98 protein-coding genes, 1 tRNA gene and 1 pseudogene are annotated in these 115343 nt (G+C 68.3%); 73 read left to right on the plus strand and 27 right to left on the minus strand.

The annotated features are described in order from the left end of the window. Positions 1–22: 22 nt before the first annotated feature. Both RS83_RS03030 and RS83_RS03035 read right to left on the minus strand, forming a co-directional pair. A complete protein-coding gene (locus tag RS83_RS03030; protein WP_082071491.1) occupies positions 23–1435 on the minus strand; it encodes a dicarboxylate/amino acid:cation symporter in 1413 nt (470 codons plus the stop codon). Between the two features lie 147 nt (positions 1436–1582). Beyond that, on the minus strand, positions 1583–1924 hold the full coding sequence (locus RS83_RS03035) for a hypothetical protein (RefSeq protein ID WP_045278048.1): 342 nt from the start codon (positions 1922–1924) through the stop codon (positions 1583–1585). 107 nt (positions 1925–2031) lie between these two features. Here RS83_RS03035 and RS83_RS03040 point away from each other — a divergent pair, with 107 nt between their 5' ends. Next, on the plus strand, positions 2032–2376 hold the full coding sequence (locus RS83_RS03040; RefSeq protein WP_045278049.1) for a YbjQ family protein: 345 nt from the start codon (positions 2032–2034) through the stop codon (positions 2374–2376). A gap of 177 nt (positions 2377–2553) precedes the next feature. Here RS83_RS03040 and RS83_RS03045 read toward each other — a convergent pair whose 3' ends face one another. The 3 genes from RS83_RS03045 to RS83_RS03055 are packed head-to-tail and all read right to left on the minus strand — an operon-like array spanning position 2554 to position 4039. Further along, positions 2554–2787, minus strand: a complete 234-nt coding sequence (locus RS83_RS03045; RefSeq protein ID WP_045278050.1) for a helix-turn-helix domain-containing protein — start codon at positions 2785–2787, stop codon at positions 2554–2556. Beyond that, on the minus strand, positions 2784–3425 hold the full coding sequence (locus RS83_RS03050) for a DUF2975 domain-containing protein (RefSeq protein WP_045278051.1): 642 nt from the start codon (positions 3423–3425) through the stop codon (positions 2784–2786). The genes RS83_RS03045 and RS83_RS03050 overlap by 4 nt, the downstream gene beginning before the upstream one ends. Continuing rightward, complete coding sequence (locus RS83_RS03055; RefSeq protein WP_045278052.1) at positions 3425–4039, minus strand: DUF2975 domain-containing protein; 615 nt, start codon at positions 4037–4039, stop codon at positions 3425–3427. Before RS83_RS03055 ends, RS83_RS03050 begins: the two co-directional genes overlap by 1 nt. 212 nt (positions 4040–4251) lie before the next feature. Between RS83_RS03055 and RS83_RS03060 the strand changes: the two genes are divergently transcribed. The 4 genes from RS83_RS03060 to RS83_RS03075 all read left to right on the plus strand — a co-directional run bounded on the left by RS83_RS03060 (position 4252) and on the right by RS83_RS03075 (position 8872). Further along, on the plus strand, positions 4252–6777 hold the full coding sequence (locus RS83_RS03060) for an ATP-dependent Clp protease ATP-binding subunit (protein ID WP_045278053.1): 2526 nt from the start codon (positions 4252–4254) through the stop codon (positions 6775–6777). Positions 6778–6942: 165 nt separating this feature from the next. Beyond that, entirely contained in the window at positions 6943–7446 is a 504-nt protein-coding gene (locus tag RS83_RS03065; RefSeq protein WP_045278054.1) for an amino-acid N-acetyltransferase, read from the plus strand. A gap of 9 nt (positions 7447–7455) precedes the next feature. Beyond that, positions 7456–8121 carry a hypothetical protein gene (locus tag RS83_RS03070; protein WP_045278055.1) on the plus strand — a complete coding sequence of 222 codons (666 nt, stop codon included), beginning with the start codon at positions 7456–7458 and terminating at the stop codon, positions 8119–8121. 340 nt (positions 8122–8461) lie between these two features. Further along, on the plus strand, positions 8462–8872 hold the full coding sequence (locus RS83_RS03075) for a hypothetical protein (RefSeq protein ID WP_045278056.1): 411 nt from the start codon (positions 8462–8464) through the stop codon (positions 8870–8872). A 148-nt stretch (positions 8873–9020) separates the two neighbouring features. Here the strand turns inward: RS83_RS03075 and radA are convergent, their stop codons facing one another. Next, entirely contained in the window at positions 9021–10388 is a 1368-nt protein-coding gene (gene radA / locus RS83_RS03080) for a DNA repair protein RadA (protein WP_045278057.1), read from the minus strand. Between the two features lie 100 nt (positions 10389–10488). On the opposite strand from radA, the gene RS83_RS03085 reads away from it, so the two are divergent. From RS83_RS03085 to cydC, 5 genes are all read left to right on the plus strand, one after another. Beyond that, complete coding sequence (locus tag RS83_RS03085; RefSeq protein ID WP_045278058.1) at positions 10489–11133, plus strand: helix-turn-helix transcriptional regulator; 645 nt, start codon at positions 10489–10491, stop codon at positions 11131–11133. Positions 11134–11256: 123 nt separating this feature from the next. Next, positions 11257–12672, plus strand: a complete 1416-nt coding sequence (locus RS83_RS03090) for a cytochrome ubiquinol oxidase subunit I (protein WP_045278059.1) — start codon at positions 11257–11259, stop codon at positions 12670–12672. A gap of 14 nt (positions 12673–12686) precedes the next feature. Beyond that, positions 12687–13715: a cytochrome d ubiquinol oxidase subunit II gene (cydB, locus tag RS83_RS03095; RefSeq protein ID WP_045278060.1), complete on the plus strand. Its 1029-nt coding sequence runs from the start codon at positions 12687–12689 to the stop codon at positions 13713–13715. Then, positions 13712–15409, plus strand: a complete 1698-nt coding sequence (cydD, locus tag RS83_RS03100) for a thiol reductant ABC exporter subunit CydD (RefSeq protein ID WP_045278061.1) — start codon at positions 13712–13714, stop codon at positions 15407–15409. Before cydB ends, cydD begins: the two co-directional genes overlap by 4 nt. Further along, complete coding sequence (gene cydC / locus RS83_RS03105) at positions 15406–17100, plus strand: thiol reductant ABC exporter subunit CydC (RefSeq protein ID WP_045278062.1); 1695 nt, start codon at positions 15406–15408, stop codon at positions 17098–17100. Before cydD ends, cydC begins: the two co-directional genes overlap by 4 nt. Before the next feature lie 169 nt (positions 17101–17269). Here cydC and RS83_RS03110 read toward each other — a convergent pair whose 3' ends face one another. Continuing rightward, positions 17270–18046 carry a hypothetical protein gene (locus tag RS83_RS03110; RefSeq protein WP_045278063.1) on the minus strand — a complete coding sequence of 259 codons (777 nt, stop codon included), beginning with the start codon at positions 18044–18046 and terminating at the stop codon, positions 17270–17272. 278 nt (positions 18047–18324) lie between these two features. Here RS83_RS03110 and RS83_RS03115 point away from each other — a divergent pair. After that, a tRNA-Ser gene (locus tag RS83_RS03115) sits at positions 18325–18415 on the plus strand. A gap of 61 nt (positions 18416–18476) precedes the next feature. Then, positions 18477–18776: a DUF3237 family protein gene (locus RS83_RS18465; protein WP_197072052.1), complete on the plus strand. Its 300-nt coding sequence runs from the start codon at positions 18477–18479 to the stop codon at positions 18774–18776. Positions 18777–19026: 250 nt separating this feature from the next. Here RS83_RS18465 and RS83_RS03125 read toward each other — a convergent pair whose 3' ends face one another. After that, positions 19027–19827 (minus strand): MFS transporter, encoded by an 801-nt coding sequence (locus RS83_RS03125; RefSeq protein WP_082071493.1) that lies wholly within the window; start codon positions 19825–19827, stop codon positions 19027–19029. A 37-nt stretch (positions 19828–19864) separates the two neighbouring features. On the opposite strand from RS83_RS03125, the gene RS83_RS18170 reads away from it, so the two are divergent. Continuing rightward, on the plus strand, positions 19865–20377 hold the full coding sequence (locus tag RS83_RS18170) for a MarR family winged helix-turn-helix transcriptional regulator (protein WP_052678789.1): 513 nt from the start codon (positions 19865–19867) through the stop codon (positions 20375–20377). Between the two features lie 20 nt (positions 20378–20397). Then, positions 20398–20607 carry a zinc-binding dehydrogenase gene (locus RS83_RS19055; protein ID WP_052678791.1) on the plus strand — a complete coding sequence of 70 codons (210 nt, stop codon included), beginning with the start codon at positions 20398–20400 and terminating at the stop codon, positions 20605–20607. Positions 20608–20836: 229 nt separating this feature from the next. Here the strand turns inward: RS83_RS19055 and RS83_RS03135 are convergent, their stop codons facing one another. Both RS83_RS03135 and RS83_RS03140 read right to left on the minus strand, forming a co-directional pair. After that, positions 20837–21361 (minus strand): hypothetical protein, encoded by a 525-nt coding sequence (locus tag RS83_RS03135; protein WP_045278064.1) that lies wholly within the window; start codon positions 21359–21361, stop codon positions 20837–20839. Between the two features lie 208 nt (positions 21362–21569). Then, positions 21570–22193: a hypothetical protein gene (locus tag RS83_RS03140; RefSeq protein WP_156153094.1), complete on the minus strand. Its 624-nt coding sequence runs from the start codon at positions 22191–22193 to the stop codon at positions 21570–21572. A gap of 280 nt (positions 22194–22473) precedes the next feature. On the opposite strand from RS83_RS03140, the gene RS83_RS18655 reads away from it, so the two are divergent. From RS83_RS18655 to RS83_RS03170, 7 genes are all read left to right on the plus strand, one after another. After that, positions 22474–22650, plus strand: a complete 177-nt coding sequence (locus RS83_RS18655; RefSeq protein WP_156153095.1) for a hypothetical protein — start codon at positions 22474–22476, stop codon at positions 22648–22650. A gap of 63 nt (positions 22651–22713) precedes the next feature. Further along, positions 22714–23058, plus strand: a complete 345-nt coding sequence (locus RS83_RS18175; protein ID WP_052678793.1) for a hypothetical protein — start codon at positions 22714–22716, stop codon at positions 23056–23058. Between the two features lie 21 nt (positions 23059–23079). Then, on the plus strand, positions 23080–24123 hold the full coding sequence (locus tag RS83_RS03150) for an amidohydrolase family protein (RefSeq protein ID WP_082071494.1): 1044 nt from the start codon (positions 23080–23082) through the stop codon (positions 24121–24123). 170 nt (positions 24124–24293) lie between these two features. Beyond that, positions 24294–24938 carry a TetR/AcrR family transcriptional regulator gene (locus tag RS83_RS18180; protein ID WP_052678796.1) on the plus strand — a complete coding sequence of 215 codons (645 nt, stop codon included), beginning with the start codon at positions 24294–24296 and terminating at the stop codon, positions 24936–24938. Beyond that, positions 24935–26584 carry an MDR family MFS transporter gene (locus RS83_RS03160; protein WP_045278067.1) on the plus strand — a complete coding sequence of 550 codons (1650 nt, stop codon included), beginning with the start codon at positions 24935–24937 and terminating at the stop codon, positions 26582–26584. The genes RS83_RS18180 and RS83_RS03160 overlap by 4 nt, the downstream gene beginning before the upstream one ends. A gap of 74 nt (positions 26585–26658) precedes the next feature. After that, on the plus strand, positions 26659–27324 hold the full coding sequence (locus RS83_RS03165; RefSeq protein ID WP_045278068.1) for an SDR family NAD(P)-dependent oxidoreductase: 666 nt from the start codon (positions 26659–26661) through the stop codon (positions 27322–27324). A gap of 143 nt (positions 27325–27467) precedes the next feature. Beyond that, the gene (locus RS83_RS03170) at positions 27468–27671 is read left to right on the plus strand and encodes a hypothetical protein (RefSeq protein WP_045278069.1); all 204 of its coding nucleotides are present in this window, start codon (positions 27468–27470) and stop codon (positions 27669–27671) included. Positions 27672–27734: 63 nt separating this feature from the next. Here RS83_RS03170 and RS83_RS03175 read toward each other — a convergent pair whose 3' ends face one another. Next, positions 27735–28319, minus strand: a complete 585-nt coding sequence (locus tag RS83_RS03175) for a TetR/AcrR family transcriptional regulator (protein ID WP_045278070.1) — start codon at positions 28317–28319, stop codon at positions 27735–27737. Positions 28320–28422: 103 nt separating this feature from the next. Between RS83_RS03175 and RS83_RS03180 the strand changes: the two genes are divergently transcribed. Beyond that, positions 28423–29097, plus strand: a complete 675-nt coding sequence (locus tag RS83_RS03180) for an SDR family NAD(P)-dependent oxidoreductase (protein ID WP_045278071.1) — start codon at positions 28423–28425, stop codon at positions 29095–29097. Between the two features lie 1307 nt (positions 29098–30404). On the opposite strand, the gene RS83_RS03185 is transcribed toward RS83_RS03180, so the two are convergent. From RS83_RS03185 to RS83_RS18185, 4 genes are all read right to left on the minus strand, one after another. After that, the gene (locus RS83_RS03185; protein WP_045278072.1) at positions 30405–30884 is read right to left on the minus strand and encodes a hypothetical protein; all 480 of its coding nucleotides are present in this window, start codon (positions 30882–30884) and stop codon (positions 30405–30407) included. A gap of 122 nt (positions 30885–31006) precedes the next feature. Continuing rightward, positions 31007–31204, minus strand: a complete 198-nt coding sequence (locus RS83_RS03190; protein ID WP_045278073.1) for a hypothetical protein — start codon at positions 31202–31204, stop codon at positions 31007–31009. A gap of 62 nt (positions 31205–31266) precedes the next feature. Beyond that, on the minus strand, positions 31267–31938 hold the full coding sequence (locus RS83_RS03195) for an HNH endonuclease (RefSeq protein WP_045278074.1): 672 nt from the start codon (positions 31936–31938) through the stop codon (positions 31267–31269). Next, on the minus strand, positions 31935–33023 hold the full coding sequence (locus RS83_RS18185) for a hypothetical protein (RefSeq protein WP_052678798.1): 1089 nt from the start codon (positions 33021–33023) through the stop codon (positions 31935–31937). The genes RS83_RS03195 and RS83_RS18185 overlap by 4 nt, the downstream gene beginning before the upstream one ends. Positions 33024–33181: 158 nt before the next feature. Between RS83_RS18185 and RS83_RS03205 the strand changes: the two genes are divergently transcribed. Further along, positions 33182–33526, plus strand: a complete 345-nt coding sequence (locus RS83_RS03205) for a hypothetical protein (RefSeq protein ID WP_045278075.1) — start codon at positions 33182–33184, stop codon at positions 33524–33526. Positions 33527–33683: 157 nt separating this feature from the next. Here the strand turns inward: RS83_RS03205 and RS83_RS03210 are convergent. Then, positions 33684–33872, minus strand: a pseudogene (locus tag RS83_RS03210) (NIPSNAP family protein); the annotation flags it as partial. A gap of 126 nt (positions 33873–33998) precedes the next feature. On the opposite strand from RS83_RS03210, the gene RS83_RS03215 reads away from it, so the two are divergent. Beyond that, positions 33999–35084: a serine hydrolase domain-containing protein gene (locus RS83_RS03215; RefSeq protein WP_045278076.1), complete on the plus strand. Its 1086-nt coding sequence runs from the start codon at positions 33999–34001 to the stop codon at positions 35082–35084. Continuing rightward, positions 35081–35440 carry a hypothetical protein gene (locus RS83_RS03220; protein ID WP_045278077.1) on the plus strand — a complete coding sequence of 120 codons (360 nt, stop codon included), beginning with the start codon at positions 35081–35083 and terminating at the stop codon, positions 35438–35440. Before RS83_RS03215 ends, RS83_RS03220 begins: the two co-directional genes overlap by 4 nt. Before the next feature lie 81 nt (positions 35441–35521). Here the strand turns inward: RS83_RS03220 and RS83_RS03225 are convergent, their stop codons facing one another. Continuing rightward, a complete protein-coding gene (locus RS83_RS03225; protein WP_052678800.1) occupies positions 35522–36169 on the minus strand; it encodes a phosphatase PAP2 family protein in 648 nt (215 codons plus the stop codon). A 490-nt stretch (positions 36170–36659) separates the two neighbouring features. On the opposite strand from RS83_RS03225, the gene RS83_RS03230 reads away from it, so the two are divergent. Continuing rightward, positions 36660–39761, plus strand: a complete 3102-nt coding sequence (locus RS83_RS03230; protein WP_231587712.1) for a carbohydrate binding domain-containing protein — start codon at positions 36660–36662, stop codon at positions 39759–39761. A gap of 137 nt (positions 39762–39898) precedes the next feature. Here the strand turns inward: RS83_RS03230 and RS83_RS19060 are convergent, their stop codons facing one another. The 3 genes from RS83_RS19060 to RS83_RS03245 all read right to left on the minus strand — a co-directional run bounded on the left by RS83_RS19060 (position 39899) and on the right by RS83_RS03245 (position 46920). After that, a complete protein-coding gene (locus RS83_RS19060; RefSeq protein ID WP_045278078.1) occupies positions 39899–40357 on the minus strand; it encodes a DUF3800 domain-containing protein in 459 nt (152 codons plus the stop codon). 681 nt (positions 40358–41038) lie between these two features. Continuing rightward, positions 41039–43942 (minus strand): immunoglobulin-like domain-containing protein, encoded by a 2904-nt coding sequence (locus RS83_RS03240; protein ID WP_156153098.1) that lies wholly within the window; start codon positions 43940–43942, stop codon positions 41039–41041. Positions 43943–43956: 14 nt separating this feature from the next. Then, positions 43957–46920 (minus strand): immunoglobulin-like domain-containing protein, encoded by a 2964-nt coding sequence (locus RS83_RS03245; protein ID WP_156153099.1) that lies wholly within the window; start codon positions 46918–46920, stop codon positions 43957–43959. A gap of 354 nt (positions 46921–47274) precedes the next feature. Here RS83_RS03245 and RS83_RS03250 point away from each other — a divergent pair, with 354 nt between their 5' ends. The 12 genes from RS83_RS03250 (at position 47275) to RS83_RS03305 (ending at position 63571) form a co-directional block, all read left to right on the plus strand. Then, positions 47275–47901, plus strand: coding sequence for a hypothetical protein (locus RS83_RS03250; protein ID WP_045278079.1), 627 nt, complete (start codon positions 47275–47277; stop codon positions 47899–47901). Positions 47902–47926: 25 nt separating this feature from the next. Further along, positions 47927–49003 carry a hypothetical protein gene (locus RS83_RS03255; protein WP_045278080.1) on the plus strand — a complete coding sequence of 359 codons (1077 nt, stop codon included), beginning with the start codon at positions 47927–47929 and terminating at the stop codon, positions 49001–49003. Then, on the plus strand, positions 49000–49221 hold the full coding sequence (locus RS83_RS03260; RefSeq protein ID WP_045278081.1) for a hypothetical protein: 222 nt from the start codon (positions 49000–49002) through the stop codon (positions 49219–49221). Before RS83_RS03255 ends, RS83_RS03260 begins: the two co-directional genes overlap by 4 nt. 112 nt (positions 49222–49333) lie before the next feature. Next, on the plus strand, positions 49334–50359 hold the full coding sequence (locus tag RS83_RS03265) for a LacI family DNA-binding transcriptional regulator (RefSeq protein ID WP_045278082.1): 1026 nt from the start codon (positions 49334–49336) through the stop codon (positions 50357–50359). Positions 50360–50626: 267 nt separating this feature from the next. Then, on the plus strand, positions 50627–54199 hold the full coding sequence (locus RS83_RS18480; protein ID WP_082071498.1) for a glycoside hydrolase: 3573 nt from the start codon (positions 50627–50629) through the stop codon (positions 54197–54199). A 130-nt stretch (positions 54200–54329) separates the two neighbouring features. Continuing rightward, the gene (locus tag RS83_RS03275; RefSeq protein WP_045278083.1) at positions 54330–55349 is read left to right on the plus strand and encodes a LacI family DNA-binding transcriptional regulator; all 1020 of its coding nucleotides are present in this window, start codon (positions 54330–54332) and stop codon (positions 55347–55349) included. After that, on the plus strand, positions 55349–56890 hold the full coding sequence (locus RS83_RS03280; protein ID WP_045278084.1) for a sugar ABC transporter ATP-binding protein: 1542 nt from the start codon (positions 55349–55351) through the stop codon (positions 56888–56890). Before RS83_RS03275 ends, RS83_RS03280 begins: the two co-directional genes overlap by 1 nt. 182 nt (positions 56891–57072) lie before the next feature. Next, positions 57073–58074, plus strand: coding sequence for a substrate-binding domain-containing protein (locus tag RS83_RS03285; RefSeq protein WP_045278085.1), 1002 nt, complete (start codon positions 57073–57075; stop codon positions 58072–58074). Between the two features lie 70 nt (positions 58075–58144). Further along, complete coding sequence (locus RS83_RS03290) at positions 58145–59779, plus strand: sugar ABC transporter ATP-binding protein (protein ID WP_082071499.1); 1635 nt, start codon at positions 58145–58147, stop codon at positions 59777–59779. Continuing rightward, a complete protein-coding gene (locus RS83_RS03295) occupies positions 59776–60852 on the plus strand; it encodes an ABC transporter permease (protein WP_045278086.1) in 1077 nt (358 codons plus the stop codon). The genes RS83_RS03290 and RS83_RS03295 overlap by 4 nt, the downstream gene beginning before the upstream one ends. Further along, the gene (locus RS83_RS03300) at positions 60849–61886 is read left to right on the plus strand and encodes an ABC transporter permease (RefSeq protein WP_052678806.1); all 1038 of its coding nucleotides are present in this window, start codon (positions 60849–60851) and stop codon (positions 61884–61886) included. Before RS83_RS03295 ends, RS83_RS03300 begins: the two co-directional genes overlap by 4 nt. Positions 61887–61951: 65 nt before the next feature. After that, on the plus strand, positions 61952–63571 hold the full coding sequence (locus tag RS83_RS03305; RefSeq protein ID WP_045278087.1) for a LuxR C-terminal-related transcriptional regulator: 1620 nt from the start codon (positions 61952–61954) through the stop codon (positions 63569–63571). Here the strand turns inward: RS83_RS03305 and RS83_RS03310 are convergent. Beyond that, complete coding sequence (locus tag RS83_RS03310; RefSeq protein WP_045278088.1) at positions 63550–64131, minus strand: ECF transporter S component; 582 nt, start codon at positions 64129–64131, stop codon at positions 63550–63552. The genes RS83_RS03305 and RS83_RS03310 overlap by 22 nt on opposite strands. A 257-nt stretch (positions 64132–64388) precedes the next feature. Here RS83_RS03310 and RS83_RS03315 point away from each other — a divergent pair, with 257 nt between their 5' ends. Further along, positions 64389–64994 carry a hypothetical protein gene (locus RS83_RS03315; RefSeq protein WP_045278089.1) on the plus strand — a complete coding sequence of 202 codons (606 nt, stop codon included), beginning with the start codon at positions 64389–64391 and terminating at the stop codon, positions 64992–64994. 97 nt (positions 64995–65091) lie between these two features. Here RS83_RS03315 and RS83_RS03320 read toward each other — a convergent pair whose 3' ends face one another. Beyond that, a complete protein-coding gene (locus tag RS83_RS03320) occupies positions 65092–66117 on the minus strand; it encodes a LacI family DNA-binding transcriptional regulator (protein ID WP_045278090.1) in 1026 nt (341 codons plus the stop codon). A gap of 197 nt (positions 66118–66314) precedes the next feature. Between RS83_RS03320 and RS83_RS03325 the strand changes: the two genes are divergently transcribed. Genes RS83_RS03325 through RS83_RS03340 form a run of 4 tightly spaced genes read left to right on the plus strand, consistent with a single transcriptional unit; the run spans position 66315 to position 70960 of the window. Beyond that, the gene (locus RS83_RS03325; RefSeq protein WP_156153100.1) at positions 66315–67697 is read left to right on the plus strand and encodes an ABC transporter substrate-binding protein; all 1383 of its coding nucleotides are present in this window, start codon (positions 66315–66317) and stop codon (positions 67695–67697) included. Beyond that, entirely contained in the window at positions 67697–68635 is a 939-nt protein-coding gene (locus RS83_RS03330) for a carbohydrate ABC transporter permease (RefSeq protein ID WP_197072053.1), read from the plus strand. Before RS83_RS03325 ends, RS83_RS03330 begins: the two co-directional genes overlap by 1 nt. Positions 68636–68642: 7 nt before the next feature. Continuing rightward, on the plus strand, positions 68643–69476 hold the full coding sequence (locus tag RS83_RS03335; protein WP_045278092.1) for a carbohydrate ABC transporter permease: 834 nt from the start codon (positions 68643–68645) through the stop codon (positions 69474–69476). Continuing rightward, entirely contained in the window at positions 69476–70960 is a 1485-nt protein-coding gene (locus RS83_RS03340) for a glycoside hydrolase family 32 protein (protein ID WP_045278093.1), read from the plus strand. The genes RS83_RS03335 and RS83_RS03340 overlap by 1 nt, the downstream gene beginning before the upstream one ends. 14 nt (positions 70961–70974) lie before the next feature. Here RS83_RS03340 and RS83_RS03345 read toward each other — a convergent pair whose 3' ends face one another. Both RS83_RS03345 and RS83_RS03350 read right to left on the minus strand, forming a co-directional pair. Next, a complete protein-coding gene (locus RS83_RS03345) occupies positions 70975–73416 on the minus strand; it encodes a glycoside hydrolase family 2 TIM barrel-domain containing protein (RefSeq protein ID WP_045278094.1) in 2442 nt (813 codons plus the stop codon). After that, positions 73416–74069, minus strand: a complete 654-nt coding sequence (locus RS83_RS03350; protein WP_045278095.1) for a TetR/AcrR family transcriptional regulator — start codon at positions 74067–74069, stop codon at positions 73416–73418. The genes RS83_RS03345 and RS83_RS03350 overlap by 1 nt, the downstream gene beginning before the upstream one ends. A 194-nt stretch (positions 74070–74263) precedes the next feature. On the opposite strand from RS83_RS03350, the gene RS83_RS03355 reads away from it, so the two are divergent. The 12 genes from RS83_RS03355 to RS83_RS03410 all read left to right on the plus strand — a co-directional run bounded on the left by RS83_RS03355 (position 74264) and on the right by RS83_RS03410 (position 92945). Then, complete coding sequence (locus RS83_RS03355) at positions 74264–75787, plus strand: ABC transporter substrate-binding protein (protein WP_045278096.1); 1524 nt, start codon at positions 74264–74266, stop codon at positions 75785–75787. A 73-nt stretch (positions 75788–75860) separates the two neighbouring features. Then, a complete protein-coding gene (locus tag RS83_RS03360) occupies positions 75861–76802 on the plus strand; it encodes an ABC transporter permease (RefSeq protein ID WP_045278097.1) in 942 nt (313 codons plus the stop codon). Continuing rightward, on the plus strand, positions 76799–78682 hold the full coding sequence (locus tag RS83_RS03365) for a dipeptide/oligopeptide/nickel ABC transporter permease/ATP-binding protein (protein ID WP_045278098.1): 1884 nt from the start codon (positions 76799–76801) through the stop codon (positions 78680–78682). Before RS83_RS03360 ends, RS83_RS03365 begins: the two co-directional genes overlap by 4 nt. Then, positions 78679–79530, plus strand: a complete 852-nt coding sequence (locus RS83_RS03370; RefSeq protein ID WP_045278099.1) for an ATP-binding cassette domain-containing protein — start codon at positions 78679–78681, stop codon at positions 79528–79530. Before RS83_RS03365 ends, RS83_RS03370 begins: the two co-directional genes overlap by 4 nt. Then, entirely contained in the window at positions 79527–81941 is a 2415-nt protein-coding gene (locus RS83_RS03375; protein ID WP_045278100.1) for a beta-glucosidase, read from the plus strand. The genes RS83_RS03370 and RS83_RS03375 overlap by 4 nt, the downstream gene beginning before the upstream one ends. Further along, entirely contained in the window at positions 81938–83077 is a 1140-nt protein-coding gene (locus RS83_RS03380; protein ID WP_045278101.1) for an EstA family serine hydrolase, read from the plus strand. The genes RS83_RS03375 and RS83_RS03380 overlap by 4 nt, the downstream gene beginning before the upstream one ends. Positions 83078–83099: 22 nt before the next feature. Then, entirely contained in the window at positions 83100–84614 is a 1515-nt protein-coding gene (locus RS83_RS03385; protein ID WP_045278102.1) for a glycoside hydrolase family 43 protein, read from the plus strand. Then, on the plus strand, positions 84611–87394 hold the full coding sequence (locus tag RS83_RS03390) for an alpha-L-rhamnosidase (RefSeq protein ID WP_052678813.1): 2784 nt from the start codon (positions 84611–84613) through the stop codon (positions 87392–87394). Before RS83_RS03385 ends, RS83_RS03390 begins: the two co-directional genes overlap by 4 nt. Before the next feature lie 14 nt (positions 87395–87408). Then, the gene (locus RS83_RS03395) at positions 87409–89199 is read left to right on the plus strand and encodes a DUF5605 domain-containing protein (protein WP_045278103.1); all 1791 of its coding nucleotides are present in this window, start codon (positions 87409–87411) and stop codon (positions 89197–89199) included. After that, on the plus strand, positions 89196–89978 hold the full coding sequence (locus RS83_RS03400; protein ID WP_045278104.1) for an SDR family NAD(P)-dependent oxidoreductase: 783 nt from the start codon (positions 89196–89198) through the stop codon (positions 89976–89978). Before RS83_RS03395 ends, RS83_RS03400 begins: the two co-directional genes overlap by 4 nt. Before the next feature lie 126 nt (positions 89979–90104). Then, complete coding sequence (locus RS83_RS03405) at positions 90105–92414, plus strand: Ig-like domain-containing protein (protein WP_156153101.1); 2310 nt, start codon at positions 90105–90107, stop codon at positions 92412–92414. A 90-nt stretch (positions 92415–92504) separates the two neighbouring features. Further along, entirely contained in the window at positions 92505–92945 is a 441-nt protein-coding gene (locus RS83_RS03410; RefSeq protein ID WP_045278106.1) for a hypothetical protein, read from the plus strand. 10 nt (positions 92946–92955) lie between these two features. On the opposite strand, the gene RS83_RS03415 is transcribed toward RS83_RS03410, so the two are convergent. After that, positions 92956–94347 carry a helix-turn-helix domain-containing protein gene (locus RS83_RS03415; protein WP_045278107.1) on the minus strand — a complete coding sequence of 464 codons (1392 nt, stop codon included), beginning with the start codon at positions 94345–94347 and terminating at the stop codon, positions 92956–92958. A 116-nt stretch (positions 94348–94463) separates the two neighbouring features. Between RS83_RS03415 and RS83_RS03420 the strand changes: the two genes are divergently transcribed. The 4 genes from RS83_RS03420 to RS83_RS03435 all read left to right on the plus strand — a co-directional run bounded on the left by RS83_RS03420 (position 94464) and on the right by RS83_RS03435 (position 98713). Further along, a complete protein-coding gene (locus RS83_RS03420; RefSeq protein WP_045278108.1) occupies positions 94464–95561 on the plus strand; it encodes an alcohol dehydrogenase catalytic domain-containing protein in 1098 nt (365 codons plus the stop codon). 154 nt (positions 95562–95715) lie between these two features. After that, entirely contained in the window at positions 95716–97089 is a 1374-nt protein-coding gene (locus RS83_RS03425) for an APC family permease (RefSeq protein WP_082071507.1), read from the plus strand. Positions 97090–97226: 137 nt separating this feature from the next. Beyond that, positions 97227–97904 (plus strand): phosphatase PAP2 family protein, encoded by a 678-nt coding sequence (locus tag RS83_RS03430; RefSeq protein ID WP_045278110.1) that lies wholly within the window; start codon positions 97227–97229, stop codon positions 97902–97904. Then, complete coding sequence (locus RS83_RS03435) at positions 97901–98713, plus strand: DUF1206 domain-containing protein (protein WP_045278111.1); 813 nt, start codon at positions 97901–97903, stop codon at positions 98711–98713. Before RS83_RS03430 ends, RS83_RS03435 begins: the two co-directional genes overlap by 4 nt. A gap of 33 nt (positions 98714–98746) precedes the next feature. Here RS83_RS03435 and RS83_RS03440 read toward each other — a convergent pair whose 3' ends face one another. Further along, positions 98747–99139, minus strand: a complete 393-nt coding sequence (locus RS83_RS03440; RefSeq protein ID WP_045278112.1) for an ester cyclase — start codon at positions 99137–99139, stop codon at positions 98747–98749. Between the two features lie 94 nt (positions 99140–99233). Here RS83_RS03440 and RS83_RS03445 point away from each other — a divergent pair, with 94 nt between their 5' ends. The 10 genes from RS83_RS03445 (at position 99234) to RS83_RS03490 (ending at position 110782) form a co-directional block, all read left to right on the plus strand. Further along, complete coding sequence (locus RS83_RS03445; protein ID WP_052678815.1) at positions 99234–100952, plus strand: DHA2 family efflux MFS transporter permease subunit; 1719 nt, start codon at positions 99234–99236, stop codon at positions 100950–100952. 1 nt (position 100953) lies between these two features. Next, positions 100954–101409: a MarR family winged helix-turn-helix transcriptional regulator gene (locus RS83_RS03450; protein WP_045278113.1), complete on the plus strand. Its 456-nt coding sequence runs from the start codon at positions 100954–100956 to the stop codon at positions 101407–101409. A 64-nt stretch (positions 101410–101473) separates the two neighbouring features. Next, positions 101474–101974 carry a MarR family winged helix-turn-helix transcriptional regulator gene (locus RS83_RS03455; RefSeq protein ID WP_045278114.1) on the plus strand — a complete coding sequence of 167 codons (501 nt, stop codon included), beginning with the start codon at positions 101474–101476 and terminating at the stop codon, positions 101972–101974. Positions 101975–102039: 65 nt separating this feature from the next. Next, a complete protein-coding gene (locus tag RS83_RS03460) occupies positions 102040–102777 on the plus strand; it encodes an ABC transporter permease (RefSeq protein ID WP_231587713.1) in 738 nt (245 codons plus the stop codon). Continuing rightward, on the plus strand, positions 102777–103547 hold the full coding sequence (locus tag RS83_RS03465; protein WP_045278115.1) for an ABC transporter permease: 771 nt from the start codon (positions 102777–102779) through the stop codon (positions 103545–103547). The genes RS83_RS03460 and RS83_RS03465 overlap by 1 nt, the downstream gene beginning before the upstream one ends. Next, positions 103544–104491 (plus strand): ABC transporter substrate-binding protein, encoded by a 948-nt coding sequence (locus RS83_RS03470; protein ID WP_045278116.1) that lies wholly within the window; start codon positions 103544–103546, stop codon positions 104489–104491. Before RS83_RS03465 ends, RS83_RS03470 begins: the two co-directional genes overlap by 4 nt. Positions 104492–104752: 261 nt before the next feature. Next, positions 104753–106453: a long-chain-fatty-acid--CoA ligase gene (locus tag RS83_RS03475; protein WP_045278117.1), complete on the plus strand. Its 1701-nt coding sequence runs from the start codon at positions 104753–104755 to the stop codon at positions 106451–106453. A gap of 88 nt (positions 106454–106541) precedes the next feature. Next, a complete protein-coding gene (locus RS83_RS03480) occupies positions 106542–108785 on the plus strand; it encodes a hypothetical protein (protein ID WP_156153102.1) in 2244 nt (747 codons plus the stop codon). A 146-nt stretch (positions 108786–108931) separates the two neighbouring features. Further along, positions 108932–109156 (plus strand): hypothetical protein, encoded by a 225-nt coding sequence (locus RS83_RS03485; RefSeq protein ID WP_045278119.1) that lies wholly within the window; start codon positions 108932–108934, stop codon positions 109154–109156. 273 nt (positions 109157–109429) lie between these two features. Further along, positions 109430–110782, plus strand: a complete 1353-nt coding sequence (locus RS83_RS03490) for an MFS transporter (protein WP_045278120.1) — start codon at positions 109430–109432, stop codon at positions 110780–110782. A gap of 88 nt (positions 110783–110870) precedes the next feature. Here RS83_RS03490 and RS83_RS03495 read toward each other — a convergent pair whose 3' ends face one another. Further along, positions 110871–111881 carry a LacI family DNA-binding transcriptional regulator gene (locus RS83_RS03495; protein ID WP_045278121.1) on the minus strand — a complete coding sequence of 337 codons (1011 nt, stop codon included), beginning with the start codon at positions 111879–111881 and terminating at the stop codon, positions 110871–110873. A gap of 198 nt (positions 111882–112079) precedes the next feature. Between RS83_RS03495 and RS83_RS03500 the strand changes: the two genes are divergently transcribed. From RS83_RS03500 to RS83_RS03515, 4 genes are read left to right on the plus strand one after another with little or no spacing between them, the layout of a single operon-like run. Beyond that, the gene (locus RS83_RS03500; RefSeq protein ID WP_045278122.1) at positions 112080–112850 is read left to right on the plus strand and encodes a LamB/YcsF family protein; all 771 of its coding nucleotides are present in this window, start codon (positions 112080–112082) and stop codon (positions 112848–112850) included. Positions 112851–112858: 8 nt separating this feature from the next. Beyond that, the gene (locus RS83_RS03505) at positions 112859–113569 is read left to right on the plus strand and encodes a 5-oxoprolinase subunit B family protein (RefSeq protein WP_045278172.1); all 711 of its coding nucleotides are present in this window, start codon (positions 112859–112861) and stop codon (positions 113567–113569) included. Then, a complete protein-coding gene (locus tag RS83_RS03510) occupies positions 113566–114564 on the plus strand; it encodes a biotin-dependent carboxyltransferase family protein (protein WP_045278123.1) in 999 nt (332 codons plus the stop codon). The genes RS83_RS03505 and RS83_RS03510 overlap by 4 nt, the downstream gene beginning before the upstream one ends. Next, a complete protein-coding gene (locus tag RS83_RS03515; protein WP_045278124.1) occupies positions 114561–115337 on the plus strand; it encodes an SDR family oxidoreductase in 777 nt (258 codons plus the stop codon). The genes RS83_RS03510 and RS83_RS03515 overlap by 4 nt, the downstream gene beginning before the upstream one ends. Positions 115338–115343: the final 6 nt, after the last annotated feature.

Raw genomic sequence — 115343 nt, forward strand, 5'->3', positions numbered from 1 at the left:
GAGGAGGGGAGAGGGGGAGGCGTCAGCGGGAGCTGGCGGGCTCCGGAGCTGAGACGGATGCCTCGTCATCCGCATCGTCGTCGGCGAATGGCAGGCCTTCGCGAGGTGCGTTGTAGAGCTCCTCGTCGAGGATGCCCTCGCGCTTCGCGACGATCGTCGGCACGAGCGCCTGGCCAGCGACGTTGACCGCAGTGCGACCCATGTCGAGGATCGGGTCGATCGCGAGCAGCAGGCCGACGCCCTCGAGCGGCAGGCCGAGGGTCGACAGCGTGAGCGTGAGCATCACGACAGCGCCAGTGGTGCCGGCAGTCGCGGCGGAGCCGACGACCGAGACGACCACGATCAGCAGGTACTGCACGAAGTTCAGCTCGATGCCGAAGAACTGGGCGACGAAGATCGCGGCGATGGCCGGGTAGATCGCAGCGCAGCCGTCCATCTTGGTCGTCGCGCCGAAGGGCACGGCGAACGACGCATAGGAGCGGGGCACGCCGAGGTTGCGCTCGGTGACGCGCTCGGTGAGCGGGAGCGTGCCGATCGAGGAGCGGCTGACGAACGCCAACTGCACGGCCGGCCAGACACCGGAGAAGTACTGCTTGACCGACAGGCCGTGGGTCTTCACCAGGAACGGGTAGACCACGAACAGCACCAGCGCGAGGCCGATGTAGATGGCGATCGCGAACCAGCCGAGCGCCGCGAGCTTCTCCCAGCCGTACTTGATGACGGCGGCACCGATCAGGCCGAAGGTGCCGAGCGGCGCGATGCGGATGATCCACCACAGCACGCGCTGGATGACCTTGAGCAGCGATTCGGTGAAGGCCAGGAACGGCTCGGCCTTCTTGCCGGCCTTGAGCGCGGCGATGCCGACGGCGACCGCGACGACGATCACCTGCAGGATGTTGAAGTTCACGCTCGACGAGAACGTGCCGTCTGCGGCGCCGGGGCTGGTGCTGACGCTCAGGCCGAGGAAGTTCTGCGGGATGAGTCCGAGCAGGAAGTTCCACCAGGTGCCGACCGTGTACGGCTCACCAGGGGTGAGGCCCTCGCCCGCCTTCGCGCCAGGCTGGATCACGAGGCCGAGCACGATACCGATCGTGACCGCGATGAATGCGGTGATCGCGAACCACAGCAGCGTCTGGCCGGCGAGGCGAGCGGCGTTCTGCACGCGACGCAGGTTCGAGATGCTCGCGACGATCGCGGTGAAGATCAGCGGGACGACCGCCGCACGCAGCAGTGTGACGTAGGAGCTGCCGATCGTGTCGAGGGTCGCGGACAGTCCGTTCGGGTTCTCGGCGGTGGCGCCGAGCTGGCGGCCGATCAGACCGGCGGCGATGCCGAGGACGAGGGCTGCGAGGATCTGGAAGCCGAACGAGGTCAGCAGCTTCCGGATCGGTCCGCGGGTGTCTGGCGCCTTCTGGGCGCGGACGGTGGTGCTCATGGTGGGGGACTCCAGGAAAATCGTGGCGCACCGAATGCACGCCAGAACGCTCAACGCTACGAGCGCCGTCCGATTCCCGGGTCGGAGATGACGAAGGATGACGGATGCCGGGCGGCATCCGTCATCCTTCGTGTCCGCTCCCCGGGGTCAGCCGGCGATGCAGCCCTGGATGTTGTCCTTGATGATCTGCGTGGTCAGTGCCTTCTCCTCTTCGTTCTTCTGGCGGTCTTCGCCGCCGGCGATGTAGGAGAGGGTCTCGTTGCTGAGGTCGGACTCGACGAGCTCGTCGGCGAGGCATGAGGCGACGTCGGCGGTGACCACGTCGGACTGGCCCTGGTCTTCGAACACCTTCTGGATGCCTTCGGCGACCTGGTCGGAGGTGGGGCGTGCATCTCCGCCGCAGGCGGCGAGCGAGAACGCGAGTGCCGCGATCGGCAGGGCCATGAGGAGTCGGGCAGAGGGGCGGATCTTCGGGCTGGTGAGCGTCATGGCTCCACGGTATCCGCTCACAGCCGATTGATAGAGACCAGAATATGGGCAGAAATGCCCATCGGCCATCCCTGTCGTGCGCCCGCCTGCTCTGGCACGATGGCGTCATGTTCATCGTGACCACGAACGACGTGCCCGGGTACCGCATCACACAGGTCCTCGGCGAGGTGATGGGGTTGACCGTGCGGTCCACGGACTTCGGCCAGGGGTTCACCGCCGGGTTCCGGTCGCTCGGCGGCGGTGAGATCCCGGAGTACACGCAGGTCATGTACGAGTCGCGGCAGGTCGTCATGGGCCGCATGTGGGATCAGGCCGTCCAGCGCGGCGCCAATGCGATCGTCGCGATGCGCTTCGACGCGGGGTCGATCGCGAACTTCACGGAGATCTGCGCCTACGGCACCGCCGTCGTGGTCGAGCCGCTCGCCCCGGCATCCCCGCCGCCTGCCGCCTGACGCGTTCGTCGACGCCGGGCTCGGGGAAGTGTCGCATCCAGCCCCCTCCGCCGCCGGGACGCGACCAGGTGCGACCCCTCCCCTCGGGCAGGTGTCGTACTTGGCCGCCTCCGCCGAGAGGAGGCGACCATTCGGGACCCCTCGAGTGGGGGTCAGGGCGCCCCCGGCGGTGCACCCTCAGCGCGCGAGCACCAACAGGTCGCCGACCTCGCACTGCAGCGCCTCGCAGATCGCCCGCAGCGTGGAATAGCGGATCGCGCGGGCCCGGTCGTTCTTCAGCACCGACAGGTTCACGATGCTCACCCCGACGAGGGCGCTCAGCTGGGTGAGCGTCATGCCGCGTTCTGAGAGCAACTCGTCGAGGCGACAGTGGATGCCGGTGAGCTCGTCGTCGTTCTCCGCGGGACTCACACCAGGCCCTCCGTCTCCTTCTCGAGCACATCTCGCTCCTGCTGCAGGCGCCTGCCTCGGCGCAGTGCGACGGCGATCAGCCCGATCGTGACACCGGTCGCGTAGAACGGCGAGATCGCCCAGAACTCGATCGGATGCGTCGCCTCCGCGCCGAGTCCGAGGACCGCGGTGACGCCGTTGCGCCCAGCGGTCTCCAACATCACGATGAGCGTCGGAGCGATGACGAGCGTCCAGCCGATCGCGTCGAGTGCTCTGGCGTTGCTCCGACTGAAGACCCGCCCGCGGAGGAAGCTCCAGGCGATGAGTGCGACCGCGCCGATGATGATCACGGCGGCCAGCGCCCGGAGTGCGATTGCGGCGATGATCGCCGCGGTCGCTGCCGGATCCACTCCGGTCGAGAAGACCATCGCCTCCTGCGCGATGCCCTCGACCGTCACGGCGCCGGAGTCGGCGGTCGCAGAGATCGGCTGCTCGTCGATCGGGATCGTCCAGGCGATTCCGTCGTCGCGGAACGTCCCAGCGATCCTCATCACCGTCGAGATACCGGTCACGACCAGAGCGGCCGCCGCGAGGAAGAGCACCGTGACGGCATCCGCGAACTCAGACCTGGTCGTTGCGGCAGTGGATGCCGAGAACATCAGACGAGTCCTTCCGTCTCGCGCTGCAGTCTCTCGCCGATCACGAACACCGTGCCGATCACCGAGAGGATGAACGCGGCGAGGATGAAGGTGAACGGTTCGACGCTGATGACGGCGTTGTCGATGCGGTTGTCGGTGACGACGGCGACCGTCGCGTTCGCGAGCATGTTGTCGAAGAACTGCACTGCTGCGAAGCCGACGAGTCCTGTGAGGCCCGCGGTCATCACGAGCACGGTGTTGCGGCGACTGAACACGCGTCCGCTCAGGATGCTGCGTGCGAGCAGGATCAGGCATCCGATCACCGCGACGATGGTGACGGCCTGCACCACCTGGCCGATGATCCCGGCACCCGTCGCGATGGGTGGCAGCGAGGACGCGGTGAGCATGGCGCGGTCGAGCGCACCGGTGACGCTGTCGCCGTCGGCGAGTGGAATCTGCACCGGTGTGTCCGTGAACACGACGAGCACCGGCACGTCGACGCCGCGAGCGAGTTCGATGATGCGGAGGATGGAGAACACGACGACGAACGTCGCGATCGCGAGGCCGGCGATGCAGAAGCCGATGAGTGAGGCGGCGTCACCCCGGCTCAGCGAGCCGGTCTTGGAAGTGCTCATGATCGCTCCTTATCGATAGTCGTTGTTAGCGATAAGCGTTAACATAACGAGAATCGATACGACGGTCAAGCGGTGCCACGTGATGACGGTCGAGCGCTCGCCGCAGCACTCCGCCGACGGCGAACACGGGCATACCTGCCGTTCCCGGTGGTTACTCTCGATGTACAGGCGCGAGAAGCGTCTTCGCCCCAGTGCGAATAAGGAGTCACAGCATGTTCGAGAGATTCACGGACCGAGCCCGTCGTGTGGTCGTCCTCGCCCAAGAAGAGGCGAAGATGCTCAACCACAACTACATCGGCACCGAGCACATCCTGCTCGGTCTCATCCACGAGGGCGAGGGTGTCGCAGCCAAGGCCCTCGAAAGCCTGGGCATCTCGCTCGACGCCGTGCGCGAGCAGGTGCAGGACATCATCGGTCAGGGTCAGCAGCAGCCGACCGGCCACATCCCCTTCACGCCCCGCGCGAAGAAGGTGCTCGAGCTGAGCCTCCGCGAGGCACTGCAGCTCGGCCACAACTACATCGGCACCGAGCACATCCTGCTCGGACTCATCCGCGAGGGTGAGGGTGTCGCAGCGCAGGTGCTCGTCAAGCTCGGCGCCGACCTGAACAAGGTCCGCCAGCAGGTCATCCAGCTGCTCTCCGGCGCACCGGGACGCGAGCCGGCAGCCGTCGGCGCGCAGAGCAACGACACCCCGAGCGCCCAGGGCGGCTCGGCCGTGCTCGACCAGTTCGGTCGCAACCTGACCCAGGCCGCGCGCGACAACAAGCTCGACCCGGTGATCGGCCGCGAGAAGGAGATCGAGCGGGTCATGCAGATCCTGTCTCGCCGCTCCAAGAACAACCCGGTCCTGATCGGTGAGCCCGGCGTCGGCAAGACCGCCGTCGTCGAGGGCCTCGCCCAGGCGATCGTCAAGGGCGATGTGCCCGAGACGCTGAAGGACAAGCAGCTCTACTCGCTCGACCTCGGCTCGCTCATCGCCGGTTCCCGCTACCGCGGTGACTTCGAGGAGCGCCTGAAGAAGGTCACGAAGGAGATCCGCACGCGCGGCGACATCATCGTCTTCATCGACGAGATCCACACCCTCGTGGGTGCGGGTGCCGCCGAGGGTGCGATCGACGCAGCCAGCATTCTGAAGCCGCTGCTCGCCCGCGGTGAGCTGCAGACCATCGGTGCGACCACGCTCGACGAGTACCGCAAGCACTTCGAGAAGGATGCTGCGCTCGAGCGCCGCTTCCAGCCCATCCAGGTGGCCGAGCCGAGCCTGCCCCACGCGATCAACATCCTCAAGGGGCTGCGCGACCGCTACGAGGCGCACCACAAGGTGCAGATCACGGACGGCGCGATCGTCGCGGCGGCGAACCTCGCCGACCGCTACGTCTCCGACCGCTTCCTCCCTGACAAGGCCATCGACCTGATCGACGAGGCCGGCGCACGCCTGCGTCTGTCGATCCTGTCGAGCCCGCCCGAGCTGCGCGAGTTCGACGAGAAGATCGCCAAGGTCCGCGAGCAGAAGGAGCAGGCTTCCGAGGAGCAGGACTTCGAGAAGGCCGCATCGCTGCGCGATGAGGAGAAGAACCTCCTCGCCGAGCGCCTCCGCCTCGAGAAGCAGTGGCGTTCGGGTGACGTCGCGACCCGTGCGGTCGTCGACGAGGGCCTGATCGCCGAGGTGCTCGCACAGGCCACCGGCATCCCGGTGTTCAAGCTCACCGAAGAGGAGTCCAGCCGACTCGTCTTCATGGAGAAGGCCCTGCACCAGCGTGTGATCGGTCAGGAGGAGGCCATCGCGGCACTCTCCAAGACGATCCGTCGTCAGCGCGCCGGCCTCAAGGATCCGAAGCGTCCCTCCGGATCGTTCATCTTCGCCGGCCCGACCGGTGTCGGAAAGACCGAGCTCGCGAAGGCGCTCGCCGAATTCCTGTTCGACGACGAAGCCGCACTGATCTCACTCGACATGAGCGAGTTCGGTGAGAAGCACACCGTCTCGCGTCTGTTCGGTGCCCCTCCCGGATTCGTCGGATTCGAAGAGGGTGGCCAGCTCACCGAGAAGGTTCGCCGCAAGCCGTTCAGCGTCGTGCTCTTCGATGAGATCGAGAAGGCGCACCCTGACATCTTCAACTCGCTCCTCCAGATCTTGGAAGAGGGACGTCTGACCGATGGCCAGGGTCGTGTGATCGACTTCAAGAACACCGTCATCATCATGACCACCAACCTCGGTGCTCGTGACATCGCCGGTGGTCCGGTCGGCTTCCAGATCGAGGGCAGCAACGCCACGACCTACGAGCGGATGAAGGGCAAGGTCAACGAAGAGCTCAAGCGCAACTTCAAGCCCGAGTTCCTCAACCGTGTCGACGACATCATCGTGTTCCCGCAGCTCTCCAAGAGCGAGCTGGTGCAGATCGTCGATCTGTTCACGAAGCGTCTGGGCGAGCGTCTGCTCGACCGTGACATGACGATCGAGCTGTCGCTGGCCGCCAAGGAGCGCCTCATCGAGATCGGGTTCGACCCGGCCCTCGGTGCCCGACCGCTGCGTCGCGCGATGCAGCACGAGATCGAGGACCGTCTGTCGGAGAAGATCCTGCATGGCGAGCTCAACCCCGGCGATCACGTGAAGGTCGACGAGAAGGACGGCGAGTTCCTCTTCGAGCACGGACCGCGCGGCGAGCAGGTCTCGGTCGGCGTGAACACCGGCGGCGAGATCGCGGCGACTCCCGACCTGGCGATCGCCAGCGGGGAGTGATCCTTCGACGGACCGAGTCCTGAAAGGGGCGGATGCTTCGCATCCGCCCCTTTCCCGTCCCTCCGTCCCCCCCCCCCGGTGCGCCGTGAGGGGCCAAAACACGCCGTGTCGTGTGGGTCGCGGGGGGCGTGTCTTGACCCCTCGTGCGGGTTCTAGGCTTGAGGGGTGAGCGAGTACATCGTGCGACCGGCGCGCAGCGCCGACGTCATCGGCATCCGGAGCCTGCTGCAGCCCATGGTCGAGCAGCGCATCCTGCTCGGCAAGGACCTCGCGGTGCTCTACGGCTCCGTGCAGGAGTTCGTGGTCGCCGAGGCAGACGGTCAGATGATCGGATGCGGCGCGCTGCACGTGATCTGGGAAGACCTGGGCGAGGTGCGCACACTCCTGGTGCGCGACGACTGGCTGCACCACGGCGTCGGCCGCGCGATCGTCGACCGCCTGGAGCAGACCGCCGCCGATCTCGGCCTGTCTCGCCTGTTCTGCCTGACCTTCGAGGTCGAGTTCTTCAGCCGCCGCGGCTACACGCCGATCGGCGAGCAGGTCGTCGACCCCGATGTGTACTCCCAGCTGCTGCGCAGTGGTGACGCCGGTGTCGAGGAGTTCCTCGATCTCGCGCACGTCAAGCCGAACACGCTCGGCAACACCAGGATGCTCAAGCAGCTCAACTAACCTGGACTCATGCCTCGTCACTCCGCCGCCGTCTACCGTCGGCGCCGGGTGGTCCTGCTCGGCTGCCTGATCCTGCTGCTCGCAGCGATCGGCATCGGCGTCTGGTTGCTGGTCGCCCAGCCGTGGGCGCACGCTGCCGGGCCCGCCCCGACCTCGTCGGCATCGCCGAGCCCGACCGCCGCCGAGACGCCGACCTCTGATCCCGTCACCGACCCGGTCTCGCCGGGGCCGACGACCGACGTGTCGGAGTCCGAGACACCGGCGATCGTGGCCTGCGAGGCCAAGGACATCGTGGTCGCCGCGGTCACCGACGCCGACTCCTACCAGGCCGGCGTGCTGCCGAAGATCTCGATCTCGCTCACCAACACCGGACCGACCGACTGCACGATGGACGTCGGTTCGACCACGCAGGCGTTCACCGTCATGAGCGGCTCCGACGTGTGGTGGCGCTCGACCGACTGCCAGGAGAACCCGAGCAGCATGATCGCGACGCTCTCCGCCGGAACCACCGTGACCAGCAAGGATCCGGTGACCTGGGATCGCACGCGCTCGAGCGTCGAGACGTGCGGCCAGGAGAACCGGCAGCGTGCTCCCGGCGGCGGTGCGTCGTACCACGTGGAGGTCTCGATCGGCGGGTTCACGAGCGCGAGCAGCAAGCAGATCCTGCTGTACTGACCGAAGTTCTTTCGCAAATCGAAGCAATTCTGCGGAGAAACCTGCGAAAAACGCAGTCATCGCCGACATCCTCTTCGGATGATTCTGATTTCCTCGGGATTCACCGGCCAAGGCTGACAGGGCGCATTCTTTGGGATACCATTGGATGACTCTCGGGAATATGCGGCCCATGCCATCCCCAGTGGCGTCGAACTACAGCGTCCCCAGCGCTTCGACACTGGCCGTTCGAGAGTCCGAGGGCCCTCTCGAGTACCCCAGTCCCCAATGTGGGACTCGAGAGGGCCCCTATCGTTTCCGCCTCCAGGCGTCAGGGCATGCATCGTCTGCCTAAGCTGGATGCATGGCAGCGAAGAAGGCGAAGTCCTCCAAGAAGAAGCCCGCCCCCGAGGAGTTCCGCTCCGAGGCGCTCGCGCTGGCGCTCGAGAAGCAGGACATCGCCGCCGTCGCCCTCGCGTTGCGCAACGGCATCACGGTCGTGCCGCTCATCGCACCGGGTGCACGGGACAACCCCTTGGACAGCGGTGAGGTCTGGACCTACCGCGACCGAGCGACCGGTGAACTCGCGCTGCTGCTCTTCAGCGATGCGAAGAACAAGCCGGACAACCTGCCGCCCGGCGTCGGCATCTACTCGGCGGCGTGGCTGCGGAAGTTCCTCGCGACGCACCCGATCACCACGGTCTTCCTCGACATCGCGGGTCCGCACCCGATGCAGGCCGACCCGGCGGAGCTGCTCAAAGCGCTCGACGCGTAGCCCTTCGACAAGCTCAGGGACCCAGGGGGACAGGTTCAGGGACCCAGGGGGACAGGTTCAGGGACCCAGGGGGCGGACAGGCTTAGGGACCCAGGGCGTGAACGGGCTCAGGGCATTCCCTCTTGGGTGGCTGAGCTTGTCGAAGCCATCAGAACGGCGGGATGCCGCCTGAGGGGCCGCGTGGCGTGGAGCGCTCCTTCACGTCGTCGAGTGCTGCGCGCAGCGTCTTCGAGCGATCGTCGACGACCCGCACGTATCCCAGCCGAGCGGCCTCCGACCGGCGCTGCGCCGATTGCGTCACCGGCCGGATCTCACCGGCGAGGCTGAGCTCACCGACGACCGCGACCGTGCGCGGTATCGACGTGTTCTTGATCGACCCGGCGATCGCGATCGCGATCGCGAGGTCGGCGGCCGGTTCGGTGAAGCGCACCCCGCCGACGGTCGACACGTACACGTCGAGCTCGCTCGTCGGGATGTTCGCGCGCTTCTCGAGGATCGCGAGCACCATGGCCACGCGGGAGAAGTCGACGCCGTTGACGATCCGTCGCGGATTGGGGGCCTTGCTGGGCACTGTCAGCGCCTGCACCTCGACCGGCAGCGCTCGGCGCCCCTCGAGTGAGATCGCGACGCACGTGCCAGGCTCGGTCGCGCCCTGCGAGAGGAAGAGACCGGACGGATCGGGCACTTCGGCGATGCCGTCGCCGGTCATCTCGAAGCAGCCGACCTCATCGGTGGGGCCGTAGCGGTTCTTCAGCGCGCGGATGAAGCGCAGCGAGGTCTGGCGGTCGCCCTCGAAGTGGCACACCACGTCGACGAGGTGCTCGAGCACGCGGGGGCCGGCGACCTGGCCGTCTTTCGTGACGTGGCCGACGATGATGACGGGCAGCCCGCGCTCCTTCGCCACCCGGATCAGTGCCGACGCGACCTCGCGCACCTGGCTCGGCTGCCCGGCGGCTCCGTCGATCAGCGACGACGACACCGTCTGCACCGAGTCGACGATCACGAGCTGCGGCTGCACCTCGTCGATGTGCCCGAGGATCGTCGCCAGATCGGTCTCGCTCGCGAGATACAGCTCGTCGTGCAGCGCCCCGGTGCGCTCGCCGCGCAGCCGCACCTGTGCCTGCGACTCCTCGGCGCTCGCGTACAGCACGCGTCGCCCCGCGCGGGCGGCCTGCGCCGCGACCTCGAGCAGCAGCGTCGACTTGCCCACGCCCGGCTCTCCGCTGAGCAGGATCGCCGCGCCTGGCACGATGCCGCCGCCCAGCACGCGGTCGAACTCGCCGACGCCACTCGTGCGACGAGGCGCGTCGAGCGTGGTGATCTGGGTGATCGGCCGGGCTGCACGATCAGCAGTGGGCTGCAGCGCGGTCACCCGCTGCAGGATGCCCGTCTTCACGGCCTGCTCCTGCACGGTTCCCCACTGCTGGCACTCGGCACAGCGCCCGACCCACTTCGCGGTCGTCCACCCGCATTCCGTGCAGACGTACGCCGGGGGAGCGGGTTTTCGGGTGGCCATGCAGCAAGGCTATCGCCGGCATCCGACATCCCTATCGGGCGGGGCATTATTCACGGCCCGATCACTCGATGCGCGCCGGCCGCTGAGCCATGATGGAGTCATGGCCAATGCCGGGCCCGTCTGCGGGCCGATCTCGACCTTCTCGCGAGTGCAGCTGCTGCACCTGCTCTTCGAGGCGAGCGCTGCGAACGAGCGCCCCGAGCGCACGATCGGCGAACTCTGCGAAGCCACCGGTCTGCACCCCAACACGGTGCGCGAGCACCTGCAGCGGCTGATCGAGGGCGGCTACGTCATCCAGGCGACCGAGCACCGCACCACTCGCGGACGCCCCCGCACGCTGTACAGCGCTGCGACCGGTGCCGCACACGCCTCCAGCCCCATCGCCCGCGACAAGGTCTCGGCGGCAGCGCGCCGCGGCGACCTGCTCCGCCGGGTGCTTCCTGCGTCGGCATCCGCGCTGGGTCGCGACGCGACCTACCAGCTGGACGCCCTGATCGAACACTTGGAGGAGAGCGGCTTCGAGCCCGTCGTCGATGACGAGCAGCTCACTGTCGACCTCAGCCCCTGCCCGCACGCCGCGGGCCGCGCCGAAGACCGTCCGATGCTGTGCACCGTGCACCTCGGCCTCATGCAGGGGGTGCTCACCGAAGCCGGTGGGCCGCTCGCTGCCGAGGCAGTGCGCACCTCCGCCCTCCCGGCGGATTGCACCGTGCAGCTGCGGCTGACGGAGATGACCGCCGCCTAGGGCGACCATCTGACCTTATTCACGGCCGCCGACCCGACGAGGGCGGCGGACCCGTCGTTAGCGTGGCATCAGACGCCGGTGGGTGCACGGCACTGACACACGGCACAGAAAGAGGAGTGGCTCATGGAATGGCTTGATCCGCTGGTCCTTTCCCGATGGCAGTTCGGGCTGACCACCGTCTACCACTACCTGTTCGTGCCGCTGACGATCGGCATGGCGCTCGTCGCCGCGATCTTCCAGACCGCATGGGTGCGCACCGGCAAGGTGCAGTACCTGCACCTGACGCGGTTCTTCGGCAAGATCTTCCTGATCAACTTCGCCATGGGCGTGGTCACCGGCATCGTGCAGGAGTTCCAGTTCGGCATGAACTGGTCGGACTACTCCCGCTTCGTCGGCGACGTGTTCGGAGCCCCGCTCGCCTTCGAGGGACTGCTGGCCTTCTTCTTCGAGGCCACGTTCATCGGCCTCTGGATCTTCGGCTGGGACAAGCTCCCCCAGAAGCTGCACCTCGCCACGATCTGGTGCGTCTCGATCGGCAGCATCCTGTCGGCGTACTTCATCATCGCGGCCAACGCGTTCATGCAGAACCCGGTCGGCTACGTCTTCAACCCCGAGACGAACCGTGCAGAGCTCACCGACTTCTGGGCCCTGCTGACCAACCCGGTCGCGCTCGCCGCCTTCCCGCACACGATCTTCGGCGCACTGATGTTCGCAGCCGGTGTCGTGATCTCGGTCTCGGCCTGGCACCTCTCGCGCGGCCAGCACTTCGACACGATGCGCATCTCGCTGAAGTTCGGCCTGTGGGCCATGATCGTCTCCACCGCCGGCGTCGTGCTCACCGGTGACCAGCTCGGGCTCGCGATGTACGCGGCGCAGCCGATGAAGATGGCCGCCGCCGAGGCGACGTTCAACACGGTCTGCGGTCCGGATGCATCCTTCAGCCTGTTCACGCTCGGCACCCCGGACGGCAGCTCCGAGCTGTTCTCGATCAGGGTCCCGTACCTGCTGTCGCTGCTGTCGACGCACACGCTCGACGCGTGCGTGCACGGCATCAACGACCTGAACGCCGAATACAGCCAGACGTATGCCGACACGGGCATGACCGACTTCGCCCCGATCCTCTGGGTCACGTACTGGGCGTTCCGCTGGATGATCGGCCTCGGCATGGCCGCCGCCCTCGTCGCCGTGATCGGCCTGTGGCTGACCCGCAAGAGCGCCAAGAAGGAGCCGGCGCAGTGGATGTGGAAGCTCGCCATCTGGTCGTTCCCGCTCGCGCTCGCCGCCAACATCATGGGCTGGGTCTTCACCGAGATGGGCAGGCAACCCTGGATCGTGTTCGGATTGATGACCACGCAGGACGGTGTGTCACCAGGGGTCTCCGGTCTCGAAGTGCTGATCTCCCTCATCGCGTTCACGGCGATCTACGCGGCCCTCGCGGTCGTCGAGATCCGCCTCATCATCAGAGCGGCCCAGAAGGGCCCTGACACCGAAGAGCAACCGCACGACGAGACGGCTCAGCTGCCGTCGGTCGTGTACTGAGAGGGAGGAGCATCATGGATCTCGCAACGCTCTGGTTCTGGATCGTCGGCTTCTTCTTCGTCGGCTACTTCGTGCTCGACGGCTTCGACTTCGGCGTCGGCATGTCGCTGCCGTTCCTCGGCAAGAACGATGTGTCGCGCCGCCAGGTCATCAACACGATCGGCCCGGTCTGGGACCTCAACGAGACCTGGGTCATCGTCGCGGGCGCGTGCCTGTTCGCGTCGTTCCCCGAGTGGTACGCATCGCTGTTCAGCGGCTTCTACCTGCCGCTGCTGCTGATCCTGCTGGCGCTGATCCTGCGCGGCGTCTCGTTCGAGTACCGGCACCAGCGGGAGAGCGCGAAGTGGAAGCGCGGCTTCGATCGGATGATCGTGATCGGCTCCGCGGTCCCCGCCTTCCTCTGGGGTGTGGCGTTCGGCAACATCGTGCAGGGCGTCGCCCTCGACGAGAACCACATCTACGTCGGCGGCTTCTTCGCGCTGCTGAACCCGTACTCGCTGCTGGTCGGCGTGACGACGCTGCTGCTCTTCTTCCTGCACGGCGTGCTGTTCGTCGCCCTGAAGACCGACGGCCCTGTGCATGAGGATGCCCGTCGCCTCGCGCTGAAGGCCGGGCTGCCGACCGTGCTCGCTGCAGCGACGACCGTGGTCTGGACCGTCGTGATGGCGATGCAGCGCGAGGCTCCGCTGCTGTGGCTCGTGATCGCGGCCGGTACCGTCGCGGCCGTCACGCTGCTCGCCGCGCTCGTGCTCTCGGCTCGTCGGTTCGACGGCTGGGCGTTCATCTCCGGCATGCTCACGGTGCTGTTCGCCGTGCTGATGCTGTTCACGGCGCTGTTCCCGAACGTGCTGCCGTCGACGATCGACCCCGCATACAGCCTGACGATCCAGAATGCGTCGAGCACGGACTACACGCTGACGATCATGACGTGGACGGCCGTGATCGCGCTGCCGCTCGTGCTCCTGTACCAGGGTTGGACATACTGGGTGTTCCGCAAGCGGGTCACCCGCGCATCGATCGAGGGAGCACCGGCACACGCGTGAAACCCGTCGATCCGAGACTGCTGCGATACGCGCGTGCCGCGAGGGGGTTCCTCGCGGCATCCGCGCTGATCGGCGTCGTGCAGACCGCGGTCGTCATCGTGTTCGCCTGGCTGCTGACGGATGCCGTCACCGGCGCCATCGCCGGGCGTGACGTCACGGCATCCCTGCTCTGGCTGCTCGCCGTCGCCGTGCTCCGGGGGCTGCTGATCGCCGCATCGGATGCCGCAGGCACCCGTGCTGCCGCGAAGACCGGGATGCAGCTGCGCGCAGCGCTGATCGAGGCGATCGGCAGGCTCGGACCCGGTTGGCTCGCGCAGCGCAACCGCACTGCGCTGGCGGTGACGGCCGGGCACGGTCTCGAGGCGCTCGACTCGTACTTCGCCAGGTACATCCCGCAGCTCGTGCTGACGGTGATCGCGACGCCGGTGCTGCTGGCGGTGATGTGGTGGCAGGACTGGCCGAGCGGGCTGACCGCCGTGATCGCGCTGCCGCTGATCCCGCTGTTCCTCATCCTGATCGGCATCGCCACGCGCACCGTGCAGCAGAAGCAGTGGCAGACGCTGCAGCAGCTCGCCGTGCGATTCGCCGACACCGTGCAGGGACTGTCGACGCTGCGGCTGTTCGGGCGCGAGCGGCGTGCCGCCGATCGGATCGAGGCGACGTCGGACGACTACCGCCGCGAGACCATGAAGGTGCTGCGGTTCTCATTCCTCTCCGGCTTCTCGATGGAGCTGCTCGCATCGCTCGCGGTGGCGCTGATCGCGGTGTCGGTCGGGTTCCGGCTGCTGTCAGGCGACCTGACGCTCGAGGTCGGGCTGTTCGTGCTGCTGCTCGCGCCGGAGGCGTTCCTGCCGATCCGCCAGGTGGGCGTGCAGTTCCACGCCGCGGCCGAGGGCGTCGCGGCGACCGAGGACATCTTCGCGGTGCTGGATGAGGCGGGGGCTGCCGGGGTCGGTGCAGGTGGTGCTGCTCGGACTGCCCGGGCAGGTGTTCACAATTCAGCAAGAACGCTGGCGGACGACGTCCTGCAGGGTCATTCGGACCCCGACCATCACATTCTTGCTGAATTGCGCACGGCGGATGCCGAGCTCGTGGTCGACGGCCTGCGGGTTCGCGAGTTGCCGCCGGTGTCTTTCACGGCCGTCCCGGGCACGATCACGGTGATCGAGGGCCCGAGCGGCTCGGGGAAGACGAGTCTGCTCGCCGCGCTGCGCGGTGCGGTGCCGTTCGAGGGCGTCGCGACCTTCGCACACGCGGACGTGCGCACGCTCGCCGCGGCGGACTGGCTCGCATGGGCAGGCCAGGCCCCTGGGCTGATGCAGGGCACCGTCGGCGAGAACGTCGCCCTCGGCGATGCGACCCCAGACGCCGCGCTCGTGCAGGGCGCCCTCGACGACGCCTGCGCCGAGGGCGTGGATGCTGCGCTCGAACTCGGCGTGCAGGGCAGCGGACTCTCCGGCGGCCAGGCGCAGCGCGTCGCGGTGGCCAGAGCGCTGTATCGGCACGGCGGTGATCCGCGCCGGGTGCTGCTGCTCGACGAGCCGTCCAGTGCGCTCGACCCCGACACCGAGGCCAGGCTGTGGCGGTCGCTGCGGAAGCTGGCGGATGCCGGGGCGCTGATCGTGCTCGTCTCGCATCGTCGCTCGGCACGCGAGGTCGCCGACCAGGTCGTCTCGTTGGGGGTGTCGGTATGACCCTTCGACAGGCTCAGGGACCCAAGGGGGCGGCGACGAGGTCGGCCCGCATCGCCGAGGTGCTGCGGCTCGCGCAACCGTCGGTCCGGCGCTTCCTGCCCGGTCTGCTCTGGGGCGCGCTGTCGGCCGGTGCCGCCGTGAGCCTGCTCGCCGTGAGCGGCTGGCTGATCGTGAGCGCCTCGATCGTCGACTCGCTCGTGCCGTTGTCGATCGCCGTGGTCGGCGTGCGCTTCTTCGCGGTCTCGCGCGCCGTGACCCGCTACCTCGAACGGTTGAGCGGACACGATGCCGCACTGCGCCAACTCGCCTCGACGCGCGCTGACATGGTTCGTCGGCTCATCCCGCTCTCTCCCGCCGGCCTCGGACGCACCGACCGTGGGCAGGTGCTCTCGGCGCTCGTCGACGACGTCGAGAACCTGCAGAACCTGCCGCTGCGGGTGGTGCAGCCGCTCGCCGTCGCCGGTGTCGTCGCGCTCGGCGCCGTCGGCTTCATCGCGTTCGTCTCGGTGCCGGCTGCGCTCACACTGGCCGCCTGCCTGCTGGTCGCCGCCGCGGTCGCGATCGGGACGGGGTGGCTGTTCGGAGCGCGTGCGGAGGCACTCGTCTCGGCCCGTCGTGCCGAGCTCTCGGCCGCCCTGGTCGACTACATCGGCGGCCTCGACGTCCTGCTGGCCTACGGTGCAGAGGAGCAGGCTCGTGCACGGGTGACCGCGGCGGATGCTGCGCTGCGACGGGTGGTCTCGCGGGCGTCGCTCGCCCAGGCGGTCGCGGCGGGTGTGGTGTCGGCCGTCGCCGGTGCCGCCTCGGTGTGGGCGCTCGCGGTGGCGGCGCCCGGGCTCGCCACCGGGGCGATCGACGGTCCGTGGCTGGCCGTTGCCGTGCTGGTGCCGATGGTCGTGTTCGAGGTGTTCGGGGCGGTGCCGATCGCCGCAGCATCCTGGCGCAGCGTCCGGTCGAGCGCAGAGCGCATCGTCGACGTGCTGCCTGAGCGGATGCCGGCGGAGCTGCGTTCCGACGATGGGGCGGATGCCGAGATCGACGGCACGCCTGTGCTGCGGCTGCGTGACGTGCGGGCGACCTGGCCAGGAGGGACGCCGGCGCTGCGTGGTGTCGACCTCGAACTGCTGCCGGGCGAGCGGGTGCTCGTCGCGGGGCCGAGTGGGGCAGGCAAGAGTTCGCTCGCGGCCGTGCTGGTCGGATTCCTGGCCGCCGAGGGCGAATTCACGCTCGGCGGTGCGGACGCGTCCGGGCTGTCGGGGCCGGCGCTGCGGCGCACGGTCGGGCTGTGCGAGCAGAGCCCGCAGCTGTTCGACGAGGACATCCGCCAGAACCTGCTGTTCGCGCGCGATTCCGCAACGGATGCCGAACTGCTCGAAGTGCTCGACCGGGTCGGGCTGGCCGACTGGGCCAGGGACCGAGGCGGTCTCGACGCACGGGTCGGCGACCGTGGTGCGCTGGTGTCGGGCGGACAGGCGCAGCGCATCGCACTGGCGCGGGCACTGCTGCGCGGATTCCCGGTGCTCGTGCTCGACGAGCCGACTGCCGGCGTCGACCCCGATGCGTCCGACGCGCTGCTGCGCGACCTGCTGCGGGCGGCCGGCGATCAGTCGGTGCTGCTCATCTCGCACGTCGCCCCGCCCGAGGGCACGGTCGACCGCGTCATCCGCCTCGAGGCAGGCCGCACCGTCTGAGAGCTGGCGGCGCTCGCGTGAGCCCTGGCAGGTGTCGCAGCTGGCCGCATCCGTAGCGATGAGGCGACGATTCGCGCCCCCTCCTCTCGGGGAGGTGTCGCAGGTGGTCGCCTCGATGCCCGCGAAGCGGCCATTCGCGGCACCTGCGCGCGCGCCGCGCGCCTGCGGACTAGCTGTAGAGCGGGGTCGGGGGTTCCATCACGATGCCCTGCGCCTCGAATGCGCGGCGGCGCTCCTCGATGCGGCGGTGCATCTCGACCTGCGCGGCGTCGATGAACTGCGGGTCGAGGTCGACGGTCGGCGGATGCGGGTCGCCGTGGTTCGCGGAGATGTAGGCGTCGAGCTCCGGACCGGATGTCCACGACGTGATGAGGGCGTACCGGGGCGCGACGCCGCGGTGCCAGACGGCATGCCAGAAACGCTGCGTGTCGACGATGATACGCGAGCCTTCGCGCAGCGGGAGGCGGATCTCGGTCGCCGGGTCGAAGCGGTTGCTGCGCAGGATCAGCATCGAGTCGGCGTCGTCGGTGAGGTTGTAGTAGCCGCGGACGACCCAGCCGGAGTCCTCGTCGTTGAGCCGGTTGTTGTCGTCCTGGTGCAGGTTGTAGATCGCGTCGGCGTACTCGTTGGGCTGCAGCTCGATCACGCGGCAGCGTCCGATCGCGGCGCCGGGCTCGAGGGCGCGCGCCTGCAGGGTTGGGGCGACCGCGACCTGCGACTCGACCCAGACACCGTGCTTGTCGGTGCGCGGCGGGGTGTGGTTCCAGAAGCCGTTGCACTCGAGGTCGCCCGCGTAGCTCGCCAGCGGCGCGAAGCGGGTGATGCCGGAGGAGCGCCAGCCGACGTACTCGAGGTCGAGCCATTCGGCGGGGTCGCGTGACTGGTCGTGGTCGTCGAGGACCACGTATCCGGTCTCGGCCAGTGCTTCGGAGGTGATGTAACCCATCGCGGAGCATCCTTCCTTCGGGTGCTGAGGCTATCCTAAGCCGGATGCCGCTCTTGCGCCCTGGCCGTGGCCGTCGATAACCGCCCCTGCCGACCGGCCCCCTTCCGTGCGACCCGGCCCTCTGTGTGCGTCACTCAAGGGGGTGGTTCGCGCACAGAGGGGCCGGTCGGCGAGACGAGGCGTCGGCGAGACGAGGCGGTCGGGGAGACGAGGCGTCGGGGAGACGCTGCTGCGACGCCGATTCGCGCCGCCGCCCCGTGTCGCGTAAGCTTGTCCGCGGTGACGTGTCCGAGCGGCCGAAGGTGCAACTCTCGAAAAGTTGTGTAGGGTAACCCCCTACCGTGGGTTCAAATCCCACCGTCACCGCCATGGAAACCCCCGAGAAATCGGGGGTTTTTCCGTATCCGCGGGTGGGCGTGGTGCGTTTCTGGTGCACATTCGGTCGAGGCAGTCCGGCGCGACCAGTCGTCTCGATGCCCACTGGGCGATCAGGACTCGCGAGGATCACGTGGTCCAGGTCCACACGACCGGATTCCACCGGACTTCGGATGACGTCGACGCGCGCATCGCCGCGGGAGTGCCGGTTGAGCCGGGTGAGTACTACTTCCGGCTCACCTCGCTCTTCGAGACCGACGAGCCGTCGTTGTCCTGGCTGACCGAGACGCAGTTCGTCGGTGTCGGCGAGGATCTTGGCGATGCGATCCGGATCCATTTCTACGCAGTCGTCTGAATCGACGCCTTCCCTGATTCCTTCAACGCGCGACGAAGTGGAGCAGCGATACGGCGGATCCCGATGCGTGGTCGCCGCGGGCTGAACGAACTGTATCGGGCCGGGGTGGGGTCCCACCCCGCCCGGGGGGGTCGGGCCGCGGGGATCGCTTGCCCCGCGGCCCGTCCGTCGATGTACATGCCGGAGATCAGGTTCTACCTCCGATCGGTGTGAGGAGCGTCAGCCTGCACGGCCGGCTGACGCGCGCCCCTCAGGCCGAGATCTGCTCGCCGTCGGTCGGGGCCAGCGAGCCTTCTCCGCGTCCTCGTGAGCGGAATGCGAACCAGGCGACGAGCGCCCCGACGAGCACCCCGACCGCGAGGATCGTGTACATCACTCGCGGCGCGGAGAGGAGCATAGGCGTCCACAGGGCGAGGGCCGCTGCGACCACGCGTGCGGCGGCGATGATCGCCCCCTGTGCCGAAGATCGAAGCAGTGTCGGGAAGGACTCCTGCGTCCAGACTTTCATGATGCCCTCGAAAGCGAAGGCCGCGCCGAATCCGAAGAGCAGCTGCGCGACGAGAACTGTGGCCAGGCTGAATCCGAGGAGAGCGGGAACCGCGAACGCGGCGGTCAGGCTGATGACTCCGAAACCGAAGAACAGCATGCGCCGACGACCGTCGACGATCCGCATGAACCAGATGGCGAGAACGATCGACACGGGCAGGGTCAACAAGGAGATGAGCGAACTCTGCTGCACCGTGAGGCCGACGACGTTGACATTGACGTAGGTGCCGAACTGGCCCTTCGTGTTCGCCGCCAGATTGGTGAGCGAGTAGAACACCAGAAGGCTCAGGAAGGCCACCAAGAGATCCTTGCGCTTGAAGATATCCCGGATACGAGCAGTGCGAGCGCGGTAGGTGGCCACGCCCGATTCGCGCTCCGTGCGCGCCTGCTTCCATTCGGACGACTCAGGGAGCCTGAGGCGCAGAATGAGCACCACGAAAGACGCCAGTGCCACATGGCCGAAAACGATCTGGCCGCCCGGTGCGAGTGATGGCGGAGAAACCATCCCTACGCTGACTCGATAGGAAGAGAAGCGCGCCCAGATGAGCACGTCGTCCGTCCCGCCTCCCGGTGACCAGGTCTACCCCGGTCTGCAGCGCACGGATCTTCGTCGATCCATGAGTCGTTTTGTCGACTGGGCGACAGACATCAGGCTGCGGCGGCAGATCATGAAGGACTGCAGCTTCCCCTCGGACAACCTCATCGAGTTCCTCGTGGTGAACCAACTCGCCTTCAACGGGCCGATGCGGCCCGTCGACCTGGCGAACGCGCTCAGTCAGAGCAAGACGAACATCAGCAAGGTGCTCAAGCGTGTGGAGGAGATCGGTCTTATCGATCGCCGGTCCACTGACGACGACGGGCGCGGGGTGCTGGTCGTACTCACAGCGCACGGTGCGCAGGTCGGAGCGCGCATCGTCGCGCGAGTGGGACACGATATCGATTCCGTGTTCGAGCTTTGGGACGAAGAAGACGTGGAGACGCTGCAGCGCCTGATGGCACGTCTGGTGAGCGACCTCGATGCGGCGAGCATCGTGCGTGGGCGCATCGCACGCTGAGGCGGCCGCCTCGGGAGTCATTGTGGCTTCCCAACGGCGTACGCCTGGCCGCGTACTCCGGCGAGGGTGCCGACCTGTCTGCCGAGACGCTTCAGGGGTTCCTCGATGCCGTCGCGAACGGCCACGCGTCAATCCCCCTCGGACGCACCTACCGCATGGAGCAGATCGTGCGCGCGCACACCGATATGGAAGCGGGCGTCGTCGGGGGCAAATCCGTCGTCGTCGTGTGATCGCATGGCACGTGCTGTCACTGCTGTTCGGCGAGATCGATGCAACAGGTCAGAGCCCGGTCGACCCGTTCGCCGGTCACTGGGACGCGGCGTTCTGAAAGCACTCCGGCGTCAGCGCACGAGCTCCTCGGATCCTGCGAGGCCGGCGACGGCGGGGCGCCCTTCACGGTAGGCGGCAACGCCTCCTAGACCCACACGCTGGCCGATGCCCCGGCCCGCGTTAGCGCGGTCAGTGAATGGACAGTTCGACGACGAGCACTGCTATGCCGAGCAGGGCGACAGACGCGAGGACGATCAGCTTCAACCACAGTGTGGCGCGGACCCGGAAGATGGCGATGAGCGTGATCACGACGAGCGTCGCGACGAGCACTATCGCGGTGAGGCGCAGGGCGTTACTCAAGGACAGCTGACCGAAGGCGCTGAATCCCAGGATGATCGTGGGGGCGACGATCACCCCGAGAGAGCCGAAGCTGACGATGAGCATGCGTCTGATCTCGGCGCCGGTCGGGAGCGCCGCGCGCGTCACCATCGAAGCGGTGAGGTCGGCGACGAACACTGCGATCAGCGTTCCCAGCACGGTGAGGGCAAGCGTGCTGGCCGCACCCCCGACCGTCTGATGTTCGAGGTCGCGCGCGGATGCGACGGTGACGACGAGGGCGGTGAAGGTGACGTAGATGCGCTCCTTCAGCACCTCGGAACGGTGGCTGCCGGCTTCGGTCCTGCCCGAGCCGGGCGCTCGGCGGTCGGATCCCATCGCTTACCGCCTTTCGATCCTCAGTGCCAGGACATCTGTCGGAGTACTCATGGGACCGATCGTCCCATGAGCAGCGCGTCGATACGCCGACGTTTTTCGGCGACCACGAGGCGGCTCCGTCGCACACGATCGTTCTCGATGGGCGCTCGGCGCGCTGCGGTCTGCGCTGGGGGTCAGTCAGGTGCGCAGCGTCAGTCGTCTCCTCAGTTCAGGCGGCGTCGGCCGCCGCAGCGGCGGCCGCAGCTGCGAACGACCGGAGTGTCGCGACCTGCTCAGCGGTGCTCGGCGGCGCATCGGCCATCTGCCACGTCGACACGAGTGCGATCATGCCGCCGATCGTGAACGTCCGCGCGTCCCCGGTCAGAGCAATCTGCGGTCCTCGGTGATCGCTATCTGAATCCGTCAGCCACGTCGTCATCGCTGCTGCAAGCACCTCGGTGACCCGCGCGCCGCGCGGAACGGCGCGGAGCTTGTCGAAGAAGCCGCGATCCGCTCGCCCGGCGGTGAGCAGCGGTTCGATCCCGCGCGCTCGAACGGCGTCGGTGAGGGCCTGCGCGAGGTTCGCCGCCCCCTCATCAAGGGGGAGCCAGTCTTCGAGGAGTCGACTGATCCAGAGGTCCGTCGCGAGGTCGCCGACGCTGCCGTAGTGGTTGTGGAGTGCCTGCCTACTCAAGCCGGCTCGCTGCGCCACCGCGCTCATCGAGATCGTCTCGCCCTTCGGCGCCTCGGACACCAGGGCGGCCAGCGCCCGGATCAGGGCAGCTCGGGTGCGGGTGATGCGCGGGTCCACCCGGTGGCTCGCGAGTGGTAGCGCGTGCGTTCCCTCCGTCATGATTCCATCTTGCCAGACCCGGAGCACTGATGTACTTTCGTCATCTACTAGACAGTTGTAAAGGAGCTTATGGCGTACGTGACCAAGCCCGAATCCGACCGCGGAGACGGGCCTCAGTATCCCGAGTTCGAGGCGGTGGTCGCGGGCGGCACGTTATCCTCCGAAGGGCCTGGATCAGTGCATCGCTACCGGAACCTGGTCCTCGAAGAAGGACCCGGTCGGGTCGATCGAGTTCTATGCGATCCTCTTCGCGGGCCCGGGTGCTTCCCTCGGCGCGACGGTGTTCGGGCGCATCCTCGGTGCGGTCGACACGGCGGCGAAGTTCGTCGAGCGCAGCGTTGTTCTCGTGCTCTATGCCGGTCTCCTCGCCGGTCTGATCGCCCTGTGGGTGGACTCCGCACTCGGGGCGGTGACCGTTGGTCCCTGGGCAGTGTTCGGGATCCTCTGGCTGACCTGAGTCGCCATCGGGGGAGCGGTCACGGGCGTCGCCGCGCTGGGTGGAACCATTGCGGCTCTGGTGATGACGCTCGCTCTGGTGGTCCTCGGGAACACGTCATCCGGCGGCCCGCTCGGGATCCACGTCCTCAATGACTTCTTCCAGACGCTCTACTACGTCTTCCCGCAGGGTGACGCGCTCGACCTGTTGCGGTCCGTCCAGTACTTCGACGGTGCTGCGGTCGCCGCCCCGATCATCCGGCTGAGCATCTGGGCGGTGGCGGGCATCCTCCTCACCCTGACGGCCATGCTCATGCGGAGTCGACGTGACGCCGCAACTCGACCGAAGGGCGTCGATTCCGCCGCAATCAGCCCCAACGCGGAACCATCACGACAACCACTTGTCCACACAACCACTCCTCAGTACTGAGGACGATCGGAGCATCGCACCATGCCAGGAAAGATCGATGTCCACCAGCACCTGCTCCCGCCCCGCTACTTCGAGGCACTGGCAGCGGCAGAACCGCAAGCGATGGGGGCCGGCTCTCAGGGGAGTACACGCGCTGCGACCGGAGGAACCGCGCAGTGGGATCCATGGGGCACAAGCGGCGGGACAGCGCCGCGACGAGGTCCTCGCGCCATCGGGGGCTGGTTGATGCCGGAGTGGAGCCCCCAAGCGGCGATCGAGATGATGGACGAGGCAGGGATCGAGACCGGGATGCTCTCGGTCAGCGCACCCGGTGTCCACTTCGGCGACGACGCCGCCGCGCGCGAACTCGCCCGCGATCTGAACGACTACCAAGCCGAGCTCGTCAGGGAACAGCCAGGCCGGTTCGGGCACTTCGCTGTGCTGCCGCTGCCGGACTTCGACGGCGCAGTTTCTGAAGCCGTGCGAGCGCTCGACGAACTCCATGCCGATGGCGTGATCCTGTTGTCGAACGCGCACGGACGGTACCTCGGCGACCCCGCGTACGAGCCGCTGTGGGCAGAACTCGACGCCCGCTCAGCCGTGGTTTTCGTGCACCCCACCGCACCACCGATCCCCCAACTGCCGGGTATGCCGACCGCGCTGTTGGACTTCCCGTTCGACACCACCCGCACCGCCGTGGATCTCGTCGCGCACGGCGTGTTCGACCGGTACCCCGCCTTGCGCGTGATCCTCTCCCACGCCGGCGGGTTCCTGCCGTTCGCCGCGAGCAGGTTCAGCGCCGCCGCGATGTTCAACCCCGGGGCCACGCCGGAGAGCATCCAAGAGGGCCTGCGCAAGTTCTACTTCGACACCGCCCTGTCCGCATCTCCCACCTCGTTGCCCTCACTGCTGGCGTTCGCGGAGCCCGGCCACGTGCTCTACGGCAGTGATTTCCCCTATGCGCACCCCGACTGGACCGCCCGCTTCGACCACGCCCTCGATGCCTACGACGGTCCCGGCGCAGAACGACTCGATGAGGTGCACCGAACTGCCGCTGAACAGCTCTTTCCCCGGTTGGCGAAGTAGAGCGTTCCGAGAGCCGCGAGCTTCGCTGACCATCCGCCCAGCGCAAAAGCTCCTACCGGAACCGGAGTGATGACGTGGTCGAACCAGTCGTCAGCGCACGAGACGGGCGAATATTTGTGCAGTTGCTATTTTTATGCATAGACTGCATCAAACGAACGGACGAGGTTGCCATGACGGACGGGTTGCGCGCGCGAAAGCGAGCGGCGACACAGGCAACCATCGAACGCGCCGCGATCACGCTCGCGCTCGAGCACGGCTACGAGCGCGTCACCGTAGACATGATCTGCGAGGCGAGCATGGTTTCCCCGCGCACCTTCTTCAACTATTTCGGTTCGAAGGAGGGAGTGATTCTCGGCGGCGCACCACCGATGCCGAGCGATGAGCAGATCGATGCGTTCACCCGCGGGACGGGGTCGAACCTGCTCGCCGACTTCCTCACAATGATCACCTCTTCGCTCCTGGAGCGCGAACCGGATGCCGGCATCTTCTCCGCCCGACGGACGCTGATCATGCGCACCCCAGAACTCCTGATCAAGGAATCGGCTCGCCTGGGCGAGTTCGAGGACCAGTTCGTCGCCATCATCTTGACCCGCTACCAGGCGCAGGGGCGATGCCCCGCCAACGATCCCGAACTGGAAGATGAGGCCCGGATGGTTGTGGCACTGACTACCGGCGTCCTGCACTACGTGCGACGCCGATGGGCGAGCTCACCACCGGGAGCGTCCACCCGGGATCTCCTGAGCAATTCCATCGAACTCATCGACCGCATCACGATCGGTCACTCTCACAACCCGACGGGCACGGCACACCAATGACGGACACAACACTCGGCGAGCCGGGCACCAGCTCAGCACCGGTCGCGAAGCGCAACATCTTGCTCATCTTCGCCGGCCTCATCCTGACAATGCTGCTCGCGTCACTCGACCAGAGCATGTTCTCCACGGCGTTGCCGACGATCGTGGGGGAACTCGACGGTGTCGACCGCATGCTGTGGGTGACGACCGCATACATCCTGGCCTCGACGATCATGCTGCCGGTCTACGGCAAGCTCGGAGACCTGATCGGCCGGAAGGGCCTCTTCGTCGCAGCGATCAGCCTGTTCGTTCTCGGCTCGATCATCGGCGGCATGGCGCAGGACATGACCACGCTCATCGTTGGCCGGGCCGTCCAGGGACTCGGAGGCGGTGGGCTCATGATCCTGTCGCAGGCGATCATCGCCGACGTCGTCCCGGCCCGAGAGCGCGGTCGGTACATGGGTGTCATGGGAGGCGTCTTCGCGCTCTCATCTGTCGCCGGACCCTTACTCGGTGGCTGGTTTACTGAAGGCCCCGGTTGGCGGTGGGGCCTGTGGATCAACATTCCACTCGGCATCCTCGCCATCGTCTCCGCTGTGTTGTTCCTCCACTTGCCCAAGAACACAGCAGGTCGACCCAAGATCGACTTCGCGGGCATGGGGCTTCTGGCCGCTGCGTCAACCAGCCTCGTCCTGATCACCACATGGGGCGGAACCACCTACGACTGGAACTCAGCCGTGATCATCTCCCTGATCGCTGCGACCATCGTGACGGGCGTCGCTTTCGTACTCGTCGAGCGCCGCGCTGCCGAGCCGATCATGCCGCTTCACCTGTTCAAGGTTCCCAACTTCAACCTGACCACGATCGCCGGTCTGATCACGGGAATTGCGATGTTCGGCGCGATCGCCTACCTCCCGACTTACCTGCAGATGGTCACCGGAGTGAACGCGACCGAGGCAGGCTTGCTGATGATTCCCTTGATGGCTGCCCTGCTGATCAGCTCAATCGTCTCCGGTCAACTCGTCAGCAAATCTGGTCGCTACAAGTGGTTCCCGGTGACCGGAACGGCAGTGATCGCCGTTTCCCTGTTCCTGTTGTCCACGATGACGCCATCGTTGCCAGTCTGGGTACTGTGCTCGTACTTGGCCATCATGGGCCTGGGATTGGGAATGAGCATGCAGATACTCATCCTGATCGTGCAGAACTCGTTCCCCAATTCTCAAGTGGGGACCGCGACCGCGTCGAACAACTACTTCCGACAGATCGGCGCCAGCATCGGTACTGCGGTCGTCGGCAGTCTCTTCGTCGCCAAGCTCAACGATCTGCTCACTGAACGTCTTCCTGCGGGCGCCGGGGCCGCGGCCGGAGGCAGCAACTCGTTCACTCCAGAGGTGGTGCGAAACCTGCCCGATGCGATCCGGGACGTGATTGTCGGCGCCTACAACGACGCACTTGCGCCTGTATTCCTCTACATGGTTCCCCTGGTCGTCGTTGCCGCGATCCTGCTGCTCCTCGTCAAAGAGGAGCCGCTGGCCACCACGATCGAACGGGACATCCCCTCCGAATCGCTCGACAGTGACGGCGCTGACAGCATCACTCTGTCGTCGGCTCCCGCGGAACCACGCACATCCGAACCGCGAAAAGTCACATCGCCCACAACGCCATAGCTAGTCGACGGTACTCAGGTTCGCTCACCAGCAGCCCCCTCCGCGCCGCGGTAGGAAACGAAAGGACTCACCCAATGCCCCTGATCACCATCATCGGAGCAGGCTCCGGCCTCGGCATCGAGATCGCCCGTGCCTTCGGACACGAAGGATTCGACGTCGCTCTCGTGGCTCGCACACAGAGCAAACTCGACACCCTCGTCCAGACGCTGGAAAGCGAAGGCATCCACGCGCGCGGATTCACCGCCGACGTCAGTGCACCGGCCACGATCACGACTGCGCTGGCGGCGATCAAAGCCGAGCTTGGGCCGATCGACGTCTTGGAGTTCTCCCCGGCCGACCGAACTCTGGCACCGGCCGACGTCCTGGAGGTGACCGCAGAGAACCTGCAGCCCCAGATCGACTTCTACATCGGCGGAGCCCTCAGCGCGGTCGGAGCGGTGCTGCCGGACATGATCGCCGCCGGCACCGGAACAGTGCTCATCACGACCGGCGGAGGCTCCATCAACCCGAGACCCGCCTTCGGCAGTATCGGCATCGCCACCGCCGGACTACGGAACTGGACCCTGAACCTGCACAACGCGCTCAGTGACAAAGGCGTCTACGTCGCCTACATCGCGATCAGCGCGCTGATCGGAGCTGGGCACCCCGACGCAGAACCCGCCGTCATCGCGAAGGCGTACGTGGACCTCTATAACGCCCGCCAGGACCCGGAACTGTACTACGTCGTCGACGATCACTGACGGCTGCAGTACCGCGTGGGCGATTTTGCTGATCGGGGGTGCGGAGGTGCCGCTTTCTCTCAATCTTGGATGCCCATCGCTCCTGTCAAACCACACCAACGATCATCGTTCTCTACCTCGACCGACCGGCTGCCATCCCCGAGTTGGCCGAGGCAGCAGCCGCTCTCCTCGTCGAGTTCGGCGCCACGGATGAGGCAGTGATCGACGTCATCACCGACGTCGCTCGCGCCGAGGGTCGCCTTCCCTTCGACCTGCCCCGCTCGACCGCGGCGGCCGCAGCGAGCCGGCCGGACGCCCCCTTCGACACCGACAACCCAGTCTTCCGGTACGGCGACGGCATCCTCTGACACTTGTCCGTCGGTGAGAACGCGGAACCCGGCATACCGCGTCATCACCCCCGTATGTGCGGGTCAGCGACGACGGAGTGCTTCGAGGAACAGTTCCGCGAGGCGCACGGGGTCGCCGACGTCTTCCGGGTCTCCCGCAGCCACGATGCCGTGGCTGGCGCGGGTGAGGATCAGCAGGTCGCGGTGGTGAAAATCCTCACGGAGGACGCCCGCGCTCTGCGCCCGTGCGGTGAGCGCGAGTGATGCGCGCAGTGCCCGGTCATGATGATCCCGGAAGGCGTCCGAGCTCGATGCGGGATCGGCGATCACCTCGCTGAACGCCCGGTCCTTCGCCTGCATGTGCACGAGTGACATCACGTGCCCCCGGAACGCTTCCCACGGCTCGGTCTCGGCCTGCACGGCGAACGCTTCGATGCGTTCCGCATAGTCGCGCATGGTGGCCTCGAGAAGCGCCTCTATCAACAGCCCCTTGGTCGGAAAGCGGCGGTACACCGTGCCGACTCCGACGCCGGCCAACGTGGCGACCTCTTCCAACGACGTATGAGAACCTCGCTCGGCGTACACCGTCGCCGCCGCAGTGAGGATCGCTGCACGGTTGCGCTCCGCGTCGAGGCGCAGGGGCCTCGTCTTCTCGGTCGGGGCGGGCATACCAGCAGTCTACCCGTTAAGTGGAAATTCCGCTCCATTTGTGTGATGATCATCCGGAGCCCAGGTTCCATTTATCCTGTTCTCGCTCGAAAGGAATCCTCTTATGCCCACCATCGCCATCGTCGGTGCCGGCCCCGGACTGGGCCTCTCAATCGCCACAGTGTTCGGCCGCCACGGCTTCTCCGTCGCTCTCGTATCCCGCACCCAGGACACGCTCGACCGCCTCGCCGCAGAACTCGGCGAGGCAGGCATCGACGCCGCCGGCTTCGCCGCCGACATCACGGACAGGCCATCCCTGGCCGCGGCGTTCGCCCGCATCGACGAACGGTACGGCCGCGTCGACGTGCTGGAGTTCTCGCCCTCGCCCGGAATGTCCCCGGAAGCCATGGTCGCTCCGCTGGATGCGACGGTGGAGAACATCCAGTCCGAACTGGACTACTACCTCTACGGCGGTCTCGCCGCAGCGCAGCAGGTCCTGCCCGACATGATCGGACGCGACTCGGGAACCCTCCTGTTCACCACCGGCGGATCCTCGAAGAACCCGCTCGCCGGGCCGCCCGAGTTCGGCAACATCGCCATCGCCACCGCCGCCCTTCGCGCCTACGTGATGAAACTGAACCAGGTCACCGCCGGTACGGGTGTGTACGCGGCGCACGTGCCGATCTCCACCTGGATCGGTGCCGCTGGCCCCGAGAGTCAGGCCGACACCATCGCCGAGCACTACTGGGACATCTACACCCGGCGAGACGGCGCCGAACACCCCTACCCTGCGGCGTGACGCAGCGACCTCGACGGATGCAAAAGCAGAAGTAGCAGCGAGGGGATGCCGGGGGCGAAAGGCCCCAGACATCCCCTCTCTCTGTGATCAGCGGTGGATCAGCCTGGTGCCGGTGCGATCTCGTTCGGCGTCGCGTCGAGTTCGGTGCTGGCGAGCACCTCACCCGTGAGGATTTTCGTCATCGCAATCTGCTGATCCTCACCCGCGCCAGCCACGGCATCGTGGCTACCGGAGCCCCGGGAAATGTTGGCGACCCTGTGCGCCTCGCGGACCTGTTTCTCGACGGACTTCGTCGTCGCTGGCCCGGGTGCAAGCACTGCCTGCGCGACCCCTGGCGGCTCCGAGGGGATCAGCTTCTGACTCTTTCAAGCGACCAGATCGTCCAGACGGGTGTCTCCCTGGCTCTTTCCCCCTTGAACGCGGCCATCCGCGGTTGTCGTTGGGCGGTCACCGAAGGCGTAGCTGGATCGAGAGAGGGGAAGGCCTCCATCTTGTCCGGTTACGTGATCGCATCGAAGAGGATCCGCACCGATAGTCGGGATAACTGGTCTTATCGGGGGTAGTGGGCCAGACGTTGAAGTGAGATGGGGCTGAGTTACTGATCGCCTGGGCGGGTGCTCGAGCGGGATCACGAAGGTCTGCGCGTCCGCAAGAGTGTGTAGCGAGGTCTGCCGCGCAAGTGAAGGATCAGTCACCTCGTTGGCTGCCTGGCGCCGCGGACGTAAATCGCAGCGGTGTTCCCCGTCTGCACACGGTGACCGTAGTTCTGGTCGAGTCCGCTGCGCGGGGGTGGCTCAGACTCGATCGACTTGCCGGCATCCGCACGTTTGCGACCATGCAGAGCGATTCGGCCTGGGCTGTCGCTCAGCATCCGGCGCTATCCGGCTCGGATTCGCTGCGAGCGTCATCGCGCACGACGTGTTGTTCACGGGCGGCGGGGTTGTGTCGAAGGGTCGAGGCGATCGTGGTCGCCGCGATTTTCGATCTCGCCAGCGGGGCCGCCATCTCCGCTGGCGAATCGCGCAGGCAAGACGTCCTCGTCTCAAGAACGCGATTCGGGACGAATGCGGCTATCCCTGCTTCCCGATGCGGGTTCAGCGTGAGGCGTTGGCTATTCGAGCGAGCGTCTCCTCGGTCGTGAAAACTTCTCCTTCGCGTTCGGCGAGAGCCTTTGTGTGGAGTTCTTCGATGCCGGCGCGGACTCCTTGTAGGCGGGTATGCCGGGTTGCGTCGTTCACTTCTTTCAAGGGCGTCTCTTCGGTTGGCCGGCCGAGTGGTGCCGCCGGCGCGCGTGGCTTATGCGCCGCTCAGAGCTCGCTGTTCCAATCCTCCAGAACGAAATCGGAGCATGCACGCCGCGCCTCCTTCTCGTAGCAGTGGGAGAAGACGAAGCCCGCCTTTATGTCCTCGCGGCTCATCGATTCGACGTCAAGCAGTGCCCAATCCGCGTCCTCTCGGTGTGCGAATGCCCCTGCGTAGAGATCTTCCACCCCGGTGCATGCGTCGTAAACCGGATCGATTAGTGCTGCGAACTGTGCTTCCTCGTCGGCGAGCATCGCGCTGAGCGTCGCTTGCTCTTCATCCGAAACAGCACCGTCAGCGTAGATCGCATCGTACTCGGGCCCGAACAGGGGATGCGTCGCGTAGTGCTGATTCATCGCGTCGCTGGCCGACCCGAATGCGGCGTCGCATTCGGGGGTTGCGGCTTCCGGCGTCGCCTGCTGGATCAGGTTCACGATGAGGATAACGCCGGCGGTGATCGCGACCAGGCTGGTGATGGTGACCATCAGCCCCCACCGGCGCTTCTTCACGGGCTGCGGAGCCGGTGCGTGAGGAGCACCCGTCGGAGGGAGAGGCAGTCGAATTGGCCGTGCAGCTGGGCGCTGATCGTATGGACGCTCCTCGACCATCAGACTGTCTCTACGACAGCTGTCAGCGAGTAGTCGTGCATGATCCCGGACCCGGTCAGGGAAATGATCCGGCAGGGAGGGTAGTTCTCGAGCGCGGCTTGTAGCTCTTCCGCCGCGGCCTGAATGGTGTCCTGGCCGCGCTTGAGGTTGTACGGGCCGGTCACGACGACGATGTTCTGTTGCGGGATCAGTGGCACAGCTCAACTCCTTCGGAGGTCACGTTCATCTAACACCACGGCGAGCCGAGCCCGAAGGCGCTCTAGTTGAGGCGTATGTCGTCGGCCCGCCGTCCGAAGCGGCGAAGCCAGCTCGAGTGGTAGTCAGGGGAGGCGTGCCGACGGCCTGCCGTCTCGCCGATGGTGACGATGTCGGCGTATCGGGAGAGCAGGCCATCCCATTCGGAATCGCGCGCGGGCGTCGCGGCGACCAACGGTAGAGAGTCGGCAGCGAGGCTGGACTTCCGCGTGTTGCACATCGCGTGCAGTGTCGTGAGATTCGCCGGGTCGCTCGATCCGCCACCGGCGTGCGCGAGTACGTGGTCAGCTTCGGGCGCGAGTGCCCAGTACGCCGGATGCACTGTGCCGCGGCGGTAGTGCGCGTAGTACGAGAACTCGTCGGGGAACACGTCGCTGATCGCGACGAGGATGCATCGGGGGATCGTGCGGCCGCCGCAGTACGTGCAGAGGAATCCGTCGCGGAGGAACACCTCGGCGCGCGTGCGATCGGAGACGCGACGCGAAGTGCGGGCACCGCTGCCGGCCGTAGTCACGCCGTGAAGGGTGAGACTACCCATCCACACTTCGCCGGCGATCGGCTCGAGGATCTGACGTGCACGATCGATGGACGACGGGAGCGCCGCTGTGACCTCGTCGAGCACGCCGCTGTACCAGGCGGCCGCGTCGTTGCGGAGGGAGCGGATCTCGCGGCTCATGGCGCCTGCGACTCGGAGGCCGGGTCTGCGAACTCGCGCGTCCGCTTGACGGCCGCGACGCCGAGGAAGCCAGCGAGATGGACGACGTCGTTGCCGCCCATGACGCGGTTCAGCGTGAACTTCCTCGGGAACTGCTCGAGGAGCGGGTTCTCGTCGTCGAATGTGCGCTCGGTCTTGAGCGCGAAGATGCGGGTGGTGTCGAGGGCCCGGAAGCTGTCGATCGAGAGAATCGATGAGGTGACGTCACCCCAGATGAGTCGGTCGAACTGCTTCTGGTTGGTCCAGTGCTGGCGGATGCGCTTCGCGATCCCCGTCGACGAGTTGGCGACCCCGACGTAGACCTGGGCGAACTCGTCAAGCACCATGATGTAGAGCCCGGGCACGCCGTCCCACTTCGTCAGGTCCGTGACTTCCACCATGCCGCGCCGGCTGGCGACAGCCGATTGCAGCGCCTGCTCGAACTCGTCGCGATCGAGGGAGGCGAAGTGCGCCATGTTCAGGTCGAAGTTCTGCAGCGCTCTCTCGCGATGCTTTTCGCACCATTCGTCGGAGTGGAAGCGGTGTTCGGCGTCTTCGTGCGACCAGTCGAGGGAATCCCACAGCTCGGGGTTGTCCTCACGGTGCCACCGCGGGAGCGACGAGCGCTTGTTGATCGTCGCGTAGGTCTCGCGAGAGATGCGGAGCCCGAGCCCGAAGTGACTGCGCACCGCCGTGCCGAAGTGTGTGGCCCTCTCGATGCCGGCGGCGCGCGGCCGGCCCTTGCGCGGTATCGCCACAGGCACGCCCCAGACCTTCCGTGCGAGCCGCGTCTGCCACCGGTGCCAGACGAGCGTGTGCCCGGAGTCGACCAGCGCATGGAGCGTTGCGTTCGCGTCCGCGCCTATCCCGACATCGAAGATGCGCGCCGGATCGAACTCGAGGTGCGCGCCTTCGGGGATGAGACCGGCGTTGTCCAGCTCCCACGGGTCGGCATCTCGCACGAGGTAGCCAGACTCTGCGAGCTCGTGGCGCAGCTCCTGCGCTGCCAGGGGCCGCATCGCCCACACGAGTGTCTCGCGGGGCGTGACGGTGATCTCGAGTTCCATGGTCGTCACTTTCGCTGTGAACCGTTGTGCACGCGGTGAACCCTTGTGTGCTTCGCCGAGCTCGGTGCACACGGGCGTGGGCTCCGGAGCTGCCGGCGAACCTGTTGTGCTTGAAATAGAACCACGGCGGTTGGTCTGGACCGGAATAGGATCGCAGCATGGCCCCGTCCCGCCAAGCAGATCTTGTCCGCCATCTCACGAGTGTCCTCGGCCCGACGCTCGTATCGACGTTGGCCGGTTCGAAGGACACGCATGCCGCGATCGCCTGGGGAACTGAGGATGGTCCTCACGCGGATGCTGACGCCATCCGTCGACTCGAGTGCGCCGAAGCGGCATGGCGCAAAGTTAGCGATGCCGAAGGCCCTGACGTGGCCCGGCTGTGGTTCATCGGCGCCAATCCGTGGCTGGCGGACAGTACTGCCGTAACCGCGATTCGCGAAGGGCGCTTCGACGAGGTTGCCGGCGCTGCCCAGGCGCTCGTCGACGGTTCCTTCAGCGGATAGCTCAGCCGCCGCGTTCGCGGTCGACAAGAGCGTGGAGCGCCGCGTCCAACTCGATCCGCGTGCCTTCGGGGCTGAGGTCTCCAGTCAGGATTCGCCGAGCCCGGTCAAGCGATTCCGCGTCCGGCTGATGGCCTCCGAGCTGCTGTCCTTTCTAGACCTCGTACGCGGCGAGCGAAGGGAAGGTGAACAGCGCGAAGGCCTCGTCGCTGTCGCCCTCGCTCGGCATGAAGTAGCCGTGATGGGTGCCGCCATGCTTCTCCACGAGCCGGATCCATGTGCGTCCGTACTCGGTGAAGTCGTCGAGCTTGTCAGGGGCGATCTCGTAGCGCAGGTGAACCGTGATCATGTCGTTCATCCTCGCAGAGCGCGGATGCCGCGGCGGGCGGTCATCTGGTCGAGCATGCCTTTTGTCACGGCATCGGATGACAGGCGGACACTTCTGCGGCGCACGCATCCTTGATGGCATGGAGGCATGACAAGACCATCTCCAGCAGCCATCGGGGCGGCAGCTGTCGCGGCGTGCATCGTGCTCGCACTCGGCATCGTCGTGACGCCGCCATCGCCCAGTCTCAGACCGCACTCGAGTGGCGACGCTGCGCTCGCCAGGACCGTGGAGGAGGACGCGCGTGCCGGGGGAGCGCTCGACCGCCTGAGCGTCGCGTACATCGACCTCGCATCGGAGGACGCGGCGGTCACCACCGGCTTCGGTGCCGATGACGACACGGAGTACGAGATCGGGTCGGTGACGAAGACCTTCACCGGCCACCTGTTCGCGATCGCGATCGAACGAGACGAGGTCGCTCCGACCGAGACCCTGGCGGAGATCTTCCCGGTGCTGGATGGCACGCCAGCCGGTGCTGTCACCCTGGTGAGCCTGTCGAACCACACCTCCGGGCTCCCCAGTCTCGATGAGGCATCCACCCCGCGTGTGCTGCTCGACACGATCACCAACCGCAACCCCTATCGGGGGAGTGTGAACGATCTGCTCGAGCAGGCCGGCCGCCAGCAGGCTTCCGAGCCCGGAACCTTCCGGTACTCGAATCTGGGGATGTCGTTGCTCGGACAGGCGCTCGCCGAGCGGGCGGGCGTCGAGTATCCGGAGCTCGTGCAGGAGCGGATCTTCGACCCGTTGCAGATGACACAGAGCAGGATCTCGTTCGACGGGACCGACCTGCAGCAGCCGACGACCGGATACTCCGCGACCGGGGTGCCGCAGGAGGCCTGGTCGATCGCCGCGTTCGCCCCGGCGGGCGGCATCCGCTCGACGCTCGGCGACATGACGAAGTACCTTCGGGCGCTCCTCGACGGCACTGCTCCCGGCGCGGAGGCGATGGACCGGCACCCGGGCGATGGCGGGATCGACGAGGGGTACGCCTGGACGATCATCGACCAGGAGGACGGGCCGACGTTGACGCTGCACAACGGGCAGACCGGAGGCTTCGCGTCGTTCCTCATCCTCGATCGTGCGGGCGGCAGGGGTGCGATCGTGCTCTCGAACACCGCTGCCCAGCTTCCTGCTGTCGTTGTGAACCTCATCGAGAAGGGCATCACGAAATGAACCTGTTCCTCGCCATCGCACTCGTGGCCTTCTCCGCGCTCTACGCCGTCAGATCATGGGGGATCAGACGGTTCAGGATCGCGGATCGGATCGCCGCGATCGCCGAGTCCGTCGGACTCCTCGCGCTGTTCACCGTGCTGCACTTCGCGACGGGCTGGGCCGGCGTGCCGATCGTGCTGTGGTTCGCGGCCGTCGCGCTCGCCGCCGGTGGTGTGGCCGGGCTCGTGCTGCGCTTCGACGGCCTCCCCTGGATCCGGACACGGCGTCGGTTCGTGGTGCGCGTGATCCGCCTGGCACTCGGCGGGCTCGTGTCTGCGATCGTGTTCGGTCTCGGGGCGATCTCCGCCTTCGGCTGATCACGGGCGGTCGGGCGGTCGGGCGGTCGGGCGCGTGGCAGCGTCCGACCGCCTCTCCCATCTCTGGGTGCTACCGGCCTGTCATCCGCGCCGGGACGGACGCGAGCCGGTCCGGTGCTGCGCGCGCCGAGCGAACGTCAGAGCGATGACCACGAGGGCGGTCGGGATCACGAGACCGAACACCGCCCCGAGCGCGACATCGTGCAGATAGTGGACGCCCTGGGCGACGCGGCCGACCGCGACGAGCGCAGCGAGAACGGCAACGGTCCACGCGATCCAGGTACGGCCGATGGCGATGGCGATGACGACCGCCGCGCCGAAGGCGAGGGTCGCGTGATTCGAGGGAAGCGACCAGTCTCCGGGCGGCGGGCATTCGCCGGCGATGGCCCATCGTGAGCACGGGCGTGCCTGAGCGAAGAGCACCTTGGCGCCTTCGCTGGACACCAGGGCGAGGATGACGCCGAGCGCCGCGACGCCCGTGGCCAGGCGGCGTTCGGGGTGCTGCCGCCACGCTGCGATCATCGCACCGCCCGTCGCGAGCGCGAGTGCCACCAGCCCGAACTCAGAGACGAGATCGATGTGCGGAACCGCAGTCCCCATGCCGGCGAGCGACCGCGTGGCGATGACGCTGAGGCTGCCCGGCGCGGGGACGACGAGCAGCAGGACCGCGATCACGCCGACAGCGGCGAGTGGCACGAGCGGGCGGTGAGGAAGTGCGAGTGGACCCATGACCTCGAACGTACGGTCAGGCGACGGCGGTGCGCATCGGCCCGCGGGGGTATCCGAGATCATCCCGAGGGTGGATTGACGCGCACGGCGACCGCCTCGCTGAAGACCGACGCTTGCGGTTCGGATTCTGTTACCGGTAACATGCACGGAACGGCCGATATGCCATGACCAGTGCGACGGCACGAGGTCCAGCCGGCCGAATTCGCCATCTCGAGGAGGAGAGCGCATGCACAGCGTTGCCAGTACCCGCATCCGACAGGGACACGAGCGCACCGTGCGCCGAACGTCCGGCCCTCGTCACTGACCAGCACCGAGCCCACAAGGAGACCGGCGCTGCGCCCGTGGCGACCCGCTGCGGACTGACTGCGATCGGTCGAATCCCACCCCTCGCCTGAGGTCTCACCGACCGCGGCGTCCCGATCCTCGAGACGCCGTCGATCGGCGCGCGCCAGCGCGCCTCGAGCGAACCGATCCGCAAGGAGAACACGCAGTGAAATCACATTCTGGATCCACGGAACGGCGACGTCGCCGATCCGTCTCACGCCCCGCGGCGGTGCTGGGGGTCGCGGTGCTCATCGCCTCGTCCGTCACCGCCGTCGGCCTTCCTGGTGCGGCCTTCGCCGCACCGGTCGACGTGATCGCGAACGGCACGTTCGAAGCCGGGATCTCCGGCTGGACCGCTCCCCTCGGAGGAACGCTCTCGCAGAGTTCCGATGCCAAGAGCGGCACGAAGTCGCTCGCGATCGGCGGCCGCTCGAGCTTCCAGTCCGGTCCGACCGCCACGGTGACGGGTCTGCTCGAGACCGATCAGTCGTACGACCTGTCGCTCTCGCTGAAGTTCGACACCGGGCGAGCCACGCAGAACTTCAACGTGGTGCTGTGCACGTCATCGCGAAGCCGCTGTGATGTCGTCGCCTCGACGACCGCCACGGCGGGCCAGTGGTCGACCATCGAGAAGAGCTTCACGCCGTTGACGGCCGACTACGACATCCTCTTCGTCGAGACCCCGTGGAACACCGACGTGCAGTCCTTCGTGATCGATGACGTCTCGCTGAAGACGGATGACGGTGCCCCCGCGGTCACCGAGCCGCCCGCAGTGCCGGGGAACCTCCTGCCGGACGGTCGCTTCGTCTCCGACACCGCCGGCTGGACCAACACCCGCGGCGGCACGCTCGCTCTCAGCGACGATGCTGCCAGCGGCGCCCACTCGCTGCAGGTGACCGGCCGGGAGAACACGCAGTCAGGGCCGTTCGCCAGCGTCGCCGACAAGATCGAGCTCGGTGCCTCATACCGACTCACCGGCAAGCTCAAGTACGACGAGGGCAACGCCACCCAGCAGTTCAACTTCACGTTCTGCCCGACGAACTTCAACGGATGCGCCGACTACGGGCACACCTTCACGAAGGGCGAATGGGGCACGTTCTCGCAGGAGTTCACGGCCGAGGCGAAGCACGTCGCCGCCGGATGGCTCTTCGTCGAGACCCCCTGGGGTTCCGCTGCGCTGCAGGACTTCAAGGTCGACGAGCTCTCGCTCATCAAGATCGCGGATGCCCCTGAGGTGCCGGCGTTCACCAGCCTGGAGAAGGTGCAGACCAAGCCGATCGGCGACCACAACCCGCTCGTCGGTCACAAGTTCGGCGCGGATCCGCACCACCTGATCTACAACGGTCGGCTCTACATCTACTCGACCGACGACACGCAGCAGTACGACCTGAACAGCAAGGATGCGAACGGTCTGCCGACGCAGTCGAACGGGTACGGCGGGATCACCCGGCTCAACGTGATGTCGACGACCGACATGGTCAACTGGGTCGACCACGGCTCGGTGCCGATCGCGCGCGAAGGCGGGGCCGCTCCCTGGTCGCGCAACTCGTGGGCTCCGGCGGCCATCGAGAAGGACGGCAAGGTCTACCTCTACTTCTGCGACAACGGAACCGGGACGGCTGTCGTCGTCGGCGGCTCACCGCTCGGCCCGTGGACCGATCCCGTTGGTAAGAAGATCATCCCCGACACGGTGTCGCGCGACTACATCGCCGGCGGCGGCTTCCCCGCCGGCATGTGGCTCTTCGACCCCGAGGTGTTCATCGACGATGACGGACAGGGCTACCTGTACTTCGGCGGCAACTCGCAGATCGGCACCTCGCCGAACGTGCAGGGACCGCAGAACCCGAAGTCGACCCGTGTCGTGAAGCTCAAGGACGACATGGTCACCCTCGACGGCGACCCGGTCGAGATCGACGCCCCCGGCATGTTCGAGGCATCGAGCATGTTCAAGCACGACGGCAAGTACTACTACTCGTACTCGTCGAACTTCCAGGTGAACGAAGTGCCTGGACTGTACCCGTCGCGGGGTGCGATCGCCTACATGATGACCGATGACCCGATGAAGCTCGGCTCCTCGGAGTATGCGGGTGTGGCCTTCCAGAACCAGGGCACGTTCTTCGGAGCCGGCAACGGCGGCAACAACCACTCCGACATGTTCACCTACAAGGGCGAGACGTACTTCACCTACCACGCGCAGACGCGCGGGGCGGCGTGGGCGGCTGCGCTCGGCACCCCCGGGGCGACCCAGGGGTACCGGTCGGTGCACATCGACAAGCTGGAGTTCAACGAGGACGGCACCATCAAGCCGGTCGTCGGCACCAAGGCCGGCGTCTCGCAGGTCGAGAGCTTCGACCCGTACCGCACGTTCGAGGCCGAGACGCTCGCATGGCAGCTCGGCATCACCACTGCGGCGACCACTGAGGCGTCCGCCGAGTTCGCAGAGCACAACGGCTCGGGCAACATGGTGCTCTCGGGCGTGGATGACGGGGACTTCTCCGGCATCTCCGGGGTCGACTTCGGCTCCGGTGCTCAGACGGTGTCGGCGAAGGTGAAGCCGCTGGTCGCCGGCAGCAGCATCCAGGTGCGTCTGGACGATGTCGATGGTCCGGTCGTCGCCGAGATCCCGGTCGACGGGACGGTCGGCGAGTGGACCACGGTCGAGGCCGAGGTCACCGGCGCGACGGGTGAGCACGATGTGTTCTTCGTCTTCGCCGGCGCCGAGGGTGTCGATGCGGATGCCGACCTGTTCGAGGTCGACAACTGGGCGTTCGCTCCCATCGACGACAGCTCTGGTGCCGAGCTGCGCGCGCAGCTGTCGGACACGACCGTCGCCGCAGGAGGCACGGTCACCGTGACCGCCACCGGCGTGACGGCAGGCGAGGTCGAGATCGGCATCGAGAGCACCTACCGTGCGCTCGCGACCGCGACCACCGCAGACGGTCGGATCGAGGCGACCGTCACGATCCCTGCCGACATGGCGGCGGGCGCGCACGACATCGTGCTGCGTGACGGTGAGACGGAGCTCGCTCGGCTGCCGCTCACGGTCACCCGCGCGAACACCGGTGGCGGCACCGACGGTGGCACCGACGGCGGGTCGTCCTCCGGCGGCGGAACCGGCGGTACCGACGGCTCCCTCGCCAACACCGGAGGCGACGCGAGCGCGTCGTTGACGGCTGCATGGCTCGGAGCACTCCTCCTGGCGCTCGGATCCGGGTTCTGGATCCTGCGTCGCCGAGGCCGCTCGGTCGTTTCGACCGAGACGGAGTGAGGTGAGGTCACTGCTTCCCCGCGGTGACTGACCTCTCGACACCCCGCCCCCTCCTGCTGGCCCCACAGCAGGAGGGGGCGGGGTGTCGTGCGCCCGGCGTGTGTCTCGAGGAGGCTGAATCGCCGAAGCCTGGAGGTTCAGCGTCGGGAACTGCTCGCGCGCTCTGCAGCCGCCTTCATGCGCCGAAGAATTGCAGGGTCGACCGTGCCGGCGATTCGCTGCCCCTCCGTGATGGGGTAGCGCGAACGGTAGTGCCGGATGATGTCCGAGTGGTGGAGGTCTTTCACGGCGCGGTGCCAGAGATGCAGTTTTGACTCCACGGTGAAGGCCCCGTGGAGCGCTGTGAAGCGGTCCTTCTCTGTCACCCATCCATAGAGCGAATCTTCGATGAGGTGATAGTCGATCGCGCGGGAGACGCAGGCGGCGACCCAGTCAGCGAACTGAATATTCGAACTCAGGACGCTATCCACGTGCATGGGAGGTTCGATGATGCGCCGCATCTCGGGGAACTCCGCTGCACGGCTGAGGATGTGCCCGTACATGTTCGGGAGCCGCTCCGCGCGGGTCTTCTCGTTGATCTGGTCGATGACGACCATGACGTGTTGATCTTGCACGTCAGCGTATCGGGCGATAACGCGCGGAGCTGATACCCGTACTTCTTCGGGGTATCCGGGCGGAAGATGTCCGCGCCCTTGCGTTCCCAGCGACCTGGGTGCTCTGCGGCCTCGATCTCGGTTTTGAAGAGCGTCCGCTTGACCTCGTTGAACCTCTGTCCGAAGATTCGCGCTTTCTCCGCGGGGATGATGAACCCGGCGTACCCGAACGCCGGGTTCGTGTTGAAGCGGTGGTGGTCGCGGCTGACGAACGCACCGGTTTCACCGATCTCATCTATGTACGCCAGCAGCACTCGGCAAGTATCCCAGCACAACGCAGAAACCCACGCCTAGGCGTGGGTTTCTCGAATTGGCGCTCGGGGAATTCTTTCATCCCTAGCTACCGGTACCGATTCTACTACTCAGTCTCGGACACGCCGCAACCAAAGTCGCGGCCCGATCCTCGTGGTGGTTTCACGAACCGGGACTCTCGCCAGCCGTCCCGCCACGACTCACCTCCGGAACCTGAGCCGTTTCGGAAACAGGGTCATGCTGTCGTGGCACAGAGGACAGGATGCCTCGCAGGTACATCAAACGCCGCTCCCGTCGCGATACGACAGTCGAATCCGAGGATTCGATGCCCTATCTCGACGGGAGCGGCGCGACTGGAGGTGGGGAGTGGAGTCAGCAGGTCTTGGCGGCGAACGTCCCCGTGACCGTCGAGCCCGACACGGTCGCCTGCACCTGGCCAGAGGGCACCGATGCGGCCCGTGTGCTGAAGGTCACCGTCGACGTCCGGCCGCCGGCGAGGTCGACGATCTGCGTGCCGAAGGCGGACGACACCGTGACGCGTGCGGCATCCGTTCCGGCGTTGGCGACCTTCGCCGTGATCACGACCTTGCCTGCCACGCAGCGTGTGGACACGTCGAGTCCGATGCCGGGGGTGACGGTGACCGTCGCCGTGACCGGCATGCGAGAGGCATCCTGCGCGACACCGCGCACGGTGAAGGTGCCGGCGCTCGCGTAGTCAACGGGGGCGACGCCCTCCCACGCGACGTCGACCGTCGCTGTGGTCCCGCTCGCGGTCGTCAACGTCGCCTTCGGCAGCACCGGCGCGCTGCCAGCACGGGTCGATACAGCGATCGGGGCGACATCGGCCACCGCGATCTCGGGTGCGAAGCCCTCGAGCACCGTCTGGTACTCGGCGCGCGTCACCGGGAGCACCGTGCCGTGCCGAGGCTTGCCGCCGTCGCTGTTCTGCGGCAGATTCGCCCGCAGAGTCGAGCCGAGGGCCTGCCACGACGATCCGTCGGTGATGTCGTCCGACCCGAACGGGATGTAGTGGTTCGGACCGCCGTGGTACGACGGCTGATCGATGAACAGGTACCACGACAAGCCGTTCACGTCGCCGGGGTTCGCCGGGAAGATGTTCGGCCCTTCACCGCTGGAGTAGGTGCCGCCGGGTTCGCCGTTCGGCAGTCCGGTCGCGATCCGCTCCTTGACGAGCGTCCACTCGTCGGCGCTGCCGCTGGTGCCGGGCAGCGTGCCGTCGATCGTGGCGAGCAGGTCGGTCGACTTCTCCTCGCGGATCGTCATCGACGCCTCGTCCTTCGTGAAGCGGTAGTAGACGCCGTCCTCCTCGGCGACGGTCGAGTCGATCAGACCGAGGCCAGAGCCACGCCGGACGTCAGACCAGATCTGCGGCTCGGAGAACGTCACGAAGTCATCCGTCGTCGCGTACATCATGCGGTTGTACGTCACGGCCGTGCGGCTGGAGGCATCCGTCGTCGGGTAGAGGTTCGACGCCCAGAAGACGACGTACCGCTGGATCTCGTCGTCCCAGTACGCCTCCGGCGCCCAGGTGTTGCCCGCGTACGCAGACGACACCTGCACATGGCGCTGCGCGGACCAGTTGACGAGGTCGGTCGACTCCCAGACCTCGATGGACCGGGATCCGGAGAGCTGCGAGGTCGTGAATCCACCCGCGAGTCCGTCGATCTTCAGGTCGGTCGCGAGCATGTAGAACCGGTCGCCCTCATGCGAGCGGATGATGAACGGATCGCGCAGCCCCTGCGTCCCCTGCGTCGAGGTGAAGATCGGCTCGCCGCCGTTCAGGGTGTTCCAGCGCAGCGCGTCGTCGCCCTTCGACGCGGCGAGGCTCACACGCTCGGCGCCTGCGCCCTCGCCGGTGAAGAAGGCCCAGACATACGCCTCCGGATCCGCGCCACCGGCCGGCTGCGGGCGCACGGTCAGCGTGACGGTGCGCGTCGCCGTGGCCTGGCCGACGGATGCCGTGACGGAGAGCGTCGCGGTCGCCGATGCGGAACCGGCCACCGGCCGCGTGATCGACACGGTCGCCGATCCGTCGCGCACCCCCTCGCGGAGTGCTGCGGACGCCGAGCCGCTGGTGACGGTCCAGCTCAGAGCCGAGCCGTTCGCGCCGGTCGTGGGAACCGAGAACGACGTCCTGACATCGTCGGCTCCGGGCACGGCGACAGTCGTCAGATCAGCGTCAACCTTGGCCTGATCGGAGAGCGCGGCTGGCACCGTCACGGTGAACGTCCGGGTGGTGAGCGCCCCGCCGACCGTGAATGTGGCGGTGAGGGTGGCCACGGCATCCGCCGATCCCGGGGCGGGACGCTGCACGGTGGCGGCGCCACCCGTGAACTGCACCGCGGGGCTGTCGGATGCCCACGAGATCGCGACGCCGCTGGTCGAGGTCGGCACGCTGAAGTCCGACGTCGCCGTTGAGGGCACGGTGACCGAGGCCACCGCCCGCTCGAGCGCCTGATCGGAGAAGAGCTGCTGCACCTCGACGGACGTGAGCGCGCTTCCGTAGACCGCGAAGTCGTCGACGTCGCCTGCCCAGCCGGCGTCGTTGTACGTCGAGCGTCCGAGGTAGCCCACGAGCGCCGAGCCGAACGACGACACGTCGCGCGCGATCGCGACCGACGAGATCTGCACGCCGTTGACATAGGTGGTCAGGGTGCCGGACGTGCCGTCGATCACGCTCGTGTACAGCGACATGCCGGCGGGGGTGCGCGCGCCCGAGGTCGCGGCGTTCGTCGCTCCGGCGCCGACCTCGGTGCCCCACGGGGCTCCGGCATTCGTGGCGTTCGTCACGACTGACTTCACGTACCCACTCGGGTTGGCCGGGTTGAGCAGCCAGTAGCCGCTGGAGTAGCCGGCGCCGGATGCGACCGGAGCTCCGAGGAACGCCGCCGCCGTGTTGGCCGGTCCGGTTCGTCCGCTCAGCCACGTCGAGACCGTCAGCGTCTTCCTGCCGACCAGCCCAGCGGTCGGGATCTCGAGGTACCCCGCACTCGAGGCGTTGCCTCCTGGCAGCGAGAGCTGCCCGTTCTCGACCTTCGCGCCGTTCTGCCTGATCGTCGCGTCGTAGCCGTTGCCGGTGGTGTCACCCACCGTCGCGCCGGAGACGGCGTCGAACGTGTAGTGGATGAGGGGCGTCGGCCCCTCGGCGGCGACCGAGGCCGTGTGCGTCGACACGGCTCCGATCGCCACCACGGTCGCGGCAGCGGCGGCCACGGCCGTCGCCTTCCGGATGGTCCTGCTGAGCAGACTCGTCATGATCATCGTTCCGATCAGTTGCAGGTGCCGGCGGCGAGCGGGACTGACCCGGCGAAGGACTGCCCGCCGGGAGCAGTCGCGGTCACCGAGATGGTGCCGGCAGGGACGGCGGCGAGGCGGGTGGCGAACGATGCCGAGGACGATGCCCCCGCGGCGAGCGTCAGCGTCTTCGCGCCGTACGGGCTGGTGACGGTCACGGATGCGGCGACGGTGGCCGTGTTGTGCACGGTGACCACGACCTGCGCCTTGCCGAGCACGCAGCGCAGGCTCGACGTGGTGGTGATGTTCAGTGTGCTGACGGGCACTTCGGCCGAGGACGACGCGGAGACCAGTCCGTCGCGGTACCCGTCGTAGGTCGCGGTGACGGCGGTGACCCCGGTGGGCACGTCGACCGCTGCCGCGCCGTCGGAGAGGGCGACCGTCGTGCTCCAGGCGCCGCCGGTGAAGGTGACGGTCCCTGCCACGTCGCCGCTGTCGGCCGCGGTGACGGATGCCGTGGCACGGCGTCCGTCGAGGGCGAGCGCGGTGGTCGAGGAGACGGCCTCGATCGACGTCCAGTCGTGCATCGCGGTGAGCACGGTCTGCGGAACGCTGACGAAGGCGCCGTGACGCGGGCTCGTCGGGAGTCCGCCCGCGGGGCGGACGTTCCAGGTCGAGCGCTGTGAGAGGCGGTCGGCCTGGCTGCTCGACGCGATCTCCGCACCCGTCGTGAGGAAGGCGCGGTAGCCGCCAGCCGCGTAGTTGTCGACGAGGAAGACGTAGCCGTCACCGGAGGTGTTGTTCGGGTCACCCGCGTTGAGCTTGATGATCTCGGGGCCTTCGCCGGCCTGGCCGGTCTCGAGCGTGGTCATCCGGGTGTCGGTGAGCTGCCAGGTCTTCGTCGGATCGGCGTTCCAGTTCGACGAGGTCGTCGGGGCGGTCAGCACCGTCGAGCGCTCGAGGAAGATGTCCTTGCCGGCTTCGAGGGTACCGGCGGCTCCGGACTCCTCGTTCTTGGTGAAGCGGTAGTAGGAGTCGCCGATCTTCGTGACGGTCGAGTCGATGCGCGCGTAGCCCGTGTCCTGCCAGCTGGCGGGCGGGGAGGTGAAGGTCTTGAAGTCGCGGGTCGTGACGTAGAACATGCGGGCGTACAGGTTGTCGCTGTTCGTGTGGCTCGCGTCGGCGTACATCCGCGAGGCGAAGAACACCACGTACGACTGCAGCTCATCGTCCCAGTACGCCTCGGGCGCCCAGGTCATGCCGGCCTCTGGCCGGTTGATCGTGATGCCCGTGTTCTCGCCGTTGGTGCGCGCCCAGGAGACCATGTCGGTCGACTCCCAGACCTCGACCTTGAGGCTGCCCTGCGACTGCGCAGGACCCCAGCCGGTGCCGCAGCTGATGCAGAGGTCGGTGGCGATCATGTAGTACTTGTCGCCGTCGTGCGAGCGCAGGATGTACGGGTCGCGGAGGCCGGTGGTGTCTGCGGTCGATGTGATCACGGCCTTGCCGTCGTTCACGGGGGAGAAGCTGAAGAAGTCGTTGCCGCTGGTCGCCGCCTGGTAGATCTTCTCGTCGCCGTCCGACTTGAAGTAGGCGCTGGCGTAGCCGGCATCCGGGGCCGTGCGGGCGTGCTCGGCGACCGTCACCGTGAACTCGCGCGACAGGGTCGTGCCGTTCAGCGTGGCGTGCGCGGTGAGGGTGACATCGCGGTCGCCGGTGCCGTACGCGGGGCGCTCCACGATGCCGCCGCCGCGGTAGGCGTCGGCCGCGCCGACGGAGGGGGCGACGTAGGCCGCATCCGTCGGCGTGACGAGGGCGTCATCCGAAGACGACCAGGTGATGGTCGAGGCGTCGACCGTCCCCTTCGTCACCAGCGGGAGGTTCTCGGTGGTGCGCTCGGAGAGGTCGATCGCGTCGAGATCGGCGGAAGCGGATGCCGCGGCCACCGTCACGGTGAAGGTGATCGGTGCACCGGAGGCCGGCGTGGCGGTGATCGTCACCGTGGTGTCGGTCGAGACCGCACGCGAGACGACGCCGGTGTTCGAGATCACCGAGGTGTCCGACGTCGACCAGGTGAGGGCCACGCCGTTCGAGGACGCGGGGAAGGTGAGGTTGCTGCGCACCGAGTCGAGGGTGGCGTTCGCTCCCTTGACGACGGGCAGCAGATCACCGCGGAGCAGTGCCTGCGTGGTGGCGGACTTCTCCGATGCGGTCGGCATGCTCGCGGACACCTGATCGGCGGTCAGCGAGGTGTCCCAGAACCGCACGTCGGTGACGTCGGCGGCGAGCAGCGCATCGCCCGTGTAGAGCGATCGGCCGAGGTAGCCGAGGGTGCCGGTCGCGGGGACGACGGAGCTCAGGGTGTTGGCGTGGGTGGTCGTGGAGATGACCTGACCATCGCGGTACAGCGTGAGGGTGCTGCCGCTGCCGACCATGGTGAGCGTGGTGAAGCCGGGGTTGAGTCCACCGCCGGCCGGCAGCCGGGTCTCGCCGTTGCCCGTCTGGGTCTTGACCCGGATGCCGGCGAGCACCTGGGTGTTGTAGGAGCCTTCGCTGGAGCGGGGGTTCACGAAGACATGGTTGCCGAGCGCGGTGGTGTTCCATGCGCCGACGCCGTTGCCGATCACCCAGCCGAACTGGTTCCCCGCGGTCTGCGTCGCCACGGTGTACTCGACCGTGAAGTCGTTGTCGGTGCCGGTGACGAGGCCCTGGGGGAGTGCTGCGTAGCCGTCCTTCGCGAAGCGCAGCACGTCGTCACCGCCGGCGTCGACGAAGGAGGCATCCGTGAAGCCGGTCAGGGTCGCGTTGCGCCCGTTGCCCGACACGTCGAGCAGTGCGGTGCCCGAGTGCGACATGTCGTAGTGCGCGGTGGGTGCCGGCACGTCGGCGGCGAACGCCGAGGACGGGGTGAGGGCGCACAGCGACGCGGCGAGCGTCCCGACGACGGCTGCGGCCGTCAGCCGCCTGCGTGGGGGTGGGGAGGGGCGGGATGCGCTCACGGCGGGATCTCCTGTCGTCGTTGACTGAATGCGCCGCCGACGCGGACATCCGGGGGGTGCCCTTCGGGCGGGCTCCTCGGAATGTTAGCGGACACAATGGCGGAAATACAGGGATGACCGAAATCGGAGGAGTGGCGGATTCCGGGCGTGCGTCGCAACTTGACGCGCCGATGATCGGGATCGTAGGGTATCGACGTTCCCGGTAACAATCCGGGGGTGGCCGCACTCCGCTGGGGGAGTGCGCCGGGCAAGGGCGCCCATGCAGTTCCTGCCCGATGCCTGAAGCGAACCCGACAGCCGCAGGCTGATCATCGATTCGGCGCGGCCCCGCCGGCCGAGGAACTGGAGACCGATATGAGCAACAAGAGTCTGGCCGCGCGCTGCGCCGTCGGAGTGATCGGCGGCCTGATGCTCGCCGGTGTGGGGGTCGCCGCGTTCGCCGACCCGAGCGAGAACGGATCCGGCGACGTCGATGTCACGGTCGACATCGCCTCCACCGAGACCGGGGCACTGAGCCTCACCGTCGCGGGAACACAGACCACCCTCACGGAGACCGGGTCGACCGCGTCGTTCCGCCAGTTCACCGGCGCCCTGCCGAATGTCACGGTGACCGACACCCGTGAGGATGTCGACGCCGGAGTGTTCTGGTACGTCACCGGACAGGCGAGCGACTTCGTCGGCGCCGCGGGGCAGCCGAGCATCACCCCCGACCATCTCGGCTGGACGCCGAGCATCGTCACCGCCAACGAGGGCGAGGTCGCCGAGGGTGACGCAGTCGGTACCTCGATCGACGGCGGCGTGAACAACGTCGGCCTGGTCGGGCAGGAGCTGCTCGCCCTCGCCCTCGACTCCGCCGACGCGCAGGCCGCGTCCGGCCAGTGGACCGCGACCGCGAACCTCGTGCTGAAGACGCCGGTCACGGTCGCCCCCGGCTCGTACACCTCGACGCTGACGCTGTCGCTGTTCGAAGACTCGTACTGAGTCCCCCTCGTCCGCCGGAGACATCATGATCACCCGCCCTCGTGCTCGGATTGCGCTGAGCGCCGCCGCCCTGCTGGCGGCGCTCGGAAGCCTGACGCTCCCCTCGAGCGCGCTCGCCGACGATGCGCAGGCTGACGCGGTCTCCTGGTCGGTGTCACCGGCGGACGCTGCTGGTGCGGACGGTCGCGTCGCGATCGAGCACGAGCTCGACCCCGGCGAGCGTGTCGAGGAGCATGTGCTCGTGCGCAATCTCGGCGCGAGCGACGTCGTCTTCTCGCTCTCCGCTGCGGATGGTTTCACCACGGAGGCTGGCAGGTTCGACATGCTCGCCTCCGATCAGGAGTCGACGGGAGCCGGCACCTGGATCGCCATTCCCGACGACGTCGAGATCGCGGCTGGTGGCTCGGCGGTGATCCCCTTCACGATCACCGTGCCCGAGAACGCCGAGCCAGGCGATCACGCGGCCGGCGTCGCGGCATCCGTCTTCTCGGTCAAGACCGATGATGCCGGGGCGACCGGTGTCGGCGTCGAGAGCCGGGTCGGGGTCAAGGTCATCACCCGGGTCGCAGGAGCGATCACTCCGGCGTTCGCGGTCGGCGGCGTGCAGGCCGATTTCCGGGTCGACGCGAACCCGTTCGAAGCGGGCGAGCTCACGGTCGCCTTCGAGGTGGAGAACACCGGAAACGCACGGATGGATGCCGCCGGCACGCTGGACATCGCCGGTCAGCGGCTCGCGTTCCCCGCAGAGGGACAGCGGCCGCAGGTGTTGCTCCCCGGTGAGACGCGCTCGTTCACGCTCACGGTGACCGATGTCTGGCCCCTGTTCTTCCTCTCGGGTGAGCTGACGGTGACGCCGGTCGCTGCATCGCTCGGCGGTGAGACGCTCGCCGTCGAGCCCTCGACGGCGGCGGTGACGGCGTGGGCGATGCCCTGGCCGCAGCTGCTCGTCGTCGCCGGGGTCGCGCTGCTCGTGTTCGCCCTGCTCTGGAACCGCATCCGCTCCCGTCGCCGGGTCGAGGACCTGATCTCGCAGGCCGTCGAGCGAGGCCGCGAAGAAGCGCTGTCGCTCGCCGACCACGACCGAGAGCGGGTCATCGGATGACGTTCCCCTTCGCGCTCATCGACGATACGGATGCCGAGGTCATCGGTGGCGTGCAGATCCACGTCGAGATCCTGCCGCTCAGCACTCCGCCGGTCGTCGACGGCCTCGCCGGTACCGGTGCGGATCTGCCGACAGTGCTGATCGTGACCGGCGTCGCACTGCTCGCCATCGGGGCAGTTGTCCTCGCCCGCCGGGTCAGGAGGCGATCCACGGGCTGACCACCGCTCTTCGTGCACCGGCGTCGGGAGCCTCCGAGGCCGGCATCCGGCGATCGCTCCGCTCGCGCACTATCGTTGTACCGTTCGCGGTCATCGTGCGAGGGGGGGCTTCATGACCACCGATTCCGCACCAGCCGGCGGTTCACGCAAGCCGAGCATCTACGACGTCGCCGAGCGCGCCGGCGTCTCGCATATGACGGTGTCGCGCGTGCTCAACGGCCACCCGAACATCCGCGAGTCCACCAGGGACAAGGTGATGACGGCGATCGACGAGATGCACTACACGCGCAGCTCGATCGCCCGCGCCCTCGCGACCAACCGGGCCATGCGGATCGGCGTCATCGTCGACAACCCCGGCTTCTACGGGCCGAGCAGTGTCCTGCGGGCGATCGAGGTCGCCGCGCGGCAGAACGGCTATGCCGTGAGCAGCTTCTCGGTGGGCGACGCCGACGGCCGCCGGGTGGATGCCGGCGTGGTCGAACTCGTGACGCAGGGCGTGGACGCCCTCTGCGTGATCGCGCCACGCGCCTCATCCCTCGATCTCCTGCGCCAGCAAGCCATCGCGGTGCCCACACTGGTCGTCAAGGAGGAGCCGGACGAGCAGATGCACACCGCATCCGTGGACCAACGGGCAGGGGCGACGGCCGCGGTGCGTCATCTGATCGACCTCGGGCATCGCGCGATCCTGCACATCGCCGGTCCACCCGACTGGTTCGATGCGAAGGCCCGAACCGAGGCCTGGCACGCCGTGCTCGCGGAGGAGGGGCTGCCCGTCGTGCCGCCGCTCATCGGCGACTGGTCGTCGGACTCCGGGTATGCATTCGGTCGTGAGCTGGAGCTCGGAGCGGCCACCGCCGTCTTCGTCGCCAATGACCAGATGGCGCTCGGGCTCATGCACGGGCTGGCGGAGCGCGGCATCCGTGTGCCGGAGGATGTGAGTGTCGTCGGGTTCGACGATGTGCCGGATGCGCGGCACTACCAGCCCCCGCTCACCACGGTGCGGCAGCACTTCGCGCTGCTGGGCGAGGTCGTGATCGGCGAGCTGCTCGCCGCGATCGAGGGCGAGGAGACCGGGGAGCGCGAGCTGATCCAGCCGGAACTCCGCGTGCGTTCCTCGACCGCCGCCCCGCGGGCCTGAGCCCTCGCCCGCCCCCAGCGGCGCGCGCTGCGGGGGTCGCGAATGGCCGCTTCGGTGGGGCGGACGCGGCAGTCTGTGCCACCTCGTCTCCTGCAGGGGTCGCGAATTGCCGCTTCGCGGGGTGGGATGCGGCAGTCTGCGCCACCTCACCGGGGCCGCGGGTGCTCGCTGATGGGATGCGCGAGCGCCGGTTGACGTCGACTGGGGGCATCCCTATGCTCATTGTTACCGCTCACTGTTGACGTCAACACACTCTGAGGACAGACGATGAAGTCGAAGAGAACCATTTCCGCGCTCGGGATCGGCGCCATCGCCGCCGGCATGCTCGTCACGGGAAGCCCAGCGGCTGTCGCAGCCGCCGTCCCCCTGACCATCACTCCCAACCCGGCGTACGCCTCCGACCCGTTCGAGGGCTGGGGCACGAGTCTGGTCTGGTTCGCCAACGCCACTGGCGGGTATCCGGATGACGTCCGTCAGGACCTCCTCGACAAGGTGTTCGGCGAGGACGGCCTGAACCTCAACATCGCCAGGTACAACATCGGCGGCGGCAACGCGACCGATGTGCCCGGCTACCTGCGCCCCGGTGGTGCGGTCGACGGTTGGTGGAACCCCGACCTGGCCAGCTCGACCTACGCCGACCGTGCCGCCTATCGTGCGGCCTGGGACGGCGACGACCCGGCGAGCTACGACTTCGATGCGGATGCCACGCAGCGCTGGTGGATCGACGCGCTCAAGGACAAGATCACGCACTGGGAGGCGTTCAGCAACTCCCCGCCCTACTTCCTCACGCAGAGCGGCTACGTGTCGGGCGGCATCGGCAGCGGGACGACCGAGCAGCTGGCGCCCGCCGACATGGAGGCGTTCGCGGACTACCTCGTCACGGTGGTCGAGCGCATCGAGCAGGACCACGGCATCGACTTCGAGAGCCTCGACCCGTTCAACGAGCCGAACACCAACTACTGGTCCACGACGTTGGGCGGGAACGGCTGGCCCACGTCGGCGAGCCGCCAGGAGGGCGCGCACGTCGGACCCGCCGCGCAGGACCAGATGATCAAGGTCCTCGCCGCGCGACTGGCCGAAGCCGGCACCACCACCGACGTCCCCATCTCTGCGATGGACGAGACCAACCCCGGCATCTTCGCGACGAACTGGAACGCCTGGAGCGACGAGGCCAAGTCCGAGGTCACGCAGCTGAACGTGCACACCTACGGCACCTCCGGCCGGCTCGTGGTGCGTGACATCGCGAAGAGCGCCGGCAAGCCGCTCTGGATGAGCGAGGTCGAGGGCGACTGGGACGGCACCGGCTACAACCTCACCAACATCGAGAACGGCCTCGGCATGGCCGGGCAGATCGTGAACGACCTGCGCGAGCTCGAGCCGAGCGCCTGGGTCTTCTGGCAGCCCGTCGAGGACACCTACAACATGGAGAAGGTCGAGAAGAAGAACTGGGGGTCCGTGTTCGTCGACTTCGACTGCAACGCCGACGGCGACTCCGTGCGGCGCATCGCCGACGGCGCGGCCGATCCGAGCTGCACGGTGCAGACCAACGCGAAGTACAACACGGTGCGCAACTTCACGCACTACATCCAGCCGGGTGACTCGCTGATCCCGACCGACAACGCGCAGACGACCGCAGCGGTCGACGGCGACGGCGACGGCCTCACGCTCGTCCACGTCAACTCCGAGCCAACCGAGCGTCGGATCACGGTCGACCTCTCGCGCTTCGGCACCATTGCGCCGGGTGCCACGGTGACCCCGGTCGTGACCACGCAGTCGACGACCGAGGACCCCGAGAGCAACGCCCTCGTGCAGGGTGACGCCGTGGCGGTCGACGCCGCGACCCGCACCGCGACCATCACGGTGCCGGCGAAGTCGGTCACCACGCTCCTCGTCGCCGGCGTCTCGGGTGTTGCGGACTCCGCCACCGCCCTGCGCGACGGGCACAGCTACCAGCTCTTCGGCGTGCAGAGCGGCAAGGCGCTGGCGGCGAGCACTGCCGGTGCCGTCATCCGCACCTCGGCGACCACCCCGGATGCCGCCACCGCGCAGACCTGGACCGTGCAGAGCCTCGAGGGAGAGGGAACGGACCGTCATCGCTTCGCCCTGCGGGCGGCAGACGGCCGCTATCTCGCCGAGTCCGGCGGCGCGGTCACCGTCGTCAATGCGAGCGCGGAGGATGCGGCATCCGATCCTGCGCTGCAATGGATCTCGTCGACCACCGACGGCACGACCTTCTCGCTGCTCAGCGTCTCGAATGAGCGGGTGCTCGACGTCAACGGTCAGAGCAGCGCCGATGGTGCGAGCGTCGGGCTGTGGACGTCGAACGACGGGTCGAACCAGCGGTGGACGCTCGCCGACACCGCGATGCTCTCGGTGAAGGGTGTCGCCACCGGCACTGCTCCCGGCATCGCTCCGGTGCTCCCCGCCACCGCGACCCTGGTGTACCGCGGCGGCATCGAACGGACTGCTGCGGTGACGTGGGCGACGACCGGCATCGATTGGACCACGATCGGCACCCGCACCGTGACCGGCACCGGCACCGACCTGTTCGGCGCGGCCTTCCAGGCGACCGCGACGGTCGAGGTCGGCAGCGTCGGCTTCACCGAGCCCGTGTCCGTGACGACCTACGCCGGTGCGCCGCTCGCCACCGTTCGGGCGGCTGCTCCCGGCACGGTCCCCGCGGTGGTCGGCTCGACGGATCAGCGCGTCGACACGGCCGTCACGTGGGACTGGGACGGGGTGACGACCGCGTCGCTCGCGAACCCCGGAGTCGTCACGGTGTCCGGGCGCGCACAGGCGCCCGGCGGCGCAGCACTGACGGCGACGCTCTCGGTGATCGTCACCACGCCGACGGCGGCGAACGTCGCACCGGCGAGCATGGCATCAGCCACGTTCACCGAGAGTTCGAGCTACGGCGTCGATCGCACCAAGAACGGTGTGACGACCGACAAGGGCTGGTCGAACTGGAAGTCCGGCACCAAGAACGCGCAGGACACGCTGACCTACGTGCTCGCCGCGAGCTCGACCATGCAGACCGCGAAGCTCCACTTCTACAAGGACGGCTCGTCGAACACGTGGCCCCAGTCGCTGTCGGTCGAGTACCGCCTGGGCACCGGGGCATGGACCTCGCTCGGTGCGGTCGATGTGCCGGTGCCCGCAGACGGCTCGGCGCCGATCGTCGAGGTGCCGATGCAGGGTGTGCAGGCTGATGCGGTGCGCGTCGTGATGAACGCGCGCTCCGCGACCCACCTGGTCGTGTCCGAGGTCGAGCTCTCCGCCTCGGCTCCTGGCGTCTCGTCGGTCGCCGCGCTCGCCACGGTGTCGCTCGACGGCACGCCGCTCGCCGGCTTCTCGCCCGAGACCACCGAGTACGAGGTGCCATGGGTGGCGGGTGAGCGCCCCACCGTTCGCGCGGTCGCCGTCGATCGTGCGGGGACGGTGCAGGTCGCGCAGCCGGATGCCGACGGGGAGTCGACGATCGTCGTCACAGCACCGTCGGGTGCGACGCGCACCTACACGCTCGCCTTCGTCGATGCGGCGGAGCCCGCGCTCAGCGCGACCGTGGCGAGCACGGTGCGCTGCGTCGCGGGCAAGGCGCAGCTGGTGCTCTCGGTGACCAACACGGGAGACGTCGCCACCGACATCACGCTGACGACGCCGTACGGCACGAAGTCGCTCGTCGGAGTCGCGCCGGGTGCGCATTCCTCGGCGATCGCGCAGGCCACCAGGCTCGCCTCGTTCCCTGCGGGCAGCGTGCAGGTGGCGCTGGGTGCCGATGTCGGCGGCACGCGCGTCACCGAGAACATGCAGGTGGCCTACCTCGCCGGCTCCTGCGGCTGATCATCGCGACGGGAGGGCCCTGCGGATGCTGTCCGCGGGGCCTTCCCTCGTCGAGGCCTCCGGCCCTCCGATTGCACGCCTGGCGCTGTTCTCGGTAACATCTCTGCAGGCTGGACCGACGGAGGTGCTCATGCCCAACCTCGGCTCCGACAAGCCCGGTATCCGCAATGTGGCAGATCTCGCCGGTGTCTCGCACATGACCGTGTCGCGGGTGCTGAACGGCCATCCGAACATCAAGCCGGACACTCGGCGCCGCGTGCTGGAGGCGATCGAGGAGCTCGACTACCGCCCGAACATGGTGGCCAGGGCGCTCGCGACCCAGCGCACCCATCGCATCGGCGTCATCATCGAGAGCGCCGTGTCGTTCGGGCCGACCAGCATCCTGCGCGCCGTCGAGATGGCCGCGCGCACCTCTGGCTACTCGGTCACCGCCGTCGCGCTGCATGAGGGCGACAGCCTGACACCCCAGGACGCCGTCGACAACCTCACCACGCAGGGCGTCGATGCGCTGTGCGTGATCGCTCCCCGGTCGTCGTCGGTGGCGGCGCTCCGGCGCATCTCGCTGAGCGTCCCGATGCTCGTCGTCAAGGCGGATGCAGACCCCACCTTCCTCACCGTCTCGATCGATCAGCACGCGGGTACCTCGCTCGTGGTGGATCATCTGGTCGCCCTCGGCCACCGTGACATCCTGCACATCGCTGGTCCGCTCGACTGGCTCGACGCGAGAGCCCGCGAACGGGCGTTCCACACCAGGGCGAAGTCCTGGGGCATCCGCGAACGCCCCATCGTGGTCGGCGACTGGACCGCCGACTTCACCTACGACTTCGCGAAGGGTCTCACCCGACTGCCCGACTACACGGCTGTGTTCGTGGCGAACGATGACATGGCGATCGGTCTCATCCACGGACTGCACGACCGGGGATTCGAGGTTCCGAAGGACCTCAGCGTGGTCGGCTTCGACGACGTGCCGCTCGCCCGCCACTTCCTGCCGCCGCTGACCACGGTCAGGCAGGACTTCGCCGCGCTCGGCGCCGCCGTCGTCGAGATGCTCCGAGCGGCTCTCGAAGAGCGCGAGCTGCCGAAGCTGACGCGCATCCCGACCGAACTCGTCGCGCGCAGCTCCAGCGCCGCTCCCCGGCAGGTGCGCTGATGACGGCGCGCACCCCCGCCCCGATCGTCGAACTCACTGGCATCCGCGTCGAGTTCTCCGATGTCGTCGCGCTCGACGACATCGATTTCCGGCTGTTCCCCGGCGAGGTGCATGCGCTGATGGGCGAGAACGGGGCCGGCAAGTCGACGCTGATCGGCGTGCTCACCGGAACGCGCACCCCGGTCGCCGGCACCGTCGTCGTGGCGGGCGAGGAGCGTCGGTTCTCCGGCGTCGCCGATGCGCGGGCTGCCGGCATCGCGACGGTGTTCCAGGAGACCCAGCTCGGGCCGACGCTGAGCGTGGCGGAGAACGTCATGCTCGGGCGCGAACGCCGCGGACGCTTCGGCATCGACTGGAAGCGCACGAGGGCGGATGCCGCGGACGCGCTGTCCCGGCTCGGCCTGGACGACATGGACCCGCGGACACCGATGGCGATGCTGTCGCCCGCGCAGAAGCAGCTGGTCGCACTGGCCCGCTCGATGGTCGACGATCCCCGCATCCTCGTCCTCGACGAGCCGACGTCGAGCCTGGACCGCCCAGAGGTCGATCTGCTGATGCGGGTGATCAGAGGGCTCCGTGACCGCGGCGTCGCGATCCTGTTCGTCTCGCACTTCCTCGAGCAGGCCTTCGCGATCAGCGACCGGATGACGGTGCTGCGCGGCGGGCGTCGGATCGCGGAGACGCCGACCCGCGAGCTCGAGCGTGCGGATCTCATCTCGCAGATGCTGGGCAAGGACCTCGAGGCGTTGCGCGCGCTCGGTTCGGAACGAAAGGCGCACCACTACGCGGCCGATGGCGAACCCGCCCTGCGAGCGACGGGTGTCGGTCGCCGCGGAGAGCTCGATCCCACCGACATCGACGTGTACCGGGGAGAGATCGTCGGACTCGCGGGGCTCCGCGGCTCCGGGCGCACCGAGCTCGCGTCTTTGCTCGGCGGATCGCTCCGTGCGGACAGCGGGCAGCTCAGGGTCGACGGCGAACGCGTGCAGCTGCGCAGTCCATCGGCCGCACTCAAGACCCGCATCGCGATGTCGGTCGAGAACAGGAGGGCGGACGGCATCATCGCCGACCTCAGCGCGCGCGAGAACATCGTGCTCTCGTTGCAGGCGCTGCGCGGTTGGACGAGACCGCTGTCGCCGTCGGAGATCGCTGCGCTCGCCGACACCTACGTCGAGACGCTGCACCTGGATCCGGCGGATCTCGGGAGACCGGCCGGCCACCTCTCGGGAGGCACGCAGCAGAAGCTGTTGCTGGCGCGCGCGCTGGCGACCAGGCCGCACGTGCTGATCCTCGACGAACCCACCCGCGGCATCGACATCGCAGCCAAGCTCGACATCCAGCGACGCGTCAGCCAGCTCGCCGGAGACGATGTCGGCGTGGTCTTCATCTCGTCGGAGCTCGAAGAGGTCGTGCGCCTCAGCGACCGGATCGTGGTGCTCAAGGACCGCGACAAGATCGGTGAGCTCAGCAACGGCCCGGCGGTGACGGTCGACAGCGTCGTGGAGCTGATCGCCGCAGAACTGGATCCTCTGGACGACTGAAGTGTGTCCGGTAACAACGAATTCATCACGAACCGCCCCCGAATCGTCAGAAGCGCTTGTGTTCCGAAAATTGTTCCCGGTAACATGATCCACGCGACGCCCTCCCAGGCGTCCTGTCATCACATCCGGACCGTGACGGTCCACCCCCGGGAAACGACCCGGAATCTCGAGGAGGAGATCAAATGTCTGCAATGAAGCGCACTCGTACAGTTCTGGGGCTCGTCGCCGTCGGCGCGCTCGCGCTCGGTCTGGCCGCATGCTCGAGCGGAGGAAGCGACGACGCCGGTGACTCCGGCGACTCGGGCGACCTCACCACGGTCGGCTTCGTCGCCGTCGGCCCCGAGGGTGCATGGCGCCAGGCGAACGAGAGCAACATCCAGGACACGTTCACGGAAGAGGCCGGCTTCAACCTGAAGTACGCCCCCGCCACGAACCTCGACCAGAAGTCGCAGATCGACGCGTTCACGTCGTTCGTCGACGAGGACGTCGACGTGATCCTCCTGTCGGCGACCGAGGCCAGCGGCTGGGAGGACTCCCTCAAGCTCGCACAGGAGGCCGAGATCCCGGTGATCCTGCTCGACCGCGGCATCGAGCCCGACGACACGAGCCTGTACGTCACCCGCATCGCGCCCGACAACGTCGAGGTCGCCAAGGAGGTCGGAACCTGGGCCGCGGCCGAGTTCCCCGACGGCGGCAACTACGTGGTCCTCGAAGGCCCCGCCGGCGTCGGCGTCGTCAACGAGCGCAACGAGGGCTTCGACGAGGGCCTCGGTGGCTCCTCGCTGAACAAGGTCGACGCGCAGACCGCCAACTGGTCGGCTGAAGAGGGCAAGAGCGTCTTCGAGACCATGCTCAAGGCCAACAACAACGACATCCAGTTCGTCTTCGCCCAGAACGACGAGATGGGTCTCGGCGCAGCCCAGGCCGCAGAGGAAGCCGGTCTGAAGATCGGCACCGACGTGAAGATCGCCACGATCGACGGCACCAAGAACGCGATGCAGGCGCTCGCCGACGGTCAGCTCAGCTACGTGCACGAGTACAACCCGCTGTTCGGTGAGACCGCACTCGACGTCGTCAAGAAGGCCCTCGCCGGTGACAAGGTCGAGTCGTACATCATCGTTCCGAGCGAGGCGTTCGACTCGGCGGATGCGGCCAAGGCCGTTCTGGCGGACCGCAAGTACTGAGCACCACCCCGTGATCTCGAGGGCGGCGCCCCCGCGCCGCCCTCGAGACCGGACAGACGGAGAGACAACGATGAACGAAGAACTGCCCATCGTCGAGATGCGCGGGATCACCATCGAATTCCCCGGAGTGAAGGCGCTCGACGGAGTCGACTTCCGCCTCTTCCAGGGTGAGGTGCACGCACTCATGGGTGAGAACGGCGCCGGCAAGTCGACGCTGATCAAAGCCCTCACCGGTGTCTACCGGATCGACGCCGGATCGATCGTCGTCGCCGGGCAGGAGCGCAGCTTCGGCGGCACCGGCGACGCGCAGGCCGCGGGGATCTCGACCGTCTACCAGGAGGTGAACCTCGCCCCCAACCTCACCATCGGTGAGAACGTCATGCTCGGGCACGAGGTGCGCGGAGCGCTCGGCGTCAACTGGCGGGCCACGCACCGCGCCGCCACCGAGGCGCTCGCCCGTCTCGGGCTCGACCACCTCGACACCCGCCAGCCGCTCTCGACGCTCTCGATCGCGATGCAGCAACTCGTGGCGATCAGCCGTGCCATGGCGATCAAGGCCAAGGTCCTCATCCTCGACGAGCCGACGTCCAGCCTCGACGCCGCAGAGGTCGAAGGCCTCTTCACCGTGATGCGCACCCTGCGCGACCAGGGCGTCGCGATCCTCTTCGTCTCGCACTTCCTCGACCAGATCTACGCGATCAGCGACCGTCTCACGGTCCTGCGCAACGGCCAGTACGAGGGCGAGTACCTCACCCGCGACCTCGACAGGCATGCGCTCATCTCCCGGATGATCGGCAAGGACCTCGACACCCTGAAGTCGCTCGGCGGCAACCGCCGCACCACCCCGCGCGACGCCGACGAGGCGACCTTCCTCTCGGCATCCGGCATCTCCCGCACCGGCGCCGTGCACGCCACCGACCTCGACATCCGTCCAGGAGAGGTGGTCGGCTTCGCCGGGCTCCTCGGCTCCGGACGCACCGAGCTCGCGCGCCTGCTCTACGGCGCAGATCGCAGCGAGTCCGGCCAGATCACCGTCAAGGGGCGCAAGGTCGACCTCACGTCGCCGTCTGCCGCGCTCTCGCACCGCATCGCCTTCTCGACCGAGAACCGTCGGGACGAGGGCATCATCGGCGACCTCACCATCCGCGAGAACATCATCCTCGCCGTCCAGGCCAAGCGCGGGTGGGCACGGCCGATGCCGCGCAAGGAGCAGGACGCGATCGTCGACAAGTACATCACCGCCCTCAACGTGCGCCCTGCCGACCCGGAGCGGATGATCAAGAACCTCTCCGGCGGCAACCAGCAGAAGGTGCTCCTCGGGCGCTGGCTCGCGACTGAGCCGGAACTGCTCATCCTGGATGAGCCCACCCGAGGCATCGACGTCGGTGCGAAGGCCGAGATCCAGGAGGCCGTGGCAGAGCTCGCGGACCAGGGCGTCGCTGTCGTCTTCGTCTCGTCCGAGCTCGAAGAGGTCGTGCGCCTGTCGGAGCGGATCGTCGTGCTCAAGGACCACAGCAAGATCGGTGAGATCCAGAACGGTCCCGATGTCACAGCGCAGGAGATCGTCGACGTGATCGCCGCCCACGGTGTGGAGGCCGCAGCGACGACGCTCGAGCAGGAGCTCGACGCGATCGAGGTCGTCCACGTCGCACCCGCCGCCGCTTCCGACGTGCAGTCCGAGACCCTTGAGGGGGAGACCCGATGAGCGCATCCGCTCGTGCGTCCGTGTGGCGCGACCTGATCCGCAAGCCGTTCTTCTGGGGCATCGTCGCGATCGTCGCGCTGCTCGCGTTGAACGTGCTCAAGGATCCGACCTATCTCGCGATCTCGATCAACCCGAACAACGGCAACCTCGTCGGCAACCTGGTCGACATCCTCCGCCAGGCAGCGCCCATCATGATGATCGCGGTCGGCATGTCGCTCGTGATCGCGACGGGCGGCATCGACCTCTCGGTGGGATCGCTGATGGCGGTCGCCGGCGCGGTCTCGATGGAGTTCCTCGCGGCAGCCGACGACTCCGGCTCGGTCGGCGTCGCGCTCTCCGCCGTGGGGCTCGCGTTGCTCGTCACCGCCATCCTCGGCGCGGTGAACGGCATCCTCGTCGCCTACGTCGGGCTGCAACCCTTCATCGCGACGCTCGTGCTGATGCTCGCCGGGCGCGGCATCGCCAAGGTCATCACCGGCGGCCAGAACACGGCGGCGTCGAGCGATCCGTTCCGCTGGATCGCGAACGGCTTCGTGATCGGCATCCCGGTGGTCTTCATCCTCGCCGTGCTGATCGTCCTGGTCGTCGCGTGGGTGGTGCGACGCAGCGCCCTCGGCCTCATGATCGAGGCCATCGGCATCAACCCCAGGGCGAGCCGGATGGCCGGGATCAAGCCGAAGGGCCTCCTGCTGACGACCTACGTGCTGAGCGGCATCCTTGCCGGCATCGCCGGAGTGATGTCGGTCGGCAGCGTCATGACCGTCGACATCTCCCGCACCGGGTACCAGCTCGAGCTGGACGCGATCCTCGCCGTCGTCATCGGCGGCGCCTCGCTCGCGGGTGGCAAGTTCTCGCTCAGCGGCGCCTTCGTCGGCGCCCTCCTGATCGCGACCCTCGACAAGACCGTGCTGTTCCTCGGCGTCTCGTCGTCGGCCACCCCGGCATTCAAGGCGATCGTGATCGTCGCCATCTGCCTGCTGCAGTCCGAGCGGGTGCGCAGCTGGTTCCAACGTCGCAAGAAGGCGCAGACGCCTGCACCGCGAGTCGAGATCGTGAAGGAGGCCGCAGCATGAGCGTCATCGCAGCAGCACCAGTCCAGAGTGCCGGCCCGAGCTTCGTCGATCGGATGCGTCGCCAGCTCACGGCGAATCCGTCGGTCGTCCCCACCATCGCCTCGGTGATCATCTTCGTCGGCATGATCGTCTACGGCGAGGTCGCCTACGGGAAGATCGTGCAGGCGAGCACGCTGTCGAACCTGCTGATCAACAACGCGCACCTCATCGTGCTTGCGGTCGCGCTGACCTTCGTCATCCTCACCGGCGGCATCGACCTCTCGGTCGGCTCGGTCATCGCGGTGTCGTCCGTCGCGGGAGTCATGCTCTCGAACGCGGGGTGGAATCCGCTCGTCGTGATCGTGCTCATGATCGCCATCGGCGGGCTGTTCGGGCTCGTCTCCGGCATCCTGATCCGGTACTTCAACGTGCAGCCGTTCATCGCGACGCTCGCCATGATGTTCCTCGGGCGCGGTCTCGCGTCCCTGCTGAGCACCAAGCCGGAGCAGCTGCCGGCGGATTCGCCGATCCGTGTGATCGCCGAGAAGATCAAGATCATCGACGGACCGAAGGTGAACGACCTCGTCATCACCCCGGCCGTGATCATCGCGATCGTCGTCGTGCTCGTCGCCTTCTTCGTGCTGCACCGCACGCGCACGGGGCGCACCGTCTACGCGATCGGCGGCTCCGAGAACTCCGCGCTGCTGATGGGTCTGCCCGTGCCGCGCACCAAGGTGCTCGTCTACGTGATCAGCGGCTCGCTCGCGGGCCTCGCCGCGGTGCTCTACACGGCCCGCCTCGGCACGGCTCAGAACATCACCGGCATCGGGTGGGAGCTCGACGCGATCGCAGCAGCGGTCATCGGCGGCACAGTCCTCACCGGTGCCTACGGCTACGTGCTCGGATCCGTGATCGGTGCGCTGGTGCTCGGGCTCATGACCGTGCTCATCACGCGTGACGGCGGCATCCCGCCGGAGATGACCACGATCATCACCGGCGGCATCCTGCTGGTCTTCGTGCTGCTGCAGCGAGTGGTGACGCGCAAGAAGGAATAGCGCGCACACGCCCACGTCTCACCGGAATACTGGCACCATGGAATCGGCGTCCGACGCCGCGCACCATGATGCAGACACGAGACGAACTCCGCTCCTTCCCCGCGCCGCCGGGGATCGACGGCGTGCCCTCATCGCATGACTCGACGGTCGAGGAGATCGCCGAGCAGCTCTCGGCCGCGATCGAGCACCGGGACTGGCGCAGTGCGGTCGGGCTGCTGGGACTGCACTGGTCGGCACTGCTCGACGAGCCGGGGGAGCTGCTCGACGACGCACTGCGGGCCGTTCCGCTGCGGGCGTTCGAGCACGATGCGCGGGCGGCGGCGGTGCGCGACATCCGCCTGCACACCTCGGCCGATGCCGTCGACCACATGCTCGGCGACGTCGTCGTGCCAGACGCCGGCGATCTGGTCGCGCTCGAGGCGATCGCGCGGTCCGACCGTGCGCTCAGCCTGCTGAGCGTGGTGTCGGCGCGGATGATCGCGCTGCGGGTGCGGGGCCGCCTGGCCAGAGCGATCCGGCTCGCCGAGCTCGTCGAACGGTTCGGTCGCATCGCGGTGGTGCATCAGCCGGCACTCGTGACCGCTCGGCTCCCGGCCGCGCTGCTGCAGGCCGGCATCACCCGCGGCCTCGCCGACGACCTCCCCGGCGCGATGCTCAGCCTCCGCGACGCGTACGAACGGGGCCCGACCGCCAGAGTCACCTATGTGGAAGCGGATGCCGCAGGGAAGTCGGCGTTCTTCAGCGTGCTCGCCGGCGACGTGGATCAGGCGCGGCGCTGGGTGGAACGATACGACCGGTCGCCGGGAGCCGATGGGTGGTTCGCGTCCCGGATCGCACTGACCGCTGATCTCGCCCGCACGCTGATCGCCATCGAGTCGTTGGAACGTGACGTGGTGGAGGAGCTGCTGCCCGGCCTCGATCAGCCGGTGAACGCCGAGCAGAGCTGGGGCCCGGGCGTGACCTTCGCCAGGGCGCGCGCGGCCCTCGCCTGGGGTGATCGCCTGAGCGCGATCGACATGGTGCGCCGTGACCGCGCGCGGTACGCGGACTGGCTCGGTGAGAGCAGTGTCCTCGACCCGTTGCTCGAGCAGGCCGAGGTCGAACTGCTGCTCTCCGTCGGGCAACCGCAGAAGGCCGCGCAGGTCGCCGCATCCGACGGCATGCAGCCGGCCGGCGTGATCGCCCGAGCCAGGATCGAGCTGGTCGACGGCTCCTTCGAACTCGCCGCCAGGCACGCGGCATCCGTCCTGGCCCAGCCGCTGAGTCCCCGCAGCCGCGCCGATGCCCTGGCGATCCTCGCCCCGGCGCAGCTGCGCCTCTCCGACCGACGCGCGGCGCTGCAGAGCGCAGCGCACCTGCGAGACGCGATCGGCGGGAGCGGGCTCCGGCTCGCCGGCCTGTCGGTGCCGGCGCAGGAGCGTCGCCTCCTCGACCTCGAGGTGGTCGAGGATGCGCACGGCGCGCGGGACGCGTTCACCATCATCGAGCAGCCGATCCGCATCACTCCGCAGCAGCGCATCGTGCTGCAGGGGTTCGAGAAGGGTTGGAGCCTGCGCGAGATCGCGACCAGCGCGCACCTCTCGCTGAACACCATGAAGACCCATGCGCGCGGGCTCTACCAGCGCCTCGGGGTCACGAATCGCGACGAAGCGCTCGCGCGGGCCTACGACGCCGGCCTGTTGTGATCGCCCGCCCGTCGGCCGACGCTGACGCCGGCTCGAACCAGCGCGCCGGCCAGCAGCCGGGACAGCACGACGGCGATCGCTTCGCCGACGAGGCGACCGAGCAGCGTGCCGATGATGATCACCGGGGTGCGATGCGCGGGTGAGAACACCGCGAGCGACACGGCGAACAGGACGACGGCGGTGACGGCGCCAGCCGCGAGGTAGCGCACCTCCGCTGCACCCGAAGGGCCGGTACGCCACAGCATCAGGTCGATGAGGCAGCCGGCGAGCAGCACCGGGATCGCGGCGATGAGCCCGGAGGAGCTGGTCGCGCTCACGAGCAGCGCCGCGATGCCGCTGGTCACGATGGCCGCACCCGGCGTCCCGGTGATGCGGCGCGCGAGGAAGGGCATGAGGCTGTGGACGCCGGCGACCAGCGCGTAGGCGGGCGGCGCGACGGCGGCGAGTGCTGTCAGCAGTGGCAGCGTGCTCAGGTGCAGCAGCACGTGCACCACCGCGAGCGCTGCGCACGTCAGGAGCACCCTGGTCGACAGCCGCCGGGATGATCGAGGAGCGGGCACCTCTCCACGATAGTCAGGCGGTCGGCGGCCGGCTGAACCGCGGGTTCACCCGGGTTTCACCCTGGTGGGTTTTCCGGGAACCGTGTCAGGGCAGGGCTCCCCGTTGTTAGCGTCTTCCCGGAGCCGGGGCATCGACCCCGAGGACCCGCTCGACGAGCCGCCGGCGCGACGCCGCCGGTCGGCATCCGTGCGCTCGCAGCCCGAGCGCCGATGCAGTCGTGCGCCGTGATCGTTCACAGCATTGGAGAGGCACCAGCATGTCGGAGACACGGATCGATGGGACGGAGCGCTCGGCGGGCCGCCGTACGTTCATCAAGGCTGCCGCATGGTCGGCGCCGGTCGTCGCCCTCGCGGTCTCGACCCCGCTCGCGGCCGCGAGCGTCGCAGCACCGCAGCCGGCACCCGGGGGCGGGCTGTCGGTGTGGCAGGGCGGCACCTCGGTGCAGACCTTCACCGTCGTGCAGCCGAACCGCGTGCAGGTGAACACGGGGCAGACGGTGGGCTTCAACGTGTTCGACGCCGACACCGGCGAGAACGTCGCGCCCGGCACGTACCGCTCGGGGGTGATCACCGTGACCGTGCAGTGGGGAGCAGGGAACGGTGTGCCGACTCCGGCGAGCTACCGTGCCGAGGAGCGCACGCTCAACGGGTGGGTCCGTACGGGTGCGCTTCCCGATCCGGGGGAATCGGGACTCATCGAGTACACGTACACCGGCGTGCTCAACGGCAGCGGGAACATCGTGTCCCTGCCGGTGATCTGGCTGTACCCGACTGCCGGGGGAACGCTCACTCCGACGTACGTGAACACGGCGCTCTCGGCCGAGTTCCTCAGCGAGAAGACGTCGGGTTCGCGGGTTCCGTGAGTCGCGCGTCCGCGGGCCCTCTGGTCCGCGGACGATGTCGTCCTGAGGCGGCCGGCGTGGACGGGCGGGCGGATGCCGCGCATCCGTGCCGGCTCGCTCAGGAGAGGTTGCGGATCGAATCGCGGATCACGACGGGCATGGGGATCAGCACCGGAGCGAGCGGACGTTCGCCCAGGAGCATCTCGACCGCCGTGCGTCCCATCACGTCGTAGGGGAGCCGCGCGGTCGTGAGGCCCGGCCGCTGGAAGCTCGCCAGCTCCTCATCGTCGAACGACGCGACGGAGATGTCGGCCGGCACTCTCAGTCCGCGCTCCGCGATCGCCTGGTAGGTGCCGAACGCCACGCCGTCATTACCGGCCAGGATCGCCGTGAGTTCGGGATGCTCGTCGAGCATCTCCAGGGTGCGGGTGTAGCCGATGTCGGGATTCCATTCGAGGACATCCACGACGAAGGGCTGCACGCCGGCCTCGTCGAAGGCGGCATCGATCCCTTCGAACCGGGGTCCGATGGTGACGGAGTGCAGCGGAGACGAGACCGCACGGGGGTTGTTGCCGATCACGCCGATGCTGCGGTGCCCGGCTTCGGTGAGCAGGTGCGCCATCGCGTGACCGGCGGTGCGCTCGTCAGGCAGCACTGAGGCGTGCCCGGTCGTCGACGTTCCGTTCACGATCACGACCGGGACGTCGTGCGGCGTCTGCGGCACCTCGATCATGCGGGCACCGAGGAGCCCGATCAGGATGCCGTCGACCCGGCGGTCGATCATCGCCTGGATCTCGTCTGAGATCGTCGCGTCGTCGCCCTCCGTCTCGGCGATGAGCACGGTGTGGCCGTGCTCCTTCGCCGCGGAGAGCAGTCCCCGGATCATCTCGGATGCGTAGCGGGTCACCGTGATCTGATCGGAGATGAACCCGAGCGTCTTCGTCTTTCCGAGCCGCAGGCTCTGTGCTGCCGGGTTCGGCCGGTAGCCGAGTTCCTCGGCGGCGGCCCTGACCCGTCGCGTGGCGTCGGCCGAGAGGCGAGAGCCAGGTCGGTCGTTCAGGATCATGCTGACGGCGGCCTTCGACATGCCGGAGAGCGTTGCGACGTCGGCGAGCGTCGGCCTGCGATCCAGGTTGTTCGGCATCGGCTTCCTCCCGTCACGTCATCCCAGCTTAGGCAGTGGGTGCCCGCCCACGGAATCAGTGGTGGTGAATTGATTCAGCAAAATCGTTGCACGTTCGATTCCGCGATGCTAGCCTCGGCGGTGCTGAATCAATTTAGCTCTGCAGTTCGGGTGACATCCCACCGGCCAGCGGAGTCAGGAACACAGGAGAGAACATCGTGGTTGATCTCACTCGCAGGGCCCTGTTCGGCGCGATCGGACTGGGCATCGTGGGCACCGTCGTCTCGTGGCCGCGGCTCACCGGAGCCGATATCCCCGGACGTGGCAAGGACGTCCTGACGGTCGCGCTCTTCGGCACCGCGCAGGACGCAGTCGCTCGGCAGGCGCTGGTCGACGGGTTCCAGCGCAAGCATCCGGGCATCGAAGTGCGCATCGTCGCCATTCAGGGACAGGACTGGAGCGAGTACTTCGCGAAGATCCTCACCATGATCGCCGCCGGCACGCCCCCGGACGTCGTGACGGTCGCGACCGAGGGAGCGCAGCTCTTCGCCTCGCGCCTCGCGCACCCGCTCGACGACTTCGTGCGCAGGGACGCTGCGGAGATGCAGGAGTACTTCGACGACGTCAACCCGACGCTCATCGAGGCGTTCATGTACCAGGGCAGCCTGTTCCAGATGCCGGACAACTTCAACGCGGCGAACGTGTTCTACAGCACGCAGGCGATGGAGCGCGCTGGGCTCGAACGCCCCGCCGACGACTGGACGCTCGACGATTTCTTCGCGACGGCCCGTGCGATGAAGAAGAGCGCCCCCGGTCAGTTCCTGCCGTACTTCTGGAACAACCGACTGTGGGGCGGCGTCGTGCCCTGGCTCTACGTCAACAACACCAGCTTCCTGCGCGAGGAGAAGGCGAGCGGCGGTGACTGGTTCTGGAACCGCTTCTACCCCGACCAGCCGGCCCGGAGCGGCGGGTACGTGTGGCAGCAGGCCGACGCGCTGAACGAGCGTGCGGTCGAGAGCTTCTCCGTGCTCGAGCGCATGGTCTCCGAAGGCCTCGCCGCGAACCCTGCCCAGGGTGGCGGGAACGAGCTCGTGTCCCTGTTCTCGACCGGATCGGTCGGGATGACTCCTGCTGGCGGATTCTGGGTGCGAGGCCTCGAAGAGGCCGGCGTGGCCAACGACGCCTACGACGTGACGTACTTCCCGCGGATGGCGGGGCAGCGCCATCAGTTCGGCGCGGGCGGCTACGCGATCATGGAGACCTCGCCGCGCAAGGACGAGGCGTGGGAGTGGCTCAAGTACTGCGTGTCCGTCGAGGGCATGACGATCGCGCACCCTCGACCGGATTCGTCGCTGCCCCGTCGCTCGCTCAATGCGAAGCTGTACGGCGCCGGGGTCGGACCCGATCACTGGCAGGTCTTCTACGACACGCTCGACAAGTTCCCCGACACCGGCCCGATGCCGGCGCCGCCGCAGCAGGCCGCGGTCGAATCCGCTCTGCTCAAGAACGTGGTGTCGACCATCACCAACGGGCCTTCCGGTGTGCGCCGGGGGCTCGAGACCATGCAGCGAGACCTCGAGCTCGCGTTGGGAGCACGATGATGTCCGAGACCACCACCCGCACCGTCACCGTTCCGCGGGGCGCCAGGAGCGAGACCGGCACTGCTGCCCGATCCGGGCGACTCATCGTGTGGATCTTCCTGGCCCCCACCCTGATCGGACTGGGCCTGTTCAACCTCGTCCCGATCATCGGCTCGTTCGTCCTCGCCTTCTTCCGCTGGGACATCATCTCCGACCCGGTGTTCGTCGGCGTCGACAACTTCGTCGACCTCGCGACCAACCCGACCGTGAGCGTGTCGTTCCTGAACACCATCGGCTTCGTCGTGGTGGCGGTGACCCTGCAGCTCACGGTCGCCCTGGTGCTCGCCCTCCTCGTCCAATCGAGGATGCCGGCATGGCTGCGAACCTTCTTCCGCTCGTCGCTGTTCTTCCCGCTGATCCTCTCCGCGGCGTCCGTGTCGCTGATCATGGCCTACCTGTTCAACCAGGAGTTCGGTCTGGTGAACCAGACCCTCAATCTGATCGGCATCGCGGATGTCGGCTGGCTGACGACAGGACTCGGGGCGAAGGTCGTGGTGCTGCTGGTCTACGTGTGGCAGAACTTCGGGTTCACCTTCCTCCTCTTCATCGGAGGGCTCTCCGCGATCCCCAGGGAGGTCTACGAGGCCTCCTCCCTGGACGGCGCAGCCGGGTGGACGCAGTTCCGGATGATCACGCTGCCGCTGGTGAGTCCCACGCTGCTCGTGGCATCCGTCATGGCGATCATCAACGCGCTGCAGATCTTCGATCAGCCGTGGGTGCTCACCCGAGGCGGGCCCGGCGATGAGACCCGCACCGCCGTGATGGTGATCTACGAATCAGCCTTCCGGCAGCTCGACTTCGGTGGTGCGTCAGCCATCGGAATCGTGCTCACGCTGCTCATCATGCTCGTCACGGCCATCCAATTCCGGCTGAGCCGCCGATTCGTCTTCTACGGGTGAGGCCATCATGACCACGACAATCACTTCGAAGCGCTCCGCGCTCTCGCGCCTCGGCACCGGTGGCAAGTTCGTCATCCTCGCACTGGCGGTCTTCTTCACCCTCGGGCCCGTCGTCTGGACCCTGATCACGGCGCTCTCGCCGACCGACAGCGTGACCCAGGAGGTCAGCGTCGGGTTCGGGGCCTTCGCCGATGTCTTCGTCAAGATCCCCATCTGGCTCTACGCCTGGAACAGCGCCCTGGTGGTGCTGCTGATCGCCGCTGGGCAGATGCTCTCGGCCGCGATGGCCGGCTACGTCTTCGCGAAGTTCGAGTTCCGCAGCAAGAAGCTGCTGTTCGCGCTCATCCTCGCGACCATGATGGTGCCGTTGCAGGTCACGATCGTCCCGGTGTTCATGCTGGTGCGAGGCATGGGTCTCGCCGACACCCTCCTCGCGCTGATCGTGCCCGCGTTGCCGACCGCATTCGGCACGTTCCTGATGCGGCAGTACTTCATGGGCATCCCGACCGAACTGGGCGAGGCCGCGCAGCTCGACGGAGCAGGGCCCTGGCGCACGTTCTTCGGCGTGTACCTGCCGCTGGCGACTCCCGGACTCGCGATCGTCGGCATCCTCGCCTTCAACTATCACTGGAACGAGTTCTTCCGACCGTTGATCATGACCATCAGCGACCAGAACTTCACGTTGCCGCTCGGCCTCGTGACGCTGCAGGGCAACCTCGGCACCGGCAGCATCTCGACGGTGCTCGCCGGTGTGATCCTGTCGATGATCCCCGCGCTCCTGGTGTTCTTCTTCGGGCAGAAGCCGCTGCGCGAAGGACTCACCGCGGGTGTCGGCAAGTGATGCCCCGGCCGCGGATGCACTTCGCCCCGCGTAACAACTGGATGAATGACCCGAACGGGCTCGTCTTCCACGACGGGCTCTACCACCTGTACTTCCAGTGCAACCCGCAGGGGACCTCCCACGCGAACGTCAGCTGGGGGCACGCGACGAGCACCGACCTGACACGGTGGACCGAGCACGATCCGGCGATCCTCTGGGATGACGATGCGCAGATATTCTCGGGCTCGGTCGTGGTGGACCACGGCAACACCTCGGGATTCGGCACGGCCGAGCAGCCGGCGCTGGTCGCGCTCTACACGGCGGCGGCGCCAGGGCACCAGGCGCAGGCGCTCGCGTACAGCACCGACGGCGGGTTCGTCTGGACGAAGTACCAGGGCAACCCCGTGCTCGACCGCGGCACGAGCGACTTCCGCGACCCGAAGGTGTTCCGCTACGACGACGGCGGCGACGGCTACTGGGTGATGGTGGCGGTCGAGGCGCAGGACCGTCAGGTGCTGTTCCATCGCTCCGACGACCTCAAGAGCTGGACCTTCCTCTCGTCCTACGGCCCGGCCGGCCCGGTCGGCGGGGTCTGGGAATGCCCGGACATGTTCCCGCTCGCCGTCGACGGCGACGAGGACGACGTGCGGTGGGTGCTGTTGATCAGCCTGAACCCCGGCGGCATCGCCGGCGGTTCCGGTACGCACTTCATCGTGGGCGACTTCGACGGCACGGTCTTCCACCCCGGCACACCCCACGCGACTCCCGAGCCGGAGCTGTTGACCGACCGGAGCCAGTCCCGTGAGGAGCTGGAGGCATTCGGCTGGATCGACTTCGGACCGGACTGCTACGCCGGCGTCACCTTCGACGGGCTCGGTCGGCACGAACGGACGCTCATCGCCTGGATGGACAACTGGGAGTACGCAGGGCGCATTCCCGTCGACGACTCCGCTGAGCGCCGCAGTGCGATGACGCTTCCCCGTCGGCTCTCGCTCACCCGCGACCAGGACGGCGTCGAGCGACTGCGGCAGGAGCCGGTCATCGAGGTCGACCCCGGCGAGCACCTCGACCTCGGCGATCTGGCGGGCAGCGCTGTGCTCGCCGAGGGGAGTGCGAGCGCCGCACGGATCCGTGTCGCCGCGGCGTTCGGCGATGCGCAGCGCATCGAACTGCGCATCGAGTCCGCGTCGGGCGAGGGTCGAGTCGTGATCGGTCAGGACCGTGCGAGCGGGCGCATCGAACTCGATCGCGCCGGTGTTGGGATGCCCCCAGGATTCGACGGAACCCCGTCGCTGCGGCTCGATCGGCCGGACGAGATCGGATGGGACATCTGGATCGATGCGCTGAACGAGCGCGTGTCCTCCGTCGAACTGTTCGCCGAGAACGGTGAGCGGGTGCTCACCGCGCTGGTCCCCGCCGCGTCGTCCAGCACGTTCTCCGTCGTCGCCCTCGGTGGCGCACTGCGCGGCGCGCGAGCTGACGTGGCCGCCGTGGGGCCCCGGTGAGCTGAGCGACGATGCTATCCGGCGGTGGCCCGATCGCCGCCGGAGCTCTCGACGCCGATCACCACCTCCGCCGGAGGGTATCCCTCGGCCGACGCCGTCACGACGATGTCGTCCTCGCCCGAGGGACGGATGATGACGAGCACCCGACCGTCGTACGTGTGCCGCGACGGGCCGGTGAACCCCTCCTCGGTGCGCGGCTGCCCTGACCCCATCCCGGCGATCTCGCCGCCGGAGACGGCCACGGTGACGAGGGTGTCGGCATCGCACACGACGATCCCATCGGCATCCTCGAGCGTGATGGCGACGTAGGCGAGCCCCTCCGGGCCAGTGATCCCGGCCTGCTCGGCGCGGGCGATCAGCTGCGGCGCTCCGGCTGTGCGCAGGGCGCTCCTGCCGACCTCGACACCGGCCGAGTACGCCACTGCGGTGAGTGCGCCCCGGCGGTACTCCGTCTCGAACCGCGCGATCAAGGGCAGCGGCGAACCGACGGCGACCCGGTCGATGACGGCGCCGTCGAGGAGCAGCTCGACCTCGTCGGCATCCGCGTAGACATCGACCGTCACCGGCGAGCCAGCAGCCGCGTCCCAGGTCCAGCTGGACACGACGTCGTCCCATGACCAGGGGGTCTTGAACGTCGGCCGTCCATGGTGCTGCGGACGATGCACGGCGATCACCGGTTCCGCACGCAGGCCGTAGGCGATCTCGCGGTAGTACGACGCCGGCAGTCGGTGCCCGGTGATGTCGATGTCACCGCAGGCGCCCAGCAGATACGGGAAGGGGCCGGCAGTCCCAGTCGGCGTGTAGCCCTCGACGTCGGTGTAGTCGACCCGTCCGATCCCCGCTTCGCCGATGTAGTCCCATCCCGTCCAGGTGAAGTCGCCGATCACGTGCGGCAGACGCCGCACGTCGGCCCAGAGCGAGGCGATGCGATCGGGGAAGGTCTCGGATCCGACGATGATCCGGTTCGGGAACAGCTCGGCGTCGAGGTCGTAGCGCGAGTCGGCGTAGTTGAAGCCGACGACGTCGAGCACCGCCGCCGACTCCTCGGTCGTCGCCGTCACGAGCTCCGATGCGTTCATGCGCGCCATCTGCTCGCCCATCCCGGCCATCATCGTGTTGGGATCTGCCGCAGCCGCGTCCTGCGCCGCGGCGATCGCACCCAGGTTCGCGATGATCCCGTTGATGCCGTTCGTCACGAACCGGGTGGGATCGAGTCGGCGGAACTCCTCGGCGATGCGGCGACTCCACGTCGCGCCGTGGGGTGTCGCGAGCTCCAGGATCTCGTTGCCGATCGAGTAGAGGATCACGCTCGGATGGTGCAGGTCCTTCGCGACGAGCGCGGCGACATCCTGCTGCCACCTCGTGTCGAACCCGATGGAACTGTCGAACGCGGTCTTCGACTTGGTCCAGACATCGGTGAGCTCATCCATGACCAGCATGCCGTGCCGGTCGCATGCGTCGAGCAGCGCCCTGCTCGCCGGGTTGTGCGCGCTGCGGATCGCGTTGAATCCGGCGGTCTTGAGCAGCGCGACGCGGCGGTCCTCGGCGGCGGCGATCGAGACCGCGCCGAGCGGGCCGTTGTCATGATGGATGCAGGCGCCGCGCAGATCCACCGGTGTGCCGTTGATGCGCAGCCCCTGCACCGGATCCAGCTGGAGCCGACGGATGCCGAAGCGCGTCGTCTCCTCCTGGATGATCGTCTCCGCGTCGCTCAGGGTGGTGCGCACGACGTGGAGGTGCGGCGAGTCAGGACCCCACAGCAGGGGAGACGGCACGAGCAGTCTGGCTCGGCCCGTCGTGACCGTGCCGGGCAGCACGGTGATCGGCGCCGTGCCGGATGCGACCTCGGCGCCGTGCGGGTCGATCAGGGTCCAGCTGAGCCGTCTCGTCGCCGTGTGCCTGGTGCGATTCTCGACGCGTGTCGCCAGGTCGACGACCGCGCGCTCCTCGTCGATGTCGGAGCTCGTCGCGACCGTGCCGTCGAGCACGATGTGCACTGGATCGTCGACGACGAGGTGCACCGGCCGGGAGATGCCCCCGCCGGTGTACCAGCGGCTGTCCCGGTGCACACGCGCTTCCACGGTGATGGTGTTGCTCGCACCGAACCGGAGGTACGGGTCGGCATCGACGACGAAGGCCGAGTAGCCGTTGGCCTCGTGCGCGGCGAAGTCGCCGTTGATGAACACCGTGGCGTCGCGGTACACGCCCTCGAACTCGATGCGCACCGTGCGGTCGCACCAGTCGGCCGGCACGTCGAACGTCTTCGAGTATTCGAACACCCCGCCGGGGATGTATCCGCTGTGCACGCCCTGCACGCTGTCGGCCGAGCGGGGCAGGTCGCGGAGCGCGTCATGCGGCAGCTGCACGGGAACGGATGCGGTCGACTCGTCGCGGGATTCGAACGCGCCGAGCTTCGGGCCGACGCTCCAGCCGTCGGCGAAGGGGAGGCGCGGCATCAGATCAGACCCTCGTCGGCCACATCCCAGTCGATGTCGACGAATGCCGAGATCAACGCGCGCAGCTCCTCCGCCATGTCGAGCACGGTCCGGTCGAGCAGCCACTGCACCTGCAGGCCGTCCATCATCGCGATGAGCGCGACCGCCGCCCGCGTCGGCGTCATGCCGGAACGGAGCCTGCCCTCGGCTTCCAGCTCGCCGAACGCCCGCTGGATGTTCCGGCGCACGTATTCGTAGCGGCGGACGAAGTACCCGTGCGCCGGATGATCGGGAGAGGTCGCTTCGGCAGACAGGGTGCAGTACAGCTCGACCACACCCGGCACGGAGGCGTTGTAGGCGGCGAGACGGACGAGGCCGCGCAGCATCCGTGCGCCGTCGTCGAACTCGAGGGGCACCAGCTCACGCGACCGGTCGTCGCGGTGATCCAGCACTGCCTCGAGCAGCGCGACCTTGTTGGTGAAGTGGTGCAGCACACCGGCCTCGCTGATGCCGACGCGTTGCGCGATCTCCCGCAGGGAGCCCGAGCGGTACCCGCTCTCGGAGAAGACCTCGAGCGCGGCATCCAGGATCGCCTTGCGTCTCGCCTCCGTCTTCGCGTACTCGCCGCGGGCGGCTCGACGTGGCTTGGGAGTCGTGCTGGTCGTGTTGGTCATCGCTGTCACCGTATCCCCCGTTCGTCGCGTCCGCCATCGGGCGCGACTGCAGTGCTCCGAAACTGTTCTATAACGAATTCCGAAGAACCGCTAGCTTTTCAATGTAAAAACCTAGCGCCCACTAGTTTTTGCTGCTAGCTTCTCCATCCAGAGGCGGTCCGCAGGGGTACCGCCACCCATGAAAGGGACAATGGATGTTCCGATTGAAGGCCACAGCAGCCACCATCGCGATCGCCGCTCTCGTGCTCACCGGCTGCGCCGGCGGAGCTGAAGAAGGCTCGGGCGACGGGGGCGGCGGCACACTCACACTCGGCGCGATCACGCCGCCGACCACCTTCGACCCGGCCGGATCCGAGTGGGGCAACCGTGCCCCGTTCTACCAGGCCGTCTTCGACACGCTGCTCCTCGCGACGCCGGAGGGCACCATCGAGCCCTGGCTCGCGACCGAGTGGTCGTACAACGACGACAACACCGTGCTCACCCTCACGCTCCGCGACGACGTGAAGTTCTCCGACGGCTCGGCGCTCACCGGACAGGTCGTCGTCGACAACCTGCAGCGCTTCAAGGACGGCACGTCTCCCGACGCGAACTACTTCGCCGGCATCACGAGCTTCGAAGCCCCGGACGACACGACCGTCGTCATCACGCTCGGCGCTCCCGACCCGGCCCTCCTGAACTACCTCACCCGCGATCCCGGTCTGGTCGCCAGCGGCGAATCGCTCGGCAACGACAACCTCGCCACCGACCCGATCGGCTCCGGACCCTACGTGCTCGACACCTCGGCCACGGTCACCGGGACGAGCTACACGTACACCGCGAACCCCGACTACTGGAACCAGGACGCCCAGCACTACGACAAGCTCGTGATCAACGTGCTCGCCGATGCCACGGCATCCCTCAACGCGATCAAGGCCGGAGAGGCCAACGGCGTGAAGCTCGCCAGCAACGACAACCTCGCCGAGGTCGAAGGCGCCGGCTGGACGGTCAACGCGAACGAGCTCGACTTCCAGGGGCTGCTGCTCCTCGACCGCGCCGGCACCATGAACCCGGCACTCGCCGACGTGCGCGTCCGCCAGGCGCTGAACTACGCGTTCGACCGCGAAGGACTGCTCGAGGCGCTGCAGCTCGGCAACGGCACCGTCACCACGCAGGTGTTCCCGACGAGCTCGGCGGCGTACGACCCCGAGCTCGACGACTACTACACCTACGACCCCGAGAAGGCCAAGGAGCTGCTGGCCGAGGCCGGCTACGCGACCGGCCTCACCCTGTCGATGCCGTCGTCGACCCTGCTCGGTGCGACCACCTACACCCTGATCGAGCAGCAGCTGGCTGACGTCGGCATCGGGGTCGAGTACACCGACCCGGGCAACAACTTCATCGCCGACCTGCTCGCGCCGAAGTACGCGGCATCGTTCATGGCCCTGGAGCAGAACCCGGACTGGCAGCTGATCCAGTTCATGGTCGCGCCGTCCGCGATCTTCAACCCCTTCGGCTACGACGATCCCAAGGTCGACGAGTACATCAAGCAGATCCAGTTCGGTGACGAGGCCACGCAGGAGTCGGTGGCCAAGGAGCTGAACACGTACATCGTCGAGCAGGCGTGGTTCGCCCCGTTCTACCGCGTCCAGGGCAGCTTCGCCACCGACGCGAACACGACCGTCGAGGTGCTCCCGACGAACGCCTACCCCGCGATCTACGACTTCACGCCGAAGTCCTGACGCGGATCCTCCGGCCCGCCCGCTGCTCTGCGGGCGGGCCGGACCCCGATTCCTCCCACCACAGGAGCGCAGCATGCTCATGTTCATCGTGCGCCGGATCCTCGCCGGCATCGTCCTGCTCGTCGTCATCTCCATCGTGACGTTCGGGCTCCTCTTCCTCGACAGCGCCAACATCGCGCGCCGCATCCTCGGTCAGAACGCGACCGAGGAGCTCGTCGCCCAGAAGGCGGCAGAGCTGGGCCTCGACCGCCCGCTCGCCGCCCAGTACTGGGACTGGCTCACCTCCGCGCTCACCGGCGACCTCGGCCGCTCCTGGTTCAACGGACAGCTGGTCTCCGTGAGCCTCAGCGGACGCCTCGGCGTCAGCCTCTCGCTCGTCATCGGCGCCACCGTCATCTCCGCGGTCCTTGCGATCGTGCTCGGTGTCCTCGCCGCACGCCGGGGAGGCTGGGTCGACGCCGTCGTGCAGTTCATCTCGGTGATCGGCTTCGCCATCCCCGGGTTCCTCATCGCGCTCTACCTCGTGCTGATCTTCGCGATCAACCTGCACTGGTTCAAGGCGACCGGCTACATCCCGATCACGCAGTCGGTCGGCGGCTGGCTGGCCTCGGTCACCCTCCCGATCGCCGCCCTCGCGATCGGTGCGATCGCGGCGGTCGCCCAGCAGGTGCGCGGATCGGTGGTCGACGCGATGTCCCGCGACTACGTGCGCACGCTCCGAGCCAGGGGCCTGTCGTCGAACAGCGTGATCTACAAGCACGTGCTGCGCAACGCCGGCGGACCGGCGCTCGCGGTCCTCGCCGTCCAGTTCATCGGACTCCTCGGCGGGGCGGTGATCGTCGAGCAGGTGTTCGCGCTGCCCGGCATGGGCCAGCTCACCGTCTCCGCGACCACGCAGGGAGACATCCCGGTCGTGATGGGCGTCGTGATCGCATTCGCGGTCATCGTGCTCATCGTGAACCTCCTGATCGACCTCGCGCAGGCAGCGCTCAACCCGAAGGTGCGACTCTCATGACCGCTCTCGACGCTCCCACCGCGGTGCCGACGCCCGTGGCGAAGGTCTCGCTGCTGCGCCGACTCGTCCGACGCCCGGTGTCGCTGATCTCCCTGGTGTTCCTCGTGATCGTCGCCGTCGTCGCGATCACCGGTCGTGTGATCGCCCCCTTCGATCCGAACCTGGCCTCGCTCCAGCTGGTGCTCGCTCCGCCGAGCGGAGAGCACCTGCTCGGTGCGGACAGCGCGGGCCGTGACGTGCTCTCGCGGCTGCTCGCAGCGACGCAGATCACGCTCGCCGCAGCACTCGTCGCCGTCGTCACCGCGATGGTGATCGGCGTCATCTCCGGACTGATCGCCGGCTACTACCGCGGCTGGTTCGACTCGGTCGCCTCGTGGGTCACGTCGCTCGTCATGGCGCTGCCTGGCATCGTCGTGCTCCTCGCCGCACGCGCCGTCCTCGGCCCGAGCGTCTGGCTCGCGATGTTCATCTTCGGCATCCTGCTCGCCCCCGCCTACTACCGGCTGGTGTACGCCGCGGTGACGGCGGTCCGCGGAGAGCTCTACGTCGACGCCGCGAAGGTCTCCGGACTCTCCGACGTCCGCATCATCGGCCGACACATCCTGTCGGTCGTGCGCGCGCCGATCATCATCCAGTCGGCGATCATCACGGGCATCGCGATCGCGATCCAGTCCGGGCTCGAATTCCTCGGTCTCGGTGACATGAGCGTCCCGACCTGGGGCGGCATGCTCAACGACGGATTCGCGAACATCTACAAGCAGCCGCTCCTGATGCTCTGGCCGTCGCTCGCGATCGGCCTCACCGCCATCGCGCTCACCCTGCTCGCCAACGGCATGCGGGACGTGCTCGAGCGCACCGCCGTCGTCCGCCGTCGGCGTCGTCGCGCCGTGACGACCGCGACGGGATCGATCGCCGCGGTGACGACGTCGTTCAGCCTCTCCGGCGGCGATGCATCGGCACTCGACGACTCGACGCCGCTGCCGGTCATCGGCGACACGATCGTGCATCCGGACGATGAGCGCACGAGCGCCATCGGGCAGTCGCCGATCCTCACCGTCACCGACCTCAGGGTCGGGTACGAGCAGTCCGAGGGTGAGGACATCGAGGTCGTCCACGGCGTCTCGCTCCAGATCCGCAAGGGCGAGGTCCACGGACTCATCGGCGAGTCGGGGTCCGGCAAGACGCAGACGGCCTTCGCGGTGCTCGGCCTGCTGCCGCGCGGCGGTCGGGTCACGGCCGGGACGATCGAGTACGAGGGCACGCAGCTCGCGGATGCCTCGGAGAGCGCGTACGCCGGCATCCGCGGTCGGCGCATCGGATACATCCCGCAGGAGCCGATGAGCAATCTCGACCCGTCGTTCACGATCGGGTACCAGCTGGTCGAACCGCTGCGCAAGAACCTCGGCCTGTCGAAGAAGGAGGCGACGGAGAAGTCGCTGGCGCTGCTGGACCGCGTCGGCATCCCGAACCCGAAGCGCACCTTCGACGCCTACCCCTTCGAGGTGTCAGGCGGAATGGCGCAGCGCGTGCTGATCGCCGGGGCCGTGTCGACCGACCCCGATCTGATCATCGCCGACGAGCCGACCACGGCGCTCGACGTCACGGTCCAGGCCGAGGTGCTCGACCTGCTCCGCGACCTGCAGCGCGAGCGGCAGATGGCGATGCTGCTGGTGACGCACAACTTCGGCGTCGTCGCCGACCTCTGCGACCGGGTGACGGTCATGCAGCAGGGACTCTTCGTCGAACAGGGGCCCGTGCGCACGATCCTCCGCTCGCCCTCGCACGCCTACACGCAGTCGCTGCTCGACGCGATCCTCGACGAGGGTCCGGCGCGTGGCCCGCTCATCACCGCAGGAACCGCCGAAGGAGGCCGGTCGTGAACACGCTCCTCGAGGTCACCGACCTCCATGTCACCTACCCGGGCAAGGGATTCCGCGCCGAGCCGTTCCGTGCGCTGAAGGGGGTGTCGCTCGACATCCGTCCCGGAGAGACCGTCGGACTGGTCGGTGAGTCCGGGTCGGGAAAGACCACACTCGGACGCGCCGTGCTCGGCCTCGCTCCCGTCACCGAGGGGTCGATCCGCTACGACGGTGCCGAGATCGGACACCTCGGGCGCCGAGCCCGTCGCGGGCTGTCCAGCGAGATCCAGGTCGTCTTCCAGGACCCGTACTCATCGCTGAACCCGTCGATGACGATCGCGCAGATCCTCGCCGAACCGCTCACCGCACGCGGGGTCGCCGCCAAACAGGCGAATGCCCGCGTCGCCGACCTGCTCGATCGCGTCGGGCTCCCGGCGGATGCTGCCCGCCGGCTGCCCCGTGAGTTCTCGGGCGGGCAGCGCCAGCGCGTGGCGATCGCCCGCGCGCTGGCGCTGGATCCGAAGCTGATCGTCTGCGACGAACCGGTGTCGGCCCTCGACCTGTCGACGCAGGCGCGTGTGCTCGACCTCTTCATCGAGATCCAGGAGCGCACCGGCGTCGCCTACCTCTTCATCTCGCACGACCTCGCCGTGGTCCGCCACATCAGCCATCGCGTCGCGGTGATGTACCGGGGCGAGCTCGTCGAGACCGGGGACGGCGACCAGGTGACGGCGCGTCCGGAGCATCCGTACACCCAGCGGTTGTTCCTGGCAGCGCCGGTTCCCGACCCCGATGCCCAGCAGAAGCGTCGACTCGACCGGCGTGCCCTCATCGACGCGCAGAACACCCCAGAAGGATCAGCCGCATGAACTCCGTCCCGTCCGACCCCACCGCACACCTCCGTCCGCTGCTCGATCGACTGACCCTCGAACAGAAGGCCGCCCTCGTGCAGGGCGCCGACTTCTGGACCACGGTGCCGCTGCCGGAGATCGGGCTGCGTGCGCTCACGCTGTCCGACGGTCCTGCCGGCGTCCGCGGTCCGCGCTGGGACGAACGGGAGCCGTCGCTCAACCTGCCGTCAGGATCAGCGCTCGCCGCATCGTGGGACGTCGATCTCGCGCACCGCTACGGTGCGGCCGCCGCCTCGGAGGCGCGTCGCAAGGGGGTGGATGTCGTGCTCGGCCCGACCATCAACCTGCACCGTTCGCCGCTCGGCGGACGCCACTTCGAGTGCTTCAGCGAGGACCCCGAGCTCACCGCCGAGCTGGGCGCCGCCTACGTGCGAGGCATGCAGGACAACGGCGTCGCCGCCACGCCCAAGCACTACGTCGCGAACGACTCGGAGACCGATCGCTTCACGGTCGACATCGAGGTCGACGAGCGCACGCTGCGCGAGCTGTACCTCGCGCCGTTCGAGCGCGCCGTCGAGGCGGGAGCGTGGTCGATCATGAGCGCCTACAACGCGGTCGACGGCGTCACGATGACCGAGAACGACCTGCTGGAGACACCGCTGAACAGCGAGTGGGGATTCGACGGGGTCGTCGTCAGCGACTGGACGGCGGTGCGTTCGCTCGCCGCCGTCGCCGCCGCGCAGGACCTCGCGATGCCCGGCCCCGCGCCGGCATGGGCGGATCTCGTGGACGCGGTTCGCGACGGCAGGGTGCAGGAGGCCGACATCGACCGCAAGGTGCTGCGCATCCTGCTGCTCGCCGAGCGGGTCGGCGCGCTCGACGGGACGGAGGCGATCGTGCCGGCGCCGCTGGACGGGCCGGCCTTCGCGAGGGAGGCCGCGATCGAGGGCGCAGTGCTGCTGCAGAACGACGGCGTGCTGCCGCTCGACGCCGCTGCGACGACCAGGGTCGCGATCATCGGGCACAACGCCAGGGAGGCGCGCACGCAGGGCGGCGGCTCGGCGACGGTGCTGCCCGAGGAGGTCGTGTCGCCGCTGGACGCGATCCGAGCCGCGCTGCCTGCCGCCGACATCAGCTACGAGATCGGTGCGATCGTGCAGGACGGGGTCGCCGAGATCCCCCTGGCGACGATCGTCAACCCGGTGACCGGCGAGCCGGGGCTGCGAGTGGCGTTCTTCGATGCGGATGGCACCGAGCTGTTCGCCGAGGACCGCCGCGCGACCGCGCTGGTCTGGTTCGGCGGGGATGCTCCGATCGGCGCGAGCCGCACGGTGGTGCTGTCGACCAGGTACACCCCGACCGAGACCGGGAGCATCGAGCTCGGGTTCGCCGGCGCGAACCCCGGCAGGCTCTTCGTCGACGGCGCTCTCGTGCTCGACGACACCCCCGTGATCGAGGGCACCGATCTCGGCGCCGCCTTCCTGAACCCGCCATCGGTGACCACGGCCGTCTCGGTCGAGGCCGGGCGCGCGATCGACATCCGCGCCGAGTTCACCAGGGAGTCGCAGGGCGCGCTCGACGGAGCGCTGAGCGTGACGCTCGGCATCGCGCCGGAGCGCACCGATCCTGAAGAGCTCATCGCCAGGGCCGTCGATGCCGCGCGCTCTGCCGAGGTCGCGATCGTGGTGGTCGGCACGAACTCGAAGGTCGAGTCGGAGGGCTACGACCGTGTGGACCTCGATCTGCCGGGACGACAGGGCGACCTGGTTCGCGCGGTCGCCGCGACGGGCACGCCGACCGTCGTGATCGTGAATGCCGGATCCCCGGTGGTGCTGCCCTGGGCCGGCGAGGTCGCCGCGATCGTGCAGGGCTATTTCGGCGGACAGGAGTTCGGACACGCGATGGCCGATGTCGTGACCGGGGCTGCGGAACCGGGCGGACGACTGCCCACCACCTGGCCCGCGGCGCTCTCCGATGTGCCGGTCGTCGATGTGACGCCGGCGGATGGCCGCCTCGTGTACGGCGAGGGCCTGCACATCGGGTACCGCGCCTGGCTGAAGGCCGCCGTCGCTCCGGCGTTCGCGTTCGGCCACGGACTCGGCTACACCTCCTGGTCGTGGGGAACCGCGCAGCGGCACGAGGACACGGTCGAGGTGACCCTGGCGAACACCGGGGCGCGCCGCGGGAAGCAGGTCGTGCAGGTGTATGCCGAGCGCGCCGACTCCTCGGTGGAACGCCCGGCCCGCTGGCTCGTCGGCTTCGCCGTGGTCCGCGCCGAACCGGGCGAGACGGTCACCGCCGTCATCGATGTGCCGTCCAGGCGCCTCGCGCACTGGGCAGGTGACTGGGTCGTGGAGCCGGGGGAGTACACCCTGCGCGTCGGCGCATCGGTCGATGACCTGCCGTTGTCGGTGGGGTGGCAGGCATGACCGCGCCGGCGAGCCTGACCGGCGCGCTGCACGGGCGAGCGAGCGAGCGGCTCACGTCGGTGGTCGAGCGCCTGGAGCGCGAGCTCGAGGCAGACCCCGATCTGTCGTTCCAGGTCGCGGCCTACCGGCACGGCGCACTCGTGCTCGACGCGTGGGGCGGACCCCATCTCGACGAGCAGTCGCTGACGGTGCCGTACTCCGTCACGAAGAACGTGATCGGGGTGGCCGTCGGCCTGCTCGTGCAGCGCGGTGAGCTGGACCTCGATGCGCCGGTCGCGCAGTACTGGCCGGAGTTCGCGGCGAAGGGCAAGGACGCGGTGACGGTGCGTCAGCTCCTGTCGCACCAGGCGGGGCTCCCGCAGGCCGCGCCGGGGCTCACCTGGGACGAGCTGCTCGACCATCACGCCGCAGCTGCGCGGCTCGCTGACACCCGACCGTTCTGGTATCCGGGCAGCGCCTTCGGCTATCACGCGATCACGATCGGCAACCTCGCCGACGAGCTCGTGTTCCGGGCGACGGGGCGCACGCTCCACGAGGTCTACGAGCACGATATCCGTGCACCGCACGACATCGACTTCTTCCTCGGGCTCCCCGCCGAGCACGAGGCGAGGCTGGTCCCGCTGCTGCCGATGACCGCGCCGCCGGCCGACACCCTGCACGCTTCCACGCCCACCTCGGCGCTCGGGCCGGTGGTCTTCGCCATGGGCGGCGACGTCGACCTGGCGCTCTCGCCGCGAAGCTGGCGCTACGGTCACCCGGCCGGGTCGGGGACCGGCACCGCTCGGGGCATCGCCAGGTTGCTCGCCGTCGCGGTCACCGGTGTCGACGGCGGCCGACCGCTGCTCTGGACCGACACCGTCGAGCAGGTCGGACAGCAGCAGATCCGAGGGTACGACGAAGTGCTGCACCAGCAGGATCGTGCCCACGCGATCGTCTTCCAGAAGCCGTCGCAGCAGCTCGCGTTCGGCGGACCGAGGTCGTTCGGCCATGACGGCGCGATGGGCGCCCTCGCCTGCGTCGACCCCGACAACGGCGTCGCATTCGCCTGGACGATCGCTCGCGGTCCCTGGCCGGGCGGCGCCGATCCTCGAGCCGTCGCCGCAGCACGCGACATCGGCGTCATCCTCTCCTCCTGACCTCACGATCGGAACCTGCTCCATGACCACGCTGTACAACCCGCTCCTCAACGGCTTCCACCCCGACCCCTCGGTCGTGCGGGTGGGTGATGAGTGGTTCCTGGCGACCTCCACGTTCGAGTACCTCCCCGGCATCCCGATCCATCGCTCGCGCGACTTCGAGACCTGGGAGCTCATCGGGCACGTGGCCACGCGTCCTGGTCAGCTCGCGGTGGAAGGCGTCCCGACCGCCGGCGGCGCGTGGGCGCCGACCATCCGGTACCGCGACGGCGTGTTCCACCTCGTCATCACCGACGCGATGGGGCGGGGGATGCTGCACTTCACCGCGACGGATGCCGCTGGGCCGTGGAGCGACGGAGACCTCATCCTGCAGCAGGACGGCTCTGGGTCGATCGACGGCATCGATCCGGACATCGCGTGGGGCGACGACGGCACGGTGTACATCACGTTCTCGGGCCTGATCCTCGGTGGCGACGGTGCCGGGCAGCACCTCGGCATCCAGCAGGTCCGGGTCGACCTCGACCGGCACATCGCGCTCGAAGAGCCGCGGTCGGTCTGGTCGGGCACTGGCGGGCAGTTCCCCGAAGCCCCGCACCTGTACGCGGTCGACGGACGCTGGTACCTCATGATCGCGGAGGGCGGCACCGAGCGCGGTCACGGCATCTCGATCGCACGCGGCGACTCGCCGGATGGCCCGTTCGAGACGGCGCCGCAGAACCCGCTGGTCTCGGCGAGGTCGACGATCCGGCCGGTCCAGAACACGGGCCACGGCGATCTCGTGATCGGTCCGGACGGCGACTGGCTGTGCGTGCTGCTGGGTGTGCGTCCGCGGAGCATGACGCGTGCGTTCTCCGCCCTCGGGCGCGAGACCTTCGTGACGACCGTGCGCTGGGAGGCGGACGGATGGCCGGCCATCGATCCCGTGCTGCTGAACGCGCGACCCGGAACGCGCGTCGACATCGACTTCTCGACGCAGCGTGCGCTGGACGGCGAGTGGATCGCCGTGCGGACCACGCCCGAACCGGTCGCCGACCTCACCTCGCGAGCCGATGCCCTCGTGCTGCACGGCGATGGGCGCACGCTCGACGATCCGCATCCGACCTTCCTCGGTCGTCGTCAGGAGCACCTCACGAACTCGGTCACCGTCACGATCGATGTGAGCGCGGGCGTCGGCGGTCTCGCCGTGCGCTACGACGAGCGCTTCCACGTCGAGGTCGAGGCAGGTGCCGGCCGGGTGGTCGCGCGCGCCGTGGTCGCCGACCTCGTGCAGGAGTGGACGGTGCCGCTGGCCTCAGACGTGCTCGAACTGCACATCGACTCCCGGCGGCCCGCCGGCGGCAGCGGCTTCGTGCGAACCTCCGACGAGTTCCACCTCGGCATCACGGTCGACGGCGAACGGTCGGAGCTCGCGACGGTCGACGGACGGTTCCTGTCGTCGGAGACCACCGAATCGTTCACCGGCCGGGTGATCGGCCTGTACGCGGTGACCGGCGATGTCGTCGTCACCCGTTGGACCGCGGAAGGCGACGACGAATGACCGGGCACGCGCGCATCGCGACACTCAGGGCAGAGCTGCGGGACGACACCTCGTTCGTCGCGACGCCGACACCCCGGGTGAGTTGGACGGTCGTCGCCGAGGAAAACGGCTGGATGCAGGCATCCGCCGAGCTCTCCGACGGGAACCGGAGCATCACGATCGAGGATGCCGAGAGCGTGCTGGTGGCCTGGCCGTTCGAGCCGTTGGTGCCAGGGGAGATCAGGAGCGTTCGCGTGCGCGCGCAGTCCGTCGGCGGTGCACGCACGGACTGGAGCGAGCCGCTCGCAGTCGAGGCAGGGTTCCTCGCGGCGGGGGAGTGGATCGCGCTGCCGATCGGTCTCGCCACGCCCGAGCGCGAGGCGCAGCCGGCTGTCGTGCGCACGGCCTTCACGATCGACCGTCCGGTCGAGCGCGCGCTGCTGTTCTGGACCGCGCTGGGCGTCGCGGAGCCCGCGATCAACGGGACGGCCGTCTCGGACGACGTGCTCGCACCGGGATGGACCGCCTATCGCGACCGACTCGTGCACGAGACCGTCGACGTCACCGCCCTCCTGCACGAGGGCGACAACCTGCTGAGCGCAGAGATCGCCGGCGCCTGGTACACCGAGAAGTACGGGTTCTACACGTTCACGAACCGGCTCTACGGCACGCAGCCGTCCTTGCTCGCGCAGCTGCGGGTCGTGTACACCGATGGCAGCACCGAGACGCTGGCGGCGACCGGAGACGGCTGGGAGGCCGCCGGTGACGGACCGGTCGTCGACAGCGGCGTCTACCCCGGCGAGCACCAGGACCTGCGGAAGACGGCGTCAGCATGGTCGCCGGCCAGGGTCGGCGCCGCAGCACTGCCGGGCTACGAGCACATCCCGGTACCGGAGGCGCGCATCGCGCCCCCGGTCCGGCGGACGATGACCCTGCCCGTCGCGGCCGTGCTCGACACGCCATCCGGCGGTCGCATCCTCGACTTCGGCCAGAACCTCGTCGGGCGCCTGCGGATCCGTGCGCGCGGCGCAGCAGGGTCGCGGCTCGTCGTGCGTCACGCCGAGGTGCTGGAGGACGGCGAGCTCTCGCTGCGTCCGCTCCGCAATGCCGCGGCGACCGCGACGTTCGATCTCTCCGGCTCGGACGACGTGCTCGAATCGCGGTTCTCCTTCTACGGCTTCCGCTACGCGCAGCTGACCGGCATCGACGTGTCGCCGGACGACGTCGAAGCCGTGGTGCTGCACACCGACATGACGCGCACCGGGTGGTTCGAGGCATCCGATCCGCTGCTCGACCGCCTGCATGAGAACGTGCTCTGGGGCATGCGGGGCAACTTCCTCTCGATCCCCACCGACTGCCCCCAGCGCGACGAGCGGCTGGGGTGGACGGGTGACATCCAGGTCTTCACGCCGACCGCGAGCTTCCTCTACGACTGCAATGCCTTCCTCACCTCCTGGCTGCGTGATCTGCGCGTCGAGCAGGCCCGCGCCGGCGGTGCCGTGCCGCTCGTCGTGCCGGCAGCGCTGCCGAACTTCGGGGCCACGGACGGCGCGACGCCCGCCGCGTGGGGAGACGCGGCGACCGTCGTGCCCACCGTGCTGTTCGAACGCTTCGGCGACGTCTCCGTGCTCGCCGCGCAGTACGGCAGCATGCGCGCGTGGGTCGACACCGTGCTGCGTGACGCGGGGGACGACGGTCTGTGGGCTGGACGGATGCAGCTGGGGGACTGGCTCGACCCTGCGGCGCCGGCCGACAAGCCCGGTGCGGCGAGGGTCGACTCGGACATCGTCGCGAGCGCCTATCTCGCCCGATCGCTGCGCCAGGTCGCGGATGCCGCGGCGCTGCTCGGTCACGCCGACGACGCGGCGCGCTACGCCGCACTCGCTGAACGCACCCGTGCCGCATTCGTGGCCGAGTACATCACCCCCTCCGGGCGCATGATGAGCGACGCCGTCACCGCCTACGCGCTGGCGCTGGAGTTCGATCTGGCGACGGACGAACCTCAGCGACAGGCGCTCGGCGATCGGCTCGCCGCACTCGTGCGCGAAGGGGGCTATCGCATCGCGACGGGCTTCGTCGGCACGCCGCTGGTCGCCGATGCGCTCACGAACGCAGGACACCTCGATGCGGCCGAACGGCTGCTGCTGCAGACCGAGTGCCCGTCGTGGCTCTATCCGGTGACGCAGGGAGCGACGACCGTCTGGGAGCGATGGGATTCGCTCCTGCCGGACGGTTCGGTGAACCCGGGCGAGATGACCTCGTTCAACCACTACGCGCTCGGCGCGGTCGCCGACTGGCTGCACCGCACCGTCGCAGGGCTCGCCCCCGCCGCAGCGGGGTACCGACGCCTGCGTATCGCGCCTCGACCCCTGACCGCGCTCAGCCATGCCTCGGCGCGGCACGAGACGCCGTACGGCACGGCATCCGTCTCGTGGCGCCGCGACGGCGGGGAGATCGTCGTGAGCGCCGTCGTGCCGCCGAACACCACGGCCGAGGTCTCGGTCCCCGGCGCCCCGGAGCATGTCGGTGCCGGCACGCACGACTGGCGGTACCAGGCGCCGGGCGAGGCGGTCCGACCGGCACTGCCCGGCCTCGCCGCCTCGCTCGCAGCCGTGATCGACGACCCTCGCGCGTACCGTGCTCTGTTCGACACGCTCGCCGAGGTGTCGCCCGACCGCGTCGACGCCGTCCGCGCCGACACCGTGTGGGGGGTCGGTCGCCCGCTCTCCACCGCACTCATGTTCACCCCTCCGGAGCTGCTCGCCCGCGTGGACGACGCCATCCGCACCGCCACCTCCTGAACGGAAGGAACCCCATGTTCGACCGACGCTCCACCTTCGGCGAGGCCCTCGACAACCCTGGCGCCCGAGCGGTGCTGGAACGCCTCATGCCCGGGATCGCCGCATCGCCGATGGCAGTCCAGTTCCGCGACGGACGCCTCGGCGCCCTCATCGCCCTGGTGCCGTCACTCGACGCGCAGGAAGCCCGCGATCTGCTCTGGGCGGAGCTCGCCGAGATCGGCGACGACGTGGAGCGCGCCCCGTATGCGCCCGCGATCGATGCCGACCCGACGTTCGAGGGATCCGACGTCGAGCGGGCCTCGGCGGCGCTGACGCTGTCGGGATCCGTATCGCGGTGGGATCCGCTCGAGATCCGTCTCGACGGACCGGCGCACGGCAATCCGTTCGTCGACGTCGAGCTCGACGCGGTGTTCACGCGCAACGGTGAGGAGGTGCGGGTGGGCGGCTTCTACGACGGAGGCGGCAGGTACATCATCCGGGCGCTGGCGGATGCCGAGGGCGACTGGACCTTCGTGACGCGCTCGACCGCTCGCTCACTCGACGGCATCACCGGCACCGTCACGGTCACCCCGCCGGCCGAGGGGGCGCACGGACCGGTGCGGGTCGAGGGCTTCCATTTCCGGCATGCGGACGGCACCCGTCATCGTCCGCTCGGCACGACTGCGTACGCGTGGACGCATCAGCCCGACGAGTTGCAGGAGCAGACCCTCGCGACGCTCGCCGAGGCGCCGTTCTCGAAGCTCCGCATGTGCGTGTTCCCGAAGTCGTACCTGTACAACGCCGACGAGCCGGCGGACTTCCCGTTCCCCGGTTCGCTGGCCGATGGCTTCGATCTCGAGCGCTTCGATCCCGAGCACTTCCGCCGGCTGGAGGAGCGGATCGTGCAGCTGGCCGGTCTCGGCATCCAGGCCGACCTCATCCTGTTCCACGCCTACGACCGCTGGGGCTTCGCAGACCTCGGTCCGGCCGTCGATGAGCGCTACCTGCGCTACGTGGTGCGCAGGCTGTCGGGCTTCGCGAACGTGTGGTGGTCGATGGCGAACGAGTACGACCTGCTCTGGGCGAAGGACACGGCGGACTGGGAACGGCTCGCGGCCGTCGTCGGCGAGGAGGATGCCTTCGGGCACCTCAACTCGATCCACAACTGCCGTCCGTTCTACGACTACTCCGCGCCCTGGATCACGCACGTCAGCATCCAGCGCGTCGACGTGTATCGCACCGCGGAGAACACCGACGACTGGCGCGAGCGCTGGGGCAAGCCGATCGTGATCGACGAGTGCGCGTACGAGGGCGACATCGATCAGGGGTGGGGCAACATCACCGGCGAGGAGATGGTGCGGCGGTTCTGGGAGGGCGCCGTCCGCGGCGGCTACGTCGGGCATGGAGAGACCTACCTGCCGTCCGCGCTCGGGCGCGACGACGAGATCCTGTGGTGGTCGAAGGGCGGCGAGCTGCACGGCACATCGCCCGACCGCATCGGGTTCCTCGAACAGCTGCTCGCCGAGGCGCCGGAAGGCGTGTGGGAGCCGCTGCCCGGTGACTGGGACGTGCCATGGGGCGGCGTCGCCGGGCAGGTGCGCATCGGGTACTTCGGGTTCAACCGGCCGAGGTTCCGCAACGTCGTGCTCGACGAGGGGACCTGGGCGATCGACGTGATCGACACCTGGAACATGACCGTCGAACGGGTCCAGGGGGAGCATCCTGCAGGGCCTGTCCGGATCGAGCTCCCAGGGCGTCAGTTCATGGCGGTGCGGGTCACCCGGATCGACGGGGCCGGGGAACAGGGGAAGGACGGCGACGCATGAACGACGCACAGACGGGTCTCGGTGCTCGGCGTCTCGGTGGGAAGACCGCGCTGATCACCGGTGCCGGGGCGGGGATCGGGCGGGCGGTCGCCGAGCGGTTCGCCGCCGAGGGTGCCCGGGTGATCATCGCTGATCGCGATGCGGCCGCCGCGGCATCCGTGGCCGACTCGATCGGCGGGGCCGCGCGCGCCGTGACCATCGACATCTCCGACGAGGCATCCGTCGAGTCCGGTTTCGCGGAGGCGGTCGCCGCCGGGTGGAGCCCGGACGTCGTCGTCGCGAACGCCGGGGTGCAGCTCTTCGGGCAGGACGCGGTGGCCGGCGAGCTCGACCTCGACGTCTGGCGTCGGACGATCGACATCAACCTCACGGGCACCTTCCTCACCGTCAAGCACGCGGTGCGGGCGATGCTGTCGGCGGGAGGCGGATCGATCATCCTCACCGGCAGCCCGACCGGAGTGAACGGCGAGGGCAAGGACTTCACGGCATACTCCGCGTCGAAGGCCGGCATCCACGGTCTGGCCCGCACGGTCGCCGCCGCCTACGCGCCGTCGGGCATCCGCGTGAACACCGTCGTGCCGGCGTATACCGAGACCGGACTGGTCTCCACCATCTCGGGCGACCCCGCATCACGGTCGGCGATCATCGGCCGCATCCCGGTCGGTCGCGCCGGCACTCCGAAGGACATCGAGGGGATCATGGTGTTCCTCGCGAGCGACGATGCCGCGTTCGCGACCGGTGCGCTGTTCGCAGTCGATGGGGGGATGACCTCGCTCTGACCCCCGAATCCCCGCTCTCGAGGCACGCGTGGAGTTCACCTGTGAGCCGCCTGGGAGAAACTTGATGGTTCGCTGTGAGCTGATATATTGCTCAACGTTGTCCATTTATCAATTCGGGGGAGAAACGTGAAGAACACCAGACCACGATGGTTGACGGCTGCGGTCGCAACACTCGGAGCAGGCGCATTGGCCTTCGGAGGAGCGGCTGTTCCGGCCGCCGCGGATGAGGTCCCCGACGCCCCGGTCGAGCTGCAGAGCTCTGCGACGAAGTACGAGCGCGCTGCTGCGCAGACAGGTGACACCCCCGAGGCGATCAAGAAGCTCGAGCAGGCCGGCCTCATCAGCGTCACCGATCAGGGCTTCTTCTTCTACAACGACCAGGCGCACGAATCGGCCGATCTGGAGAACCTGGCGCTTCGTGCCGCGCCCGAGGGTGCGGCCATCCCCGGAACCCCCGCAGGCGGATCCCGTCCCGGCGCGCCGGTCACCGTCTACCTGGACTTCGACGGCGAGACGCTCGAAGGAACCTCCTGGAACGTCCAGTCCAAGATCGAGAGCCTGAACTTCGCACCCGGCGCGCTGGTGACCGACCGCGCGGCCGTCTGGGCAGCCGTCGCCGAGGACTACGCCCCGTTCAACGTGAACGTGACGACCACGCGTCCGAGCGATGACCAGCTCTACAAGACCTCCGCCGACGACAACGTCTACGGTTCGCACGTCATCATCACGGACTCCTACGACGAGGTGCTTCCGGCTGCGGCCGGCAACGGCGGCATCGCCTGGCTCGGCGGCACCGGCTCCGAGTTCCTGAGCGGCGCGCTCGTGTTCACCGACGGCACCGGCGGATCCCCCAAGGCGATCGCCGAGATCGCGGCCCACGAATCCGGACACAACTTCGGGCTCGAGCACGACGGCATCTCCGGTGCCGGCGGTGGCGAGTACTACGCGCCGGAGAACGGCGTGTGGGGAACGATCATGGGCGCCGCGTACTACGTGCCGCTCAGCCAGTGGTCGGCCGGCGGCTACGCCGGATCGACCAACGTGCAGGACGACCTCGCCGCGATCACCAACCGTTCGGCGGCCGCCGCGATCTTCGTCAACGCGACGCTCCCCGACGGCACGCCGTACACCGACTCGGGTGTGTGCGTGCTGTCCGGGAACCCCTCGAACCCGCAGCCCGGCGACGTCTTCTTCGCGCTCGGCCTGAACGGCGACTGCGAGCCCGAAGGACCTCAGCTCACGCTGAACTTCTCATACGCCGATCGTGCCGACTACGCTGCAGACGCCGTCGGAAACACGCCGGCTGCGGCGCAGGCACTCGACAACGCCGATGGCACCTTCGCCGCGGCTGAGGTCATCGTGCGCACCACCGACGTCGACGTGTACGCCGTCACGACTGCCGGTGGCACGCTCAGCGCAACCGTCGAGGTCGCCGACATCTCGCCGAACCTCGACGCGAAGCTGACGGTGACGGATGCCGCAGGCACCGTCCTCTCGACGAACGACCCCGCCTCGGCTCGTGTCTCGGCCTCGGTGGCGAGCGGCCTCGGCGCATCGGTCTCCGTCGCCGACCTGGTTGCGGGAACGTACTACCTCTCGGTCGAGGGCGTCGGTGCGGGTGACCCCGCGTCGGCCACTGCCGACAACGCCAACGGCTACGCCAGGTACGGCAGCCTCGGCAACTACACCCTCTCCGGTTCAGCCGAGGCGTTCGACTCCGCTCCCCTCGTGATCACGGCCCCGACCAACGGCTCGGCCGTCACGGGTGGCGAGGAGATCGAGGTCACCGGCACGGCGACGCCGAACGCGACCGTCACCCTGTCGGTCGGCGGCACGGTCGTCGACACGGTCACCGCCGACGACAGCGGCGCATGGACCGGTACCGTCACGGCGAACCAGTTCGGCAACACCGAGATCGTCGCAGCGCAGACCGTCGGCACGATCGTCATCCCCGGCATGCAGTCCGTGACCGTCGTCGCCCCGGCGGCGCCGATCGCGGCACCGGCGATCACCGGCCCGACCTCCGGGTCGACCGTCGATGACACCACGCCGACCATCTCCGGCACCGGCGTCGCAGGCGCCGTGGTGACCGTCACGGTCCGCAACGCCGCCGGCGCTGCGGTGGCGACCGTGCAGACCACCGTGGCCGAGAACGGCACCTGGTCGGTCGCAGTGGCATCCGCCCTCGCGAACGGCACCTACACCGCGTCAGCGGTGCAGAACCTCGGGACCGAGATCTCGGAGATCAGCAACACCGTCACGTTCACGGTCCAGGCGGCGCCTGGCACCGGTGGCGGCGGTTCGGACGGCAACCTCGCCTCGACCGGTCTGGGCTTCGACGCCACGCCGATCGCCGGCATGGCCGTCGTCCTGCTCCTCATCGGTGGCGGCGTCATCCTCTACGCGCGACGCAAGGCGCTGTCGCTCGACGCCTGACCCGCACTGAGGTCTGGATATCGCGGGGCGGGGATCATGATCCCCGCCCCGTTTCCATCCCCGTTCCCACAGCCACGAGAGGAGCCGAACATGAGCGAGTCACTCGGACGACCGAGCAGGAGACGTCCCCTCATCATCGCGACCGCCATCACGGTGGTCGTCGCGGTCGGCATCCTCACCGTCGGCGTGCTGGCGATGAACCAGGGGAGCGCAGAGCCAGGTGCGGATGCATCCGCGTCGCCGCAGGCCACGGCAACCCCGACCCCGACCCCGACCCCGACCCCGACCGATTCCGACGACAGCACTGAAGGCGGCACCGTGGAACCCACACCGGCATTCGGATCCGTCCTCCCCGAGGCCATGGGCGGGCAGCGGGCGATCGACGCGCTCGGCGACGACCTCGAGGCGGTCGCCGCCCGGAACGGGAAGACCGTCGAGGAGCTCACCGAGCTGCTGCTCCGCGACGCCACGGCGAAGATCTCCACGAACGGGTTCATCGTCTACAGCGACAGCTTCGAGAACGAGGAGTAGCCCGCAGACGCTACGCGTGCGCCCGCAGCGCCAACCACGCGGCCGCTCGGTCGTCGGCGCTCGACATCGAGAGCCCGGTGATGTGCTCGATGCGTCGCACGCGCGCGGCGAGCGTCTGCCGGTGCACGCCGAGGCGCGCGGCCGCGGCGCCCCAGGCTCCGTTCTCGGTCAGGAAGCCCCGCAGCGTGTCGACGAGATCATCGTCGCGCAGCGGCTCGATCAGGGCGGCCAGGCGTCGTGCGTCAGACGGCGCGAGCCGGTCGAGCACGAGGTCGATGGTCGGCATGCTGCGATAGCGCACCACGGCGCGGACCTCGGCGACGGCGACGTCATGGGCGCGGCGCGCCTCTTCCGCCGAGCCGGCGAGCGCGTCGACCTGGGCGGGGGAGCCGAGGCCGAGATGCAGCGGGACCGAGAACGTCGTGGCGCGTCTGGCGAGCTCCTCGGTGTGCTCCTCGCGTGCGAATCCCGACACCAGGCCGTGCGCTGCGGTGAGCAGGTGCGGGGCGCCGAGGTCTTCCAGCCAGTGCACGACCACCCGCTCCGCGTCGACGCTGGATGACCGCGCCGACAGGGTGAACGCGGCCAGCGAGCGATCCCGTACGCCCCACTCCTTCGCCAGCGCGAGGGCGGTCGGTCCGCCCTCTTCGAGCACCCGCATCATCGTGGCCCGACCGAGTCGCTCGGTGCGGCTGCCGTCATGCGTGCGCAGCAGCAGATCCAGCAGCGCCGCCGCCTGGGAGCTCAGGTCCCGCGCTCGGCTGGTCGATCCGCTCCGAGCGGTCACGACGAGGAACGCGGACATGTCTTCATCGGTACCGACCGGATGCACCTGCAGCGCTCGACTCCGCACCCGCACCGGCCGGTTGAACGCGACGGCGACGGCATCCCCGATGTGCAATGCGCCGGCGCCGGCCGAGGCGATCGGCTGCGCATCGCGATCGAGCAGCACGGCCCAGCCGTCGAGCCGTCTGGCGAGTTCGGCCACCACGCCGGCCACGCCGCTGCGTCGAGCTGCGAGCGCGAGCACCTTCGTCGCGGCGAGCACCGCACGGTCCTCTGCTGCGGCATCCGTCGCCAGCAGGGCCTGCAGCGTGGGCAGCACCACGACCGGTTCCAGGTCCGGATCGATGATCGCGGTGACGCCCTCCGGCACGACCTCGAGCGGCCCCGTCACCACGGCGACGGCGAGACGCAGCTGCTCGCGGCGGTCGCTGCGGTCGAGCGCCGACGCGATCTCGTCGGGATCACCGACGACGAGCGTCGCGAACTGCGGGTGCGGCACGACCGCGAAGTCGGCCAGCGGGACGACGCTCGACACGGGCGCTTTCGGCCCCAGCGTGCCGCCGTCGACCAGGGTCGCACCGAGCAGGCGCGCGATCGATGCCAGGTCTCGCGTCATATCCGCAGTATAAGGAATGTCGAGTGCTGGCAGTGAAGATCATCATTTCGATGAATGACACGGGTGTGCCCGCGTTTCTACGATGAAGCCCGACCGACACGAACGAAGGGGGCCACATGCGGGCCATCGTATTCCGCGACACCGACAGTCCGATCGAGCACACCGAGGTGCAGCTCGCGCCGCCGGCTGCCGGAGAAGTGCGCGTGAAGATCGCCGCCGCGGGCGTCTGCCATTCCGACCTGCACGTCAAGCGGGGGGAGTGGACCGCAGCTGCGCCCATGGTCATGGGCCACGAGGGCTCCGGTGTCGTCACCGAACTGGGCGATGGTGTCACCTCGCTCGCCGTCGGCGATCACGTCGTGCTCAGCTGGGTGCCGCCGTGCGGCGAGTGCCGCTACTGCCGCTCCGGTCACGAGGCGCGCTGCCAGAAGGTCGCGACGGTCGTCGCCCCGCTCGGCGTGCTCTTCGACGGCACGTCGCGACTGAGCAAGGACGGCGAGACGATCCACCACTACCTCGGCGTCTCCTCGTTCGCCGAGGAGGTCGTGGTTCCCGCGTCGGGCGCCATCAAGGTGCGCGATGACGCGCCGCTCGACGTCATCGCCGTCGTCGGCTGCGCTGTGGCGACCGGCGTCGGCGCCGTGATGAACACCGCCGGGGTCGAACCGGGCGCCCTCGTCGCGGTGATCGGCTGCGGCGGCGTCGGCCTGAATGTCATCCAGGGCGCACGCCTCGCCGGTGCCGAACGCATCGTCGCGATCGACGTGCGCGAGGACAAGACCCGCCTCGCCGCGCAGTTCGGCGCCACGGATCAGATCGTCGCCCCCGACGGCGACGCAGTCGCGCAGCTGCGGGCCCTCCTCCCTGACGGCGTCGACTACGCCTTCGACGCGATCGGCCGCACCGTCACCACCGAGCAGTCGATCGAGATGCTCGGACTCGGCGGCGCGGCGGTCATCGTCGGCCTCCCCCCGACCGGCGCCCGCGCCTCGTTCGAACCGCTCGTGCTGGCCGAGGCCGACCAGCGCATCCTCGGCTCGAACTACGGCTCGGTGCGTCCGGCGATCGACATCCCCGCCCTCGTCGACCGCTACATGGACGGCCAGCTGATCCTCGATCCGCTCATCTCCTCGCGCCGCCCGCTGGTCGAGGCTGCAGAGGCCTTCGCCGAACTCGAGTCCGGCCAGGCGCTGCGCACCCTCCTCATCCCCTGATCGACCCAGTGCGCCACCCTCCCTGCACCACACCTCACAGCACCACTCCGACCGACCCGATGCGAAGGAGCACCCCTTGACCACGACATCCCAGCAGCATCCGCCCGGTGCCGCAGCCGGCGCACCCACCGATGCCGGCCTCCGCCGCGGCGTGATGAGCGGCCCAGAGCTGGCCGCCCAGGCGATCGCGAACATCGCCCCCAGCGCGGTGATCGCCTTCACGGCCGCCGCGATCTTCCTCGGCGCAGGCAACGGCACCATCTACGCCTTCGGCCTCGCGACGATCGTCATCCTCTGCGTCGGCTACTGCGTCGTGGTGTTCGCCCGCAAGCACGCCTCGGCCGGGTCGCTCTACACGTACGTGTCGAAGGGCCTCGGGCCCGCCGGCGCCTACCTGGCCGGTGCGGCGCTGCTGATCGGATGCTTCGGCATCGCGGCAGCCTCCCTCATGGGATCCGTGTCGTACATGAGTCAGTTCCTCACGCTGCTCGGCGTGCCAGCTGCCGGCCTCGGCTGGAGCATCGGCCTCGCGATCGTGCTCGGCGGACTCGCGACGCTGTTCACGATCCGCGGCATCCGGCTCTCCGCCCGGGTCTCCCTGGTGCTCGAGCTGCTGTCGGTCGCGATCATCCTCGTGCTGCTGATCTCGGCCCTCGTCTGGGCTGGTCCCGGCGCCTGGGATCCGGCGCAGCTGCTCGCCGAAGGCTCCTCCTTCCAGGGCGTCGCGGCCGGCATGGTGCTCGGAATCCTCGGTTTCGTCGGCTTCTCGTCGGCCGATGCGCTCGGCCGTGAGGCGAAGAACCCGTACAAGGCCATCCCCAGGGCGATCATGTGGAGCGCGCTGACCGTCGGCATCCTCTACGTCTTCGCCGCGTACACGCAGATCGCCGTCCTCGGCGACGACCTGGCCACCTCGGCCAGCCCGTTGGAGAGCATGTCCGAGCTGATCGGCATGCCGGCGTGGTTCGCTCCGGTGCTCACGTTCGGTGTCGCCGCGTCGTTCTTCGCCGTGGTGGTCGCCCCGCTGAACGTCATCGGCCGCATCGTGTACGTCATGGGCAAGGAGGGGGTGGTCCACGAGCGGTTCGGACGCACCCACGAGCGCCACCTCACGCCCCACCGCGTGCTGCTCGCAGCCGGCGCGCTCGCCGTCGTCGTCGACATCGTCTTCCTGATCGCTGGCGCCGACCCGATGGAGATCCTCGTGTGGGTCAACACCTGGGGCACCTACGGCTACATGGTCGCGTACGCGCTCGTCGCGATCGCCTGCGTCGTCTACACGCAGCGGGCCGGCATGCGCAACGGCCTCGTGTGGGTCTGCGCGACGATCGCCGTCGCCACCATGGCCTACGTCTTCTTCGCGAACGTGTTCCCGGTTCCGGCGTTCCCGTTCAACGTGATCCCCTACGTGTTCATCGTCTGCGTGCTCGCAGCACTCACCCGGTACTGGTTCCTGAAGGCGCGTCACCCCGAAGTGATCGCGCGCATCGGAAACACCGAGACCTCGGCGATGGACGGCGTCGGCTGACCCGAACAGCCGCACGCAGCCGGCGAAGGCCTCGACTCCCCGCGGAGTCGGGGCCTTCGTCGGTCGGATTCGACCCCACGCGCGGCGCGATGTCAAGCCGTCGCAGCGATCTCGCGCGAACCATATGATCGACTCTCGTGAACACCCGGATCACCCGTACCGGGCGGCGCGCCGCCGGCCTCGCGATCGGCCTCACCGCCGTCGTCGCCCTGACCGTGCTGCGCGTGGTCGTCTTCCAGACGGGCGGCACGCCGCTGCCGCTCGACGTCTGGTGGAACGAGCGGATGGCGGATGCCGTCAGCGACCCCGTCCTCGTCATCGCATGGGTGCCGGCGATCGTCGGCGGCACGGTCGGCATGATCGTGATCGGCGCGCTGCTGATCGTCCTCTTCCTCTGGCGGGGAAGGCGATGGGATGCCGCGGCGCTGGCGTGCGCGATGGTCGCCGTCGTCGCCGTCGGTGCCACCATGGCCGCGGTGCTCGCCCGCACGCGGCCGGCCGACTCGCTCGCCGAGAGCGTGGCGACCTCGTTTCCCTCGGGGCACACGGCGGTCGCGACGACCGTGGTGATCATCCTCGGGCTCGCGCTCCGACGCTGGTACGTGTGGGTGCTCGGCGTCGTCTGGGTGCTCACGATGATGTGGAGCCGCACCTATCTGCACGCCCACTGGCTGACCGATGTCACGGCGGGGATGCTCGAGGGCATCGCGGTCGCTCTGCTGGTCTGGGTGAGCCTCGACGCCCTCCGCCACCGCCGCGCCCTGCGCGCCGCGCAGCACGTCTCGACCCCTGACCGAACAGTGAGCGCATCATGATCTCCACCGCATCCGCGTCGTCCGCCGCCGAGTCGGCCCAGAACTCGTCCGTCTTCCGAGTGCTCGCGAGAGCCGGGTACGTCGTGCTCGGGGTGCTGCACATCCTCATCGGCGCCATCGCGATCTCGATCGCCGTCGGTGGCGGCGGTGGCGATGCCGACCAGGGCGGTGCGATGCAGCAGATCCAGCAGTCGCCCGCCGGTGTCCTCCTGCTCTGGGCCATCGTGCTCGGGCTCGTCGCGCTCGCGATCTGGCAGATCGCCGAGGCCGTGGCGGAACGCGACCCTGATACGAAGAAGCGCTGGGCGCACCGCGCCAAGTTCATCGGCACCGCGGTCGCCTACGCCGCCATCGCGAGCACGGCGCTCGTCTACGCCCTGGGCGGGCACTCCGAGTCATCGGATGCGCCGAAGTCCCTGAGCGCGCAGCTGCTGAGCGCACCGGCAGGCGTCGTGCTGCTCGTGCTCGTGGGGATCGGCGTCGCGGTCGTCGGTGCAGCATTCGTCGTCCGTGGCGTCACCAAGGCCTTCACGAAGCAGCTCGCGCTGCCCTCGGGCACGGCGCGCAGGGGCATCGTCGCGTTCGGCATCGCCGGATACATCGCCAAGGGCATCGCGGTCGGGGTGGCCGGCATCCTGTTCGTGGTGGCCGCGCTCACGCATGATCCGCAGAAGGCCGGCGGACTGGATGCCGCGCTCCGCTCACTCGCGGGTCTGCCGTTCGGCGCGATCGTGCTGTGGGCGGTGGGGGCGGGGCTCGCGCTCTACGGGCTGTTCTGCATCGCCCGCGCCCGGTACGCCAGAATGTGACCCGCGCCGAGGCGGGGCCCGCGCCGCACCGGGTCAGTCGCGGATCGCGCTGAGCAGGGCGGCCGCATCCGATCCGCTGTACTCCGTGACGCGCCCGTTCACGACGCGCAGCATGGCGAACTCGGCGACGTTGACGCGGCGTCGGGTCGCGGCGATGCCGCGGAAGGGTCCGAGGTGCGTGCCAGAGCCGCGCAGGTGCGCGGCGATGCGGTCATCTTCCACGATCAGTTGGATCCGCTTCCACTGCCAGTCGGGGAAGGCGTGGAACAGGTCGGCGAGGTCATCGATCCAGGCATCCTGGCCGGCTGGCAGGTGCGCGCGCCGGACATCGGTGGCGATCAGGTCGCGGATCGCGTCGAGGTCGTGCCGGTTGCCGGTGTCGAGGGCGTCGGCGAACCACTCGCGCAGTTCCCAGGACTCGACCATGCGTCCATTATCCGATGCGGCAATTAGTTGCACTTTTGCAACTACAGGCGTATGGTTGACACTTATCAACTTTCTACGCAGGAGCTCTTCCACTGTGACAACCCCTTCATCACCCTCCATCTCAGAGGCGACTCGTTCGCCGCGTGAGGTCTTCACCGCGATCTCCGGCCTCGTCGTCGGCATGTTCGTCGCCGTGCTCTCTGGCACGGTCGTGTCGACCTCGATGCCCGTCATCATCGCCGACCTCGGCGGCACCCAGTCCCAGTACACCTGGGTCATCACCGCGAGCCTGCTGGCCACCGCGGTCTCGACGCCGATCTGGGGCAAGCTCGCCGACCTCGTCGACCGCAAGATCCTCGTGCAGCTGTCGCTGATCATCTTCACGGTCGGCACCGTGATCGCCGGCTTCTCGACCGACACGAACATGCTCATCGCCGTCCGCGTCTTGCAGGGCATCGGTGTCGGCGGCCTGATGTCGCTCGTCATGATCGCCGTCGCCCTCATCATCTCGCCGCGTGAGCGCGGCAAGTACATGGGCGTCGTCGGCGGCATCATGGCCCTCGGCACGATCGGTGGCCCGCTGCTCGGCGGACTCCTCACCGACGTGTGGGGCTGGCGCTCCAACTTCTTCGTCGGCGTGCCGTTCGCGATCCTCGCCCTCGTGCTGCTGCAGTTCACGCTGCACCTGCCGAAGCCGCAGCGCGACACGAAGGTGTCGATCGACTACTTCGGCATCGTCCTGCTCGCCGTCGGCGTCTCGACGCTCCTGATCTGGGTCTCGATGGGTGGCAGCCAGTTCGACTGGGATTCCTCCACGAGCATCATCCTCGCCGTCACCGCCGGTGTCGCGATCGCCGGGTTCATCACGGTCGAGTTCTTCGTCAAGGAACCGATCGTCCCGATGTCGCTGTTCAAGGGCCGCACGTTCACCCTCTCGGTGATCGCCTCGATCGCCATCGGCGTCTCGATGTTCGCCACCTCGGTGTTCCTCGCCCAGTACTTCCAGCTCGCCCGTGGCGCCACACCGACCGAATCCGGTCTCATGACGATCCCGATGATCATCGGCCAGATGGGTGCATCGATCATCATCGGTCAGCTCGTCAGCCGCTTCGGCAAGTGGAAGGGCTGGATGCTCACGGGCGCCACGCTGACCACGATCGGCGTCAGCCTGATGTCGACGCTGCGCTACGACACTCCGTTCCCGCTGGTCGCGGTCTACATGTTCGTGCTCGGCGCCGGCCTCGGCATGGTCATGCAGAACCTCACGCTCATCGTGCAGAACGACACCCCGCCGCGTCAGCTCGGTGCTGCCTCGTCGAACGTCAACTTCTTCCGCACGATCGCCGGCACCATCGGCGTCACGGTGATGGGCGCGATGCTCTCGACGAGCGTCGCGAACTACATGACCGACTCGCTGCAGGGCTTCACCCCGACCACGCAGGACGAGGTCGACGCGCTGCAGCACCTCGCATCCGGTGATGTGCCGAAGGTGACCCAGCTCCCCGACACGATCCGCGCGATCGTCGAGGGAGCATACGGTCACGGCATCGCCGACGCCTTCATCATCGCGATCCCGCTCGCCGTGATCTCGATCATCGCGATCGCGTTCATCAAGAACAAGCCGCTGTCGACGAAGAACGCCGCCGAGCAGCTGCGCGAGCAGGCGGAGGAATCGGTGATCGAGGTCGCCGAGGCCGAGGTGGGTGCATCGCTCTCGACCGGGACCATCCGGATCACCGGCGTCGAGTCCGCGTCGCCGACCACCGGATCGGTGACCGTGCTCGAACGCGAAGACCGGGAGCCGAGGCGCTGAGGTGGTCACCTCGGACGCAGCGGTGTCGCAGGACGTGGACAGCGCGCTCGGAGACCTCCAGACGCACCTGAACCTCATCTTCGCGAGGACCAGGTCGCTCTGGAAGGAGTCGGCGGCGCGCGTCGATCCGGAACTGCAGGTCGGCGGCTACAAGCTGCTGACGTTCATCGAACGGGCCGAGACGGCGAACGCCCACGAGCTCGCCGAGCGCTTCGAGATCGACAAGTCGGTCATCAGCCGGCAGGTGCGGATGCTCGAGGAGCTTGGCCTGATCGAGTCGCGGCCCGATGAGCGCGACGGGCGGTTGCGGGTGCTGACGGCGACACCGTCGGCCTGCGCCGCACTCGCGGCGCTCCGCCGGGATCACGTGACCCGGCTGCGGACGATCGTGGCCGAGCTCACGCCGGACGAGATCGCCGCAGCATCCAAGGTCTTCCGCCTCCTGGCCGAGATCTGAGCACACCATCGCCCGAAGCCCCGCCGTCGATCAGACGGCGGGGCTTCGCCGTAAGCTGGCGACCATGAGCGCCCCCTCCGACGAACCCGCCCGAACGGGCGAGCCCGCCGCTGCTGCACCCGCCGGCGCCGATGACCGTGTCGATCTGGACCAGGCGGTCACCAGGGTCGAGCACGAGCTGGGCCGGCTCTTCGCCAGGATCAGGGTGAGCTGGCGCGAAGCCGCGACCACCGTGCATCCGGATCTGCAGCCGCTCGGCTACCAGGTGCTCACATCGATCGCGACGGGCAAGGCCACCTCGGCCGGTGCGATCATCGAGCGTCTGCAGACCGACAAGTCAGCCGTCAGCAGGCACGTCCGTCAGCTCGAGCAGCTGGGGCTCGTCGAGAGCGTGCGAGACGAAGGCGACCGTCGGGCGCGAGTGCTCGTCGCCACCGATCTCGCGCAGGAACGCGTGGCGCTCGCCCGCTCCCGGTACGAGGCCCGACTCGGCGAGCGACTGCGCAGATGGTCGGCCGAAGACCTCGATCACTTCGCCGATCTGCTCGCCGCGTTCGGCGACTGAGTCGCATCCGGCTTGTCGAACCGGCCGTTCTGTGGTTCAGTCGAAGCTCATTCCTGCTTCATTCGATGAGCAAGACCGCACAGAACGGTGCTTCGGTGAACTGGATCGTCTCGAACCTCGACCTGATCATCGGTCTCACGGTGAATCACGTCCGGTTGGCGATCCTCCCGATCGTCCTCGGATTCGTGATCGCGGTGCCGCTGGGCTGGGTGGCCAGCCGCAATCGCACCGCCAGGACGTTCATCATCACCACGGGCAGCCTGCTCTACACGATCCCGTCGCTGCCGCTGTTCGTCATCCTGCCCGTCATCCTCGGCACGCGGATCCTCGATGACACGAACCTGGTCGTCGCGCTCACGATCTACGCGGTCGCGATCATGCTGCGCTCGGCGACGGATGCGTTCGGATCCGTCGATCGGTCCATCATCGACGCGGCGCAGGCGACCGGGTTCTCACGAGCCGGCCGGTTCTGGCGCGTCGAGTTCCCGCTCGCTGGGCCCGTGCTGCTCGCCGGCCTCCGCGTCGTCTCCGTGTCGACCATCGCGCTCGTCTCGGTGGGCGTGATCATCGGCTCCGAGAACCTCGGCTACCTGTTCCAGAACGGCAAGCAGCGCGGCATCCTCGAGGAAGTCGTCGTGGGCATCGTCATGAGCCTGCTCATCGCCCTCGTCTTCGACCTGATCCTCGTGGCGCTCGGGCGTGTGCTGATGCCGTGGAGCCGGGCCGCCGACGTGCGCCTACGACCCCGCGCCGACAGCCGCAGCGCTCGTCGGGTCGCGGCACGAGCGGGCACGGTGGCCTGATGGACTTCTTCCTCGACGCCATCCGCTGGATCATCGATCCGGCCAACTGGGTGCCCGGATCGCAGAGTCCCCTGCCCATCGGAGACCGGCTCGTCGAGCACCTCGTCTACTCGGGTGTCTCGCTGGCGCTGGCGATGCTCATCGCGCTGCCGCTCGGCTTCTTCATCGGGCACACCGGACGCGGTCGCCAGTTCGTGATCGGCTTCACGGGTGCGATGCGTGCGCTCCCGACACTCGGCGTGCTCTTCTTCCTCACGATGGTGCTGCGCTCCGGTCTCAGCACCACTCCCGCCGTCCTCATCGGTTCGATCATCGCGTTCGTGCTGCTGGCCATCCCGTCACTCCTCGCCGGGGCGTACGCCGGGCTCGAGAGCGTCGGTCGCGACTCGATCGATGCGGCGCGATCGATCGGGATGACGGAGCTGCAGATCCTGATCAAGGTCGAGATCCCCCTCGGCCTCCCGGTGATCATCGGCGGCATCCGCGCGGCTGCGCTGCAGGTCATCGCGACCGTCACGATCGCCTCGTATGTCGGGCTCGGCGGCCTCGGTCGCATCATCTCCTCCGGGATCGGCCTGAACGACTACACCGTGATCCTCGGTGGCGCGCTGCTGGTGACCGCTCTCGCCCTGAGCGTCGACGGCCTCTTCGCGCTGCTCCAGCGCGTCACCCGCACGGCGGGACCGACATCCTCACCCCTCTCCACTTCGCCGCGAAACCGTTCGGACACCGTCACGGATCCGATCGTCGATGAAAGGACACCCGCATGACATCCCGAGCCCCCAAGACCTGGCTGGCCGCCTGCCTGGTCGCCGCCACCACCGCCGTCGCACTCGTCGGATGCGCGACCGCCGACCCGACGTCCTCCAGCGGCGAGTCCGCGAAGGGCGACGCCGTCATCGTCGGGTCGTTCGCCTTCCCCGAGAGCGAGATCCTCGGCGAGATCTACGCGCAGGCGCTGAAAGCCGACGGCTTCGACGTGTCGACGAAGTTCAACATCGGGCCGAGGCAGCAGACGATCCCCGCCCTCCAGGACGGTTCGATCAACCTCATCCCGGAGTACAACGGCAACCTGCTGGCGTACTACGACACCGCGTACACGGAGCGGACGACGGAGGACGTCGACGGAGCGCTGCCGGATGCCGTGGCCGCCGACGACCTGCAGGTGCTCGACTCCGCCGCGGCCGAAGACAAGGACGCGTATGTCGTCACGAAGAAGACCGCCGACGACAACAACCTGAAGAGCATCGGCGACCTGAAGGCGCTGGAGCCCTTCTCGCTGGCCTCGAACCCGCAGTTCGGCGAACTCGGCTACGGCATCCCCGGGCTCCGCGACGTCTACGGCGTCGGCGTGGACGCCGGCCAGGTCACGTTCGTGCCGTACGAGGACTTCGGCGGCCCCGACACGGTTCAGGCGCTCGTCGACGGCACCGTCCAGGTCGCCGACATCTACACGACCTCACCGGCCATCAGCACCGAGAACCTCGTCGTCCTGGATGATCCGGAGAACATGATCTCGGCGCAGAACGTGATCCCGCTGCTCTCGAAGGACGTCTACTCCGACAAGCTCGCAGAGGTGCTCAACGCGATCTCGGCGAAGCTCACGACGGACGACCTGATCAAGCTCCGAGACCGCGTCGAGGGCGATGAGAAGGCGTCGGCTGCGACGGCAGCGGAAGACTGGCTCACCGAGGCGGGTCTCCTGGGCAAGTAGGGCGCAGGCGAGCAGCATCCGCCGGCCCCGCTGAGAGGTGTCGCGGGTGGCGCGTACGGCCGCATCATGCGTGCCGAGGCGACCACCTGCGACACCTCTCTCTTCTCGGGTGGCACAGATGGCCGCATCCGCCACGTCGAGGCGGCCACCTGCGACACCTGCGACACCTGCGTGCGCAGCAGATCCCCAGAACGCGTTGACCGCGGTGTTCTCCCGGCGCTCACGGCTGACACACGGCGAGCTGCGGGGGAGGATGGAGGCATGACCGCGACCCCCTATGCATCTCGTCCGTGGCTCGACTCGTACGCGGAAGGCGTTCCCGCGGAGATCGATGCTCCGACGCAGACGCTGCCGGAGATGATGGCCGCGAGCGTGCACGCGTACGGCAAGCGCCCAGCACTCGAATTCTTCGGTGCGGTCACGACCTACCGTGAGCTCGGGTCGCAGATCGAGCGGGCCGCCGAGGGCTTGCGGCGACTCGGGGTCGGCAAGGGCGACCGGGTCGCGCTGGTGCTGCCGAACTCTCCGCAGCATGTCGTGGCCTTCTACGCGGCGCTCCGGCTCGGCGCGATCGTGGTCGAGCACAACCCGCTCTACACGGCGCGTGAGCTGCGGCATCAGTTCGAGGATCACGGCGCCCGCGTCGCCGTCGTGTGGGACAAGGTCGCCGACACCGTCGCCGGGTTCCCGGCCGACCTCAAGGTCGAGCACATCGTGAGCGTCGACATCACCGCAGCGATGCCGTTGTCGAAGCGGATGCTGCTGCGCCTCCCCGTGCCGAAGGCACGCGAGTCGAGGGCGAAGCTGACGACCACTCCGAAGGCCCGCCACCTCGTCGCCTGGAAGACGCTGATCGATCATCGGCGACTGTCGCGCCGAGTCGCGGGGCCGACGCTGAGCGACACCGCGCTGCTGCAGTACACGAGCGGTACGACCGGCGTGCCGAAGGGGGCGATCCTCACGCACGCGAACCTGCGCGCGAACGCGACGCAGGGTCGCGCCTGGGTCCCCGGCCTCGTCGACGGTGAGGAGACGTTCTACGGGGTGCTGCCGCTGTTCCACGCCTACGGCATGACGCTGTGCCTGACCTTCGCGATGAGCATCGGCGCGAAGCTCGTGCTGTTCCCGACGTTCGACCCCGGGCTGGTGACGGATGCGGTGAAGACGAGCCCGCCGACCTTCCTCCCGGCGGTGCCGCCGATCTACGACCAGCTCGCCCGGGCAGCGGCTCGGGGCACCATCGACCTCTCGACCGTCCGGTTCGCGATCTCCGGGGCGATGAGTCTGCCGGTCGCGACCGTGCAGCGCTGGGAGGAGGCCACCGGAGGGCTGCTCGTCGAGGGCTACGGCATGACCGAGAGTTCGCCGGTCGCGCTCGGCAATCCGATCGGACGCACTCGGCGCCCAGGAACCGTCGGCGTGCCCTTCCCGAGCACCGAGATCCGCGTGGTCGACCCGGCCGACACCGACGTCGACCTGCCAGCCGGCGAACGGGGCGAGCTGCTCATCCGTGGCCCGCAGGTGTTCCAGGGCTACTGGGGGCGTCGTGGGGAGACCGCCGAGGTGCTGCTCGCAGACGGCTGGCTGCGCACCGGAGACATCGCCGAGGTCTCGGTCGACGGGTTCGTCACGATCGTCGACCGGCTCAAGGAGCTCATCATCACCGGCGGCTTCAACGTCTCGCCGAGCGAGGTCGAGGATGCCCTCGAGGCGCACCCCGACGTCGTCGCCGCTGCCGTCGTCGGTCTGCCGCGCTCCAGCGGCGGTGAGGAGGTCGCGGCCGTCGTCGTGCTCCGAGACGGCGCCGTGCTCGACGCCGGTGCACTGCGCGACTTCTGCCGGACGAGGCTCACCCCCTACAAGGTGCCCAAGCGCATCACGGCGGTCGACGACCTCCCTCGGTCGCTCATCGGCAAGGTGCTCCGCCGTCAGGTGCGGGAGCAGCTGCTCGACGCCGGCTGACCGAGTCGTCGGCCATCGGATGCCGCGGTGGGGAGTTCTCTCCATCGAGGGATCCGCTCGGCCCCGATAGAATTACTCCGGTGTCTCGATGAATCACGTGAGACCGGAGGGTGGGGGCCACATGGACGGTTCGGTGTCGGATTCGAGCCAGGCGCGGCGGATCTACGGACCGCCGCGAGCGGCGGTGCTGGCGTTCGGCGCGCCCGAGCCGGCCATCGCCTACGCGGTGCCGTTCGCCGGTGTCGTGATCGTGGTGGCGACGATCCTGATGACGGTGTTCGCCGGCGATCTCGTCTTCGCGAACAGCGAGGTGGCGGCGCTCCGTGGCGGCCCCGGGGTGCTCGGGGGAGTCGCGATCCTCGCGGTCGCGATGGCGATCGCCCATGGATTCGGGATCACCGCAGCCACTCTGGCCGTGATCGCGCGCGTCGACGGGCGTCGGCTGGCGGCCCGCTCCGCGTGGGCCGGCGCGGCACGTCGCCCCGGCAGCGTGCTGCTCGCGACGCTCGTCACGCTCGTCATCGTGGCAGTCGTGGTCGGGATCGTCGCAGTGCTCATGCCGGTGCTGCCCATCGCCGGCATCGCGGCTGCCATCGCGCTCCTGCCGATCGGCATCGTGCTCGCCCCGCTGCTGCTCGCCTGGCCGCTGATCGTGGCAGGCACGCACTCGCTTCCGGCCGCGCTCGCTGCAGCCTGGCGGTCGCCGCGCGCCTTCCAGGGCCAGGCGGCCGAGCCGCTCGGCAGTCCGCGATTCGCCGTCTCGGTCACCGTCGTCCTCACGGGCCTCATCTCGGTCGGCCTCGGGTGGTTGGGAGGACTGCTGCCTGCAGGGTGGTGGACGCCTGTCGTCGGCGTCGCGCTCGCGCTCGTGCCAGCGGCGCTCACGCAGCTGCTGCTCGTGGCCGTCGCGGTGCGCGGTATGGCGCTCCGCGTGAAGGGACCGCTCCAGCCCACCTCGACGGATTCCACCTCGACGGATTCCACCTCGGCCGTGGGGTCGCGGCGCGGGGGCGTGCTCGCCGGTCTCGCGGTGCTGCTGGTTCCTGCGGTCGTGGCCGGTGCGCTGATCGCGGTCAACCCGTGGAGTGTGCCCGCGTATGCCGCCGCTGACGTGAGTCGCGTGTGGAACTCCTCGGAGATCGTGCAGTGGGACGGCGGCACCGCCGTGCTCTCCCGTCTGGGCGGCGAGGACTCGCGCGCTCTCCTGTGCGACGGCGCGACCTGCGGGCCCGGACACGATATGCGCTCTATTCTCCCGACGACGATCGCGCCCGCCGCGGACGGTGGGATCCTCTCGGCATCCTGGTATCCGATCGAGGGCGCGGACGCGACGAAGGGAAGCTTCGAACTCCGCGTGACCCACAGCACGCCGGACGCGCTCGCGCACTGGTCCGACCCGGCCGACGAGGAGGCGTCCGAAGCGGAGGTGTCGGAGAAGTGGCGCGGGTTCCCCGGGGAGGAGCGTGTCCTCGGAAGCGTCGATTCCACCTTCAGGGCGGCCGAGTCCGTGTTTGCGCGCAGTCAGCAGTCCCGGATGGCGGTCGCGATCGATTCCAGCGGTCCGACTCCGGTGATCGCATCCATCGTCCGGCCGACTGCGCGGGACTCGATCCTGTCCGTCGACTTCTGCGACGACGCCGAGTGCACGTCCAGCCGCCGCACGTCGCTGCCGGTGCAGTGGAGCCTGTGGAGCACGAACTCGACCTCACTCGACATCGCATCCGCCTCCGACGGCGACGCCGCCGTCATCACGCTGGTCGACGACGTCGAGGAGGACGGCGCGGTCCCGCTGCGCGTGATGACCGCCACCGCTGACGGCGACTGGACCACCGAGGCGCTCGACGCCGATGTTCCCGGCGAATCCGTCACCGACCTCGACACCAGCCACGGCGCGCAGCTCGCGATGAATGCAGACGGTCTGCCCGTGATCCTGTTCCGGGGGAGCGAACAACGGGACATGCGACTCTTCACCTGCGAGAACGTGTCGTGCTCCTCGGCGGACTTCACCGACATCACGCCGGACACCGAGCTGGTGCACACGCCGGCCCTCGCGATCGATGCGAGCGGTCGTCCGCTCATCGGAACGATCGACCGCGCCGTGAACATCGCCATCCTCTCCTGCGATGACGCCACCTGCACGTCGCGCACGTCGGTGCCGTTGTCGGGAGTGGTGGCGACGGACACCGGCTTCACCGACAGCTTCGCGCTCTCGCTCGACGACCAGGAGCATCCGCTCATCGCCGTCGGCCTGCGTCGCTCCGGTGCGACGTCGAAGGACACCGCCAGTGGCACGATCCTCGAGTGCACCGCCGCGCGCTGCGGCGCCGACTGACTGTCGGCATCACGTGACGGGGCGATCCGGGGATCGAGTGGAGTCGATCTCGGCGAATTCGTGACGAATCCGCGCCGGCGTACGTCCTAGGAGTGAGGAGTCCTGCGCTGCGCTCGGCAGCGGAGGGCGATGTCAGGTGGTGCGACGTGGTGGACGACAAGGGCATGCGGGCGAACAAGGTGGCCGTGCTCCGCGATGCGGCCGAAGGGTTCCGCCGACTCGCCGGAGCCGGGACCGACGTCAGCGCCAACCTCCTGTACGCCGACCTGCTCGAGCGACGTGCGGCCCGCATCGCAGCCGGGGACGATGACAGCTCCGGGTTCCCTGCGGATACCTTCGGTCATTCGTCCGCGACAGCCGAGGACGCCTAGCGCGGCAGTGATCCGCACCGTCGGGTTTTGGCAACGGCGGTGGCACAGGTGCGTGCTCGGCACGGTCGTCTGCCGCGGAAACCCCGACGAGCACCGGGAGGATATGGCACATCTGTGGCACATTGCTTGTCTCGTTCGATCGCAGATCCATACAGTTCCCTCAAGCGAGCGAACGCGCCGCCCATGAGATCTGACAGCGGACCAGCGCACCCCCGACATCGGCGCACGCAACTCGATCGTCGTACCCGCACAGAGTCCGCCAATGGAGGCGAAATGACGAACACCGCAATTCCCAGGAAGACGCCGGCCAAAGCGGCGATCGCCTCCTGGGTGGGCACCACGCTCGAGTACTACGACTTCGCCGTCTACGGCACAGCGTCGGCACTCGTGCTCAACCAGCTGTTCTTCCCCCCGGAGCTGCCGGAGGGCGTCCGAGTGCTGCTCAGCCTCGCGACGTTCGCGGTCGGCTACGTCGTCCGTCCGCTCGGCGCCTTCATCCTCGGCCCGCTCGGCGACCGCTTCGGTCGGAAGTTCGTGATGATGCTGACCCTGTTCGGCATCGGCATCTGCACGTTCATCATCGGCTGCCTCCCGACGTACGAGCAGATCGGCATCGCCGCGCCGGTCCTGCTGGTCGTGATCCGCATCCTCCAGGGGCTCTCGGTGTCGGGCGAGCAGGCGAGTGCCATCACGATGAGCCTCGAGCATGCACCGGAGCGCCGCCGGGCGTTCACCACGAGCTTCACCACCAGCGGCTCCGCATCGGGCGGCCTGCTCGCGACGGCCGTCTTCATCCCGTTCGCCGCGCTCCCGACGGAAGACCTCCTCGGCTGGGCCTGGCGCATCCCGTTCTGGCTCTCCGCGGTCGTCGTGGTGGTCGCGTACCTCATCCGCCGCAACCTCGAGGAGCCGCCGTCGTTCCTCGAGACGCAGGCGATCAAGGTGCAGCTCGCCCCGATGAAGCAGGCCACCCGCTTCCACTGGGTCGCGATCATCCGCGTCGCCGCGTGCGCCATCATCGCCGGCGTCAGCTACCTGTTCGCCACGTTCTCCGTGGCGTTCGCGACGACCGGCTACGGACTCGACAAGGCCACCATGCTCTGGGTCCCGGTGCTGGCGAGCCTGCTCGCCCTGCTCTACACCCCGCTGGCGGGCTTCGTGGCAGACATCATCGGCCGAAAGACCGTGTTCATCATCGGAGCCATCGGTGCCGGCGTCACGCTCGCTCCCTACCTCTGGGCCATCACGCAGGGCGACTGGCCGCTGATCTTCGTGCTCGGCATCCTCTGCAACGGTCTCTTCTACTCCACGGCCAACGCGGCCTGGCCCGCGTTCTTCGCGGAGATGTTCCCGAACCGGGTGCGTGTCTCCGGCCTCGCCGTCGGCACCCAGATCGGGTTCGCGATCGCCGGTGCCGTCGGTCCGGTGGCGTCGACCGCGCTGGCCGGCGCGGACCTGAAGAACTGGTTCGGCCCTGCGATGCTCGGGCTCGGGCTCATGCTGATCGCGGTGATCTCGGCGCTGACCGCGAAGGACACCAGCCGCTACACGCTGGATGAGGTCGACGATGTGCAGCAGACGCAGAAGGAGAAGGACACCGTCACCGCGTCGATCCTGATCCCGTAGACGACGGATGCAGGAACGACGAGAGCCCGGGGCCGCATCGGCGGCCCCGGGCTCTCGTCGTGCGCAGCCGCCGGGCGCGCGGCGGGCGTCAGCGCTGCAGCGGCGCCGTGGAGTCTCGCACCGTGAGGTGCGCCGAGATGTGGTCGATGCGCTCGGCGCGGTCGCGCGTCGAGAACCTGCCGATGAGCATGTCGACCGCGGCCCGACCGGCGCTCTCGCCCGGCGAGGTGACAGTGGTGAGCGGCGGGTGCGAGAAGGACGAGCCGAAGATGTCATCGCAGCCGACGACGCTGAGGTCGTGCGGCACCGAGACGCCGAGTTGCCGGAATCGATCCAGCGCGCCGATGGCCAGCACGTCGTTGAAGAAGATGCAGGCGGTGGCGCGCGTGAGCACGACCGCGTCCGCAGCTGCCGCGCCGTTCGCGAGCGTCGGCTGATAGCGGCCGACCGCGACGAGATCGACGCCCTGTTCGTCTGCTGCGGCGGTGATGGCCTCGTAGCGGGTGTGATCGGTCCACGACCCGTGGGGGCCGCGCACATACGCGATCCGCACGTGTCCGAGGGAGTTGAGGTAGTGCACGGCCTGCGCGAGGCCGGCCGGGGTGTCGATCACGATGCCGGACAGGCCGGGTGCCCCACGGTTGATCGTCACGGTCGGCGCGATCTGGGCGACCGCGCGCAGCGCCTCGTCGTCGATGCGCGGAGACGACACGACGATGCCGTCGACCGTGCGGGCCATCTCGCGCAGCCACTGCTCTTCCATGGGCAGCGATTCCTCGGTGCTGACGAGCAGATGCAGGTAGCTCGCGGCGCGGATCTGGGCCTGCGCGCCGCGGATCACGTCGAGGTTGAACGGGTTGGTGAGGTTGGGGAGCACGAGCGCGATGGTGCCGCGGGCGAGGCGGTTCTCGGCGGCGGGCAGCAGGGCAGAGGTGTAGCCCATCTCGTGCGCCTTGCTGGTGATGCGCTCGTACATCTCGGGGCTCACCCGGTTCGGATTCGAGAGCGCGCGCGAGACCGTCGACGGGGCGACACCGAGTGCCTGCGCGATCTCGGTGAGTGTGACGCGGCGCTGGACACGACGTGCGGGAACGACCATGGCTCGATGCTACCCAAGCGCGGCCGCTTCGGGGAAGCCTGTTTGGCACAGAAATTGCCAAGTGACTCTGACCATTCTCCGGTAAATGCGCGCCTGGCTTCGGATATCCGGCACAGAAGCGGCACGATCCTGCATCCCTCGGTGCCGTCCGTCCTAGCCTGTCTCCAACAGCGGATTCGACGACGAGAGGAGCTGACGATGACCCGCAGAATCGACCTGGTCGCAGATCTCGGCGAGGGGTTCGGCCCCTGGCGGATGGGCGACGACGCCGCACTGCTCGACACCCTCACCTCGGCGAACATCGCCTGCGGCTTCCACGCCGGCGACCCGCAGATCATGGATGAGACCGTCCGTGCGTGCGTCGAGCGCGGTGTCGGCATCGGCGCGCATCCCTCCTTCCCTGATCTGCAGGGCTTCGGTCGCCGCGACATGGGACTCACCGCCGACGAAGTGCGCACGGACGTGCTGTACCAGTTCGGTGCGCTGCAGGCCATCGCCGCCTTCCACGGCGCCACGGTCGGTCACATCGCCCCGCACGGCCGACTCGGCAACCTCGTCGCGGTGCGCGAGGACTACGCGGATGCCGTCGCCACGGCCGCGTTCCGAGTGAACCCCGAGCTCATCGTGCTCGCCCAGGACGGAAAGCTCGCGGATGCCGCACGCGCAGCAGGGCTCCGGGTCGGCATCGTCGGGATCGCCGACCGTGCCTACGAAGACGACGGCACGCTGGTGCGACGTACCGAGCCGGGCGCGGTGATCCACGACGGCGATGAGATCAGCCGGCGCACCGTGCGGATGGTCGTCGACGGCGTGATCGAGAGCCGCAACGGCGTGCTCATCCCGGTCGAGTGCGACACCGTGCTCGTCCACGGCGACACCGCAGGGGCGGTCGACCTGGCGCGGCAGATCCGCGAGGGACTCGAGACAGCCGGCGTCGAGATCGCCCCGCTCGCGGACTGGCTGGAATGACCGGCGACATGGCTGCAGCATCCGTCGTCATCTCGCCCAGCGGCACCTCCGCGCTGCGCGTCGTCAGCGCACTGCCCGACCGTGAGGCGGGGTGGCGCCTCGTCCATCACCTCGCCCGATTCATCGACGCAGCGCACGTTCCCGGCGTCGAGTGCGTCATCCCGACCTATGACGCGGCCCTGATCGAGCTCGACCCCGCCGAGGTGTCGCTCGATCGGCTCGGCGTGTACCTCGCGCACGTGGTCGACGGACTCGACGTCGAGCGTCCGCTCACCGAGACCCCTCGCACCTTCGACGTGCCGGTGCGGTACGACGTCGACGGCGAACTCGACCTGCGGATGGTCGCCGATGCGCAGGGGCTGACCATCGACGACGTCATCCGTCTCCACAGCGAGCCGACCTACGTCGTGCGGTGCCTCGGGGCCCCTGGCGGATCGCCGATGCTCGACGGCCCGCCCTTCCCGCTCCCGGTCCCGCGCCTCGCGAGCCCGCGCGCGCATGTGCCGCAGGGCGTCGTCTCGGTCGCCGGCCGGCAGGCGACGATCACTCCCGCTGCCGCGCCCGGCGGCTGGCCGTTGATCGGCCGCACCCCGCTGACGGTGCTCGACCTCGCTGCCGAGCCCTTCGTGCCGTACGAGCCGGGCGACCTCATCCGCTTCCGCGCGATCGACGACGACGAATACGAGTCGCTGCTCGGCACGAGGATGGTGGCGCGATGAACGCCGGGGCGCTGACCGTCATCGAAGCCGGCTCCACGCAGGTCACCGACCTCGGTCGCCGCCGCGGACCGCGCTTCGGCGTTCCGGTGAACGGTGCGCTCGATCAGCATTCGGCCCGCATCGCGAACATCCTCGTCGGCAACCCCGAGACGGCGCCGGTGCTGGAGATCACCGCGCTCGACGCCGAGTTCGTCGCCGACGTCGACCTGCTGATCGCGGTGAGCGGCGCAGACGGGCATCTCACGGTCGACGGCGTCGGGCGTCCCTCCAACGAACCGGTCTCGGTGCGTGCGGGCGAGGTGATCGCGCTGCGACAGATCCAGGGCGGACTCCGGGCGTACCTGGCGGTGCGCGGATCGTTCGACGTGCCGCGGCTCCTCGGCAGCTGCGCCCCCGACTCGGTGCTGGGTTTCGGCGGTCGACTGGTCAGCGGCGCAACGATCCCCGTGCGACGCTCGACGGCGCCGATCTTCAACGCCCACTTCTCCGCCGAGCTCTACAGCCTCGACGTGCCCCGCCTCGCGACGGGATTCGTCGTCGACGTCACCGACGGCCCTGACATCGACGACTTCGCCGGCACCGCGGATCGGCTCTTCGAGCAGCCCTATCTCGTCACGCCGAAGAGCAACCACATCGGTCTGCGCATGACCGGGCCGCTGCCCGAGCGGATCACGCAGGGCGAGGTGCTCTCCCGCGGTGTCCCGGTCGGCGCGGTCGAGGTGCCGCCGGGGGACGAGCTCCTGGTGCTGCATCGCGGGCGCGGTGTGACCGCCGGCTACCCGGTGCTCGCCGTCGTGACCCCCGGTTCGCTCGACGTGCTGGCGCAGGTGCGCCCCGGTCAGCACCTGCGCTTCCGTCGACTCTCCGCGGCGGACGCCGCAGCCAGAGCTCGCGCCGAGCTCGTCGAACTCGAAGCGCTCCGTCTTCGCGTCCAGTCCGTGTTCGCGGCTCTGGACGCGCTCGCAACAGCCACCACCGGAAGGACCCTGCTATGACTTTCTCCGACTACCGTGTCGCCGTCGTCACCGGCGCGACGAGCGGCGTCGGCCGCGGTGCGATCGACCTCTTCCTCGCGAAGGGACTCACGGTCCACGCGATCGCGCGCGACGAGTCGCGGCTCGCGGCCCTCGCCGAGCGCGGCGTGATCACCCACGCCCTGGATGTGCGCGACACCGCTGCGCTCGCTCGAGAGCTCGAGGGCGTCGAAGCGGACATCGTGCTGAACAGTGCAGGGGTCAGTCGTGCGGGCAACATCCTGAGTGCCTCCGCTGAGGATCTCGACGACCTGATCGAGGTGAACCTCACGGCCGTGATGCAGATCCTGCGCCTGGTCTACCCGGGCATGGTCGAGCGCGACCGCGGTCACGTGCTCAACATCTCCTCGATCGCCGGGCACTACAACTTCTTCGGTCACACCGCCTATCACGCGACCAAAGCGGCCGTGCATCAGCTCTCGCGGCAGCTCCGCAACGACGCGATGGGCAAGCGGGTGCGCGTCACCGAGCTGAGCCCAGGTCGGATCGAGACCGAGATCTTCTCGCGCAACCTGGGCGGCACGCCCGAGACGGATGCCGAGGCGTGGGCGACCTACTACGAGGGCTTCGAGTCGCTCACGGTCGACGACATCGTGGCGGCGATCGAGTACGCCGTGGATGCACCGGCGCACGTCAACATCGGGCTCATCGAGCTCATGCCCACATTCCAGGTGCCCGGCGGACTCACCTTCGAGCGCCGCCAGCAGGACGCCGTCCTCGAGAACGCAGAGTAAGGAACG

The organism is Microbacterium oxydans (assembly GCF_000956525.1).
Classification (GTDB): domain Bacteria; phylum Actinomycetota; class Actinomycetes; order Actinomycetales; family Microbacteriaceae; genus Microbacterium; species Microbacterium oxydans_A.

Bases quoted from the DNA above. Each gene is read 5' to 3' on its own strand.
- RS83_RS03360 (WP_045278097.1), top strand. From the start codon at position 75,861: ATGCTCATGTTCATCGTGCGCCGGATCCTCGCCGGCATCGTCCTGCTC.
- RS83_RS03375 (WP_045278100.1), top strand. From the start codon at position 79,527: ATGAACTCCGTCCCGTCCGACCCCACCGCACACCTCCGTCCGCTGCTC.
- RS83_RS03220 (WP_045278077.1), top strand. From the start codon at position 35,081: ATGAACCTGTTCCTCGCCATCGCACTCGTGGCCTTCTCCGCGCTCTAC.
- RS83_RS03195 (WP_045278074.1), bottom strand. From the start codon at position 31,938: ATGAGCCGCGAGATCCGCTCCCTCCGCAACGACGCGGCCGCCTGGTAC.
- RS83_RS03280 (WP_045278084.1), top strand. From the start codon at position 55,349: ATGACGGCGCGCACCCCCGCCCCGATCGTCGAACTCACTGGCATCCGC.
- RS83_RS03465 (WP_045278115.1), top strand. From the start codon at position 102,777: ATGGACTTCTTCCTCGACGCCATCCGCTGGATCATCGATCCGGCCAAC.
- RS83_RS03440 (WP_045278112.1), bottom strand. From the start codon at position 99,139: ATGGTCGAGTCCTGGGAACTGCGCGAGTGGTTCGCCGACGCCCTCGAC.
- RS83_RS03265 (WP_045278082.1), top strand. From the start codon at position 49,334: ATGACCACCGATTCCGCACCAGCCGGCGGTTCACGCAAGCCGAGCATC.
- RS83_RS03150 (WP_082071494.1), top strand. From the start codon at position 23,080: ATGCCAGGAAAGATCGATGTCCACCAGCACCTGCTCCCGCCCCGCTAC.
- RS83_RS18175 (WP_052678793.1), top strand. From the start codon at position 22,714: ATGACGCTCGCTCTGGTGGTCCTCGGGAACACGTCATCCGGCGGCCCG.
- RS83_RS03335 (WP_045278092.1), top strand. From the start codon at position 68,643: ATGACCACGACAATCACTTCGAAGCGCTCCGCGCTCTCGCGCCTCGGC.
- RS83_RS03140 (WP_156153094.1), bottom strand. From the start codon at position 22,193: ATGACGGAGGGAACGCACGCGCTACCACTCGCGAGCCACCGGGTGGAC.
- RS83_RS03345 (WP_045278094.1), bottom strand. From the start codon at position 73,416: ATGCCGCGCCTCCCCTTCGCCGACGGCTGGAGCGTCGGCCCGAAGCTC.
- RS83_RS03320 (WP_045278090.1), bottom strand. From the start codon at position 66,117: ATGCCGAACAACCTGGATCGCAGGCCGACGCTCGCCGACGTCGCAACG.
- RS83_RS03035 (WP_045278048.1), bottom strand. From the start codon at position 1,924: ATGACGCTCACCAGCCCGAAGATCCGCCCCTCTGCCCGACTCCTCATG.
- RS83_RS03295 (WP_045278086.1), top strand. From the start codon at position 59,776: ATGAGCGCATCCGCTCGTGCGTCCGTGTGGCGCGACCTGATCCGCAAG.
- RS83_RS03225 (WP_052678800.1), bottom strand. From the start codon at position 36,169: ATGGGTCCACTCGCACTTCCTCACCGCCCGCTCGTGCCACTCGCCGCT.
- RS83_RS03075 (WP_045278056.1), top strand. From the start codon at position 8,462: ATGGCAGCGAAGAAGGCGAAGTCCTCCAAGAAGAAGCCCGCCCCCGAG.
- RS83_RS03185 (WP_045278072.1), bottom strand. From the start codon at position 30,884: ATGGTCACCATCACCAGCCTGGTCGCGATCACCGCCGGCGTTATCCTC.
- RS83_RS03285 (WP_045278085.1), top strand. From the start codon at position 57,073: ATGTCTGCAATGAAGCGCACTCGTACAGTTCTGGGGCTCGTCGCCGTC.
- radA (WP_045278057.1), bottom strand. From the start codon at position 10,388: ATGGCCACCCGAAAACCCGCTCCCCCGGCGTACGTCTGCACGGAATGC.
- RS83_RS03500 (WP_045278122.1), top strand. From the start codon at position 112,080: ATGACCCGCAGAATCGACCTGGTCGCAGATCTCGGCGAGGGGTTCGGC.
- RS83_RS03480 (WP_156153102.1), top strand. From the start codon at position 106,542: ATGAATCACGTGAGACCGGAGGGTGGGGGCCACATGGACGGTTCGGTG.
- RS83_RS03055 (WP_045278052.1), bottom strand. From the start codon at position 4,039: ATGAGCACTTCCAAGACCGGCTCGCTGAGCCGGGGTGACGCCGCCTCA.
- RS83_RS03365 (WP_045278098.1), top strand. From the start codon at position 76,799: ATGACCGCTCTCGACGCTCCCACCGCGGTGCCGACGCCCGTGGCGAAG.
- RS83_RS03060 (WP_045278053.1), top strand. From the start codon at position 4,252: ATGTTCGAGAGATTCACGGACCGAGCCCGTCGTGTGGTCGTCCTCGCC.
- RS83_RS03215 (WP_045278076.1), top strand. From the start codon at position 33,999: ATGACAAGACCATCTCCAGCAGCCATCGGGGCGGCAGCTGTCGCGGCG.
- RS83_RS03420 (WP_045278108.1), top strand. From the start codon at position 94,464: ATGCGGGCCATCGTATTCCGCGACACCGACAGTCCGATCGAGCACACC.
- cydC (WP_045278062.1), top strand. From the start codon at position 15,406: ATGACCCTTCGACAGGCTCAGGGACCCAAGGGGGCGGCGACGAGGTCG.
- RS83_RS03495 (WP_045278121.1), bottom strand. From the start codon at position 111,881: ATGGTCGTTCCCGCACGTCGTGTCCAGCGCCGCGTCACACTCACCGAG.
- RS83_RS03515 (WP_045278124.1), top strand. From the start codon at position 114,561: ATGACTTTCTCCGACTACCGTGTCGCCGTCGTCACCGGCGCGACGAGC.
- RS83_RS03030 (WP_082071491.1), bottom strand. From the start codon at position 1,435: ATGAGCACCACCGTCCGCGCCCAGAAGGCGCCAGACACCCGCGGACCG.
- RS83_RS03380 (WP_045278101.1), top strand. From the start codon at position 81,938: ATGACCGCGCCGGCGAGCCTGACCGGCGCGCTGCACGGGCGAGCGAGC.
- RS83_RS03315 (WP_045278089.1), top strand. From the start codon at position 64,389: ATGTCGGAGACACGGATCGATGGGACGGAGCGCTCGGCGGGCCGCCGT.
- RS83_RS03260 (WP_045278081.1), top strand. From the start codon at position 49,000: ATGACGTTCCCCTTCGCGCTCATCGACGATACGGATGCCGAGGTCATC.
- RS83_RS03300 (WP_052678806.1), top strand. From the start codon at position 60,849: ATGAGCGTCATCGCAGCAGCACCAGTCCAGAGTGCCGGCCCGAGCTTC.
- RS83_RS03160 (WP_045278067.1), top strand. From the start codon at position 24,935: ATGACGGACACAACACTCGGCGAGCCGGGCACCAGCTCAGCACCGGTC.
- RS83_RS03090 (WP_045278059.1), top strand. From the start codon at position 11,257: ATGGAATGGCTTGATCCGCTGGTCCTTTCCCGATGGCAGTTCGGGCTG.
- RS83_RS03330 (WP_197072053.1), top strand. From the start codon at position 67,697: ATGTCCGAGACCACCACCCGCACCGTCACCGTTCCGCGGGGCGCCAGG.
- RS83_RS18480 (WP_082071498.1), top strand. From the start codon at position 50,627: ATGAAGTCGAAGAGAACCATTTCCGCGCTCGGGATCGGCGCCATCGCC.
- RS83_RS03340 (WP_045278093.1), top strand. From the start codon at position 69,476: ATGCCCCGGCCGCGGATGCACTTCGCCCCGCGTAACAACTGGATGAAT.
- RS83_RS03305 (WP_045278087.1), top strand. From the start codon at position 61,952: ATGATGCAGACACGAGACGAACTCCGCTCCTTCCCCGCGCCGCCGGGG.
- RS83_RS03435 (WP_045278111.1), top strand. From the start codon at position 97,901: ATGATCTCCACCGCATCCGCGTCGTCCGCCGCCGAGTCGGCCCAGAAC.
- RS83_RS03460 (WP_231587713.1), top strand. From the start codon at position 102,040: ATGAGCAAGACCGCACAGAACGGTGCTTCGGTGAACTGGATCGTCTCG.
- RS83_RS03275 (WP_045278083.1), top strand. From the start codon at position 54,330: ATGCCCAACCTCGGCTCCGACAAGCCCGGTATCCGCAATGTGGCAGAT.
- RS83_RS18180 (WP_052678796.1), top strand. From the start codon at position 24,294: ATGACGGACGGGTTGCGCGCGCGAAAGCGAGCGGCGACACAGGCAACC.
- RS83_RS03490 (WP_045278120.1), top strand. From the start codon at position 109,430: ATGACGAACACCGCAATTCCCAGGAAGACGCCGGCCAAAGCGGCGATC.
- RS83_RS03040 (WP_045278049.1), top strand. From the start codon at position 2,032: ATGTTCATCGTGACCACGAACGACGTGCCCGGGTACCGCATCACACAG.
- RS83_RS03410 (WP_045278106.1), top strand. From the start codon at position 92,505: ATGAGCGAGTCACTCGGACGACCGAGCAGGAGACGTCCCCTCATCATC.
- RS83_RS03165 (WP_045278068.1), top strand. From the start codon at position 26,659: ATGCCCCTGATCACCATCATCGGAGCAGGCTCCGGCCTCGGCATCGAG.
- RS83_RS03390 (WP_052678813.1), top strand. From the start codon at position 84,611: ATGACCGGGCACGCGCGCATCGCGACACTCAGGGCAGAGCTGCGGGAC.
- RS83_RS03455 (WP_045278114.1), top strand. From the start codon at position 101,474: ATGAGCGCCCCCTCCGACGAACCCGCCCGAACGGGCGAGCCCGCCGCT.
- RS83_RS03505 (WP_045278172.1), top strand. From the start codon at position 112,859: ATGGCTGCAGCATCCGTCGTCATCTCGCCCAGCGGCACCTCCGCGCTG.
- RS83_RS03400 (WP_045278104.1), top strand. From the start codon at position 89,196: ATGAACGACGCACAGACGGGTCTCGGTGCTCGGCGTCTCGGTGGGAAG.
- RS83_RS03250 (WP_045278079.1), top strand. From the start codon at position 47,275: ATGAGCAACAAGAGTCTGGCCGCGCGCTGCGCCGTCGGAGTGATCGGC.
- RS83_RS19060 (WP_045278078.1), bottom strand. From the start codon at position 40,357: ATGGTCGTCATCGACCAGATCAACGAGAAGACCCGCGCGGAGCGGCTC.
- RS83_RS03350 (WP_045278095.1), bottom strand. From the start codon at position 74,069: ATGACCAACACGACCAGCACGACTCCCAAGCCACGTCGAGCCGCCCGC.
- RS83_RS03290 (WP_082071499.1), top strand. From the start codon at position 58,145: ATGAACGAAGAACTGCCCATCGTCGAGATGCGCGGGATCACCATCGAA.
- RS83_RS03070 (WP_045278055.1), top strand. From the start codon at position 7,456: ATGCCTCGTCACTCCGCCGCCGTCTACCGTCGGCGCCGGGTGGTCCTG.
- RS83_RS03385 (WP_045278102.1), top strand. From the start codon at position 83,100: ATGACCACGCTGTACAACCCGCTCCTCAACGGCTTCCACCCCGACCCC.
- RS83_RS03470 (WP_045278116.1), top strand. From the start codon at position 103,544: ATGACATCCCGAGCCCCCAAGACCTGGCTGGCCGCCTGCCTGGTCGCC.
- RS83_RS03475 (WP_045278117.1), top strand. From the start codon at position 104,753: ATGACCGCGACCCCCTATGCATCTCGTCCGTGGCTCGACTCGTACGCG.
- RS83_RS03240 (WP_156153098.1), bottom strand. From the start codon at position 43,942: ATGACGAGTCTGCTCAGCAGGACCATCCGGAAGGCGACGGCCGTGGCC.
- RS83_RS03255 (WP_045278080.1), top strand. From the start codon at position 47,927: ATGATCACCCGCCCTCGTGCTCGGATTGCGCTGAGCGCCGCCGCCCTG.
- RS83_RS03425 (WP_082071507.1), top strand. From the start codon at position 95,716: ATGAGCGGCCCAGAGCTGGCCGCCCAGGCGATCGCGAACATCGCCCCC.
- RS83_RS03510 (WP_045278123.1), top strand. From the start codon at position 113,566: ATGAACGCCGGGGCGCTGACCGTCATCGAAGCCGGCTCCACGCAGGTC.
- RS83_RS03180 (WP_045278071.1), top strand. From the start codon at position 28,423: ATGCCCACCATCGCCATCGTCGGTGCCGGCCCCGGACTGGGCCTCTCA.
- RS83_RS03110 (WP_045278063.1), bottom strand. From the start codon at position 18,046: ATGGGTTACATCACCTCCGAAGCACTGGCCGAGACCGGATACGTGGTC.
- RS83_RS03205 (WP_045278075.1), top strand. From the start codon at position 33,182: ATGGCCCCGTCCCGCCAAGCAGATCTTGTCCGCCATCTCACGAGTGTC.
- RS83_RS03415 (WP_045278107.1), bottom strand. From the start codon at position 94,347: ATGACGCGAGACCTGGCATCGATCGCGCGCCTGCTCGGTGCGACCCTG.
- RS83_RS03085 (WP_045278058.1), top strand. From the start codon at position 10,489: ATGGCCAATGCCGGGCCCGTCTGCGGGCCGATCTCGACCTTCTCGCGA.
- RS83_RS03175 (WP_045278070.1), bottom strand. From the start codon at position 28,319: ATGCCCGCCCCGACCGAGAAGACGAGGCCCCTGCGCCTCGACGCGGAG.
- RS83_RS03355 (WP_045278096.1), top strand. From the start codon at position 74,264: ATGTTCCGATTGAAGGCCACAGCAGCCACCATCGCGATCGCCGCTCTC.
- RS83_RS03395 (WP_045278103.1), top strand. From the start codon at position 87,409: ATGTTCGACCGACGCTCCACCTTCGGCGAGGCCCTCGACAACCCTGGC.
- RS83_RS03135 (WP_045278064.1), bottom strand. From the start codon at position 21,361: ATGGGATCCGACCGCCGAGCGCCCGGCTCGGGCAGGACCGAAGCCGGC.
- RS83_RS03125 (WP_082071493.1), bottom strand. From the start codon at position 19,827: ATGGTTTCTCCGCCATCACTCGCACCGGGCGGCCAGATCGTTTTCGGC.
- RS83_RS03050 (WP_045278051.1), bottom strand. From the start codon at position 3,425: ATGTTCTCGGCATCCACTGCCGCAACGACCAGGTCTGAGTTCGCGGAT.
- RS83_RS18170 (WP_052678789.1), top strand. From the start codon at position 19,865: ATGAGCACGTCGTCCGTCCCGCCTCCCGGTGACCAGGTCTACCCCGGT.
- cydB (WP_045278060.1), top strand. From the start codon at position 12,687: ATGGATCTCGCAACGCTCTGGTTCTGGATCGTCGGCTTCTTCTTCGTC.
- RS83_RS18185 (WP_052678798.1), bottom strand. From the start codon at position 33,023: ATGGAACTCGAGATCACCGTCACGCCCCGCGAGACACTCGTGTGGGCG.